The 110,943-nt window shown below is 64.8% G+C and carries 103 protein-coding genes, 1 tRNA gene and 1 pseudogene (2 of these 105 only partly in view); 62 read left to right on the top strand and 43 right to left on the bottom strand.

Annotated features, from left to right (window positions below):
* On the bottom strand, positions 1–1,738 hold the 5' portion of the coding sequence (locus tag ACSYS9_RS21755; RefSeq protein ID WP_071227866.1) for a primosomal protein N'. It extends 440 nt beyond the left edge of the window; the window shows 1,738 of its 2,178 coding nt (coding positions 1–1,738); its start codon is at positions 1,736–1,738; the stop codon falls past the left edge of the window.
* A 412-nt stretch (positions 1,739–2,150) separates the two neighbouring features.
* Here ACSYS9_RS21755 and ACSYS9_RS21750 point away from each other — a divergent pair, with 412 nt between their 5' ends.
* The 4 genes from ACSYS9_RS21750 (at position 2,151) to sppA (ending at position 7,369) form a co-directional block, all read left to right on the top strand.
* Positions 2,151–3,155: a hypothetical protein gene (locus ACSYS9_RS21750; protein WP_071227865.1), complete on the top strand. Its 1,005-nt coding sequence runs from the start codon at positions 2,151–2,153 to the stop codon at positions 3,153–3,155.
* The gene (locus ACSYS9_RS21745; protein WP_049423404.1) at positions 3,148–3,726 is read left to right on the top strand and encodes a DUF3106 domain-containing protein; all 579 of its coding nucleotides are present in this window, start codon (positions 3,148–3,150) and stop codon (positions 3,724–3,726) included. Before ACSYS9_RS21750 ends, ACSYS9_RS21745 begins: the two co-directional genes overlap by 8 nt.
* 239 nt (positions 3,727–3,965) lie before the next feature.
* Positions 3,966–5,330 carry an MATE family efflux transporter gene (locus ACSYS9_RS21740; protein WP_071227864.1) on the top strand — a complete coding sequence of 455 codons (1,365 nt, stop codon included), beginning with the start codon at positions 3,966–3,968 and terminating at the stop codon, positions 5,328–5,330.
* Positions 5,331–5,446: 116 nt separating this feature from the next.
* Positions 5,447–7,369, top strand: coding sequence for a signal peptide peptidase SppA (gene sppA, locus ACSYS9_RS21735; protein WP_071227863.1), 1,923 nt, complete (start codon positions 5,447–5,449; stop codon positions 7,367–7,369).
* A 73-nt stretch (positions 7,370–7,442) separates the two neighbouring features.
* Here sppA and ACSYS9_RS21730 read toward each other — a convergent pair whose 3' ends face one another.
* A complete protein-coding gene (locus ACSYS9_RS21730) occupies positions 7,443–7,655 on the bottom strand; it encodes a hypothetical protein (protein ID WP_049400999.1) in 213 nt (70 codons plus the stop codon).
* A 111-nt stretch (positions 7,656–7,766) separates the two neighbouring features.
* Between ACSYS9_RS21730 and ACSYS9_RS21725 the strand changes: the two genes are divergently transcribed.
* The gene (locus ACSYS9_RS21725) at positions 7,767–8,543 is read left to right on the top strand and encodes an SDR family oxidoreductase (RefSeq protein ID WP_010481164.1); all 777 of its coding nucleotides are present in this window, start codon (positions 7,767–7,769) and stop codon (positions 8,541–8,543) included.
* A 93-nt stretch (positions 8,544–8,636) separates the two neighbouring features.
* Here the strand turns inward: ACSYS9_RS21725 and ACSYS9_RS21720 are convergent, their stop codons facing one another.
* The 9 genes from ACSYS9_RS21720 to ACSYS9_RS21680 all read right to left on the bottom strand — a co-directional run bounded on the left by ACSYS9_RS21720 (position 8,637) and on the right by ACSYS9_RS21680 (position 18,228).
* Positions 8,637–9,383, bottom strand: coding sequence for a hypothetical protein (locus ACSYS9_RS21720; RefSeq protein WP_071227862.1), 747 nt, complete (start codon positions 9,381–9,383; stop codon positions 8,637–8,639).
* A gap of 35 nt (positions 9,384–9,418) precedes the next feature.
* The gene (locus ACSYS9_RS21715) at positions 9,419–10,096 is read right to left on the bottom strand and encodes a DUF4124 domain-containing protein (protein ID WP_071227861.1); all 678 of its coding nucleotides are present in this window, start codon (positions 10,094–10,096) and stop codon (positions 9,419–9,421) included.
* Between the two features lie 43 nt (positions 10,097–10,139).
* Positions 10,140–10,730 carry a Sua5/YciO/YrdC/YwlC family protein gene (locus tag ACSYS9_RS21710; RefSeq protein ID WP_019338925.1) on the bottom strand — a complete coding sequence of 197 codons (591 nt, stop codon included), beginning with the start codon at positions 10,728–10,730 and terminating at the stop codon, positions 10,140–10,142.
* Between the two features lie 129 nt (positions 10,731–10,859).
* Complete coding sequence (locus ACSYS9_RS21705; protein WP_032129673.1) at positions 10,860–13,346, bottom strand: DNA topoisomerase I; 2,487 nt, start codon at positions 13,344–13,346, stop codon at positions 10,860–10,862.
* A gap of 193 nt (positions 13,347–13,539) precedes the next feature.
* A complete protein-coding gene (locus ACSYS9_RS21700; protein ID WP_049461963.1) occupies positions 13,540–14,472 on the bottom strand; it encodes an RDD family protein in 933 nt (310 codons plus the stop codon).
* Positions 14,473–14,521: 49 nt separating this feature from the next.
* Positions 14,522–15,280, bottom strand: coding sequence for a pilin (locus ACSYS9_RS21695; protein ID WP_440568558.1), 759 nt, complete (start codon positions 15,278–15,280; stop codon positions 14,522–14,524).
* Between the two features lie 39 nt (positions 15,281–15,319).
* On the bottom strand, positions 15,320–15,793 hold the full coding sequence (locus ACSYS9_RS21690) for a DUF494 family protein (RefSeq protein WP_005411195.1): 474 nt from the start codon (positions 15,791–15,793) through the stop codon (positions 15,320–15,322).
* Positions 15,794–15,836: 43 nt separating this feature from the next.
* Positions 15,837–16,964: a DNA-processing protein DprA gene (dprA, locus tag ACSYS9_RS21685; protein WP_071227860.1), complete on the bottom strand. Its 1,128-nt coding sequence runs from the start codon at positions 16,962–16,964 to the stop codon at positions 15,837–15,839.
* Positions 16,965–17,094: 130 nt separating this feature from the next.
* The gene (locus ACSYS9_RS21680) at positions 17,095–18,228 is read right to left on the bottom strand and encodes a LysM peptidoglycan-binding domain-containing protein (protein WP_032128553.1); all 1,134 of its coding nucleotides are present in this window, start codon (positions 18,226–18,228) and stop codon (positions 17,095–17,097) included.
* 126 nt (positions 18,229–18,354) lie between these two features.
* On the opposite strand from ACSYS9_RS21680, the gene def reads away from it, so the two are divergent.
* From def to ACSYS9_RS21660, 4 genes are all read left to right on the top strand, one after another.
* Positions 18,355–18,867 (top strand): peptide deformylase, encoded by a 513-nt coding sequence (gene def, locus ACSYS9_RS21675; RefSeq protein ID WP_008267110.1) that lies wholly within the window; start codon positions 18,355–18,357, stop codon positions 18,865–18,867.
* A 120-nt stretch (positions 18,868–18,987) separates the two neighbouring features.
* The gene (gene fmt, locus ACSYS9_RS21670; RefSeq protein WP_071227859.1) at positions 18,988–19,911 is read left to right on the top strand and encodes a methionyl-tRNA formyltransferase; all 924 of its coding nucleotides are present in this window, start codon (positions 18,988–18,990) and stop codon (positions 19,909–19,911) included.
* 3 nt (positions 19,912–19,914) lie between these two features.
* On the top strand, positions 19,915–21,246 hold the full coding sequence (rsmB, locus tag ACSYS9_RS21665; protein WP_010481181.1) for a 16S rRNA (cytosine(967)-C(5))-methyltransferase RsmB: 1,332 nt from the start codon (positions 19,915–19,917) through the stop codon (positions 21,244–21,246).
* Positions 21,247–21,269: 23 nt separating this feature from the next.
* On the top strand, positions 21,270–22,991 hold the full coding sequence (locus tag ACSYS9_RS21660; protein ID WP_071227858.1) for an ArnT family glycosyltransferase: 1,722 nt from the start codon (positions 21,270–21,272) through the stop codon (positions 22,989–22,991).
* 18 nt (positions 22,992–23,009) lie between these two features.
* Here ACSYS9_RS21660 and ACSYS9_RS21655 read toward each other — a convergent pair whose 3' ends face one another.
* Positions 23,010–24,131, bottom strand: a complete 1,122-nt coding sequence (locus ACSYS9_RS21655) for a glycosyltransferase family 4 protein (protein WP_071227857.1) — start codon at positions 24,129–24,131, stop codon at positions 23,010–23,012.
* A gap of 43 nt (positions 24,132–24,174) precedes the next feature.
* On the bottom strand, positions 24,175–24,993 hold the full coding sequence (locus ACSYS9_RS21650) for a glycosyltransferase family 2 protein (RefSeq protein WP_049401006.1): 819 nt from the start codon (positions 24,991–24,993) through the stop codon (positions 24,175–24,177).
* Between ACSYS9_RS21650 and ACSYS9_RS21645 the strand changes: the two genes are divergently transcribed.
* A complete protein-coding gene (locus ACSYS9_RS21645) occupies positions 24,992–26,050 on the top strand; it encodes a CDP-glycerol glycerophosphotransferase family protein (RefSeq protein WP_071227856.1) in 1,059 nt (352 codons plus the stop codon). The genes ACSYS9_RS21650 and ACSYS9_RS21645 overlap by 2 nt on opposite strands.
* A gap of 97 nt (positions 26,051–26,147) precedes the next feature.
* On the opposite strand, the gene ACSYS9_RS21640 is transcribed toward ACSYS9_RS21645, so the two are convergent.
* The 4 genes from ACSYS9_RS21640 to ACSYS9_RS21625 form a co-directional block, all read right to left on the bottom strand.
* Positions 26,148–27,692 carry a PH domain-containing protein gene (locus ACSYS9_RS21640; protein WP_071227855.1) on the bottom strand — a complete coding sequence of 515 codons (1,545 nt, stop codon included), beginning with the start codon at positions 27,690–27,692 and terminating at the stop codon, positions 26,148–26,150.
* Positions 27,689–28,189 (bottom strand): PH domain-containing protein, encoded by a 501-nt coding sequence (locus ACSYS9_RS21635; RefSeq protein WP_049401009.1) that lies wholly within the window; start codon positions 28,187–28,189, stop codon positions 27,689–27,691. Before ACSYS9_RS21635 ends, ACSYS9_RS21640 begins: the two co-directional genes overlap by 4 nt.
* A gap of 75 nt (positions 28,190–28,264) precedes the next feature.
* The gene (gene ribA / locus ACSYS9_RS21630; protein ID WP_071227854.1) at positions 28,265–29,398 is read right to left on the bottom strand and encodes a GTP cyclohydrolase II RibA; all 1,134 of its coding nucleotides are present in this window, start codon (positions 29,396–29,398) and stop codon (positions 28,265–28,267) included.
* 87 nt (positions 29,399–29,485) lie between these two features.
* Complete coding sequence (locus ACSYS9_RS21625) at positions 29,486–30,406, bottom strand: lauroyl acyltransferase (protein WP_032128563.1); 921 nt, start codon at positions 30,404–30,406, stop codon at positions 29,486–29,488.
* A gap of 60 nt (positions 30,407–30,466) precedes the next feature.
* Between ACSYS9_RS21625 and dtd the strand changes: the two genes are divergently transcribed.
* The 15 genes from dtd to ACSYS9_RS21550 all read left to right on the top strand — a co-directional run bounded on the left by dtd (position 30,467) and on the right by ACSYS9_RS21550 (position 46,370).
* A complete protein-coding gene (gene dtd / locus ACSYS9_RS21620; RefSeq protein ID WP_049401012.1) occupies positions 30,467–30,907 on the top strand; it encodes a D-aminoacyl-tRNA deacylase in 441 nt (146 codons plus the stop codon).
* Positions 30,908–30,997: 90 nt separating this feature from the next.
* Positions 30,998–32,851: an RNA polymerase sigma factor RpoD gene (gene rpoD / locus ACSYS9_RS21615; RefSeq protein ID WP_014038623.1), complete on the top strand. Its 1,854-nt coding sequence runs from the start codon at positions 30,998–31,000 to the stop codon at positions 32,849–32,851.
* Between the two features lie 258 nt (positions 32,852–33,109).
* Positions 33,110–34,510: a type II toxin-antitoxin system HipA family toxin YjjJ gene (yjjJ, locus tag ACSYS9_RS21610; RefSeq protein WP_071227899.1), complete on the top strand. Its 1,401-nt coding sequence runs from the start codon at positions 33,110–33,112 to the stop codon at positions 34,508–34,510.
* Positions 34,511–34,634: 124 nt separating this feature from the next.
* Positions 34,635–34,710: transfer RNA gene (locus ACSYS9_RS21605), tRNA-Ile, on the top strand.
* A 176-nt stretch (positions 34,711–34,886) separates the two neighbouring features.
* A complete protein-coding gene (locus tag ACSYS9_RS21600) occupies positions 34,887–36,101 on the top strand; it encodes a tyrosine-type recombinase/integrase (protein WP_440568551.1) in 1,215 nt (404 codons plus the stop codon).
* A 318-nt stretch (positions 36,102–36,419) separates the two neighbouring features.
* Complete coding sequence (locus tag ACSYS9_RS21595; RefSeq protein WP_071227852.1) at positions 36,420–36,650, top strand: hypothetical protein; 231 nt, start codon at positions 36,420–36,422, stop codon at positions 36,648–36,650.
* Complete coding sequence (locus ACSYS9_RS21590; RefSeq protein ID WP_071227851.1) at positions 36,650–37,339, top strand: hypothetical protein; 690 nt, start codon at positions 36,650–36,652, stop codon at positions 37,337–37,339. Before ACSYS9_RS21595 ends, ACSYS9_RS21590 begins: the two co-directional genes overlap by 1 nt.
* A 567-nt stretch (positions 37,340–37,906) precedes the next feature.
* On the top strand, positions 37,907–38,818 hold the full coding sequence (locus ACSYS9_RS21585; protein ID WP_071227849.1) for a DUF6387 family protein: 912 nt from the start codon (positions 37,907–37,909) through the stop codon (positions 38,816–38,818).
* 159 nt (positions 38,819–38,977) lie between these two features.
* Positions 38,978–39,178: a helix-turn-helix transcriptional regulator gene (locus ACSYS9_RS21580; RefSeq protein WP_081352271.1), complete on the top strand. Its 201-nt coding sequence runs from the start codon at positions 38,978–38,980 to the stop codon at positions 39,176–39,178.
* 220 nt (positions 39,179–39,398) lie between these two features.
* A complete protein-coding gene (locus ACSYS9_RS21575) occupies positions 39,399–39,656 on the top strand; it encodes an AlpA family phage regulatory protein (protein WP_081352270.1) in 258 nt (85 codons plus the stop codon).
* On the top strand, positions 39,656–40,351 hold the full coding sequence (locus ACSYS9_RS21570; protein ID WP_071227847.1) for a phage antirepressor N-terminal domain-containing protein: 696 nt from the start codon (positions 39,656–39,658) through the stop codon (positions 40,349–40,351). Before ACSYS9_RS21575 ends, ACSYS9_RS21570 begins: the two co-directional genes overlap by 1 nt.
* Positions 40,293–40,874 (top strand): HNH endonuclease signature motif containing protein, encoded by a 582-nt coding sequence (locus tag ACSYS9_RS21565; RefSeq protein WP_081352269.1) that lies wholly within the window; start codon positions 40,293–40,295, stop codon positions 40,872–40,874. Before ACSYS9_RS21570 ends, ACSYS9_RS21565 begins: the two co-directional genes overlap by 59 nt.
* A 28-nt stretch (positions 40,875–40,902) precedes the next feature.
* Positions 40,903–41,379: a hypothetical protein gene (locus tag ACSYS9_RS21560; protein WP_081352268.1), complete on the top strand. Its 477-nt coding sequence runs from the start codon at positions 40,903–40,905 to the stop codon at positions 41,377–41,379.
* A 1,244-nt stretch (positions 41,380–42,623) separates the two neighbouring features.
* Complete coding sequence (locus ACSYS9_RS21555) at positions 42,624–44,048, top strand: hypothetical protein (RefSeq protein WP_071227845.1); 1,425 nt, start codon at positions 42,624–42,626, stop codon at positions 44,046–44,048.
* 3 nt (positions 44,049–44,051) lie between these two features.
* On the top strand, positions 44,052–46,370 hold the full coding sequence (locus ACSYS9_RS21550; RefSeq protein ID WP_440568546.1) for a hypothetical protein: 2,319 nt from the start codon (positions 44,052–44,054) through the stop codon (positions 46,368–46,370).
* On the opposite strand, the gene ACSYS9_RS21545 is transcribed toward ACSYS9_RS21550, so the two are convergent.
* Entirely contained in the window at positions 46,367–46,558 is a 192-nt protein-coding gene (locus tag ACSYS9_RS21545; RefSeq protein ID WP_071227842.1) for a hypothetical protein, read from the bottom strand. The two genes, ACSYS9_RS21550 and ACSYS9_RS21545, sit on opposite strands and share 4 nt — an antisense overlap.
* 81 nt (positions 46,559–46,639) lie before the next feature.
* On the opposite strand from ACSYS9_RS21545, the gene ACSYS9_RS21540 reads away from it, so the two are divergent.
* From ACSYS9_RS21540 to ACSYS9_RS21530, 3 genes are all read left to right on the top strand, one after another.
* Entirely contained in the window at positions 46,640–47,341 is a 702-nt protein-coding gene (locus ACSYS9_RS21540; RefSeq protein WP_071227841.1) for a hypothetical protein, read from the top strand.
* Positions 47,342–48,319: 978 nt separating this feature from the next.
* Positions 48,320–49,315 (top strand): hypothetical protein, encoded by a 996-nt coding sequence (locus ACSYS9_RS21535; protein WP_071227839.1) that lies wholly within the window; start codon positions 48,320–48,322, stop codon positions 49,313–49,315.
* Positions 49,315–49,836: a hypothetical protein gene (locus ACSYS9_RS21530; protein WP_071227838.1), complete on the top strand. Its 522-nt coding sequence runs from the start codon at positions 49,315–49,317 to the stop codon at positions 49,834–49,836. Before ACSYS9_RS21535 ends, ACSYS9_RS21530 begins: the two co-directional genes overlap by 1 nt.
* A 179-nt stretch (positions 49,837–50,015) precedes the next feature.
* On the opposite strand, the gene ACSYS9_RS21525 is transcribed toward ACSYS9_RS21530, so the two are convergent.
* Complete coding sequence (locus ACSYS9_RS21525; protein ID WP_343124111.1) at positions 50,016–50,288, bottom strand: hypothetical protein; 273 nt, start codon at positions 50,286–50,288, stop codon at positions 50,016–50,018.
* Between the two features lie 168 nt (positions 50,289–50,456).
* On the opposite strand from ACSYS9_RS21525, the gene ACSYS9_RS21520 reads away from it, so the two are divergent.
* The 4 genes from ACSYS9_RS21520 (at position 50,457) to ACSYS9_RS21505 (ending at position 54,879) form a co-directional block, all read left to right on the top strand.
* Entirely contained in the window at positions 50,457–52,652 is a 2,196-nt protein-coding gene (locus ACSYS9_RS21520) for a TonB-dependent siderophore receptor (protein WP_071227837.1), read from the top strand.
* 70 nt (positions 52,653–52,722) lie between these two features.
* Positions 52,723–53,004, top strand: a complete 282-nt coding sequence (locus ACSYS9_RS21515; RefSeq protein WP_440568543.1) for a hypothetical protein — start codon at positions 52,723–52,725, stop codon at positions 53,002–53,004.
* Complete coding sequence (locus ACSYS9_RS21510; RefSeq protein WP_071227836.1) at positions 52,991–53,290, top strand: hypothetical protein; 300 nt, start codon at positions 52,991–52,993, stop codon at positions 53,288–53,290. The genes ACSYS9_RS21515 and ACSYS9_RS21510 overlap by 14 nt, the downstream gene beginning before the upstream one ends.
* 11 nt (positions 53,291–53,301) lie before the next feature.
* Positions 53,302–54,879 (top strand): PepSY-associated TM helix domain-containing protein, encoded by a 1,578-nt coding sequence (locus tag ACSYS9_RS21505; protein WP_071227835.1) that lies wholly within the window; start codon positions 53,302–53,304, stop codon positions 54,877–54,879.
* Between the two features lie 438 nt (positions 54,880–55,317).
* On the opposite strand, the gene ACSYS9_RS21500 is transcribed toward ACSYS9_RS21505, so the two are convergent.
* Positions 55,318–55,569, bottom strand: coding sequence for a hypothetical protein (locus ACSYS9_RS21500; protein WP_081352266.1), 252 nt, complete (start codon positions 55,567–55,569; stop codon positions 55,318–55,320).
* Positions 55,570–56,081: 512 nt separating this feature from the next.
* Between ACSYS9_RS21500 and ACSYS9_RS21495 the strand changes: the two genes are divergently transcribed.
* Positions 56,082–56,513: a BLUF domain-containing protein gene (locus tag ACSYS9_RS21495; protein WP_071227833.1), complete on the top strand. Its 432-nt coding sequence runs from the start codon at positions 56,082–56,084 to the stop codon at positions 56,511–56,513.
* A 172-nt stretch (positions 56,514–56,685) separates the two neighbouring features.
* Here ACSYS9_RS21495 and ACSYS9_RS21490 read toward each other — a convergent pair whose 3' ends face one another.
* A complete protein-coding gene (locus tag ACSYS9_RS21490; RefSeq protein WP_256200900.1) occupies positions 56,686–58,173 on the bottom strand; it encodes an EAL domain-containing protein in 1,488 nt (495 codons plus the stop codon).
* A 490-nt stretch (positions 58,174–58,663) separates the two neighbouring features.
* Here ACSYS9_RS21490 and ACSYS9_RS21485 point away from each other — a divergent pair, with 490 nt between their 5' ends.
* Positions 58,664–59,440: a thioesterase family protein gene (locus tag ACSYS9_RS21485; protein ID WP_081352265.1), complete on the top strand. Its 777-nt coding sequence runs from the start codon at positions 58,664–58,666 to the stop codon at positions 59,438–59,440.
* A 114-nt stretch (positions 59,441–59,554) separates the two neighbouring features.
* Positions 59,555–60,169 carry a hypothetical protein gene (locus tag ACSYS9_RS21480; RefSeq protein WP_071227832.1) on the top strand — a complete coding sequence of 205 codons (615 nt, stop codon included), beginning with the start codon at positions 59,555–59,557 and terminating at the stop codon, positions 60,167–60,169.
* A 104-nt stretch (positions 60,170–60,273) separates the two neighbouring features.
* On the opposite strand, the gene ACSYS9_RS21475 is transcribed toward ACSYS9_RS21480, so the two are convergent.
* Entirely contained in the window at positions 60,274–60,759 is a 486-nt protein-coding gene (locus tag ACSYS9_RS21475; protein WP_239669953.1) for a hypothetical protein, read from the bottom strand.
* Between the two features lie 272 nt (positions 60,760–61,031).
* On the opposite strand from ACSYS9_RS21475, the gene ACSYS9_RS21470 reads away from it, so the two are divergent.
* From ACSYS9_RS21470 to ACSYS9_RS21460, 3 genes are all read left to right on the top strand, one after another.
* Positions 61,032–61,514 (top strand): hypothetical protein, encoded by a 483-nt coding sequence (locus tag ACSYS9_RS21470; protein ID WP_081352277.1) that lies wholly within the window; start codon positions 61,032–61,034, stop codon positions 61,512–61,514.
* Between the two features lie 157 nt (positions 61,515–61,671).
* Complete coding sequence (locus ACSYS9_RS21465) at positions 61,672–61,977, top strand: hypothetical protein (protein WP_143048174.1); 306 nt, start codon at positions 61,672–61,674, stop codon at positions 61,975–61,977.
* A 1,060-nt stretch (positions 61,978–63,037) separates the two neighbouring features.
* Entirely contained in the window at positions 63,038–63,463 is a 426-nt protein-coding gene (locus tag ACSYS9_RS21460; RefSeq protein ID WP_143048173.1) for a hypothetical protein, read from the top strand.
* 40 nt (positions 63,464–63,503) lie between these two features.
* Here the strand turns inward: ACSYS9_RS21460 and ACSYS9_RS21455 are convergent, their stop codons facing one another.
* The 4 genes and pseudogenes from ACSYS9_RS21455 to ACSYS9_RS21440 all read right to left on the bottom strand — a co-directional run bounded on the left by ACSYS9_RS21455 (position 63,504) and on the right by ACSYS9_RS21440 (position 65,479).
* The gene (locus ACSYS9_RS21455; RefSeq protein WP_071227829.1) at positions 63,504–64,433 is read right to left on the bottom strand and encodes a tyrosine-type recombinase/integrase; all 930 of its coding nucleotides are present in this window, start codon (positions 64,431–64,433) and stop codon (positions 63,504–63,506) included.
* 71 nt (positions 64,434–64,504) lie between these two features.
* Positions 64,505–64,603 (bottom strand): annotated as a pseudogene (locus ACSYS9_RS21450) (hypothetical protein); the annotation flags it as partial.
* 20 nt (positions 64,604–64,623) lie between these two features.
* The gene (locus tag ACSYS9_RS21445; protein WP_071227828.1) at positions 64,624–64,986 is read right to left on the bottom strand and encodes a hypothetical protein; all 363 of its coding nucleotides are present in this window, start codon (positions 64,984–64,986) and stop codon (positions 64,624–64,626) included.
* Positions 64,987–65,344: 358 nt separating this feature from the next.
* Positions 65,345–65,479 (bottom strand): hypothetical protein, encoded by a 135-nt coding sequence (locus ACSYS9_RS21440; RefSeq protein ID WP_256200899.1) that lies wholly within the window; start codon positions 65,477–65,479, stop codon positions 65,345–65,347.
* On the opposite strand from ACSYS9_RS21440, the gene ACSYS9_RS21435 reads away from it, so the two are divergent.
* The gene (locus tag ACSYS9_RS21435) at positions 65,460–65,693 is read left to right on the top strand and encodes an AlpA family phage regulatory protein (RefSeq protein ID WP_081352264.1); all 234 of its coding nucleotides are present in this window, start codon (positions 65,460–65,462) and stop codon (positions 65,691–65,693) included. The genes ACSYS9_RS21440 and ACSYS9_RS21435 overlap by 20 nt on opposite strands.
* 169 nt (positions 65,694–65,862) lie before the next feature.
* Positions 65,863–66,912 (top strand): YagK/YfjJ domain-containing protein, encoded by a 1,050-nt coding sequence (locus ACSYS9_RS21430; protein ID WP_071227827.1) that lies wholly within the window; start codon positions 65,863–65,865, stop codon positions 66,910–66,912.
* A gap of 123 nt (positions 66,913–67,035) precedes the next feature.
* Here the strand turns inward: ACSYS9_RS21430 and ACSYS9_RS21425 are convergent, their stop codons facing one another.
* On the bottom strand, positions 67,036–68,859 hold the full coding sequence (locus ACSYS9_RS21425; RefSeq protein ID WP_440568537.1) for an FG-GAP-like repeat-containing protein: 1,824 nt from the start codon (positions 68,857–68,859) through the stop codon (positions 67,036–67,038).
* Positions 68,860–69,311: 452 nt separating this feature from the next.
* Here ACSYS9_RS21425 and ACSYS9_RS21420 point away from each other — a divergent pair, with 452 nt between their 5' ends.
* Together ACSYS9_RS21420 and ACSYS9_RS21415 are read left to right on the top strand one after the other, a co-directional pair.
* On the top strand, positions 69,312–69,959 hold the full coding sequence (locus ACSYS9_RS21420) for a hypothetical protein (RefSeq protein WP_071227824.1): 648 nt from the start codon (positions 69,312–69,314) through the stop codon (positions 69,957–69,959).
* A 60-nt stretch (positions 69,960–70,019) separates the two neighbouring features.
* Positions 70,020–70,706, top strand: a complete 687-nt coding sequence (locus tag ACSYS9_RS21415; protein ID WP_071227823.1) for a hypothetical protein — start codon at positions 70,020–70,022, stop codon at positions 70,704–70,706.
* Positions 70,707–70,730: 24 nt separating this feature from the next.
* On the opposite strand, the gene ACSYS9_RS21410 is transcribed toward ACSYS9_RS21415, so the two are convergent.
* Positions 70,731–71,123 (bottom strand): DoxX family protein, encoded by a 393-nt coding sequence (locus ACSYS9_RS21410; protein ID WP_032128569.1) that lies wholly within the window; start codon positions 71,121–71,123, stop codon positions 70,731–70,733.
* Positions 71,124–71,241: 118 nt separating this feature from the next.
* Between ACSYS9_RS21410 and ACSYS9_RS21405 the strand changes: the two genes are divergently transcribed.
* Together ACSYS9_RS21405 and ACSYS9_RS21400 are read left to right on the top strand one after the other, a co-directional pair.
* Entirely contained in the window at positions 71,242–71,661 is a 420-nt protein-coding gene (locus tag ACSYS9_RS21405; protein ID WP_071227822.1) for an H-NS histone family protein, read from the top strand.
* Between the two features lie 49 nt (positions 71,662–71,710).
* Positions 71,711–72,118 carry a hypothetical protein gene (locus ACSYS9_RS21400; protein WP_071227821.1) on the top strand — a complete coding sequence of 136 codons (408 nt, stop codon included), beginning with the start codon at positions 71,711–71,713 and terminating at the stop codon, positions 72,116–72,118.
* A gap of 21 nt (positions 72,119–72,139) precedes the next feature.
* On the opposite strand, the gene ACSYS9_RS21395 is transcribed toward ACSYS9_RS21400, so the two are convergent.
* Positions 72,140–72,781 (bottom strand): glutathione S-transferase family protein, encoded by a 642-nt coding sequence (locus ACSYS9_RS21395; protein WP_071227820.1) that lies wholly within the window; start codon positions 72,779–72,781, stop codon positions 72,140–72,142.
* Between the two features lie 127 nt (positions 72,782–72,908).
* On the opposite strand from ACSYS9_RS21395, the gene ACSYS9_RS21390 reads away from it, so the two are divergent.
* Positions 72,909–73,325 carry a hypothetical protein gene (locus ACSYS9_RS21390; RefSeq protein WP_071227819.1) on the top strand — a complete coding sequence of 139 codons (417 nt, stop codon included), beginning with the start codon at positions 72,909–72,911 and terminating at the stop codon, positions 73,323–73,325.
* A 7-nt stretch (positions 73,326–73,332) separates the two neighbouring features.
* Here ACSYS9_RS21390 and ACSYS9_RS21385 read toward each other — a convergent pair whose 3' ends face one another.
* A complete protein-coding gene (locus ACSYS9_RS21385) occupies positions 73,333–74,136 on the bottom strand; it encodes an AraC family transcriptional regulator (RefSeq protein ID WP_071227895.1) in 804 nt (267 codons plus the stop codon).
* Positions 74,137–74,143: 7 nt separating this feature from the next.
* On the opposite strand from ACSYS9_RS21385, the gene ACSYS9_RS21380 reads away from it, so the two are divergent.
* Positions 74,144–75,094 carry a DMT family transporter gene (locus ACSYS9_RS21380; protein WP_177179492.1) on the top strand — a complete coding sequence of 317 codons (951 nt, stop codon included), beginning with the start codon at positions 74,144–74,146 and terminating at the stop codon, positions 75,092–75,094.
* Positions 75,095–75,102: 8 nt separating this feature from the next.
* On the opposite strand, the gene ACSYS9_RS21375 is transcribed toward ACSYS9_RS21380, so the two are convergent.
* Together ACSYS9_RS21375 and ACSYS9_RS21370 are read right to left on the bottom strand one after the other, a co-directional pair.
* Positions 75,103–76,131 carry a hypothetical protein gene (locus ACSYS9_RS21375; protein WP_049423782.1) on the bottom strand — a complete coding sequence of 343 codons (1,029 nt, stop codon included), beginning with the start codon at positions 76,129–76,131 and terminating at the stop codon, positions 75,103–75,105.
* Between the two features lie 258 nt (positions 76,132–76,389).
* The gene (locus ACSYS9_RS21370) at positions 76,390–79,224 is read right to left on the bottom strand and encodes a TonB-dependent receptor (RefSeq protein ID WP_071227817.1); all 2,835 of its coding nucleotides are present in this window, start codon (positions 79,222–79,224) and stop codon (positions 76,390–76,392) included.
* 554 nt (positions 79,225–79,778) lie between these two features.
* On the opposite strand from ACSYS9_RS21370, the gene ACSYS9_RS21365 reads away from it, so the two are divergent.
* The gene (locus ACSYS9_RS21365) at positions 79,779–80,231 is read left to right on the top strand and encodes a PA2169 family four-helix-bundle protein (protein ID WP_005419568.1); all 453 of its coding nucleotides are present in this window, start codon (positions 79,779–79,781) and stop codon (positions 80,229–80,231) included.
* An 84-nt stretch (positions 80,232–80,315) separates the two neighbouring features.
* On the opposite strand, the gene ACSYS9_RS21360 is transcribed toward ACSYS9_RS21365, so the two are convergent.
* Genes ACSYS9_RS21360 through ACSYS9_RS21350 form a run of 3 tightly spaced genes read right to left on the bottom strand, consistent with a single transcriptional unit; the run spans position 80,316 to position 83,931 of the window.
* Entirely contained in the window at positions 80,316–82,013 is a 1,698-nt protein-coding gene (locus ACSYS9_RS21360; RefSeq protein WP_256200898.1) for a peptidoglycan D,D-transpeptidase FtsI family protein, read from the bottom strand.
* 23 nt (positions 82,014–82,036) lie between these two features.
* Positions 82,037–82,465 (bottom strand): hypothetical protein, encoded by a 429-nt coding sequence (locus tag ACSYS9_RS21355; protein ID WP_032128576.1) that lies wholly within the window; start codon positions 82,463–82,465, stop codon positions 82,037–82,039.
* Positions 82,456–83,931, bottom strand: a complete 1,476-nt coding sequence (locus ACSYS9_RS21350) for an MFS transporter (RefSeq protein ID WP_256200897.1) — start codon at positions 83,929–83,931, stop codon at positions 82,456–82,458. Before ACSYS9_RS21350 ends, ACSYS9_RS21355 begins: the two co-directional genes overlap by 10 nt.
* A gap of 168 nt (positions 83,932–84,099) precedes the next feature.
* Between ACSYS9_RS21350 and ACSYS9_RS21345 the strand changes: the two genes are divergently transcribed.
* Entirely contained in the window at positions 84,100–85,005 is a 906-nt protein-coding gene (locus ACSYS9_RS21345) for a LysR family transcriptional regulator (RefSeq protein WP_440568530.1), read from the top strand.
* 198 nt (positions 85,006–85,203) lie between these two features.
* Entirely contained in the window at positions 85,204–86,391 is a 1,188-nt protein-coding gene (cml, locus tag ACSYS9_RS21340) for a CmlA/FloR family chloramphenicol efflux MFS transporter (RefSeq protein ID WP_049401065.1), read from the top strand.
* 66 nt (positions 86,392–86,457) lie between these two features.
* Here the strand turns inward: cml and ACSYS9_RS21335 are convergent, their stop codons facing one another.
* Positions 86,458–89,850 (bottom strand): autotransporter domain-containing protein, encoded by a 3,393-nt coding sequence (locus ACSYS9_RS21335; protein WP_071227814.1) that lies wholly within the window; start codon positions 89,848–89,850, stop codon positions 86,458–86,460.
* A 188-nt stretch (positions 89,851–90,038) separates the two neighbouring features.
* On the opposite strand from ACSYS9_RS21335, the gene ACSYS9_RS21330 reads away from it, so the two are divergent.
* Together ACSYS9_RS21330 and ACSYS9_RS21325 are read left to right on the top strand one after the other, a co-directional pair.
* Complete coding sequence (locus tag ACSYS9_RS21330; protein WP_080355439.1) at positions 90,039–90,239, top strand: hypothetical protein; 201 nt, start codon at positions 90,039–90,041, stop codon at positions 90,237–90,239.
* 124 nt (positions 90,240–90,363) lie between these two features.
* Positions 90,364–90,714 (top strand): VOC family protein, encoded by a 351-nt coding sequence (locus ACSYS9_RS21325; protein WP_049423747.1) that lies wholly within the window; start codon positions 90,364–90,366, stop codon positions 90,712–90,714.
* A gap of 15 nt (positions 90,715–90,729) precedes the next feature.
* Here ACSYS9_RS21325 and ACSYS9_RS21320 read toward each other — a convergent pair whose 3' ends face one another.
* Positions 90,730–91,350, bottom strand: coding sequence for a TetR/AcrR family transcriptional regulator (locus tag ACSYS9_RS21320; protein ID WP_071227813.1), 621 nt, complete (start codon positions 91,348–91,350; stop codon positions 90,730–90,732).
* Positions 91,351–91,476: 126 nt separating this feature from the next.
* On the opposite strand from ACSYS9_RS21320, the gene ACSYS9_RS21315 reads away from it, so the two are divergent.
* Entirely contained in the window at positions 91,477–92,949 is a 1,473-nt protein-coding gene (locus tag ACSYS9_RS21315; protein WP_071227812.1) for an MFS transporter, read from the top strand.
* A 10-nt stretch (positions 92,950–92,959) separates the two neighbouring features.
* On the opposite strand, the gene ACSYS9_RS21310 is transcribed toward ACSYS9_RS21315, so the two are convergent.
* The 3 genes from ACSYS9_RS21310 to ACSYS9_RS21300 form a co-directional block, all read right to left on the bottom strand.
* Positions 92,960–93,265 (bottom strand): KGG domain-containing protein, encoded by a 306-nt coding sequence (locus ACSYS9_RS21310; protein ID WP_032128582.1) that lies wholly within the window; start codon positions 93,263–93,265, stop codon positions 92,960–92,962.
* Between the two features lie 135 nt (positions 93,266–93,400).
* A complete protein-coding gene (locus tag ACSYS9_RS21305) occupies positions 93,401–94,075 on the bottom strand; it encodes a CerR family C-terminal domain-containing protein (RefSeq protein ID WP_071227811.1) in 675 nt (224 codons plus the stop codon).
* The gene (locus ACSYS9_RS21300; RefSeq protein WP_049423757.1) at positions 94,068–95,324 is read right to left on the bottom strand and encodes a M24 family metallopeptidase; all 1,257 of its coding nucleotides are present in this window, start codon (positions 95,322–95,324) and stop codon (positions 94,068–94,070) included. Before ACSYS9_RS21300 ends, ACSYS9_RS21305 begins: the two co-directional genes overlap by 8 nt.
* A 207-nt stretch (positions 95,325–95,531) precedes the next feature.
* Here ACSYS9_RS21300 and ACSYS9_RS21295 point away from each other — a divergent pair, with 207 nt between their 5' ends.
* Positions 95,532–97,016 (top strand): DUF4434 domain-containing protein, encoded by a 1,485-nt coding sequence (locus ACSYS9_RS21295; RefSeq protein WP_071227810.1) that lies wholly within the window; start codon positions 95,532–95,534, stop codon positions 97,014–97,016.
* Positions 97,017–97,021: 5 nt separating this feature from the next.
* Here the strand turns inward: ACSYS9_RS21295 and ACSYS9_RS21290 are convergent, their stop codons facing one another.
* A complete protein-coding gene (locus ACSYS9_RS21290) occupies positions 97,022–97,486 on the bottom strand; it encodes a MarR family winged helix-turn-helix transcriptional regulator (RefSeq protein ID WP_071227809.1) in 465 nt (154 codons plus the stop codon).
* Positions 97,487–97,536: 50 nt separating this feature from the next.
* Here ACSYS9_RS21290 and ACSYS9_RS21285 point away from each other — a divergent pair, with 50 nt between their 5' ends.
* The 3 genes from ACSYS9_RS21285 (at position 97,537) to ACSYS9_RS21275 (ending at position 102,182) form a co-directional block, all read left to right on the top strand.
* Positions 97,537–98,448: a S41 family peptidase gene (locus tag ACSYS9_RS21285; protein ID WP_071227808.1), complete on the top strand. Its 912-nt coding sequence runs from the start codon at positions 97,537–97,539 to the stop codon at positions 98,446–98,448.
* A gap of 98 nt (positions 98,449–98,546) precedes the next feature.
* On the top strand, positions 98,547–99,440 hold the full coding sequence (locus ACSYS9_RS21280; protein WP_049401072.1) for an NAD-dependent epimerase/dehydratase family protein: 894 nt from the start codon (positions 98,547–98,549) through the stop codon (positions 99,438–99,440).
* 210 nt (positions 99,441–99,650) lie between these two features.
* The gene (locus ACSYS9_RS21275; protein ID WP_032128587.1) at positions 99,651–102,182 is read left to right on the top strand and encodes a methyl-accepting chemotaxis protein; all 2,532 of its coding nucleotides are present in this window, start codon (positions 99,651–99,653) and stop codon (positions 102,180–102,182) included.
* A 95-nt stretch (positions 102,183–102,277) separates the two neighbouring features.
* On the opposite strand, the gene ACSYS9_RS21270 is transcribed toward ACSYS9_RS21275, so the two are convergent.
* Positions 102,278–102,664 (bottom strand): DUF2628 domain-containing protein, encoded by a 387-nt coding sequence (locus ACSYS9_RS21270; RefSeq protein ID WP_071227807.1) that lies wholly within the window; start codon positions 102,662–102,664, stop codon positions 102,278–102,280.
* Between the two features lie 217 nt (positions 102,665–102,881).
* Between ACSYS9_RS21270 and ACSYS9_RS21265 the strand changes: the two genes are divergently transcribed.
* Positions 102,882–103,052 (top strand): hypothetical protein, encoded by a 171-nt coding sequence (locus ACSYS9_RS21265; RefSeq protein ID WP_165929944.1) that lies wholly within the window; start codon positions 102,882–102,884, stop codon positions 103,050–103,052.
* A gap of 60 nt (positions 103,053–103,112) precedes the next feature.
* On the opposite strand, the gene ACSYS9_RS21260 is transcribed toward ACSYS9_RS21265, so the two are convergent.
* Positions 103,113–105,158, bottom strand: coding sequence for a TonB-dependent receptor domain-containing protein (locus ACSYS9_RS21260; RefSeq protein WP_071227806.1), 2,046 nt, complete (start codon positions 105,156–105,158; stop codon positions 103,113–103,115).
* A gap of 493 nt (positions 105,159–105,651) precedes the next feature.
* On the opposite strand from ACSYS9_RS21260, the gene mdoH reads away from it, so the two are divergent.
* The 5 genes from mdoH to hemC all read left to right on the top strand — a co-directional run.
* Complete coding sequence (mdoH, locus tag ACSYS9_RS21255) at positions 105,652–107,577, top strand: glucans biosynthesis glucosyltransferase MdoH (RefSeq protein ID WP_032128590.1); 1,926 nt, start codon at positions 105,652–105,654, stop codon at positions 107,575–107,577.
* A 50-nt stretch (positions 107,578–107,627) separates the two neighbouring features.
* Positions 107,628–108,287: an alpha/beta hydrolase gene (locus ACSYS9_RS21250; RefSeq protein WP_080291776.1), complete on the top strand. Its 660-nt coding sequence runs from the start codon at positions 107,628–107,630 to the stop codon at positions 108,285–108,287.
* Between the two features lie 3 nt (positions 108,288–108,290).
* Complete coding sequence (locus ACSYS9_RS21245; RefSeq protein WP_177179491.1) at positions 108,291–109,334, top strand: sensor histidine kinase; 1,044 nt, start codon at positions 108,291–108,293, stop codon at positions 109,332–109,334.
* Between the two features lie 10 nt (positions 109,335–109,344).
* The gene (locus tag ACSYS9_RS21240) at positions 109,345–110,076 is read left to right on the top strand and encodes a LytR/AlgR family response regulator transcription factor (protein WP_006395075.1); all 732 of its coding nucleotides are present in this window, start codon (positions 109,345–109,347) and stop codon (positions 110,074–110,076) included.
* A gap of 574 nt (positions 110,077–110,650) precedes the next feature.
* On the top strand, positions 110,651–110,943 hold the 5' end (the start) of the coding sequence (hemC, locus tag ACSYS9_RS21235; protein ID WP_049421426.1) for a hydroxymethylbilane synthase. Its footprint extends 619 nt past the window's final position; 293 of the gene's 912 nt are visible here — the first part of the coding sequence; its start codon is at positions 110,651–110,653; the stop codon falls past the right edge of the window.

Genomic DNA, 110,943 nt, shown 5'->3' with positions numbered 1-110,943 from the left:
GGCCAGCGACCTGGATCAGCTGCTGTGCCAGTTTTTCACTGGCACGGAAGTCGGCCGAGAACAGCCCTTCGTCGATGCCCACCACCACCACCAGTGTCAGCTTCGGCAGGTCGTGGCCCTTGGCCAGGATCTGCGTGCCGACCAGGATGCCGGGTTGGTCGCCCAGCCTCGCCAGCTGCTGTTCCAGTGCGTCGCGTCGTGAGGTGGTGCCGCGGTCGATGCGCACCACCGGAAAATCGGCAAAGGCGGCGGTGAGGTGCTCTTCCAGGCGTTCGGTACCGATGCCCTGTGGCTGCAGCGCCAGGCTGCCGCAGGCCGGGCATGCCAGCGGCGCCGGTTGCCGCGCACCGCAGTGGTGGCACTGCAGCCGGCGGCCGCCACCATGCACGGTCATCGGTGCGTCGCAGCGGTTGCACGGTGCGGTCCAGCCGCAGTCGTGGCACAGCAGCACCGGTGCGTAGCCACGGCGGTTCTTGAACACCAGCACCTGCTGGCCACGCTGCAGGTGCTCGCCGATGCCGGCCAGAACATCGGCCGAGAGGCCATCGTGCAATGGCCGTTTGCGCACATCAAGGATGCGCACGCGCGGTGGTCGTGCATCGCCGGCACGCTGCTTCAGGCGCAGGTGGGTGTAGCGCCCGGCATAGGCGTTGTGCAGTGTTTCCAGCGAGGGCGTGGCACTGCCGAGCAGCACGGGAATGCCGAGCGCCTTGGCGCGCACCAGGGCGAAATCGCGCGCGTGGTAGCGGATGCCGTCCTGCTGCTTGTAGCTGCCGTCATGTTCCTCGTCGATGATCAGCAGACCGGCCTGCGGCAGCGGCGTGAACACTGCCGAGCGGGTGCCGACAATGACCCGTGCTTCACCACGTGAGGCGGCTGCCCAGACGCGAGCGCGCTCGTTATCGTTCAAGCCCGAATGCAGCGCATGCACGGCGATGCCGAGGCGGCCGCGGAAGCGTGCCAGGGTCTGCGGAGTCAGGCCGATTTCCGGCACCAGCACCAGCGCCTGCCTGCCCTGTGCCAGGCAATGGATGATCGCCTGCAGGTAGACCTCGGTCTTGCCGCTGCCGGTCACGCCATCCAGCAGGAAAGGCTGGAAGCCGTCGGCGGCGTTGATCGCAGTCACGGCCTCGGCCTGGTCCGGGTTGAGCGTGGGCCCGGGCAGCGGCTGCGCATGCTGCGGTGCCACCGTCATCGCCACGCGCTCGGCCAGTGCACGCTTGGCCAGACTGCGTGCGGCGGTGCGCCAGTCCTCCATGCGTTCGCCCAGTACGTCTTCATCCACCACGGCCTCGGCCAGCAGTTCGGCCAACTGCCGCGGGCGGCTGCCGGCGCGCAGCTTCCCGCGCTGGGCATGGCCTTCGGGTGTCAGTTGCCAGCCCCAGTGATGGGTGTCGGGCAGGGCCTCGCCGTGGCGCAGCGGGCCGGGCAGGGCGGTGCTGAGTACTTCGCCCAACGGCGCGTGGGTGTAGCGCGCCAGCCACTGCAGGCTCTGCCACAGCTCACCCTGCAGCAGCGGCTGCGGGTCGCACCAGGTCAACGCCTGGCGGAGTCCCTGGCCGTCGTCGGTCTGGCCGTGTCCCACCACCACACCGACCAGCTCACGGTTGCCGAACGGCACCTTCAGGCGGCAGCCGACCGCAACCGTGGGGGCCACGCCCTCCGGCGACAGGTAGTCGAACAGGCGGGGCAGGGGGACGGGCAGGGCGACCTGCAGGGTCGGAATCGGTGAAAGCATCGGGCCAGTGTACCGGGCCATGCGCGCGCGAATGGCGGAGTGGGCGGCGGCGGGGCGGGGTCCGTTGAATCATAAATGTCACCTAAATATCGGTGTCCATTGGAGATTCAGTCTTATCCACATGTTCTGTGGATAACGCTGTGCGTTACCGGTCGGCGGGCGCGCAGGAGGCCGATGGCGACGGCCTCACGCTCGGGTTGGTCAAAAAATCGCCATACTTTAAAATACATCAAAATCAATGATTTAAGTGTGAAACAATGCTGAAACAGAGTGAATTCAGCTGGATGCCACAGTTTCCTGCGCAGGCAGCGTGGTGCTGTGCACAACCTGCAGCACGAAGTGCCTGTGGGCGCAAGTCCTACGGGCGCCGATGGCCTGCCGCTATCATGCAGGCAGACCTTTGGAGTGATCGATGACGGCTGTGCCCGCCCCTGTTTCCTCGACCGCGGCCGGTGCGCTGTCGGCGTTCCTGCGAGGTGTTGAACGCCGCGCCCTGGTGGTGGCTGAACTGCAGTGCGGCGATGCTGCCCGGGCCGAACAGACCCTGGTGGCGGTGATGCGCGCGTTTGCGGCGGTCGCCAGTGACCTGCCGATGGCGCAGTGGCCGACCCGCTTCTGGACCCTGCTGGGCCAGCGCCAGGCGCTGCGTGAGCCGGTGGGCGGCCAGTGGGAGCCGCCGCTTGCCGCCTTGGGCCAGATGGGACCGTTGCCGCGCCTGGCGCTGTTGCTACGGGTGGGCGGCAGCCTGGATGAAGGTATCGCCACGCGCGTGCTCGACCAGGACGAAGCCGGCTACCAGCAGCTGCTGGCCGATGCCTGCCCGCGTGACGCGCACGGCCAGCCCGACGCCTCGGCCTGGCGCCAGCTGGCCGAACAGGTGCAGCTGCGCATCCGCGATCTGCCCGTCAAACGCCTGCAGCAGCTGCAACAGCCGGCCGCACCGACGAGCAGCAGTGAAGCGCCGACCTCCAGCTGGCGCACCCCGCAGCGCGACGAGCGGGCTGCAGCCACTGGCAAGCGCCGCCGCGCCAATGCCAAGCCGCGCTGGCGCGGTCCGTTGATCCTGCTGGTGACCGTGGCGGTGCTGTTGGCCGCAGCGCTGGGGTGGCGCTACTGGCAGGGGCATTCCTTCGGCAGTGATGCACCGCTGCCGGAGGGTGTGGTCGGCGAAGCCGGTCCGGTGACGGTGGAAGCCCTGCCACCAAGCAAGGTCAACGCCACCCCGGATGCGACCACGGCCCAGGCCACGGACGACGCCACGATGCTGGCCGACCGCGACTATCCGCTGGTGGCCGATGCCGATCTGTATGCGTGGACCGCCGCGGGCGGCCCGCTGCCGGTGGACGAGTCGCAATCCAAGCCGAGCCGGCCGGAGCCGGCCAGCGCCACGCTGGAAACCGCTGCTGCCGATGAATAAGACCGTATTCGCCAGCCTGCTGCTGGCCCTGCCGTTGTCGCTGTCCGCCGCGCCGCAGACCTTGAACGTGCCGCTGCCGCCGCCAGTGCCGGGCAGTTCACCGGCGGCCCCGGCCACCACAGGTACGACGCCCGCTGCGTTCGCCCAGCTCGATGCCCAGCAGCAGCGCCAGCGCCGCGCCGACTACGCCGCATGGCGGGCATTGCCGGAGGGCGAGCGTGAGCGGATCCGTCAGGCCGCTGCGCGATTCAATGCGTTGCCGGCCGACCAGCAGCAGCGCCTGCGCCAGCAGTTCCAGGCGCAGGACCAGGCCTTCCGCGAAGGCTGGCGGCTGGGCCCGCAGCTGGGCCTGGAGTTCCCCAAGCTGCACGGCCTGTTCGGCTTCGTGCCGCCGGAACAGCGCGAGGCCGCGCTGGCCGTGCTGCGCCAGCTCAGCCCGGCGCAGCTGGCCCAACTGACCCTGGTGGCACAGCGCACGCCACCGCAGGAGCGCGACAAGGTCCGCGGCGCGTTCCTCGCGGTGCCGCCGGCCGAGCGCGATACCTGGCTCAAGCGCCAGGCTGGGCAGTAGAAAGAAAAGGGGACGGAGGGGATTAAGTCGTATTAGGCACAGTCGGGCTTGAAACGACTTAATCCCCTCCGTCCCCTTTTTCTGTTCGTAACGTGATCGCAACGCGTGATGCCGGGGCCTGCCGGAATCCAGCATTCACGCCATGTCATGGGAATGCGCGCGCTGCACGCGTAAGATGGCGGCCCGCAACCCGGTGCCTGTGCCCTTCGCGCGCAACCGTAGTTCGCGTCAAGCACCTTATGTCTACTGCAACCTCCACGCCGCGCTTCAGCAAGGAAGTCGGCGCTACCGGTCTGCTCGCCCTGCCGCTTGTGCTCGGGCATGTGTCCACCGGTCTGATCTCCTTCGTCGACAATGTCATTGCCGGCCACCACGCCACGGCGACCCTGGCCGCGGTGACCATCGGCACCGCCCTGCTGTGGCTGCCGATGCTGATCCCGATCGGCACCCTGATCTCACTCACCGCCTCGGTGTCGCAGCTGCATGGCGCTGGCCGCGAGCGCGAGATCGGCCCGCTGTTCCGCCAGGCACTGTGGCTGGCGCTGGGCCTGGGCCTGATCATGTTCACCTTCCTCACCGTGGTGCCGCCGCTGCTGCCTGCGTTCGGCATCGCACCGGACATCGTGCCGGGGGCCACCGCGTTCCTGCACGCGGTGCGCTGGGGCGGACCTGCGCTGACCCTGTACTTCTGCATGCGCTATCTCAGCGAGGGCATGCACTGGACGCTGCCGACCATGCTGCTCGGCTTCGGTGGCCTGCTGGTGCTGGCACCGATGGGCTACGTGCTGGCCAACGGCAAGCTCGGCTTCCCGGAAATGGGCGCCGAGGGCCTGGGCATCGCTTCGGCGGTGATGATGTGGCTGCAGGCGATCGCCTTCGCCACCTACCTGTGGTTCACCAAGCGCTTTGCCCACCTGCAGCTGTTCTCGCACTTCGAAGGACCGCGCTGGAAGGCGATCTGGGACCTGCTGCGCACCGGCCTGCCGATCGGCATCACCGTGCTGATGGAGGGCGGCCTGTTCATCGTCACCGCGCTGCTGATCGGCCGCCTTGGTGCCAATGAAGCGGCCGCGCACCAGATCGCGATCAACGTCGCCCAGCTGTGCTTCATGATCCCGATGGGCGTGGCCGAGGCCACCACCGTGCGCGTCGGCCATGCGGTCGGTCGTGGCGATGGCTTCGGCGTGCGGCGCGCGGCCTGGGCCGGCTACGCGATCATCATGGGTACGCAGACGTTGTCGGCAGCGGTGCTGCTGTTCGGCCATGACGCCATCGTCGGTGTCTACACCAACGACCTGGCAGTGGCCGGCCTGGCCTCCACCCTGCTGCTGTACGCGGCCACCTTCCAGTTCCCGGATGGCATCCAGGTGCTGTCGGCCGGCGCGCTGCGCGGGCTGAAGGACACCCGCGTGCCGATGTTCATCGCCATGTTCGCGTACTGGGGCCTGGGCATGCCGCTCGGCGCCGGGCTCGGCCTGGGCCTGGGCATGGGCCCGCAGGGCATGTGGATCGGCCTGATCGTCGGCCTCACCGCCGCCGCCATCCTGATGGGCTGGCGCCTGCGCCGCAGCAGCCTGCACATCGGCCAGTCCAGCCTGTCCTGATCCGTCCCGCCCGCCCTGCCGACCCATGGCGGGCGATCCCCTGACTTGTGTCCGATGCCGCATCACACGGCACCGGCTATGCTGGCACCACGGCAAGAAGCCATCCGGAGCGTTCCATGAATCAACCCGTGCCCCCGCTGCCCCCGGCGCGTCGCAACCCCGTCGCCAGTTTCTTCATCGGGCTGTGGGACGTCATGAACTTCACCCGCCGGTTGATCCTCAACCTGGTGTTCTTCGGCCTGCTGTTCCTGCTGCTGGTGATGTTCGTCATCGCCGCCGGCATGGGCGCCGGTGCCAGCAAATCGCTGCAGGACCGCACCACCCTGGTGATCGCGCCGGAAGGCCGCCTGGTCGAGCAGTTCAGCGCTGACCCGGTCAGCCGCGCGCTGGCCAAGGCGGTGGGCGACAACGGTGCCGAAGAGATCCAGCTGCGCGACCTGCTGCGGGTGATCGAGTCGGCCAAGGAAGACAAGAAGATCGAGCGCGTGGTGCTGGAGCTGGACAAGCTGCAGCCGTCGGGCTTCGCTTCGCTGCGTGAAGTGGCCGCGGCACTGCAGGACCTGCGTGCGTCCGGCAAGCAGCTGGTGGCCTACAGCGAGAGCATGGGCCAGTCGCAGTACCTGCTGGCCGCACAGGCCGACGAGGTCTACCTGGACCCGATGGGGTCGGTGGTGCTCGAGGGCCTGGGCCGCTACCGCCAGTACTTCCGCACCGGCCTGCAGGACAAGCTGGGCGTGGACGTGCACCTGTTCAAGGTGGGCGAGTACAAGTCCGCCGCCGAACCCTACGTGCTCGACGCCGCTTCGCCGGCCTCCAAGGAAGCCGACCTGTTCTGGATGAACGACGTGTGGCAGCGCTACCTGGGCGACATCGCCAAGGCCCGCCGCCTGGATCCGGCACAGCTGGCCGCCGGCATCGACACGCTGCCGGAAGGCATCGCCGCTGCCGGTGGTGACCTGGCCAAGTTCGCCCTGCAGCAGAAGCTGGTGACGTCGCTGAAGACCCGCGAGGAATTCGAGGATCTGATGATCGAGCGCGGCGTGGCCGACGAAGATGCCGACGGTGGTTTCCGCAACATCGACTTCGGCTCCTACCTGGGCCAGCTCGATGCGCGCCGCAACCCGGTCGACAGCCGTCCGCAGGTGGCGGTGGTGGTGGCCGCCGGCGAGATCAGCGGTGGCGACCTGCCGGCCGGCCGCATCGGTGGCGAATCGACCTCGGCGCTGCTGCGTGCCGCGCGTGACGACGAGAACGTGAAGGCCGTGGTGCTGCGCGTGGATTCGCCGGGTGGTGAAGTGTTCGCCTCCGAGCAGATCCGCCGCGAAGTGGTGGCCCTGCAGGCCGCCGGCAAGCCGGTGGTGGTGTCGATGGGCGACCTGGCCGCCTCCGGTGGCTACTGGATCAGCATGAATGCCGATCGCATCTATGCCGATCCGTCGACCATCACCGGTTCGATCGGCATCTTCGGCATGGTGCCGAACTTCAGCCGCGCGCTGGACAAGATCGGCGTGCACACCGACGGTGTCGGCACCACCCGTTTCGCCGGTGCGTTCGATGTCACCCGCCCGATGGATCCGGCCGTGGGCCAGGTCATCCAGTCGGTGATCAACAAGGGTTACGCCGACTTCACCGGCCGCGTCGCCGACGCCCGCAAGAAGCCGGTCGAGGCCGTCGACGAAGTGGCCCGTGGACGCGTGTGGAGCGGTGCGCAGGCCAAGGAACGTGGCCTGGTCGATGCCTTCGGTGGCCTGAAGGATGCGGTGGCCGATGCCGCCAGCCGCGCCAAGCTGGGCAAGGCTGACGCCTACCGCGTGCGTTACATCGAGAAGGCGGCAACGCCGTTTGCGCAGTTCGTCAGCGGTTTCGCCGGCAGCCGTGCAGGTGCCTGGATGCTGTCCGACTCGGGCATGGCGCGGATGGTGCTGGCGCGCACGATGCCCGAAGTGGATACGCAGCTGCGCTTTGTCGAGAACGCGGCCCGCGAGAAGGGCAACGGCACGCCGGTGAAGGCGCTGGCGTACTGCTTCTGCGGGTTCTGATCGGACGCCATCCACGCACGGCGTGGATCTACTGGAAGCGCCCGGCCTCGGCCGGGCGTTTTCGTCTGCGGGGTTACTGCGTCGCGTCGGCCTCGGCCTTGCGCTCACGCGCGGCGGCATCGTCCACGGTCTTCTGCACGCCCTTGGCGCGGTCCAGCGGTTCGTTGATTGCGCGCGACATCGCCCGGGGCACCGGTGGCTTTTCCGGGTTCGGCGCCGGTGGGCGCTGGCAGCCCGCCAGCAGCGCGGTGGCCAGCAGGGACGTGGACAGGATCAGGATGCGCATGGCGGCACTCCGTGATGGGCGTGCGGGCAGTGTCGCATCCTCGGCAGGGGGCGGTCGTGAGCGCGTATCCTTGCCGCATCGAAACACAGCGGGCGCGGCCCGGGAGAACACATGACCCAGCAACGGTGGCGCCTGGACGGCCAGACCGCCCTGATCACCGGCGCCAGCGCCGGCATCGGCCTGGCCATCGCGCATGAACTGGCTGGCTTCGGCGCCGATCTGATGATCGTCGGCCGTGATATCGACATGCTGGAGACCGCGCGCGACGAACTGCTGGACGTGTATCCGCAGATGCAGGTGCATGCGCTGGCCGCCGATGTCTCAGACGACGAGGACCGCCGCCAGATCCTGGACTGGGTGGAGGATCATAGTGATGGCCTGCACATCCTGGTCAACAACGCCGGCGGCAATGTCACCAAGGCGGCCACGGAGTATTCCGAGGACGAATGGCGGAAGATCTTCGAGACCAACCTGTTCTCGGCCTTCGAGCTGTCGCGCTATGCACATCCCTTGCTGGCACGCCACGCGTCGTCATCCATCGTCAACGTCGGCAGCGTGTCCGGCCTGACCCATGTGCGCAGCGGCGTGGTCTACGGCATGACCAAGGCGGCGATGCACCAGATGACCCGCAACCTGGCCGTCGAGTGGGCCGAGGATGGCATCCGGGTCAACGCGGTGGCGCCGTGGTACATCCGCACGCGGCGCACGTCCGGTCCGTTGGCGGACCCGGACTACTACGAGGAAGTGATCAACCGCACGCCGATGCGTCGTATCGGCGAGCCGGAGGAAGTGGCCGCAGCCGTGGGCTTCCTGTGCCTGCCTGCGGCCAGCTATGTGACCGGCGAGTGCATCGCGGTGGACGGCGGTTTCCTGCGCTACGGGTTCTGATCTTTCAGCAGGTAGTGCCGGCCGCTGGCCGGCAACTGCAATCATCTGCAGATCCTGTGGTTGCCGGCCAGCGGCCGGCACTACCGGTAGCTGTCACCCCGGTACCGGGCAGTTGCTGGCCTCCAGCACACCCTGCAGCCGCTCGCGTTCACCGCGTGCGGTATCGCGGTTCTCCGGCGCGGCGAAGCGCTCACGGCCGCGGGCATCGCGGAAGCGCTGCTGCCAACCACCGCAGCGCTGCGCTTCGGGAAGCGCTTCGCAGTGGTCGCGCACCACTTCACAGCTGGCGGCATTCACCGGCGTCACTCCGCCAAGGCCCTGTACCGTCATCAGCTCGCAGCGGCCCGGTGCGGCCTCGTACTCGTACAGGTAGCCGCCGCCCTGGCTGTCGGTGCACTGGAAGATCGGAGGAAGCGGCGGCTTCGGTGGACCGTCACCTGCGGCGGCGCGGGCCTCGGCATCGCGGCGCAGCGTCGCGCTGTCGAGGATCTGGTCGTCTCCTGCGTGTTCGACCATGCCTGCTTCCATGATCGTGCGTCCTTCGTCCGCGCGTCGTGATTCTGCTGGGGCCGCAGGGGCAACGCCCGGTCCGGCCGGCACCGGCGCGGGTGTTTCAACGGGCGCGGATGCAGGTTCGGCGGCTACAGGCGCAGCGGCGGCCGGCTGCGAGTTGGCCGGGTCGGGGATGCGCAGCACCTGCTGCTTGCTGCCGGTGGCGCACGGCGTGCGCTGCAGGGTAGGGACGTCACTGCTGCTGGAGGTACAGCGGTAGATCACGCCCTCTTCGGCCAACGCGCTTCCGGGCAGCAGCACCAGGAGCAGCCAGATCACTCGGTTCATGCGCACAGCGTACAGGCTGCGACGGCGTGCTGCGCTCAGCGTTCGCAATCGCGCGACAGGCGCGCATCGATACCGCGCTGTTCGTTGCTGATGGCGGTGCGTTCACTCTGCAGCGCGCTGTTGTAACGGCGATCCAGCTCCCAGCGGCGGTCACTCAGCCGTGCGCAGACTTCCTGTGGTGGCAACGCATGGCAGCTGTCGCGGACCAGCACGCTGCCGGCCGGCACCTGCACGTCCATGCCGATCGAGGGGCGGCGATAACCCGTGCCTTCGCCGATCGGCGTGCCGATGGCCGGGCGTGGTCCGGGATAGGCTGGACCACGATGGCCGTGCGGCAGCCAGACACTGGTCCACAGCGGCACCCAGCGCGGATTGCCTTCGTTGTTGTCGCTGGTATAGCGCCGTCCGTCCTCGCTCACGCACTCGTACATCGGCTGCGGCGGCTGGATGTAGACGTGGCGGACTTCGCGCTCGCGGATGACCGGGGTTTCGCTGGGCGGCGGAGGCGTGGCATCACTGCGCACCAGCCGTGGAGCGGGATCGCGCGGGCGCTGCAGGTCGCGCACCTGCTGGCGGCCGCTGTTGCACGGCCTGTCCTGCAGGGCGACGGCACCGTTGCTGGCAACGCAGCGGTAGACACGCACGTCCTCGGCCGCGGGTGCCGTCCACGGCAGCAGCAGACACAGGCTCAAGGTGGCGCGCAGCAGGGTCATGGCGGCAGGGTGCGTGATTGTCCGCAGCAGCGCAATCGCCGGCTCAGGAGCGCAGCACGTTGCCGCTGAGCGCGTCGCGGATCGGGGTGGGCTGGGCCAGGCCGCCGGTCTGCCCATCGAGGATGCCGTCGAGCAGGCGCAGCAGGCGCGGGTCCAGTTCTTCGCGGCTGCGTGCCGGTGGTTCGCCGGCCAGGTTGGCGCTGGTGGAGACCAGCGGGCCGCCCCAGGCGCGGCAGAGTTCGGCCACCAGCGGGTGCGCGCTGATGCGCACCGCGATACCGCTGTGTTCGCCGGTGACCCAGGGCTGCGCGCGCGGGCCGGCAGGCAGGATCCAGGTGTTGGCACCGGGCCAGCTGGCCAGCACCGCGCGCTGGCGGGCGTCGGGCAGCGCCTGCAGCCGCACCCAGCCTTCCAGCTGCGCCAGTTCGGCCGCGACCAGGATCATGCCTTTCTCGATCGGGCGCTGCTTCAGCCGCAGCACCATGTGCACCGCAGCTTCGTGCGAGGGATCACAGCCCAGGCCCCAGACCGCTTCGGTCGGGTAGGCGATCACGCCGCCCGCGCGGAGCGTGGCGACAGCAGAGTCCAGGGTGAGTTCTTTCATGGCGGCGACCGGCCCGGCGTGGGCCTTCATTATCCCCCTGCCGCGTGCAGAAGGGGTGGACCCTGGCACCCGGTAGTGCCGGCCGCTGGCCGGCATCTGATGCATCTGGGGTTGCCGGCCAGCGGCCGGCACTACCCCTCATCCACGCATGGCGTGGATCTACTTCTTTGCAGCGGCCTTCTTCGCCGGGGCTTTCTTCGCAGCAGCCTTCTTCACCGCTTTCTTTGCCGGGGCCTTCTTGGCAGGCGCTTTCTTCGCAGCGGCCTTCTTCGGCGCCGCTTCCTTCTTCACCGCCGCCTTCTTTGCCGGGGCCTTCTTCGCGGCAGCCTTCTTGGCGCCGAAGCCCTTGCGCACCGGCTTGCCGGTTTCTTCCATCAGCTGCTGCACTTCGGCCAGGGTCAGCGAGGCCGGTTCGCGATCCTTGGGGATCTTGCCGTTCATCTTGCCGTCGCTGATATACGGGCCGAAACGGCCGTTCAGCACCTGGATGTCGCTGCCCTCGAACTCCTTGATGATCCGGTTGCGCGCGATCTCTTCCTTCTCTTCGATCAGGAACACGGCGCGGGCCAGGTCGATGGTGTACGGGTCGTCTTCCTTCTTCAGCGAGGCATAGGTGCTGCCGCGCTTGGCGAACGGACCGAAGCGACCGATGCCGACGCTGACCGGTTCGCCCTTGTCCTCACCCAGCGCGCGCGGCATCAGGAACAGTTCCAGCGCGTCTTCCAGGGAGATGGTGTGCATCGACTGGCCGGGGCGCAGCGAGGCGAACTTCGGCTTCTCCTCGGCGTCCTCGGCGGTGCTGCCGATGGCAGCGTAAGGCCCGAAGCGGCCGAGGCGTACGCTGACCGGCTTGCCGGTCTTCGGGTCGGTGCCGAGCTCGCGCGCGCCACTGGCCTCGGCACGGTCGACCGATTCCTTCTTGTCTTCCACCAGCTCCTTGAACGGCTCCCAGAAGCGGGCCATCAGCGGGATCCACTCTTCTTCGCCACGCGAGACGGCGTCGAGCTCGTCTTCCAGCTTGGCGGTGAAGTCGTAGTCCACGTACCGGGTGAAATGGCTGGACAGGAACTTGGACACCGCGCGGCCCACATCGGATGGGCGGAAGCTGCGGCCTTCCATTTCCACGTACTTGCGGAACAGCAGGGTCTGGATGATCGAGGCGTAGGTCGAGGGACGGCCGATGCCGTACTCTTCCAGCGCCTTCACCAGCGCCGCTTCGGTGTAGCGCGGCGGCGGCTGCGTGAAATGCTGTTCGGCCTGGATGCGTTCCAGCGGCACGCGGTCGCCGGGCTTCATCGCCGGCAGCTTGCGGCCTTCGTCCTCGTCCTCGGCGCTCTTGTTGTCCTTGCCTTCTTCGTACACGGCCAGGAAGCCGGGCACCACCACGGTGGTGCCGCTGGCGCGGAACACGTGTTCGCTGCCGGCGGACAGATCGACGCTGACGGTGTTGAGGGTGGCCGGAATCATCTGGCAGGCCACCGCACGCTTCCAGATCAGCTCGTACAGCTTGCGCTCGTCATCGGTCAGGTAGCGCGCCACCTGCGCAGGCGTGCGCAGCGCCGAGGTCGGGCGCACCGCTTCGTGCGCTTCCTGGGCGTTCTTCGACTTGGTCTGGTAGGTGTTCGGCTGGTCCGGCAGCGAGGCGATGCCGTAGTCGCGGGCGATCACGTCGCGGATCTCGGCCAGCGCGTCCTGCGACAGGTTCACCGAGTCGGTACGCATGTACGAGATCAGGCCGACGGTGCCTTCGTCACCGATCGCCACGCCTTCATACAGCTTCTGCGCGACCTGCATGGTCTTGCGGGTGGTGAAGCCGAGCTTGCGCGAGGCTTCCTGCTGCAGGGTGGAGGTGGTGAACGGCGGCGCCGGGCGGCGCTTGCGCTCCTTGCTGGCCACATCGGTGACATGCAGCGAGCCCTGCGCGGCCTGCTGGATGCGCAGGCGCGCGGCCTCGGCGGTGTCGCCGTCGGTGATGGTGAACTGTTCGAACTTCTGCCCGTCCAGCTTGATCAGCTTGGCGTTGAAGTGCTGCGACGGGTGCGCGCACTCGGCGGCGATCGACCAGTATTCGCGGGCGATGAAGGCTTCGATCTCTTCCTCGCGCTCGACGATCATGCGCAGCGCCGGGCTCTGCACGCGGCCGGCGGACAGGCCGCGCTGGACCTTGCGCCACAGCACCGGCGACAGGTTGAAACCGACCAGGTAATCCAGCGCGCGGCGCGCTTGCTGGGCGTCGACCAGGTCGCTGGCGATCGCGCGCGGCTGGCTGATCGCTTCCTTGATGGCGCGCGGGGTGATCTCGGTGAACACCACGCGCTGCATCGGCTTGTCCTTGACCAGCCCGCGTTCCTTCAGGATCTCGGCGATGTGCCAGCTGATCGCTTCACCCTCGCGATCCGGGTCGGTCGCCAGCAGGATGTCGTCGGCGCCCTTGGCGGCCTTGGCGATCGCATCGACATGCTTTTCGTTCTTGTCGATCACGTCGTAGTGCATGGCGAACCCGTTGTCCGGGTCGACTGCGCCTTCCTTCGGGATCAGGTCGCGCACATGCCCATACGAGGCCAGGACCGTGTAGTCCTTGCCGAGGTATTTGTTGATCGTCTTGGCCTTGGCCGGCGATTCGACGATGAGCAGGTGCTTGGGCATGTCAGGAAAGGTCTGTGGGCGGACCGGGGGAGAGGGGCCGCTAGGGTGGAGCAAACGGCCGCATTAGTGAAGCGGCCACGGGCAAATCCATAAACTGAACGCCCGGTAATGTGCCGGGCGTTCAGGTTTCACCTTATTAGAGGAATCACGCCCGGCCAGCCCATGTCAAGCAGCCAAGCGTGAGGATGGCCGTTCATGAGGCCATCTTGGCGATGAAGCCAACCGCGAACACCATGAGCGCAAGGCCCACCAGCGACAGCAGGCCGGTCAGTACGAGCACCAGCACGGTCACCGTGCCCAGCTCCCGGCGCTGCAGCTGCGGCTGGTCGGTGTAGGCCCAGCGGTCGACCACCAGGGTGTCGCAGATCATGTCGTGCAGGCCCTGCTTGCGCTCGGTGAAGGCGGCCATCAGGAAACCGATGCCGAGGGTGAAGGTGCTGAGCACCGCGGCCCAGTAGCGACCAAATGCGCGGGCCTTGGTCAGGCGCTCGCCATTGCTGCGCACGACCTTGATGCCGACCGCCATCTTGCCCAGCGTGGCACCGCCCTGCGAGGCATGGAACCAGGTGTAGTACGCCATGCCGATGGCCAGGTTGATCAGGGCACTGGCCAGCTGGGCCACGATTTCGATGGCCGATTCGCCGCTGCCCACCGCACCCATGCTGGCACCAAGCGCCACACCGAGGATGGCGCCGATGATGCCGCCGGGGATGGCCAGCACGAAGTAGTCGATCATGTAGGCCGCCACGCGCTTCCAGAAGCCCGCGTAGACCACTTCGCCGCCCATCACCGGCTGGGCATGGCCGCCGCCGCCGAGCGCCGCAGGGGCGCTGTAGGGCGAACTGCTGAGGGCGCCGGTGCCAGGCAGTGGCGCCGTACCGTTGTCGATCGCGGCATAGTCGCCACGCAGGTCGAAGCCGCCACTGCCGGTGGCCGTGCTGGCGTCGGCCAGTGTCTGCAGTCCCAGTTCGTCGACCACCTGGCGCAGTGCAGCCCACTGCGCCATGCCTTCGCGCCAGACCAGGGTGTCCAGGTTCAGCTGGCCGCGCTGGAAGCGCTGGCGGATCTCCTGGACCGGCAGCGGGCCCTGGCGTTGCTGTCCTTCGGCGTAGTACCACTCAGTCATTGCATGTTCCCTGTTGAATCATCCTTGGAGGTGCTGGCGTGCGCGTGGCTCAGCCGCGGCACGTCGGCGGCAGGTACTTGTCGTTGCTTTCGCCACTGCATTCCCAGCGGCCGCTGTCGCGATCGTATTCCAGCCACAGCAGGTCGCCATCAAGGCTCTTGCCGGGCAACGCCAGGGTGGCTTCGATGCCGCAGTGGCCATTGTTGAAGCGACCGATGTTCACCGCCGACAGCCCTGCATGGGCGAAGTCACCCGGGGCCGGGAAGCCGGCGTCGTTGGCACCGGGGCAACGGCCTTCGTCATCGGCGAAATGCTGCACCTGGTCCTTCAACGGCTGCAGCGCGGTCACTGCGCCGGCGACCTTGGCGCGCACGGTGTAGTCGTTGTAGGCGGGCAGCGCGATGGCAGCCAGGATGGCCACGATCGGGACCAGCACCAGCAGCAGGCCGCCGCCGATGATGGCGGTCAGGGCGTAGCCGGACAGCTTTTTCTTCGGCGCCGGCAGGGCGGTGGCCGATGCACTGGTGGTGTAGGGCGTGGACGGCGGCAGTACCGGCGGCTGCGGCGGAGGCGGTGCCACCGGTTCCGGATCGGGCTCGGGTTCCACCGGCGGTGCGGCAGCGTCCAGCGCCGGCACGATCAGGCCGAGTTCGTCGACCACGGTGCGCAACGGCTGCCATTGCGGCAGGCCGTCGCGCCAGACCAGGGTGTCCAGGGAGATCTGGTTGTTGCGGAACAACTCGACCAACTGTTCCGCCGGCAGCGGACCCTGCTGCCGGTTGCCTTCTGCATGGAACCACTCGCTCACGGGGACGCTCCTGAATGCGCTATGCCCCCAAGTGTACGGTCAGTGCAGGGGTTCTGGCTCGTCCATGAACATCTGCGTCTCCATCCAGGCGTACGCCGCCTCGGAGCCGGGCTGGTTGAACAGCACCATCAGCACGACCCACTTCAGGTCGTCCAGGTCCAGTTCGTCCTGGTCCAGGGCCATGGCCCGGTCCAGCACCAGCTCGCGCTGGTCGGCGTCGAGGATGCCGTGCTGTTCCAGGTACAGCAGGAAACCACGGCATTCCACGTCCAGCTTGTCCAGCTCGGGGCCGTGGTAGACGCGCACGGGGCCATCGACCCGCGCCTGGGCCACGCTCGGCCGCTGCGCGGCCAGGGCATCGAGCCAGTCGAATGCCTTGTTGATCTCGGTTGGGCTGAAACCGGCCTGGATCAGGCCGTTCTGGAGCGAATCGCGGTCACGGATCAGGTCCGCATCTTCGCTGAAATAGTGTTCAAACAGGTACAGCAGTACGTCCAGGATGCTCTCTTTCATTGCCCCTCGGCCTGCGTCGCGCGACGCTGTGGAGGTGAAGAAACTAGGGAGTTCGACAGTAGCGGCCGTGTACGCACACCACGATTCCCGCCAGTTCCATGGCCAGCAGCATGGAGGACACCTGGGGCGCCGTCAATCCACAGCGCGTGATCAGTGAATCCATACCGCTTGGGTTGTGGTCCAGGGCCCGCCACAAGCACTGGTAGTCAGGGTCGTCGGCCCAGCGCGCCGGCAGGAGTACCGGCGGTGCCTGTTCAGTGGGGGTGGCGAGCCGTGATTGCAAGCCCGGCAGCTGCTGGCGAAGGGCGGGCGCCAGCATTTCAAGGACCTCCTCCGGGCGCTCGACCAGTGCGGCACCCTCGCGGATCAACCGGTGGCAGCCCGCGGCGCGTGGGTTGAGTACCGAACCGGGCAGGGCACAGACCTCGCGGCCGGCCTCGGCGGCCAGGCGTGCGGTGATCAGGGCACCCGAGCGCTGGGCGGCCTCGACCACCACCGTCGCCAGTGCCAGCCCGGCCACCAGGCGGTTGCGGGCTGGAAAGTGACCGGGGCGTGCCGGCGTTCCCGGGAGGTATTCGCTGAGCACTGCGCCTTCGGTGGCGATCCGGGCCTGCAGCCTGGCGTGGCTGTCCGGGTAAGCCCGGTCCGGGCCGGTGCCGATCACCGCCACGGTGCAGCCCCCGGCGTCCAGCGTGGCCTGGTGGGCGGCCGCGTCGATGCCTGCCGCCAGGCCGCTGGTCACCGCCAGCCCGGCTTCGACGAAGCAGCCGGCAAACCGGGCGGCCAGGGCGCGTCCGCCCGGCGTCGGCGAGCGGCTGCCGACCAGCGCCACCGACGGGCGCCAGGCCAGGCTGGGGTCGCCGGCGATGAACAGCGCCAGGGGTGGGTTGGGGACATCCAGCAGGGGCGGGGGGAATGCCGGATCGGTGAAGGCCAGCAGGTGCTGGTTGTCGTCTTCCAGCCAGCGCCGTGCCACGGCCCAGGCCCGGGTGTCCGGGCATTCCAGCGCGGCGCACTGCTCGGGCGTGCAGCCGTGCGCGCGCCAGTTCGCGGCGCCCTGCGCGATCGCAATCTCCGCGCTGCCTGCGGCCTGCAGCAGGGCCCGCCGTGGCGCCAGCGCGCCGCCTGCCATCAACAGGCGCAGCAGCGCCTCGTCAGCTTGGTTGGTCATCCCCCCACTATCGAGCGCATACAACAAAGGCGCCCTAGGGCGCCTTCGCATGTGGCTGTCAGGTTTTGCCGGAGGTGCCTGCCGGCCAGCGGCCGGCACTACCTGCAGTGGCCGGGCAACCCGGGACTGGTTACTTCGCGTCCGGGTGCAGTGCGTTGAACCCCACGCGTACCGGCTTCACGCCCTGCATCACCAGCGCGTAGCTGACGTTGTCGAAGGTACGGAACACCATGGCGTGCGCGGCGTATTCGTCCGGCAGCGAAACCCGGCCGGCGCCGGTGCTGAGCGAATCGTCCATGCGCGACGAGGTGGGGTACTTCATGCGGTGCGCCACGTGGCGGCCCGGGCGCCACAGCGAGAACACGGTGCCGTTGTCCACGCCCTGGGCGCGACCTGCGGAAATCGCGATCACATCGCGCGGGCCAGCGGCGGTGAACATGTCGGTGACGGCCAGCACGCGCACATCGACGCCTTCGACACCGGCGGCCGGGACATGGGGGACGAACTGCAGGTCGTACGGCTTGGCCTCGACCGGGACCAGGCGGTCGCCGGCACGCACCTCGCGGCCGCCTTCGTTCTTGTCCAGCACCAGGGTGGACGCCTCGACCTTGCCGCCGGCGACATGGGTGATGGTGCCGGTGGCGACCTGGGCCAGCTCATAGCCGAGTATGCCGCGGCGGTGGTTGGGGGCGTTGTAGGCCCGCCACAGGTTGCCGCTGCCGGGGGTGACGTCGCCGTTGGCGGTCAGGTCCTCGGTCGGCTTGGGCTGGGCGTAGCGTACGGTCGGGCGGACCACGGCCCAGCGCTGGCCCAGCTGGGCGTCGGCCAGGCGAACGTAGACCGCACTGCCGCTGGTGACGCGCAGGCGTTCTTCTTCCAGGCCGGCCACGTAGGGTAGCTGCTCGATGCTGTCGACCACGCTCAGCTGCTTCAGGAACGGCTCGACCTGGGCCAGCGGAATGGCATCGATCGGGGCTTCCTGGCGCGGGCCGGGCTTGGCAGCGACGGTCACCCGGTCCAGATAGGCCAGGCTGAGCACGTCACCGGGATAGATCAGGTGCGGATTGGCGATCTGCGGATTGGCCTGCCAGATCTCCGGCCACAGCCACGGCTTCTGCAGGAAACGTGCGGCGATATCCCACAACGTATCTCCTTTTCGGACCACATAGGTGTCCGGGTGCCCGCCATTCACTTCCACGGCGGTAGCATAGGCAGCCACGGTCAGCATCGCCGCGGCGACGACCGTACGAAAACGAAGCAACATAGGTGTGAAGCCCTGATTCCCCAACAGGTCCGCGCACTATAGTCCAGAAACCGGGGCGCAAGGCAAGCGTTGGAGCTAGAATCTGCGACGTATGCCGGCGTGCCGGCCCCCTATCCGGAAACAGCCATGGCCCTTCTCCCCATTCTCGAGTTCCCCGATCCGCGCCTGCGTACCAAGGCTGCGTTGATCGAAGCCGCCGAAGTCACCACGCCGGCCTTCCAGGAACTGATCGACAACATGTTCCTGACCATGTACGACGCCCCGGGCATCGGCCTGGCCGCCACCCAGGTGGACGTGCACAAGCGCTTCATGGTCATCGACGTCAGCGAAGAAAAGAATGAACCGCATGTGTTCATCAACCCGGAAATCGTCGCCAAGGACGGAGGCCGGGTGTACCAGGAGGGCTGCCTGTCGGTTCCGGGCATCTTCGCCGACGTGACCCGCGCCGATACCATCACCGTGAAGTACCTGGACCGCAACGGCCAGGAACAGCAGCTGGAAGCCGGCGAAGTGCTGGCCACCTGCATCCAGCACGAGATGGATCACCTGGACGGCAAGCTGTTCATCGACTATCTGTCGCCGCTCAAGCGCGAGATGGTGCGCAAGAAGCTGGCCAAGCAGCGCAAGCACGTGGCGTGATCGCCAATCCGGGCCGCCCATCGGGTGGCCCGTGCCTGCGCGACGCGCGCGGGCTGTACGGCGCCGGCCGACGGCGCCGTTTTCTTTCCTGCACGAATCCATCCTGCAAGTGGGGTAGCCATGAGGATTGTCTTTGCCGGTACGCCGGAATTCGCGGTGTCGTCGCTGCGCGCGGCTGCGCGCCACCATGAGGTCGTGGCCGTCTACACCCAGCCTGATCGTCCGGCCGGCCGTGGCCGTGGCCTGGCGCCGTCGCCGGTCAAGCTTGAAGCCGTGGCCCGTGGCATTCCGGTCTACCAGCCCGAATCGCTGAAGGATGAAGCCGCCCAGCAGCAGCTGCGCGACCTGCAGCCGGACCTGATGGTGGTGGTGGCCTATGGCCTTATCCTGCCCAAGGCGGTGCTGGCCATTCCGACCCACGGCTGCTGGAACGTGCATGCCTCGCTGCTGCCGCGCTGGCGCGGTGCCGCGCCGATCCAGCGCGCGATCCAGGCCGGCGATGCAAAGACCGGCGTCTGCCTGATGCAGATGGAGGCCGGCCTGGATACCGGCCCGGTGCTGCTGCACCAGGAGCTGCCGATTGCCGGCACCGATACCGGTGGCCAGCTGCATGACAAGCTGGCGGAACTGGGCGCGCAGGTGCTGTCCGACGGCCTGGGCCTGCTGCGGGCCGGCATCAAGCCGATCGCGCGGCCGCAGCCGGAGCAGGGCGTGACCTATGCGCACAAGCTGGACAAGGCCGAGGCCCGTCTGGACTGGGCGCTGGATGCAGGGGCGCTGGCACGCACCGTGCGCGCCTTCAATCCGTGGCCGATCGCCGAAGCGACGCTGGCTGGCGAGCGGGTGCGCATCCATGGCGCGGTGGCGCTGGATGAGGCCCACGGCCAGGCGCCGGGCACGGTGCTGGCGGCCAGCCGCGATGGCATCGACATCGCCTGTGGTCAGGGCGCACTGCGCCTGCGTGTGCTGCAGCGGGAAGGTGGCAAGGCGATTACTGCGGCCGACTACCTCAACGCCCGCCGCGATCTGCGCGTGGGAGCATAAGCGGTGTCGAAGCAGAACGATTTCTCCGTCGCCAAGGCGGCGCCGGGCGCGGCCACGCGCATGCTGGCCGCACGTGTGCTGGCACAGGTGTTCACCCGTGGCCGTTCGCTGAAGGCCGAACTGGCCTGGGCGCTGCCGAAGCTGGCCGACAGCCGCGACCGCGCGCTGCTGGAAGCCCTGTGTTTCGCCGTCCTGCGCCGCCGCAGCACCTACGACGCGGCGCTGCAGTCGTGGATGCAGAAGCCGCTGTCGGCGCGTGATGCCGATCTGCGCACGCTGCTGATGGTCGGGTTCGCCCAGCTGGACGTGCTGGAGCTGCCGGCGCACGCGGCGCTGTCGGCCACCGTCGATGCCGCGCGTGCACTGGGCCGTGAGCGCCAGGCGGGCCTGGTCAATGCGATCCTGCGCCGCGCGCAGCGCGAAGGTTTCCCGGAGCAGCCAGCGCGCGATGCCTTCCCGGAATGGCTGGCCGATGCGGTGGAACGCGATTGGCCGGCACAGGCCGACGCGATCTTCAGCGCCAGCCTGCAACCGGCGCCACTGTGGCTGCGCGCCAACCGCCAGCAGGGCGGTCGTGACAAGGCACTGGCCGCGCTGGCCGAAGCCGGCATTGCCGCAGAAGCCAGTCCGCTCAGTGCCGACGCGTTGCGCCTGGCCTCTCCGGTTGCCGTGAATCAGCTGCCCGGCTTCGCCGAGGGCGCGATCTCGGTGCAGGACCTGTCGGCGCAGTGTGCCGCCGATGCGCTGGCCCCGGTGGCCGGTGCCCGCGTGCTGGACGCTTGTGCGGCCCCCGGCGGCAAGTCGGCGCACCTGCTCGAGCGCGACCCCAGCCTGCGCCTGCTGGCGCTGGATATCGACGCGCGCCGCCTGGCCCGTGCACGCGATACCTACACCCGTACCGGCGTGGGCGAGCATGCGCAGACCCTGGCGGCAGATGCCAGTGATCCGGGCGCCTGGTGGGATGGCGTGCCGTTCGACGCGATCCTGCTTGATGCGCCGTGCTCGGCGACCGGCGTGATCCGCCGCCAGCCGGATGTGATGTTCCACCGTCGCGCCGAAGACATCGATGCACTGGTCGGCGTGCAGGCGCGCCTGCTGGAAGCCTGCTGGTCGATGCTGCGCCCGGGCGGCGTTCTGTTGTATGCCACCTGTTCGATCCTGCGCGCCGAGAACATCGATCAGGTGCGCGCGTTCCTGAAGTGGCATCCGGATGCCGTGGCGCAGCCGCTGGGCGATGCATTCGGCGTGGATTGCGAAGGGGTGGCGCGCCAGCGGCTGCCGGGTGAAAACGATGCTGACGGTTTCTTCTACGCGCGTCTGTTAAAAGCAGCCTGACCCCCGCTGCCGTTTCGAGTCCCATGCTGAAAGCCCACGCGTCGCGCCAGACGTGGTTGTTGGTGGTGATGGCCCTGCTGGTGCTGGGGGCCGGCCTGGGCCTCCGTGATCCGTGGCCCTCGGATGAGCCACGTTTCGCGCTGGTGGCCAAGCAGATGGTCGACAGTGGCTACTGGTTGTTCCCGCATCGCGGCCCCGAGCTCTATTCGGACAAGCCGCCGATGCTGATGTGGTTGCAGGCGGCGATGTACAGCCTGGTCGGCCACTGGCGGGTGGCGTTCCTGCTGCCCTCGCTGCTGGCCGCGCTGGGCACGCTGTGGTGCGTGGTCGATCTCGGCCGCCGCCTGTGGACGCGGCAGGTGGGGCTGTACGCGGGCTGGGCACTGCTGTTCGCGCTGCACTTCACCTTCCAGGCGAAGAAGGCGCAGATCGATCCGCTGGTGGTGCTGTTCATCACCCTGGCCAACTACGGCCTGCTGCGCCATCTGCTGCTGGGTCCGGCCTGGCGCTGGTGGTGGCTGGGCTGGTTCTTTGCCGGCATCGGTGTGATCACCAAGGGCGTAGGCGTGCTGGCGCTGATGATGATCGCGCCGGCGGCAGTCGCATCCGTGCTGCACTGGCCGCGGGTACGCCTGCACGTGCGCGACCTGCGTTTCTGGCTGGCACCGTTGGCCTTCCTGCTGGCGGTGTCGTTGTGGCTGGCGCCGATGCTGCTGGCAGGCTTCGCCACCGGTTCGGAACCGTACCGCGCCTACATGGACGACATCCTGTTCCGGCAGACCGCGCGGCGCTATACGCAGTCCTGGGACCATCACCAGCCGTGGTGGTACTTCCTGGCGATCATGCCGTCGATGTGGGTTCCCGCGTTCCTGCTCCTGCCCTGGGCGCTTCCGGCCTGGTTCCGGCGGCTGCGCCGGCGCGATGCGCGCTACCTGCTGCCGTTGGCCTGGTGGCTGCTGGTCGTGCTGTTCTTCTCCCTTCCGCACGGCAAGCGCGACGTCTACATCCTGCCGGCATTGCCGATGTTCTGCCTGGCGCTGGCGCCGTTGCTGCCCGGGTTGCTGAGGCGGCGCGATGTGCAGCGCGTGCTGGGCGCATTCACCGCGTTGCTGGCACTGGCGCTGGGGCTGGTCGGTGCGCTGGCGCTGCTGGGTGATCCGGATTTCGAAGTGCGCCTTACCCATGGCCGCGGGTTGCTTCCCGGTGCCACCGATGCGCTGGCCTGGGCGGCGCTGGCGATGGCGGTCTGGTCGGCCTTGAGCCTGTGGGTGTGCGGGCGCCAGCGTCGGCACGTTGCCCTAGTCTCTACCCTGGCAGGAGTCTGGGTGCTGTACAGCCTGGTCGGTTATCCGGTGTTGAACGACTCCAGCTCGGCCCGTGGCCTGATGCGCGAAGTGAGTGCACGCATCGGCCCGCAGGCCGAGCTGGGACTGGTGGCATGGAAAGAGCAGAACCTGCTGATGGCCGATCGCCCGGCGGCCACCTTTGGATTCGAAGCACGTTGGCATCAACAGCTGCAGGCGGCCGTGCGCTGGCAGCGGCTGGTTCCGCAGCGACGCTGGCTGCTGGTGAACGAGGATGCGATGCAGGCCTGCATCGATCGTGCGCGGGCCGAGATGGCGGGCATTTCCAATCGTCGCCGCTGGTGGCTGGTGCCTGCCGATGCGGTCGCCGGCGACTGCCGGCCGTCAGTGGCGGAACTCGAGCACGAGCGCCGCCTGCAGGGGCCCGGCATCACCGATTGAGCGTTCGGGGAGCGTGGCTCAGGTGTTGGCCAGGGCGGCGTGGTAGCTGGCCAGCGTGGCGTCGGCGAATGTCTGCAGGCCGAACTCCCGCTGTGCATGGCGGCGTGCTGCGCGGCCCTGTTCCGGCAGCGCATCGCGCTGTGCGTACAGCGCCTGTACCTGGGCGGCGATGGCGTCGATGTCGCGTGTGGCAACCACCCAGCCATCGACGCCTTGTTCGATGTTCTCCGGCAGGCCCGCGTAGTCGCTGACCAGCATCGGCTTGGCGCTGGCCATCATCTCGCGGCAGGCGAAGGAGATCGTCTCGACGTCATGGGACAGTACGAAACCAGCATCGCCGGCCGCGATCAGGACGCGGGTATCGGCCAGCAGGCCGGTGAAGTGCACCTGCGCGGCCACCTCGCCCAGCGCCTGCACCTGTTCGCGCTGCTGCGCGCTGGGCAGGTGGCCGGCCACGGCCATGTGCACATGCGGACGCACCGCATCGGGCAGCCGTGCGATGGCCCGGGCCAGGTCGATCCAGCCCTTGTAATCGTCGGTGCCGGCATTGCTGACCAGCACCAGCGCCTGTGGATCCTGCGTCCACTGCTGGCGCAGCGCGCTGCCGGTGCCGGCCGGCTGCGGTGAGTAGCGCTCCAGGTCAACGCCATTGCGGACCACGTCGATCGGGCAGCAACGGTACGGGCCCTGTTCCAGCAGGCGCTTGGTGTCGGCCGAGACCGCGATCAGCCGATCGGTGGCCCAGCGTGCGCGCAGCGCATTGCCAAAGGTATTGGTGGGTTTGCTGTTGTGCTTGGTCAGCACGATCGGCGGGCGGCGCATGCCCAGCAGCCCCTGCATCACGAAGCGGTGGTCGCGTGCACCGTTGACATGGATCAGGTCGATGCCTTCATCGTGGACCAGCCTGCGCAGCGCGCGCTGTTCGGCCAGCTGCCGGGGCAGCGTTGGCAGGCCGCTGCCGAACGCAATCGGCAGTGTGCGGGCAATGCCTTCAGCGGCCATGGTCCGCAGCAGGCGGCTGTCGGCCGGCGCGGCGACGTGGAGCGTGTGCTGGCCGTGCAGCGCACGCGCCAGCGAGACGATGTACGTGGTGTGGCCGCCACCGTCGCCGTAGTGGAAGTTGGTGTACAGGATTTTCATGGGGGGTCTTCAGGCAACGCCCGCGCAGTGTGACACAGCGTGGTCAAGGCCGGTCCGCGGAAGGCGCCGGGTCGGCCACCGCCTGTCCATTGCCCAGCATCCACAGCATGATGGTCTTCTGCCGCACGTAGTTGGCGCGGACGTAGGCGTAGACCAGGCCGTGCCAGCCGTCGCGGAAGCCGCCACGGAACAGGAAGCCGCGCCAGAACCGCCAGGCCGGCGCCAGCACCAGCTTGCCCAGCGTGGCCCGCTTGCCGCGTGCGAACTCGTGCTCGGCCATCATCCGCGCGTACTTCTCGGTCTTGGCCAGCTGCTGCTGCAATGACCGGTACGGATAGTGGATCAGGTCGCCGCGCAGGGTGCCCACACTGCCGTCGACACTGGCCGCCTCGTGGATCTCGCGCTTGCCGCGCCAGCCGCCGCGGCGGCGGTCGAACAGGCGCATCACCCGGTCCGGGTAGGCATTGCCATGGCGCAGGAACTTCCCGAAGTACTCCGAGAGGCGGGCGAAGCGGTAGCCGGCCTGGCCGCCGAAGCCACCGTCGCGGGCCTGCTCGATGGCCGTGCGCAGCTCGGGGCTGATGCGCTCGTCGGCGTCCAGGCACAGCACCCAGTCGTGGCTGGCCTGCTCGACGCAGAACGCCTTCTGGCTGCGGAAGCCCTCGAACCGGCGCTGCAGCACGCGGGCACCGGCGGACTCGGCGATGGCTACGGTGGCATCGGTGGACTGCGAGTCCACCACCACGATCTCATCGCAGAAGGCCAGCGAGGCCAGGCAGTCGCCGATGCGCCCGGCCTCGTTGAACGCGATAATGCACGCCGAGATGCGAGGCCGTTCGATGGGAGCGGTCGTGGAGGACATGATGGCCGGGTACCTGTTGTTTGCGACGGAGCGCTATGCGCTGCCTATTCTCGCCCCGTTGGCGCAGGCCTTGCACGCGTCAGGGCAGGAGGTGGCGGCCTGGTTCGAGGACGGCGCGGCCGGCAGCAGCCTGCCGGGGGTGCCCAACGTGGGCCTGAAGCAGGCCCTGGCAATGCGTCCGCGGGCGGTGTTCAGCGCGGCCAACTGGGTGCCGACCTTCCTTTCGGGGGCCAAGGTGCAGCTGTTCCATGGCTTCAACGTGGAGAAGCGGGACAGTGCGCGCGGCCACTTCCGGGTGCGCGGCATGTTCGACCTGTACTGCACGCAGGGGCCGGCCACGACCGCACCGTTCCGCGAGATCGCCAGCCTGCAGGGCCACTTCGCCGTGGCCGAGACTGGCTGGCCGAAGCTGGACCCGCTGTTCCGCGATGACGGAGGCGAGAGTTCCGCGCTGCGCGCACCGGCCGGTGACCGCCCGGTGATCCTGTTCGGTTCCACCTTCACCGAGCGGCTCAGCGCGGCCCCGCGCCTGCATGCGCAGATCGCCGCTGATATCGCCGCCGGTGACCACTACTGGCTGCTGACCCTGCACCCGAAGTGCCCACCGGAACTGTTCGAACGCTACCGCGCGCTGGCCGGTGCCAATGCCCGCTTCATCGAGCCGGAGCAGGTGATGGCCGCGCAGCGTGCCGCCGATGTGCTGGTGTCGGACACCTCATCGATCGTTTCGGAGTTCATCGTGCAGCACAAGCCGGTGGTGACCTTCCGCAACCGCGTGCCCAAGCCGCACATGATCGACTTCGATGATCCTGCGCAGCTGCAGGCGATGCTGCAGCGCGCGCTGCACCCGGACGCCGCGCTGCAGGCGGAAATCGTGCGCTACGCCGATGCCATCCACCCTTACCGCGATGGCCGCTCCAGTGAACGGGTGATCGCGGCCACCGAGGATTTCCTGTCCGGTGAAATGAGTGCGTTGCGGCGCAAGCCATTCGGCAGCTGGGTGCGCGATCTGCAGATCCGCAAGGACCTGGGGTATTGGGGCCCGTCGCAGCGCTGATGCCTCGCTGACCTCGCTCGCGGTAGTGCCGGCCGCTGGCCGGCAACCTTGGGAATGGCGGCAGTTGCCGGCCGGCGATCGGCACGACCTGTAGTGCTTACCAGCGCAGCTTGCGCCGCGCCAGCGCCGCGGCCAGTTGATCCATCACCTGTTGGGCCTGTGCCTGCGGCAGATGATGCAGCGTCAGCGCCACATCACCATGCGCGCCGGCGGTATCCAGCTGCAGGCTGCTGGTGCCCAGCAGTTTGTCCAGCGGCGAGCGTTGCAGGCGCAGGCCCTGCACCTTGTCCAGCTCGGCCCAGCGCCACCAGCGCTTCCACCAGCCGCCGCGCACCGCCACATAGTGTTCGTCCAGGTACCAGCCCATGCGTGCCATCTGCCGGTGCGCGACCAGCAGCGCCACCGGTAGCCACGCCAGCACCAGCAGGCCCCATGGGCCCCAGCGCCAGTACGCGGCCGCAGCCAGCAGCGGCACCAGCACCAGTGCGCCCAGGCACAGCCGCCACCAGCCGCGCTGCGGAATGGACTGCCATTGCAGCGGAGGCCACTGCAGCTGCGGCAGCAGGTGCTGCACCAGCTGCTCACAACGTGTACTGGACGCCAGCGGCGCGAGTTCGCGCAGGGCGCGGTCCTCATCGCGCGCGGGGCCACCGGCGGCACTGTCGATGCGCAGCTGACGCAGCCCGAACCAGCGCTGCAAAGTACCTTCGCGCAGCGTCCAGGCCTGGATGCGCCGGCGCGCCACGCTGCTGCGGGTGCGGCTGAGCAGACCGGCCGATACGGTCAGGCGTCGGTCCTGCTCGCTGAGGGTGAAGCCGTGGTAGCGCAGCAGCGTCAGCACCACCGACAGCACGCGCAGCGCAAGCCAGCCCAGCAGCAGCGCGGCAGCCAGCAGCAGAAACGCACCGGTCACGCCGGGGTGCAGATGGCTGGCGTAGCCAAAGGCTTCGCGTCCACCGCGCTGGAGGGCATCGTCCATCACCGGCCGTGGCACGGTCTGGAACAGCACGCCGAACGCGGCGATCGCCAGCGCCCAGCCGCGGTTGGAGAGCAGGCCCATGCGTACCACGCCCCAGCTCGACAGGCGCAGCAGTACCTGCTCGTTCTCAGTCGCGGTGCTGGCAACCGGGTCGGGCTCAGTGATGCCGGCGGCCTGCGGCGCCTGCCCGCGCTGGCGGACCAGCAGTTCCAGCGCCAGCGCCTGGTCCAGCTTCAGCACCCGCATCTCCGCTTCCGGGCGCACGCCACCGGCCGATTCCAGGCGCAGCTCGGCCACACCAAACAGGCGGTGCAGCGGGTTCTGCCGCACCTCCACGTTGTGGATGCGCGCGAACGGAATCTCGCGCCGGTTGCGCGCGAGCAGGCCGCTGCGCACGGTGATCGCATCACTGCCGATACGGTAGCGGTAGCTGAGGTACTGCAGCACCGACACCAGTACCAGTGCGGCAATTGCCGTCAGCGGAATCAGCTGCGCCCACATCGGGTCGCGGTCGCCGCGCTGGCCGAACACCAGCAGTGCGACCAGCGGCAGGAAGTAATGGCGCAACTGCATCAACAGTACGAACAACCACGACCACGGATGCAGGCGGTGGTCCTCGCCACCGGCGGGCAGTGCTGCAGGCAGAGGCGGTGGCAGGCTCACAGGGCGTCGGCGTCCTGGTCGAGCTGGTGGGACAGGGTATCGCGCAGGCGCTCGGCATCCGCCTCGTCCAGGCCGCTGACGGTCACTGCGCTCATGCGGGTGCCGGCGGTGTGCACGATCAGCGTGGCCAGGCCAGCACGGCGTTCCAGTGGTCCACGGCGCAGGTCCAGGTGCTGCACGCGCGAAATGGGGATGCGCGTTTCCAGCTGCCACATCAGGTCGCGGCGCAGGCCCAGCCCTTGGGCATCCAGCCGCCAGCGGGTGCGGACCAGGCGCCGGCGGCCGAGCCAGGCGCCGAAGACGATGCCGATCAGCAGCCCAAGGGCGGCCGTCCACAGGCCGCCGGGCAGGTCGAAGAACCACGCGGCTGCGGCCAGCGGCAGGCCCGGCACAAACAGGCCGCCGAAGGCACCTTCCAGTGCGGCCAGCCGCGCGGCGCGGCGCGGCAGCGACTGCCAGGCATCGGTGGTCGGAGCAGTAAGGGGAACGTCGGTCACGCGGGCTCCGTCAGGTGGCAGGGCGGGCGGTGGCGGCCGTGGCCGCACCGCGCAGACGGTAGCAGGTCGGCTGCGTTACTGGGCAGCCTGGATCAGCGCGTCCACATCCAGCATGTGGCCGGCACGATCGGCCTTGGTGCGCAGGTAGTGCTCGTTCTCGGCGGTGATCTCGCCGGTGACCGGAATGCAGTCCAGCACCTCGATGCCAGCGTTGCGCAGGCGCTGCGCCTTGGTCGGGTTGTTGCTGAGCAGGGCCACGCGCGAAATGCCCAGGCCGCGCAGCATCGCCACCGCGCTGCCGTAGCGCCGTTCGTCGGCGCCGAAGCCGAGCTGTGCATCGGCATCGATGGTGTCCAGGCCGTCATGCTGGTAGCCGTAGGCACGCATCTTGGCCGCGATGCCGGTACCGCGGCCTTCCTGGTCCAGGTACAGCAGCACGCCGCCGCCCAGTTCCTTCAGCTTGCGCAGGCCGCGCCGCAGCTGGTCGCCGCAGTCGCACTTGAGCGAACCGAACAGGTCGCCGGTCAGGCACGAGGAGTGCACGCGTACCGGTACCACCGCCGACAGATCCGGTTCGCCGACGATGATCGCGACCTGGTCACGCTGGGCGACGCCACCACGGAACACCGCGAACGAGGTCATGCCGACATCGCGCAGCGGTACCGGCGAACGCGCCACCAGTTCGTAGTCATGCGCGGCATGTGCTGCGCCCTCGGCCAGGTCGCACAGCGCAACCTCGGCCGCGCCATCGAAGGTGCGGTCTTCGGCGTCCAGGCGCACCGCCACCATCGCCGGCAGCAACAGGCCGAGGCGGGCCAGTTCCACCGCGCCTGCATCGAAGGCGTCACCGGCGCTCCAGCCGTCCGGCATCGGGCCCGGTTCACGCAGGTAGCCCAGCGAGGGCAGGGCATCGAAGGCAACACCGGCCAGCGGCAGGCGCGCACCCTGCGTGGCCTCCACGCCAAGCACGCGGGCGCGGGTGGCGGTCAGGAACAGGTAGTGCCGCTCGCGGGCGGCATTGGCGAAGGCAGCGAAGCTGCTGGCCGTGGCGCTGTCCAGCGCGATCACCGCCAGGCGCTGGCCCTGGCCATCGTGGAGCAGCACCGGGCGACCGGCACGCAGTTCGGCCACCGCGCGCTCGCAGCGGATCGCGGCCGGATCGCCGAACAGGGAAGAAGCAGACATGGCAGGACCGGGGGAGTCGGACATCGCAGTCTCTATGGGGGCGCCGGCGTCGTATTCAACGTGGTGCGGCCGCCGGTCGCAGGGGCCGGATGGGCCTGAGTGCGGCGGCCGTCAGTGCGGATGCTCTTCGGTCGCGTACGGGTCTTCCTCGCCGCTGCCCGGTGGCCGCAGCGTATAGCGCTTGTAGGTCCACTGGTACTGCGCCGGATCGCGGCGGGCAATGCGCTCGATGCCGGCATTGAGCGCGGTGGCGGCCACCTGCGGGTCCGGGTCGGCCACGGCGGGGTCGGTCGGTTCGATGTGCAGGGCGAATTCCATGTCCGGGCCGATGCGCTCGCACCAGCCATACAGCACGGTGGCGCCGGTGCGCTCGGCCAGCCGGTTGACCAGGGTCATGGTCAGCGCCTGCACGCCGAAGAACGGCACGAACACGCCATCGCCGGCCTTGGGCTGCTGGTCGGGCAGGATGCCGGTGGCACCGCCGTCCTTGAGCACCTTGAACAGCTGGCGCACGGCCGGGCCTTCGGCGCGCACCTGCTGTACGTTCTGGCCGCCCCGCACCAGTTGCAGGAAGGCATCGCTGGCTTCGTCCTCCGGTGGCTTGTAGACGATGGCGATCTGCCCGCGCGAGGCCAGCCACTGGTTCAGCAGCTCCCAGTTGCCGAAGTGCGGTGCGGCCACGATCACGCCCTTGCCGCTGGCCAGGGCCGCGTCGTACAGGGCCTCGCCGTGGCGCTGCTTCAGATGCAGGCGCAGGTTGTCGGCCGGCGCCTGGCTCCACAGGCGCAGGGTCTCGATGGCCTGCAGGGCGGTGGAGCGCAGCAGCTCCCGGTGCAGGCGGTCGCGCGTGGCGCGGTCCAGGTCCGGGTAGGCCAGCTCCAGGTTGCGTCGGGTGACGCGGCTCTCACGGGCGTTGAGACTGATCCAGGTCCAGGACAGGGCACGGGCGATTCCCCGCAGCAGCGGCCAGGGCAGGCGGGCGAACAGGGTGGTGGCGCGGTAGACCAGCCGGGCTTTGCGTTGCGGATTCATCGGCGCCAGTTTAGCCAAGGGCGCTGCTATCGTGGCCGGCCCCGTTCATTGGAGCCCACGATGCTCGTCCTTATCCAGCGTGTCAGCCAGGCTGCCGTCCACGTCGATGACGAAGCGGTCGGCCAGATTGGTCCGGGCCTGCTGGCGCTGGTGGGCATGGAACCGGGCGATACCGAGGCCCAGCTGCGGCGCATGGCCGAGCGCCTGCTGGGCTACCGGGTGTTCGCCGACGAGGCCGGGAAGATGAACCGCTCGCTGCGCGACACCGGCGGCGGTCTGCTGCTGGTCAGCCAGTTCACCCTGGCGGCCGATACCCGTTCGGGCATGCGGCCCAGCTTCACCAGCGCCGCACCGCCGGACGAGGCTGAACGCGGGTTCAATCGATTTGTCGAGATCTGTCGTGAAAATCACGCACCAGGGGTGGAAACGGGCCGATTTGGTGCCCATATGGTCGTCAGCCTGGTCAATGACGGTCCCGTGACCTTCCTTCTCAGGCCCTGAGCCTGCGGGACCACCGCCCGGCAGGCGGGGCCCCGGGCTGGTATAATGCTACGTTCCCTATTTCTCCCTAGCCGGTGGCGCGAGCACTACATGGCCAACGAACGTCCTGCCCAATCCGAAATCAAGCAACTGATCAGCAAGGGCCTGGAACAGGGCTACCTGACCTACGCCGAAGTCAATGACCATCTGCCGGACGACATGGTCGACCCGGAACAGATCGAAGACATCATCGGCATGATCAACGGCATGGGCATCGATGTCCATGAAGTTGCGCCGGATGTGGAAACCCTGCTTCTCAACGATGGCAACACCGGTAACCGCGAAGTCGATGACACCGCGGCCGAAGAAGCTGCCGCCGCGCTGAGCGCTCTCGACACCGAAGGTGGCCGTACCACCGACCCGGTGCGCATGTACATGCGCGAAATGGGCACCGTCGAGCTGCTGACCCGCGAAGGCGAAATCGCCATCGCCAAGCGCATCGAGGAAGGCCTTTCGCAGGTCCAGGCCGCCCTGGGCCAGTTCCCGGTCTCGGTCGAGTCGCTGCTGACCGACTACGAAGCCCACAAGGAAGGCAAGAAGCGCCTGGCCGAAGTGATCGTTGGCTTCAACGACCTGGCCGACGAAGAGCCGGCGCCGCCGGCGGCTGCTGCCGATGACAGCAGCGATGCCGACGCCGAAGGCGACGAGGACGAGGACGATGATGTCGAGGGTGGCGAGGAAGAAGCCGCACCGACCGGTCCGGACCCGGAGGAAGTCGCTGCGCGCATGCAGGCGCTGAGCGATGCCTTCAACGCCTTCAAGAAGGCGGCGACCAAGGGCGACAAGAAGAACCTGCCGCGCCTGCGCGAAGAGATGTCGGCGGTGTTCGTCACCCTGAAGCTGCCGCTGCCGCTGACCGACGTGCTGACCAAGCAGCTGCGCGACACCATGGCGTCGATCAAGGCCCACGAGCGCCGCGTGCTGAACCTGGCCACCGTCACCGCCCGCATGCCGCGCAAGGACTTCATCCGTTCCTGGGAAGGCAACCAGACCAACCTGGAGTGGGTGGAAGACGCACTGAAGCGCAAGCAGAAGTGGTCGTCGGCCCTGCGCGAAGTGAAGGACCAGATCATCGCCGAACAGCAGGCGACGATCGACATCGAGAAGCTGACCCAGCTGGACCTGGAAGAGCTGAAGGAAATCAGCCGTGCCATGGCCTACGGTGAAGCCAAGGCGCGCAAGGCCAAGAAGGAAATGGTCGAGGCCAACCTGCGCCTGGTGATCTCGATCGCCAAGAAGTACACCAATCGCGGCCTGCAGTTCCTCGACCTGATCCAGGAAGGCAACATCGGCCTGATGAAGGCCGTGGACAAGTTCGAGTACCGCCGCGGTTACAAGTTCTCGACCTACGCCACCTGGTGGATCCGCCAGGCGATCACCCGCTCGATCGCCGACCAGGCGCGCACCATCCGTATTCCGGTGCACATGATCGAGACGATCAACAAGTTGAACCGCATTTCCCGCCAGATGCTCCAGCAGTACGGCCGCGAGGCTACGCCGGAGGAGCTGGCCAAGGAAATGGACATGCCGGAAGACAAGATCCGCAAGGTGATGAAGATCGCCAAGGAGCCGATCTCGATGGAAACCCCGATCGGCGACGACGAGGATTCCCATCTGGGCGACTTCATCGAGGACACCAACGTGGAGTCCCCGATCGAGAACACCACCAACATCAACCTGTCTGAAACCGTGCGCGACGTGCTGGCCGGCCTCACCCCGAGGGAAGCCAAGGTGCTGCGCATGCGCTTCGGCATCGACATGAACACCGACCACACCCTCGAGGAAGTCGGCAAGCAGTTCGACGTGACCCGCGAGCGCATCCGCCAGATCGAAGCGAAGGCCCTGCGCAAGCTGCGTCACCCGAGCCGCTCGGAGCAGCTGCGCAGCTTCCTGGATATCGATTGATTTCCAGCGGCTGTTGAAGCGTTGAGAGAAACCCCGCTTCGGCGGGGTTTTTCTTTGCCCACCATATCCCTGTAAAGCCGAGCCTATGCTTGGCTGAGGCTTATGATTACGTAACAAGTAATGTAACGGAAGGCTCGCGTCGAAGCTGGCTCTTCGTGAATATGTCCATTATTTTCAAACTCATAGGTGCACGGCCGCGCTTGCAGCCCCGCTTTTTTGATGCTAATTACGTAACAAATTTCGTATTACGTAATGCACATGCCACGCGCTCAACGCCCACAGGTACTGGATCTGATCGCTCAGCTGGCCCCCGGCCAGCCGCTACCTGCCGCGGCGCTGGCCGAGCGTCTGGGGGTGGGCCGGATGGCGCTCAGCCGGCTGGTGGCCGCCAGTGGCCCGCAGGTGGTGCGCATGGGCAGCACCCGGGCAACCGCCTATGCGCTGCGGCGGCCCACCCGGGCCGGCAGCGAATGGCCGCTGTACCGGCTGCGCGAAGATGCGACGCTGGAGGAGCTGGGGCGGGTAATTGCGCTGGTAGGAGGCGGCTTCCACGTCGATGCCGGGCCTGACTGTCCGAACCTGCGACGCGCGCCCGAAGGTGACGTTGCCGCCTTCTTTCCTGTCTTGCCGTGGTACCTGGATGACCTGCGACCGCAGGGATTTCTTGGTCGCAGCTTCGCCCATGGCCGTGCGCAGGCGCTCGGCCTGCCGAAGGACCTCAAGAGCTGGCAACCGGACGATGTGTTGATGGCCCTGGTAACCGCTGGCGGGACTGAAGCGGGCGACCTGCTGCTCGGTACCGCCGCCGTGGAGGCGGCGATGGAGACGTTGCAGGTGCCGATTGATCGGGTTGCGGCCGACGATCGTCTTGCACAGTATCGCGAGCGTGCGCGTGCTGCGCTGGACGGAGAGGACGTGGGCTCCTCGCCGGGTGGCGAGCAACCCAAGTTCACCGCCACCGTAGAGGCCTACGGCAGGCGCCGCTCGGTCCTGGTCAAGTTCGCGCAGCCTGATGAAGGCGCCGCCGCCCAGCGCTGGAGCGATCTGCTGGTCTGCGAACATCTGGCGCTTGAGGCCCTGCGCGAGTCCGGACAAGCCGCGGCGTCCAGCGAACTGCTGCAGTCGCCCACGCACACCTTCCTGGAAATCGAGCGCTTCGACCGCACGCCCGATCTGCTGGGGCGGCGAGGCCTGGTCTCGCTGCTGTCGCTATCGTCTGCGTTCACCGGCGAGGTCACCCCAGCGTGGCCGGTTGCAGGCGCCGAACTGCGTGATCAAGGCTGGCTGACGGCCGACACCGTGCAGGCGATGGGCCGACGCCATGCGTTCGGGCGGCTGATCGGCAACAGCGACATGCACCACGGCAACATCGCCTTCCACTTCATTGATCGCGGCCCGCTGCCGCTGGCGCCGGTCTACGACATGCTGCCGATGTCGCTGGCGCCGTCAAAGCTGGGCGTGTTGCGCGCGGACGAGCCGCTGTCGCCGGTCGCGCCGCTGGGCAGTGGTGATCTGCAGCATCTGCGCTGGGCGGCACCGGTGGCTGAAGCATTCTGGCAGTGCGTGGCTGTTGACGGGCGGATCCAGTCGCCGGCAATGCGGTCGTTGGCGGGGGCGAACGCCGAGCGGGTGCGGGAGATGGGCGCGCGGTTTGGGTGAGCCAGCTGTTGCGCAAGCCTGGGCGCGTGGCGTTGCGCAGCGATGGCTGAGGGTTTTTCAGTGTGTCTTGGCGTCGGCGGGTAGCCGGTTGAGCGCAGGCTCCACTACACTGTGACGCTGCGCAGGGCCTATAGCTCAACGGTTAGAGCAGGGGACTCATAATCCCTTGGTTCCAGGTTCGAATCCTGGTGGGCCCACCACATTGACGTCCAGCGAAGTCCGGAGACGTCCGAGAACTCCTTGATCTACTTGATTTCAGCGCTGCGACGCATCCATAGCCGTCCAGCGGCATCCACTTGCATCCACAAAAAAAGTGAGTCAGGCTGTGTGTCAGCGGGCTAGACGCCCCTAGACGACTCACAGGCGCTTGACTCACATGCTGACCGACACCAAGTTGCGTTCGCTCAAGCCGAAGGCCAGCCCCTTCCGTGTGGCTGATGCCAACGGCTTGTGCATTGAAGTGCGCCCTTCGGGAGCCAAGGTGTGGCGCTACCGCTACCGCTATCTGGGAAAGGCCAGCATCGTCACGCTCGATGAGTACCCGTCGATGTCGCTGCAGGCTGCCCGCGTCGAACGCGACCGTCTGCGCTCGCTCCTGCGTGGCGGGGCTAATCCCGCTCAAGTGGCCAGAGTCGAAAAGGCAGTCCAAGGAGAACGGGCCGCGAACACCTTCGGAGCCATCGGCTTGGAATTGCTCGCCAAGCGAACGAAGGAGGGCCTTTCCCCTGGATCGGTCGTGCGCGAGCGTCGGCTGATCGAGAAGGATCTGGCGGGGCTGGCTGATCTGCCTATTGGGGACATCACCGCCCCCGTGCTGCTGGCGGCGCTGCGGAAGCTGGAACATCGCGGTGTCGTGGAAACCGCACATCGTGCCCGGGCGCATGCTGGGCGAGTATTTCGCTACGCCATCGCTACGGGTCGCGCAGACCGCAATCCCGCTCAGGACCTCACAGGAGCGCTTGAACAGCCTCAGACCAAGCACTTTGCCAGCGTGACTGATCCTGCCGTGATAGGAGGCCTCCTGCGCGCGCTGTGGGGCTACCAGGGGGCACTGGTCACGCAAGCCGCTCTAAAGCTGGCCCCAATGGTGTTTGTTCGCCCTGGGGAGCTTAGGCAGGCGAAGTGGGCTGACATCGACCTCGATGCTGCAGAGTGGCGCTACGTCACCAGCAAAACCAAAACGCCGCACATCGTCCCTCTGTCAGATCAGGCCGTTGAGGTTCTCCGGGAGCTGTACCCGTATACGAAGCGGAGCGAATTTGTCTTCCCTGGTGTTCGCAGTGCCCTAAAGCCGATGAGTGAGAACACACTGAACGCGGCGCTGCGGAACCTTGGATTCGACTCGGACACGATGGTGGGCCATGGCTTCCGAGCGATGGCAAGAACCGTGCTGGACGAAGTGCTTGGCTATCGCCCGGACTATATCGAGCATCAGTTGGCGCATGCGGTAAAGGATCCGCTTGGACGGGCCTACAACCGAGCGACCCACCTGCCGGAACGCAGGAAGATGATGCAGGCCTGGTCCGACTATCTCGACCAACTGCGGATTGCAGAACCGAACGTGCTGGCCTTCAAGGCCAAGCGCGCCTAAACCTTACAGAGGCCTTAAGGAGGGCCATCAAGGCAGTAGAGCCGCATAAACAAAGCGGCCGAGAAAGGGGCTGGAACCCCTAGCTCGGCCTACCACAACCGACTATTGGAGAGTCGATCATGGATTGCAGCATTGTACTTGTTGCGCCTGAACGGGCGCGCTCGGCCGAAAACCGGCCCACATCTCAGGCCGTACTGGCCATCAGGATAGTCCGCGCTTGCCACAGCTGGTTCAGCGCCAACGACGACCTCAATACCTACCGAGTCTGCCTCGCACTTTTCACCGCGGCACTGGCCCTCGAATTCTGGGGGCGCGCCAATGGCTAAGCGCAATCAAGGCGAGTCGGCGGCCCTGAGCAGGGAAGATGCCCTTTTCCAGGCGCTAAACTCAGCAAGCCTTGCCATGGGTGACATTGAGGGGATCTGCCAACTGCTCTTCAACGAGCAATCGATGTTCGAGGCAGATTTCCCGGCTCCGATAGCTGCTGCCATCAGCATGATCCGCGAGCGGGCTTCTGCTGCAGGAAATGCGATGCAGGAGGTGCTGTGATGCTCAGCTCGACTGTAGCGAGGGCTACGCAGGAAAAGGATGTACTCGAAGTCCGTATTGAGGCGCTGCTTGAAGCTGGCGTACCGATCCGAGCTTTGATCGGACATCAGCTCTGCAGCATAGACTGGCTTGCTGCTCGAATCGACCACAAGTTCCGGCTTTGCTATCCCGGCGAGCGCGGTGAAGTGATTGTTGAGTCCGTTTCTGCAGCCAGGCTCCTCACTCGTGGCAGGGAGCTAGGTTGGCATCCGCTGGATGAAGAACCGTTTGAGCTCGGATGGCCAGACCTCTTCAAGGAACCGCTTTATCACTACCGACAAGGCGTGCATTGGTACGCGACCGCTATCTCGGATACGGACCGGATGCTCCCACTCGGGTTTCCTAAGTCTGTCCTGGAGAGAGACAGACTAGCCACGGAAGCAGCGGCTAAGAGGGCTGAAAGTCGATTGCGTCGCCAGCAGAAGGCGAGGGACAGAGCCTTGGCTGCCAAAGACCGCCAAGCTGATCTGGACAACTTGACGCGTATCTCAGAGCGGATGCTGCAGGAGGCTGCACAGGCCGGACGCCCTATTTCAGTTTCGACCGCTCGGCGAACGGCAAAGGCATGGATGCACCAATGGGAGAAGGATGTTGCCACAGTCATGAAGCGGTTCACGGATGGCCAGAGGGGTGGTGACGATGGCCGGTAACAGCAGCAGGTTCCGGAGGCCGATCCGGTTTAATCGGACCCGCGCGAACCCAATTCAGCGGTTGCCCTTCTACCGCCAGAGCCATGCCAAGGTCGGGGACTACTGGCGAATGCCCGAAGCCCATGGGCATCTGATGGGCCGAGAGGTGGGGAGGGTCTGCTGCATCGCCTTCCTCCAAGCTCTCAGGGCGGCTGCAGCGGACCCGCGCACTAGCGGGAGTGCCCATCTGGCCGATATTGTCTGCTCCGTGGCTGAGGTTCACGGCGGTAGCGTTGGGGAAGTACAGAGGGGAATCTTGGATGGTTTTTTTGGGTGCGGATCGCCGCTGGTGGAGGCCTTGCTTCGCGGTATCTGCGCTGAGAAGGGCGTCGAAGAGGTTTACACAATGGACCAACTGGAGGCAGCGCTCACCGACCTGTCTTCTGCCAGCGTTGAGGAGTACGCAGGGCGGCGCAACGTTCCGGTCCAGTCGCTAATCCCTGATAGGTCCGACCATCCTGCTTTCGAATTGTCATCCCAGGACGCAAAGCCTCAGTAGGAGGCAGCTTGAAATTGAGGAAGAACTACATGGCTCGTCCCAAACCCGCCAGCCGAATTCCCGACTGGTTCAATCTGGATGCATACAGCCACTTATCCGAGTTGGATGCCAACGGTTGGTTGAGGGTAGTAAGCGGCCTTCGCATGCTGCTCGACGAAATACCCGATCTCTATCGGACTGGAGATGATGATTCTGACCTGGACCTGGAAGAGCTTGAAGAGGTCTTTGTAGGCTTCCAGGAGGATGAAGGCAGAGGATGGGCCGACTGGAAGAAGCAAGAATATGTTGTGGATGAGGCTGTCTTTGACTTCGGCAGTGTCCAGTCACTGAGCAACTGGACCGTCGCGCATATGGGCGCAACACTTGATCACATCGAGAACGGTCCTGAGTTGTTGGTCGGCATGAGAACGGCGGTTGAACTTGAAACCAAGAAGGAGTTCAAAGCAGCTAGGAAGGCATTCCAGTCCATTGACTATCTTGAGGAGTTTTCCAGCACGCCATTCTTTGTTTCACTGAGAGACTCTAGGCAGAATTCAGGCTCTGGGGTTGGGCTTCCTAGGCGGAGAGCGCTCTCGGTCAACATGCGAGCTCCTGACGAGATACTCCGTAAGGACTTCGACCGGTGGCTTCGGGCGATGCGCGCTCTTCAGGGGCATCAAGCTGCGAAGAAGTCATTTACGGACACTGATTTCAAAAGGTGGGTGCGCAACGCGTACGTCCCGCTGCTTGTGCTGACTAAGTGGAAGGAACTCACCGGTGCGAGGATCACCTACGGTGACCTCTGTGAGGCGGCGTTCCCACCAATGAGAAGAGTGGAAGTAGATGACGTTCGTAAGACTTTCCTGCCAAACGCTAAGGCCTGGGCATCGCTTGAGACCATTGATGCTCTTGCCGCGCAGGCAGCTAGGGAGGACGAAAAGTCGGAAAATTCTGGCGGCTAGATATTTCCGGAAGTAAAAGGATTTGAAGCTGCCCCGGTTGAAAATGAGGGCCTCATTTGGCCCTTCAAGTAGCACGTCTATGTGCATAGTTTTACATCCGCCCGGACACAGCCGGGCGGGTGCGGACGCCGGTTCGTACCCAGCTAACAGGTACGAACAATGGTCAACTCAACGAACGCTCTCGATCCACTGCTGCATCGCATTCCCGATGCGTGTCGCCGGCTCAGCGTCAGCCGGACGACCCTCTACGAACTGATCAAGGCGGGCGAGATTCGCTCGGTCAAAATTGGAGCTCGATCCCTGATCCCTGAGGTCGATCTCCAGCGTGTGCTGTCCTCCAGACTGGGGGCCGTGCGATGAGCGGATTCGACTTCTCCGATCTGAGCGCAGATCAGCGACGTCTGCTGGATCTCGGTGGCTGGACCGCAGATCACCCCCATAGCGAGACCAAGCCGGGCCGTAAGGACGCCTGGGGCCTCATCGAGCGTGGGCTCCTTCTCGCTGTCAGTGTTCGGAGGCGTGACAGCTACGGCTCTTACTCCCTCACCGAGTACCGGGTGCCGGACACGGCCCGCAGGGCATGGGCTCAGCACAAGGAGACCTCGGTATGACTTCCGATGCTATCCGGCTGGGGCGCGTGGCCGCACAGGGCCGAATCCTAATGCGCCTGCCCGAGGTGATCGCAGCTTGCGGCATGTCCCGCTCTCTCATCTACAAGATGGCGAAGGAAGGCCGGTTCCCTCGACCTATCCGAGTAGCTGCGCGCTTGTCTGCCTGGGACTCGGAGGCGGTGCGATGCTGGATCGACTCTCGTTGTGAAGAGGGGAGGGCCGCCTAATGGCTACTGGAATCATCCACGTCGACTTCCACGGTGCCGAACTCATCGGCCGTCTCCACCAAGGATGCCCCTTTGTGGCCATGCGGCCCATCGTGGAAGGCATGGGTCTGGATTGGTCCAAGCAGCTTGAGAAGCTGAAATCTCACCCCGTCCTGGCCCGCCAACTGTCTACCTTAAGGGGGATGGTTGCTGGCGATGGCAAAGGTCGCCAAATGCAGGCCCTGCCCTTGTCTAGGCTCCCGTTCTGGCTGGCCACAGTGAATCCTAACAAGGTGAGGGCTGCCATTCGGGAGCGCGTGGTTCTGTTCCAAGAGCAGGCGGCTGACGTTCTCGCAGCGGCATTCCTCTCGAATGGGACGCGGCAGGATGTGGCAATGGCAAAGCGAGTCGCAGGCACCGTGATGTGCCGCATCCTGCACGACACGCTGGTTGGGCTGGGCCGGGACCCCAAGGGTTACGACTACGCCACTGAGCATCGACTCGTGAATCACTGCATCACTGGGGTCTTTGGCGGTGTCTGTGAGGACTCGCTTTCCACAGACCAGCTCAAGCTGCAGCAAGAGCTCAGGATACAGAACGCGGTGTGGATCGGGCAGGGCAGGCCATATCGTGATCGCAAGCCTCTCCTTGAGCAGCATGCAGCCACTTGGTGCAGCTCTCAGCGGATCGGTTGGGAGGCCCCCAATGCTTCCTAGCGCGACTGACAGGATATTGCATTGCGCCAGCGGTCTCCTCGTCTCGCCGAGTACTGGGGAGCTATGGAGCGCCTGCGGGCGGACAGTAGGCCGGAGATACCGTGACGGGTACATCAGGGTCATTCACCGCCGGGCAGGTGGTTCCTGCACAACCTGGTATGCCCACAGGCTCGTGTGGGAGGCCGTCCACGGTCCTGTACCCAAGAGGATGGAGGTGGATCACCTCGATGGTGATTCGTCGAACAACAGGTTGGACAACCTGCAATTGGTGACTGGTTCGGAGAATCGCCGACTTCAACGCGCACGGAACATAGCCAAATTCGGCAGCCCCTCCTCCCAGTGCAAGCTCAGCGTTGCAGAGGTGGAAGCGGTCCTGCGCACGGTGGGAATCGTTCCAACCAAGGTTTGGGCGCGCCGCTACGGCGTGAATAGTTCAACTATCAGGTGCATCCGCAAGAAGAAGACTTGGCGTCACGTGGATGCAGGGACGACCTGTAGAGCCAAACGTCCTAAGCGCGGCTGAGGCCGTGTTCCTTGCCCTTGGGGGGCACATGCACAGTACAAGCCAAGACCGCGCCCAGCGGTCTCCAGAGGGCGGCGCAAGCTATGGCCAGGCGCAACCCAAGAAGAACACTGACAGGCGGCGCCAGAAGCTCGTAGGGCGGTCGAAGGGCGCGCCGTTCCTGATGCTTGAGCACAGGATTTCCGACTCGCCGGAGTTCGGCCAGCTATCTGGTAACGCCGTAAAGCTGCTGCTGGAACTGGCCCGGCAATACAGGCCTGGCAAAAACGGCGATTTGAGCATCCCCTGGTCGATGCTCTCGACCCGTGGTTGGAGGAGCAAGGCGACCGTGCACGGCGCCAAGCTTGAGCTCCTCTCCGCAGGCTGGATCATCGAGACGCGCAAAGGTGGCAAGAACATGTGCAGCCTGTACGCGCTGACCTATTACGCCGTCGATGAGTCCGAAAAGCACCTTGAGCCACCGACCGTAACTCCACTGAACCTGTGGAGGAATCGCAATGGGTAGTCGCTATGTAGGCCAACTAGGTCGCTATGCAGGCCAATCCCGCTATGAGTTGGCCCGCATAGAGACCTACGAGGTCGCAATGCAGGCCAGTCAGGCGGTTATCCACACCCCTTCGAGGTCGCTATGTGTACACCCTTCTAGATATATACCAAGCGGAGCCCGCTCTTCTTGCTTCAAGGCATTGGCTTTAGGGCTTCAAGCCACGGCGGTCGCTTCTGGACGTATCCAAGGAGAAGCGCGAACCGGTTCGCCAGGCGGAGTAGTCCGTCTGCCGGACGGGTCGCACTGGGAGGCCGCCCATGGCATCTCGAGACCATGAGCGGTACTTGGAGATGGTGCTGCTGGAGAACGAGGCAGTCGATTTGGTTGTGAGGAGCATCGCTGGCGCGTTTGGCTTCGGGGCACCAACACGGCCCACAATCCGGCATGCGACGAGGCGGAGCTCCAGCGAGGAGTGCTGCCCGGATGACGGTGCGTACCTGCCAATCCATCGCGTGCACTCGATTGAGCAGGCCGCATCCAAGTACCTACCAACGCAGGTGGCGGCTCGTAAGCAAGCGCTGGATAGGTTCAGCCCGAAGGATCGCCAAGCAGTGCTGGATTTTGACCAGATGGCGGTGATGCGCGCGCCGGCCGCGGCTGATCGTACTCGCCAGCTACGGAGCTGGAAGACACAGGGATCGCTTACGGCCGCGCCTGTCAGGGGGCCGGGCAGGCTGGTGCTGCACGCTCTGGCGGACGCGCACCTGGACGGTCCACTTGCTGCCTGGCTAATGCTGTACGCCATCGGTGACGAGAGAGGCTGGCCGTTGGTCTGTCGGTACATGACCGCATGCGGCCATCCGGAGTGGGCTGCGTTGGAGGCGGCGCGCAGATTGCTGGTTCGTCGACCTCAGCGGTCCTATCGGGAGTCGGCGAAGTACCAAGCCCGCCAAGAGGCGCGGTTTCGTCGCGAGGTGCAGTCGGCCGAGAGGCGCCTGCTCGAATGGCTGGCTCGCGCCAGCCGGAGAGTTGCCGTCGCAATGGGATCTGCCTGCGAGTAGTAGACCTACATGGACGGCAGTGGACGCGGGAGTCAGAAACACCCAAATCCCGACCTATCTAGTAGGGCCCCATGTCCCCCAAGGGCGGGTCCAGGCGGCAGCCCCCCGAGAGCTGCCGCCTTCTTTTTTTGCCGATGAAGGCGCGCCAGGCGCTCCTTCCCACTCGCAGCCAGGCGACTACAGACGGAGTACCCGAATCCAATGGCCACCTTCTATGATTCTTTCGCTCAAGGCATGCAGAACGGTCTTGAGCGCCAAAAGGCAGTCACGCAGCGCAACATGCTGGCAGAGTTGCAGCAGCTGGCACCCAAGGTCATCGCAGGAGATTTGCCCGCGACCGATCGGGCGTTTGCCCTTGATCCTAAGACCGCGCAGTCCTATCAGGCCGAAGGAAATCGACAGCAAGACAAGCTCGTTGGTTTGGCGAAGTCGCTCACCAAGTTCGCTGGCAATCCGCAGATGCAAGCTGGTATCTACCGCAGCGCCGTTCCGTACTTGAAACGCAATTTTGGCGCTGAGATCCCTGACGACTTCGACGCGGCCACGGTCATGCCGATTGTCGATCAGGTACTAGCTGTCGCTGCTGGTCAACCAACAGCCCAGGGCGAGCAGTTCACCCTTTCGCCGGGCTCCAAGCGCTTCGATGCAACGGGTAAGGTGTTGGCTGAAGTGCCGTTTGCGCCGGCCAACGCCAACATGGTCGATATGCCCGATGGAATGGGCGGCAGCATGAAGATGATCTGGGACCCTCGCGAGCGAAAGCTGAGCGATCTCCCTGGCTCGGGGCAGCAGCCTGTTATGCCGCCCACTGGAGTAGGCCCGGCAGGCAATCGCTACAGTCTCGGGTCGGATTTGAATCCGGACGAGCTCGCCGCTGCACAGGCCGATATTGCCGCTGGCGGAACGTTGGACAATGTCATTTTGCCTGACAGGCAAGTGACCGCCGCCGGGAGGATGGGGTACACCCCTCCCAGGCAGCGTGAGGCGCCACAAGGGTACGTCTATCAGGGAGATGCGTTAGTACCCATCCCCGGAGGTCCGGCCGACAACTCATCCCCGCAGGCCATCGCTGCGGGAGAGCAGAGTCTCCGGAAAGAGGTGACCCAGAACCTCAAGGAGGATCAGGGCGTCCTGTCCATGTATCGAAACGTCCAGGCGGCGGCCGGCAAGCCGAGTGCAGCCGGCGACCTGAGCCTGATCTTCGCGTTCATGAAGATGCTGGACCCGGGCTCAGTAGTACGCGAGCAGGAATTTGCCAATGCGCAGAACGCTGCGGGTGTTCCGGATCAGGTGCGTAATGCCTACAACAAGGCCATCAGTGGCCAGCGGCTGAATCCCACACAGCGCCAGGACTTCCTCAACCAAGCCGCTCAGCTCGCGACCAACGCAGAAGGGCGGATCACCGGGACAGCCCGGAAGTACCAAGACATCGCACGCCAATATGGATACGACCCGGTGCGTGGCACAGGCATGGCCGACTTTTCTGGGGTCACAAGCAGCGTCAGTGGTGGCCCCGAGTCATCCGCTGGCCCTGCTCGTCCTCAGACGGATGCTGACTTCAAGGCTCTTCCCAGCGGCTCTCTCTACATCGACCCGGACGATGGTCGAACCTACCGAAAGAGGTAAGCAATGGCCCGTTTCGATGGAATCCCGGTAGATTCGCCGGTTAAGAGCAAGCCACGATTTTCTGGGGAGCTGGTGGAACCTGCGGACTCCCCTGCAGCTGCGACGTCTACCGGTAAGCGAAGCCAAGTTGCACCGGATGGATGGCGGTACGGCCCTAGTCGCGACCTTGCCTATGGCGCCAGGTCGGCGCTGCAGGGCGCTGGTGGCTTGCTTGGCGCAGTGGGTGGCGATGCGTTCAACAACTACATCGTCAATCCTGTGGCCCGGGCCGCGGGCATGCAGGAGGCTCGCCCTTACCGCGAGGAAGCCTCGGCTCTGGCTGACCGGCTGGGCCTGCCGAAGGCTCAGACTGCTGGCGACCGCGTGCTGGGCGACGTGGGCGAGGCGCTGACTGGAACCGGATTGACCCTTGGTATCGGCGGCGGAATTAACGCGCTGGCAAACCTCGGCCGTAGCACAGCGGCCCCGGTCACGAACCAGCTTGCCAGCTTCCTATCTGCTCAGCCAGCCCTGCAGGCCGTGTCTGCTGCTACTGGCTCAGGAGCCTCTTCTGTTGCGCGAGAGGCGGGAGCTTCTCAAGGCAATCAGCTGTTGGCCGGTCTGGCAGGCGGTTTGGCGCCGGGGGCAGGAAGTGGGCTTGCCAGTCTTGCGACTGCAGGCCGAGTACGCGCCGTAGGCACAGTACCCACGGTTGCAGCTGGCCTCACGCGCCGGGCGGCGAGGGGGAATGACGTCTCCGGTGTGCAGAGCATGATTGACGACTTCGCTGCTTCTGGCACCTCGCCGAGTGTCGGGCAAGCCACTGGCAATCGTAGTGCTAGTGCCCTTGAAACCTACCTCGGCAATACCCCAGGTGGCTCGGGCCAGATTGCCCAGCGCGCGGCCGATCAGGCGGCTGCGGCGCGTAACGCCACCGATGACCTGTCCAACAGGATCGCGGCCGGCGGAGCGGACCTGACCCCGACTCAGGTCGGTACGAACGTCCAACAGGGCATCTATGGACCTGGTGGCTTTGTGGATCGAACCGGGTCGGTTTCGGATCGACTGTATAGCGAGTTGGATCGTCATCTTCCGGCAGGTGAAATGGTGCCCGTCTCTAATGCCCGGGGCGCGCTTCAGGAAATCAACGCTGCGATCAACGGGGCGCCGGAACTCTCCCACTTGTTCGACCAAGCGGCACTTAAGCAGATTGAGCGCGCGCTGGTCAGCGACACCACCGGGGGAGCATCAGTTCTCAGCCGGCCAGGGATGCGTGAGAACGCGGCTGCCTACAGGCAGTACTTGGAGCAGCAAGCCCAGGAAGCGGCAGAGAGAAATGCGCGCAGGCAGTCGCTGGGAATGACTGTGATGGAACCGGTGCCGAGCCGGGCTGACATCGAGCAGAATCTGAGCAGCACTCTGGGGAACATGGCGGACGGGACGCTGCCGTATCAGGCGCTGAAGGAGCTGCGTTCGAAGGTCGGCAAGCAAGTCGGCGCGACGTTCCTGACACGTGACGCCGCCCACGCTGAGTGGAAGAAGCTGTACGCAGCGCTTTCCCGAGACATGGAGGCTGCCGCCACAACGCCGGAGGCCAAGAAGGCGTTCGCCAGGGCCAATAACTACTACCGTCTCAGGGAGCAGCGTTTGGACGCTATCGGCAAGATCGTCCAGAAGGAAGGGGGCCCGGAGGCCGCCTACCAAGCCATGTTCACTGGCGCGCGGAATGGCGCCACTCCCCTGAAGCGTGTGATGGACTCGCTCCCTGCTCAGGTACGCGCTGACGTCAGTGCATCCTTCTTGCAACGGATGGGGCGCGCAAGCAAAGCCAACCAGAACGCTGCCGGCGATGCCTTCTCGATGGAGACGTTCTTGAGCAACTGGGCAGACATCAGCCCCGAAGCAAAGAAGCAACTTTTTAGCAATGCGCGCTTCGGGACGGACTACGTCCAGAACGTAAACAAGCTGGTGAGGATGGCCGATTCCATTCGCAGCGGCAGCAAGGTGTTCGCTAACCCCCCGGGCACAGCCAAACAGACTGCTCTGGGCGTGACACTTGGCGGCACAGGACTTATCGCTGGGCAGAACGCATTGCAGGGAAACCTGGGCCAGGCGGCAATCACCGTCGCGTCAACTCTAGCGCTGGCCGGTGCCAACAACCTCCTCGCCAGAATGATGACCAACCCCAAGACGGTCCGCTGGCTCGCGCGAAACACCGAGCGGGATAGCGGCGACATTGCTGGTCAGATCAACACTCTGCTGCAGATTGGCAGGGAAGAGGACGACGACGAGGTGGTTGAGCTGGCTCAGCGTCTGAAGGCTGAGACAGCCGGCGGCCGTTAGCCTCCGAAGAAGGTCAGAACCGAGTACACCAGCCCAGCGACTGCAGCGAGGCCCAAGGGGACGGCGATGATGGCTAAGGCGATGGATTTACCGCCAGCCTTCCCCTCAGGATAGCGCTGGTTGAAGGCCTCGCTCTTCATTGCCTCCCAGCTCTTCTGGGGAGCGTAGTTGTTGGTCTTCCAGTCCATGGCACTGCCTTATTCGATATCGGCGGGCTGAATCGTAGCACCCGCTGAGGGTGGGGGCCCCTGTAGAGGAATTGATGCCCAATGAGGAGAGAGAACCAACCCTCCGGCGGCGCCAACCAGCGTGCGGCGCAGCTCGATGTGCTTCTGGAGAGCGGCCAGACCCTAGAGGAGAAGTCGGCTAGGCTGATTGCTGAGGGCATTGCCAGCAATGCCTTCGTCAGCCTGCTGTTTGCACAGCATTCTGGGGTAGCCGGCGGGACCGAGCTAAACGAGCTCGTAAAGTCGACCCGGGCGGCAGTAGGACGGGCCGCCAAGGGCGAGACCGACCAGGCCGATGGGCTGCTGACCAGCCAAGCCATTGCCCTGAATGCGGTCTTCTTGGAGATGAGCCGCCGAGCGGCACTAAACATGGGGCAGCACATGGGCGCCATGGAGACCTACATGCGGCTGGCCCTGAAGGCACAGTCCCAGTGCCGGACGACTCTGGAGACCTTGGCCGAGATCAAGAACCCCAGAGCCGTGGCGTTCGTGAAGCAGGCCAACATTGCCGGTGGCCACCAGCAGGTGAACAACCTTGCCCCGGAAAGTCCCGGGCCGGTCCCGGAAGAGGCCGGGCGCGCGGGAACAAAAAGGCGGCCGAACGAACTATTGGAGGAGATCACAGATGCGCAATGGCTGGACCCCAGAGCGGCGCCGGCGACAGGCGCAGGCAATCCAGAACTGGCGACCATGGGAGCAGGCGACCGGCCCGCGCAGCGTCGAAGGAAAGGCCAAGGCGGCTAGGAACGCTTGGAAGGGCGGGGAGCGGACGGCGCTCCGTCAGCTGGCCGCTGTCCTACGGGAAGTCAGGTGCTAACGCAGGAGTCCTCACACGGCACAATTTTGTGTAGTGCTTGTAAATCAATGAGTTATTGGGCTCGGATCGTTCCATCGGCGAGGGCGCTGGAATTAATGGACGCCTCTACACGTGCGAGCCAGCCCCCTGCCACCCCGGGACTTTTGCGACCAGTACGCGCTCGCGCGCAAGCCCGGCTCGTACTCGGAATTTAGTGACGCCTTTACGCGGGCGAGCGCTGAGAGCGGCACGTCCGAGTTGGGCCTTAGCCCCAGTATCTGGAGTCCCCAAAAAGGAGCGGTTGTATGCTGCTTTGTGATGTTCGCCAAGTCCCTCCGGCAGAGGGAGAGCTGGACTATGTGGACCTGATTACGCGCGCTGGGCTGGCCAAGGACCTCATCCGTAGGATTGATCGGCACTACCTCCTCCATGAGGATGGGTGTCCCGGGGAGGTCGGCGAGGCGTGTTCCTGCGGCCTGGTAGTCGCCTTTGTAGGCCCCACGGCAGTGGTCATGGTGGACAGTCACTATGCCTACCGAACTGACCCCATCAACTGAGTTTTGTCAGGCCCTAAAGGGTGCTCGCCGTTGAGAATGGCTCGAATGATGTGGTGACGGCTCCTGCGCGGCGGCTTTGCACATGGTCTGGCCCGGGCAGGGCTGGATGAATTGGTGCAGTTGATCTCCTCATCTACTAGGCGATAGCACCCGCCCGAATCGGGCCAGGGTCTCCATAAATCAAGGACTTAAGGTGCGAGGGCGTTTGGCAGGTCGCTGTATTTAGCTGACCTTAGGCCAACATTTGGCACTGTTAGCACAGCTCAGAAGTGTGCACGGCGCAAAGGCTAGCCGGAGGGAAAAGCGCAGAAATGTGAATTCAGGGGCAAATTCCGGCATGATCCGCCCATTCGAAAGCTAGGAAGCACGATGGCAGAGGCCAGGTCACGGACCCTTCATTACAAGCGAGCGATCCTCAAGAACGGAGACGCCGCCGACCTTCAGCAGTTACTGACAGCGGCGATTGCGGCTCGCAAAGACGTTGAAACGCGTGAGCAGTCCCTCGGTGAGGGCGCTGGCACTCGGGTCGTATCCGGAACCCGCGTTTCTCACGGCATGCTCACTGGACGCCTCATGCAGTACACCGCTGGTCAGAAGCAAAAGTTCTTCGAGAAGGACGCTGAGGCCGGTGATTACAAGCTTGATACGACCGCGCTTCCGACAGCTGACGCGAATCAAAGGCGAGAGTTCGTTGAGTCGTTGACCCTTTTCGCCGTGTCTAACTCTCATGTGATGTTTGTTGCGACGCTGCATCTTGGTTCCAAAGCCATGGAAGACCACTTCACGTGGCTGTTGCGGGAAACCGGGGTTTTCACTAATGAGGACTACGTTTTGCTAGCGGATCAGCAGTCGCAACATGCTGAACAGCAGTTGGCAGGCTCTGGCGTTGATGGTGTGACTATCGGTGCGGATCTGGAGTTTGAAGTAGTCGAGTCTGTACCTACTGTTCGTAAGACCAAGAATCGTGAGACGGTGCCCGGCCATAAGCTCCTTCGTCCTATCGGCCCGCTGGCGGAAGCGTTGAAAGAGCTGCTCGGTGATGCTTTTGGTGATGCTCCGTTGAAGAGCGCATTGGGGCGCCAGGATAGGATCGCTGTCACCCTTGACCTTAAGTACTCGAATAGGAACAAGACCGAGGAAGGCTTCAAGTTGATGCAGAAGCTGGCAGTTGCCGGCAGGCATTTCGACGAGGGAGAGACTACAGTTCACTTGGTAAAGGGCGGCACTTTGAAGGGATCGGATCTGAAGGTCAGGACCTCTTTGCCGGTGAGAATTCAAGACTCGGGGCTCATTGACGAGATTGATCTATGGGTACGAATTCACGGATGGTTGCAGCAGGCGGTAGCGACGGGAATCGTCCACTGATGAAACTTGGTGTCGCCAGGAACCTATGGGCCTTTGTGGCGATCGGCGGAGCTAGCGCTGCTGTCGCTTGGGCTGCGTATAGGTTTGCTGACGCGACGAAATTGATTGCAGTTTTGAAGGACATGTGGGTTCTGCAGGGCGTTTTGGTGACGGCCGTCGTTTCCCTTATATATCGCCTTCAAAGTGACGTTGCGTCGCTGGCTGGGCTAGGCGCAGCACAGCGATCTGAGCTGGACGCGATGGTCAGAACAAAGTCTCGTCGACTGTGGGCGCTGTTCTTGCTTATTGCCTTGTCGGCGCTGCTGCCTCGCGTAACAGATGGCTTCCCGAATTGGACCCGTCAGATCGCCGCGCTCTCGCTTGCGCTGTGTTTTTTCACAGCCGCATATGCTGCTTACTTGCCCTCCATGTGGAACGAACTGAGGTCTTTTGTCACTGCGCTCGTTGCCGAACGAGAGAGACAAGATCGTCGAAAGGCAGAGTTGGAGCGGCTAAGAAAGGCTGCTGACAAGCAGACTTGACCGCGAATGAACTTGAATGCCTAGGCGCGTAGTGCCCCAGTCTTCCCACGGCGATGTCGTCCCAAACAGGGGGCAAGCAGGCATAGCGGATCGGGCAGATGGCGCAACGCCCACTTGGCAATAGTGGTTGAGGGGAACCTCTCGCCACTTCCCCGACTTCCTGCGGGCCCATGGGGCCGTCAGAAGTCATCAGGATCGTAAGGTTCGAGATGTGGCGTTGCTCCGGCTAGGCCGAGCGCTTCATTGAGCGCGGCCATAGTCGTCCAGATCCCGCCGCTTCCGTCGTACAGGAAGCGAATGCCGCATCCGTGGGCCCATCGGATCACAGTGGCAAGCCTAGGCCTCTTGCCTGGCTGGCAGAGTTCCTGCAGGTCGTGGAACTGAAGAATTTCTCGAATCAACTTGTCTCCCTGTGACTGTGCCTTTGCATCCAGTGCTCCAGCGGGCTTCATTGGACCATTTCTACCCGACTTGATCTTGGTCAGGGTTGTTGCTAGTGCGAACGATTCGCATCTGGTAGTATTTAACGCGAAATTAACGCCGCCGCAGCTGCCGCCTAGGGCGCACTTCCTACCGTAGGCCCTCCAATGTCCAAAATGATCCTTGCTTCCCGCGCTCCCATGCGCACCCTGTTGTCCACGTCCGTTGCGCTGATGCTGGCCTTGCCACTGGTGGGGCATGCCGAGGAGGCTTCGGCAGAATCGCCCGATGGCAGCGCCACCACCCTGGATGCGGTGCGGGTCAACGCCTATCGCACCACCACCCACACCTCCGGCGCGACCAAGACCGACACGCCGGTTGCAGAGATGGCCAAGTCGGTCTCGGTCATTGCCCGCGAGGAGCTCGATGCCCGCGGTGTGCAGAACCTCAACGAGGCGATGCGCTACGTGGCGGGCGTCGTCCTGGAGAGCGGCGGCATCGACAACCGCGTCGACGACTTCCGCATCCGTGGCTTCGATGCCGGCAGCTGGAGCAACAACGTCACCATCGACGGCATGCGGGCGCCGCAGGGTGGCCAGTGGAACCGGACCATGGTGGACAGCTGGAACCTGGACCGTGTCGAGGTGCTGAAGGGACCGTCGGCCGTCATGTATGGCCAGGTGGCTCCGGGTGGCATGGTCAACCAGGTCAGCAAGACCCCGACGCCTGACCAGCAGCAGGTGCTGCAGGTTGGCCTGGATGGCAACGGCCAGTACAGCGGCGCATTCGACCTGGGCGCGGCATCGGTCGACAAGCGCCATCTGGGCCGCCTGGTGGGCCTGTATCGCGACGGTGACACGCAGATCAAGCACACCCAGCAGGAGCACTGGTTCCTGGCGCCCAGCTATACCTTCCAGATGGCCGAGCGCACGCGACTGACGGTGCTGGGCCTTTACCAGCGCGACGACGGTGGCTCGACCTACCAGTTCCTGCCGATGGACGGCACGCTCAAGGCCACCCCCTATGGGCGCATGAAGAACACGACCTTCATTGGCGAACCGAACTGGAACACCTACGACCGCACGATCTGGACGGCCGGCTGGCTGTTCGAGCATGCCTTCAACGAGAACTGGACCCTGAGCCAGGGGGCTCGCCGCACCAACGTGGAATCGACCTTCCGCACCGTGGTGACCAATGGTGGCCTGAACCCGGATGGCCGCACGCAGAAGCGACGTGCCACCTGGGGCGAGGGGGACTCCCAGGGCGACACCATCGACACCCGTGTGACCGGCAAGTTCCAGACCGGCTCGGCTGAACACACGCTGCTGGTGGGCGTGGACTGGCAGAAGGCCGATTGGGACGCGGCACGCGGTGCGATGCGTGATCCGGCGCCGATCGACATCTTCAATCCGGTCTACACCGGCTATGTTCCGGTCACCAACAGCATCAGCTACTCGGGAGGCGTCAACCGCCAGACGGGTGCCTACCTGCAGGATCAGATCGCGCTCGACAAGTGGCGCTTCACCGTGGGTGGCCGTTACGACTGGACCAAGGACGACACCTGGACGCAGTCGTACACCGTGGCTACGAATCGCTACGGCGCACGCGCGCCGAGCCGCATCAAGAACGAAGCCTTCAGCGGCAACGCTGGCATCCTGTTCGTGGCTGACAACGGCCTGACCCCGTATCTGAGCTATGCGGAGTCCTTCCAGCCGGCAGGCAGCACGGCGACCCAGTCTTTCGACCGGACGCCGTTCGACCCGATCACCGGCAAGCAGTGGGAAGTGGGCGTGAAGTATCAGCCGTCTGGATTCGATGGCCTGATCACGCTTTCGGCCTACGATCTGCGCCAGCAGAACATCCTCACCAACGACCCTGACCCCAGCCACAATACCTGCGGCACGACTGGGTCCAGCCAGTGCCAGGTCCAGGATGGCGAAGGCCGCGTACGTGGCGTAGAGCTGGAAGGCCGCGTCACCCCGCTCGACGGCTTCAGCGTGATCGGTGCCGCATCGTGGATGGACTCGGAAGTCACCAAGAGCAACAACGGATATCAGGGCAAGCAGTTGGCGATGGTTCCGGACTGGACCGCTGCACTGTGGGGTGACTACACCTTCCAGGGCGGGGCACTCGCGGGCCTGAGCCTTGCGGCAGGCGTCCGCTACAACGGCGAAAGCTACGGTGACAGCGCCAACGTCTACCTGATTCCGTCCTACACGATGTGGGATGCGGCGATCCGCTACGACGTGGGCGCGATCGGGCGTGTGGGCACGCAGTTCGCGCTCAACGTCAGCAACCTGACGGACAAGCGTTTCGTGACCACGTGCAGCGGCGTCTCCTCCTGCTTCTTCGGCACAGGACGCACGGTCACGGCCACCGCCCGGTTCACCTGGTAACCCTTTTGCCCCGTGACCGGCCAGCCAGGTCACGGGGCTTTCGTATGAGACTTCCAGAATGTCAGTTGTGATGGCGTTGCTGGCCTCAGCCACGGGTGTGGTAGGGGCATGGCTGTTCTACCTGGCGTCACCGAAACAGCAGTGGCGGCGCGCCGGACCTTGGCCTGTCCGTGGGAAATGGATTCCCGGCAGCACCTTGTCGCTGGTCTCGCTTGCCTTGTTCCTGTCTTTGATGGGAAGTGGTGCGGCCTTCTTCACCTGGTTGACGATTCTGATGCTGGTCTGGTCAGTGGCGCCGTTCCTGGGCGTCTGGCGTGGCCGTCGAGGCGGAGGCCCGCATGGCCAAGCCTGACAAGCTGCAGAGCCGCCACTGGTTCGGAAAGATGTGCGCAGGCGTACTCCTGGGCTTCGGGCTCTCCCTGGCCTTGTCCGGCCTGTTCGCGTGGTTCGGCCCCGGCGGCATCGATGGTGGGGGCGGCAAGGCCCAGTTCAACATGTGGCTGGTCGCGCTGCTGTGGGCGCCCCTCCTGTCATTCGTCTTCCTTTTCCGTAGCAGCGCAAGCGCCTGGCTGTGGCTGGGTGCTGCCAACCTGGTCGCCTTTGGCGCACTCTGGCTGGCGCGAAGCCAGCTGGGCTGATTGGACCCCGCATGAAGATCCGCAACGACATCATCAAGGTCTACAAGGACGTGCACATCTGGGTCGGGATCTTTGCCGGCCTGATGCTGTTCATTGCCTTCTATGCCGGCTCGATCACCATGTTCGAGAAGCCGCTGGAACGATGGGCAACGCCGCCGTCTGCGCTGTCTGCGCCGGTCCCGATGGAACGTGCACCTGACCTGCTGGCGGCGGTGCTCAAGAAGCATCCGGAAGCCGCGAAGAACTACAGCGTGATGGTGCAGACATCACCTGAAGCACCTGCCCGCGTGATCTGGCGGGTACGTGGCGACAAGCCACGGCAGTTCACTGAGTTTGGCGCAAGCTTTGACGAGAAGGGCCACCTCCAGGTGGAGCAGCTGCGCAAGGCACCAGTGGCGCAGCTTGTCGACACCTTGCATCAGTTCGTCGGCCTGCCGTTCCCGGATGCGGTTTCGCGCCCCGTCATGGGCATCATTGCGCTGATGTATGCCGTGGCACTGATCTCCGGCGTCATCGTGCTGCTACCGACGCTGGTGAAAGACTTCTTCGCCGTGAGGGTAGGCAGGAACATCAAGCGCATGTGGCTGGATGTGCACAACGCGCTGGGCATTGTCAGCCTGCCGTTCCACCTGATCATGGCCGTGACCTGCGTGGTATTCGCGTTCCACGATCAGATCTACGACATCCAGGACAAGGTGGTCTATCCCAACGGCATCCAATGGGGCGAAGAGCACGATGCCAGGCCCGCTCCGGGCGCCCAGCCTCTGCCTGCTCCTGCACTGCTGGAAAAGGTAAAGGCACAGCTGCCGGGCTTTGAGGTCTACAGCCTGGGCTTCCAGCAGAAGGACAGTGTGGTCGAGGGGCGTGTCACCGGCCTGGATATCCGCTACGGGACCCGTGCCCGCACCTACATGAGTACCCATCTCGATCCGTACACTGGCGTGGTGGACACACATGACCTGCCAGGACACATGGGCGGCTGGGATACGGCGGTCAATGCCTTCTTCATGCTGCACTTCGGCAGCTTTGGCGGGAACCCCGTGCGCTGGATGTACCTGCTCCTGGGGCTTGGTGGTGCGATCGTGTTCTACACCGGCAACCTGCTGTGGATCGAGTCACGACGCAAGAAGCAGCGCGATGCCAACCTTCCCGAGCAGAAGCGATCCACCCGTGTGCTGGGATCGCTGACCATCGGTGTGTCCCTGGGCTGTGTCATCGGCATATCGGCAACACTGGCAGCTACCAAGTGGCTGCCTGGGCTGGTTGCCAATGTCCCGGCATGGCACGAAGGCATCTACTATGCGGCCTTCCTGCTGGCAGTGGCCTGGGCATTCCTGCGTGGGGCCGCGCGCTCCGCTTATGAGCTGCTGTACGTTGGCGCAGTAGTGACGGCACTGATCCCGGTCGGCAGCCTTGCGGCGTTGGCTGGCGTCCCCGGCACCTGGAACCATTCAAGTGCCGGGGTGGCCGTGGACGCGACCGCAATTGTCGCTGCTGCCATTTTCTGGCAACTGGCGAGGCGATCCAGGAAGCGCGCAAAGATGGGCCACAAGGACAGCGTTTGGGCCATCGAAGGGAATTCTCCCTAGGGCAGGGCGCGATCAAGAAGCCGACGATTAGATCGGCCTTCGGAACTACCTCCGAGGAGGGCAGGGCCGTTCTGCGGCCGCTTCTATCTGCTCAGTGACGAACTTGAGGCCTTGGCGAAGACCATCGAGGTAGTCATTGGCCGCTTCTCCACGCTCGTCGGCATGGGTCTCCACGACCATCGGAATCAATTGCGCCCATGCAGCGCGCAAGGCCGAGGGATTGGAAGCACTGGCGACAACCGCCCGCATGGCGCATTCAATGCCCTGGTTCGGCCATCGGACTTTGCAATACGGCGCTCGCACTCCCTCACGCGCATCTCCAGCACCAGGAACGCGTCTTCCCCTCGTTTGAACATGGCTCCACTCCCCGTGGCGGGGCCGACAAGCCCCTATCGCGATTGTCGCGCTAGGCGATGGAAAATGTGAACCGCATCTCGTTCAGTTTCGGGGATGACGGATATCAGATGGACAGCCAATCAGGCGGGCGTTGCTAATTGCTTGGCGCTTACCGCAGGCGCGGCAGGACAGCACGGTTCCTCCTCTGACATGCTCCATCTCTTGCTCGTTCCACACGCCGGCGGACCCGCAGGCGGTGCAGGTGGCTTCAATCTGCAGGGCACGGGCCAAGCCGCCCTCTGCGCCAAGCCTATAGGTGAGATCAGTGATCTTGAATATGCCGGTGTGACTCATCGGGGCATCGAAGTAGGTCTATTGCGGAAAGATACGGATAAGGAGATATCGGGAAGGTGGGCGTGATGTTGAGGCGCGGTAGCGCCGCCGCCTACTCGCTGCCCTGTGAGCTGAATTCCTCAAGCCTGGCGCGACTGACCGACTGGTGGTTCCCGCAGCCAGGGCAGTCGAGAGCTGCAGCACCATTGAGGTCAACCAGTCCATGCCCGGGGGTCGCTCTGAACTGCCGTGAGCATTTCAAGCAGGAGCAATCAATGCGGGTTACCTGAAGCAAGGTGCCATCTGCACGGGTCACTCCTTCGACGCTTGTTACATAGAACTGTCCGATGTCGCGCATGAAGATGAACGAAGTCCTGAACGTGGGCGCCCATAATGCGGCTTGCTCGGACGCTAGGTTCGTTGATGGGAGCAGCAGATTCTGAAGAGTTAAGAATACGCATCCCGGCCCCTACTTGTGCCGAGTGGTAGAGTGTGAATAGGTGCCGATGTGGCCCTCTTTCAAGGCAAAGACCATGCCCATTCGGGCTGTTGTATACGCAAGCGAAGCAGTTGAAGGTCTTTCGATTGAACAGCTGGAAGCGCTCGTAGCCGATGCTGCCAGGTTCAACAAAGTTGCAGGCGTCACGGGAGTTCTGCTGTACGACGGAGCTAGATTCGTGCAGTACTTTGAAGGTCCGGAAGATGGTGTCGCCAGCGTCTATGAGCGCGTGCTGCAATCGACGAGCCACACGGGCGTCGTAGAACTGGCGAGAGGCCGCGTATCTACGAGGCAGTTCCCCTATTGGTCAATGCATCGACTTCCGGCCGATCAGCTGCTCGTGGGCAAACTCGCAAGGGCCGATTGGTCTCGCTTCAAGAAGAGTGAGCCTGAGGAAATTGCTGGATCGGTATGGGGAATTGATGTGCTGGCCGAAGCTGTAGCCCCCTACGTGCAAGCTGCATAGCTTCGACTCAGATCCGATCACGACGATGCCCTTTCGGGGCGTCAGCAGCGATGGGTGTGAACACCATCAACCGTTCGGTTGCACTGAGTGGGGAAGGCTCGTGCGTGTAACAGTCGTCTTTGGTATTGCTGCGCCATTCCTCGGCGCGGGTACATAGTGGAATAGGTGCCATTCACGGATCAGTGAATGGCTCGTCGCCATTGTGTGATTTGGCCAGGACAGCGGCGGCATCAGCTTGCAGAGGAGTGCCGTAGAGCCATCCTTGGCCTACAGCAGAAGGCGCGATCTTCTGCAGCAATGCGTCTTGCTGAGGGGTCTCCACTCCTTCCACGATCACCTCCAGGCCGAGCTGGCGGGCGATCTGGTACATGCCCGGCAACACCGGGCGCAAGGGTGATTCCTCGGTGATGGCCGATACGAACATGCGGTCAATCTTGATGCCGATGAAGGGAGACTGGGCAAAGTGTGAGAAGTTGGAGCTGCCGGTTCCGAAGTCATCAATTAGGAATCGGAATCCCAGCGCTGCCAACTCTGCCATGTGCGCGGTTACGCCAGGGCAGACCAGTTCCTCACGTTCGGTGATCTCGATCCTGACCTGATCCGGTAGAACACCGGCCTGTTGCGTGACGCTTACGACGAAACGAACAGTTTCCTCCGAAGCCATGTCAACGGGCTCAGCGTTTATGCTCAGGTATGGCGCATTCTCGCCTGCGAGGGCCGGTGCCATCTCTCTCAGCGCCTTCGACAGTACGTACCGGAAAAGATCTGAACTCAGGCCAAGTTGGCGGGCCATTGGTACGAAGATGCCAGGAGATATTTCGCCTTCGCCAACTGGGCTCCAGCGGCTTAGCACTTCGAACCCGACAAGGCGCCTATCCACAACGGTGTATAGAGGCTGATACACCAACTCGATCTCGTTTCGGCGCATGGCAAGGCTGAAGCGCTGCTGGAGCGTCTGCCTTGCGGTCCTGTTTCGGCGAATTAGGAGGTACGAGAAGGTAATGCCAAGCGCGGCACCTATGCCGATGATGGTGTAGAGCAGAGAGGGGGCAAGGTCCCATATGCCCCGCCGGGGCCGTGATACGAATGCACAGACGTTTGCCTTGTTGCTGCATCGGCTCAGCCGTATGCGGGATGATGCGGCTTCACTGGCGTCCGTTGCAGGTTCCACACTCCGGAACACATAGGAGCGATCACGCGTTTCGACAGTGAATGTGCTGGTTCTCGCGGGGTCCAAGCCATCGAAGGACGAGGGCGATGACACCGTGAATGCCCGGCCCTGGGCGATCAGGTTGGTGCCTCCGTAAGGCGAGCCAACGAGATCGGACGTATTCCATAGCTTGGTCTCGCCCGATGAATAGTGCGGCGCAGGAAGCTTGAACGGAACGATCTTTCCCCAGAGCGCGCTGCACAGCAGGTGGCCCTCCTGGATGCGTCCCACGTCGCTCATATAACTCGAGTTGAACGCGATTTCCTTGAGTGCTCGAACGTCTTCGTCGGAGCACGCAATGACAGCAGACTTCAGCGCTGCATCTGAAGCGACTCGTCGGGCTCGAGAGACAGTCTCTGCTCGAGCTACCACCGCTTCAGCGATGGTCTCTGTGGACTCACTATCCTCAACATACAAGACGGCTTGAGCAACTATCAGCATCGCCAACATGGACAGCGCTGCAGAACCCAGAATCGTCAACAGAAATCGCGCGCGGTTGCCAGAGACGGTCAATCAGTTCCCCCTGAAACGGATTTGTACCTAACTCAGAGTCAGAGTCGCATTGCTTGTCCCGTTTTTATCGGCATTTGGTCACACAACTGGAGTGATCGACTCCGCTTGCTGGATGGTTCAATATGAACGGCTTATCTGCGCGGTAGTCGTCTGGACTGGCGGCAGTCCACCCTTCGATCAGGCCGTCCTGCAGCCACACCGACATGCGGTCGTGGATGTCGGCAGAAACGCCGCTGCTGCCCCCTTCATCCGGAGAAGTGACCCTATGGGCCGCTCGTTTCGACTGGAGTAATCTACTTCATCGCCGGACAGTCAGGCGTCGGGACAGGTCGGAAGACTAGCCTCGCTTGAGACGTATGCACCAACTATCGATCAATACCTCAAAACTTAGGATCATGCGTGACATATGGAAGGGTCACTATTCCCCATGAACTCTCTTGCCCTGACTCTCGATACCATTTCTAGTGGTACTTCATGTTCCATTCCCAAGAGTTGGCTGCAGGGGCGTACGGCCTATGGGGGCCTTTCCGCAGCGATGGCATTGCAGCTCGCGATGAAAGAGCACTCGACGGACTTGCCTCCGCTACGAACAGCTCAGATATCGTTCATAGGCCCGGTCACGGATTCAGTCTGTTTTCGGACGGAGGTGCTGCGCCGAGGAAAGTCGGTAACTCAAATCGGTGTTGATGGGCATGTGGCGGATGCATTAGCCGTGAGGGCGTCGTTCTGCTTTGCTGCGGAACGTCAAAGTACCATCCATCACATGCGCGCTCAGCGCCCACACGTAGGCCCGCCTTCGGACTACGACGAATCTATCGCTTGGGCGAACCCGCCTGGTTTCTTTCAGAACTTCGATGTTCGATTCGTTGGCGAATCGCTACCCGATTCATCGTCCACCGTCCCGGAGCTTCTGGCCTGGGTGCGGCTTCGTGATGCCGATGACATAAGACCGGAAGTCGCCCTCATGGCGACGGGAGATTCTTTGCCACCGGCGGCGATGGCTATGTTTGCCGGCCCGACCCCAATAAGTTCGATGAACTGGACAATCGACTTGGTTGGCCCTGCAGGAACGCCCGGATGGCTCTTGCTTCGATCACGCAGTCTAGCTGCTTCAAATGGATATTCATTTCAACTAATGGAGATCTGGGACGTTCACGGTAATTTGGTCATGCTGAGCACGCAGACCGTTGCAATCTTTGGCTAAACCCTTTGCCGACGCTGCTTAAGCCGCGCCGCTTGAGGCGCGGCTTCGACGCAAGTGCAGTGGACAGAGGGTAGGGCTCCGGCCATAGTCAAGGCTGGCCATTGGACTTGCCCCATGAGCATCCTCAACGTACTGATCAGCCGTGACCAGCTTGTCGTTGCAGTGGATACGCTTGCGGAGGATGCGCTGACAGGCGCTTACTCTGCTGGCGCGAAGATGCTTCTGATACCGCAGCACAACGTGCTGCTGGCTACGAGGGGCGGGGCCCAGTTCTTCCTGAAGATCTACGAGCTGGCTCTGCAGGCGAGCTTCCGGGCCGACTTCTCCATCGAGCAGCTTTCGGCCGAGATGGGGCCTGTAATGGACCAACTGTGGTTGAACTATGAGAAGGCGGCTGCAGAGGCTGACCTGCCTATAGAACAGCTGGGGACCGAGATTGTCCTGGGCGGCTGGTCGCCCAGAAGCGGCAGGATGATGGCCACGGCCTACGCCAAGAACGACAGCCGGCAGGCCACTTCAGTGCAGCCGATCGGCGGCCAGTTCGCGTCACCAGGTGATCCACTCAAAGGCGTGGCGCCGAGCATGCTGCAGGTCGACCTGATGGCTGCCGGGCGGCTCCAAGCGAGCTACCTCAACGAGCAGATGGGCCGGCAAGTCGCTGGAGGGCGTCTGCTGATCGGATTCCTTCAAAGGGGACAGGCCGTCGTGAAGGACCTTGGGGCGATATGAAGTAGTGTCCCCGCTCGCGCGGGGACGATCCTGCTCGTAGTAGTCAGATGGGGGTCAATAGCTCTCAAGGCACGTCGCCTGAGAGCTTGATGTTTGGATGCCGACTACTGGCAAACGTACTCGGTAGAGCTTTCGAAGAACCTGTCGTAGTAGTCGTTGGGATTATCGCCAGAGCCGAAGTACACAAGCTCTGCACGGTAGTAGTTGGTGACCCCGTAAAGTCCCGGTGTACTACAGGTCGCCGGTATCGGACCCTGGTACTTCTGACCTGCGAAAACGTGGTGATACTCCTGGCAGGAATAGCCGCCTCCAACGCCCTGAGGATCTGGCCTACAGGTGCCGCCACCGTACTTCATGTTGTCAAAACCGGTGTATGCGTCTGTCGGGCACGAGCCAAGCCCTTCCGAACCCCAGTCGCCGTACAAATAAACTCCGCTCGGCCCGTCCACGCCGCCCTGGCAAAAGTTGGTATACGCCACTGGATAAGGCTGGATAGTTTCCGAATCCACCCATAGCAGGCGGCCCGTTGGCACCCACTGACCAGCGAACGCGCTTTGGGCGAAGCCTACTGACAGCAAGGCAAGTGACATGCCCAACATCAGGCGGCGCGGGGTCGAGCGGCCAGTCCTGCAATCATTTTGCACTGAGTTCACTTCCATCTCTCCATGAGTAGGGTAGTGCTGCACTGCTCGCGCAAGGTCGCAACAGTAAGACGGGCATGCAATCGGAAAACCGCCAACACGGCTGTAGGTGAAGCCCTACGCCGAAGTGCAAGAGGCACCCGGTAGGGGAGTCTGAGCGGTTAAGAATGGCAATTGGTTGAATCGCAGTGGTTGAGACGGCCGGTCGTATCCTCTCGGCCATGATCTCCTCCACCTACCAAGGCTTCCGCACCGCGCCGATCCCGTCTGGCTGGGTCCAGACAGGGGAGCGGTGGGATCTATGGTGGAACGGGCGCTCAGTCGCCAATATCACTCCGACGCCCGGCCGTGGTGTCCGGCTTCACTTGGATGCGCGAAGGATCTTCGAGACCAAGAAGGTTTTTGCCGCCAGCGTGTCTCAGGGCAAGCGCTGCGCCGAGCGCTGGTGCGCCGCCAGGCTGTATCCCAATCTACCTCTGCGCAAGGCTGTTGCCCGGCTGACGGACAGCACCCCGATCCCGCCGCCGCCGCCACTGCCCGGCCTGCCGCCAACCCGCGAGCAGCAGCAACAGGCCCGGCGCCTGGCCGAGGCAACGGCCGCCGCTACGGCGAGGGTCAGGGACGCGTTGGGGCCGCGTAACCTTTCAGCCAAGACCAAGCCAGGAGCGCTCCGAATCGGACGAGGATCCGGCTACGAAATGTAGGTGTGCTGCGCCAGCCTGATGAGGGTCATGGCAGGAAACGGCTTCCGGTTCCATGAGGGAGGGCGAGTGAGGTTCAATGGCACATCCTTGGAAGAGCCGTCTAAACTCACTTCTAGAGCGTAGTTTGGGGGAGGGAAAGGTGCTGAAGCGTTGGATCATGTGGCCGTTGATCGGACTAGCAATCCAGTGCGCCACTATCGCTTTGGTCATCGGGTTGACCCTGATCTTTGGTGACAAGTGTTGGGCGCCCCGAGTCGGCGGATTGTTTGTTGGATTTGCTGTTTTCGCCCAAGGGTATGTTTTCGCAAATCAGGACCGCTTTCAGAGACGTCTTCGTTCTGGGATAACCGTTGAGCAACGTGTTATGCACGTGGTCTATGTCGCAAGTGTTCTCGGCACTTTTCTCTGGGCACTTGGGGATCTCGTGCCGGTGATGTGGGGTGTCGAGGTCTGCAAACCATGATCAGAACCTTCTAGAACTCAATTGGCATGGAGCCAGATGAAGGAGTAGCATCCCGCCGGAACAGCCCCAATGGGGTTGCAGGATGTCCATTACGGACGACGCTTGGGGAGTGAGCGCGATGAAAGGATTTCTGATGCTCTGTCTGGGGCTGGCATTGGTGTGGGCAAGCCACGCTGACGCGCGGGGCGTGCGGGTCAGCGGTTACGTCAGGAAAGACGGGACCTATGTAGCCCCGCACTATAGAAGCGCTCCCAACCGGTCTACGTTGGACAACTACTCAACCCGGGGGAACTACAACCCCTATACGGGCCAGGCTGGCAAGAAGGATCCATACGCTCTACCTCCACCGAGTGGAGGATACGGCTCCGGATACGTGCCCAGTCTCCCGGCTTCGACCTATACCCAACCTGTCTATCGTAGCCCTTCGGTTCCGACAGAGCCAACTGCATATCGCTTGGCTGGCTCCAGCGGCAGCTGGCCTAGGTTCAACGCGCCGGCCACGGCGAGCCCCCAGGATGTGAACAATGTGGAACGCTACGGTAGTGCCCGCGCCAACTACCTGGCGTCGGCGGCCGGAAGTCTCTGCAACGAGTTCTTGCTAGCCGCTGATGAGATGGCGAGATCGGCGGAGACACTGGCGAAGTGCGCATCGCGGATGGATCCAAGGCAGACTTGCGCAGTCGAGGCCGACGACGCCATGCAGTCATCAATTCGATACCAAGTCAGTGCCAGCAAGGCACAAAGCTACTGCCGCAGGCCGTAGTAAGACGAGATTGGAGGTCACCATGTCCGATGATGGTAGCGGCATCCCTTGGGAGCTACGTGCAATTGGAGTCGCTGACGTTGGAATTCTCTTGGGACTGTCCCCGCGTACTGTTCTTGAAACAGTGGCCTGTCGCCCAGACTTCCCGGTCCGCCTGACCATGCGCCCAGCGACATGGGTGGCCGGGGAGGTGTTGAAGTGGCGGGATGAGAATAGATTTGGACAGCGAAGACGAGCTCGCAGCCGGATTCAACCATCTGGCTAACTCCACTCTATGGCTTTAGGAGCTGTCGCCAGATGAGGCCGATCTTTCTACTTCCCATCTTATCCGTAGCTGGATTTCTGCTTACGGCATGCACAGGTGAACCCCAGGAGCACGCGAGTCTGTCTAGGAACTCAACTGCGGAGCAATACGAGGATCGCGAAGTCGTGGATGACGTAACTGTAGCCGAGAGCGTAGAGCCATCCGAAGCTCTTTCTGAGCATCCTCCTGTCGATGCAGAGGACTGGGATGCCATAGGCAAGCCGTGCACTGAGGACTGCGCTGGACATGACGCTGGCTACCAGTGGGCAGAGGATAAGGGGATTGCTCACCCTGATGACTGCGGCGGTAATTCACAGTCGTTCATTGAGGGCTGCGAAGCATACGCCGAGGGCGTGCAGCGAGAGAGCATTTCGGGCGCCGAGTGCGAGGATCTGGACGGCGACGGATTGTGCGACTGATCGCGCAATACGTCCGTTGTTGCGCCCGTATTGCTGTGAACTACTGGATCTTGCAGATTGCATCCGTCAGGTGCTCCGGCGACAGGTGAGCATAGCGCCGGGTCATGGACAGGTTGCTATGCCCTAGCACCTCCGCGACTACATTCAATGGAACTCCCGCTTGGACCAGCCACGAAGCACACGTGTGCCTCAGATCGTGCCAGCGTACATGTTCCAGGCCACATGCAGCCCGGGCCGCTGCCCAAGAATCCCTCACCTGACTGTCAGTGGCCCCCAGCGGAAGACGCTCCGCAATCCGGATGACCTTCGGGTGCAGCGGCACCAGCTGCAGCGTCCGCGTCTTGCTGGTTCGGTCCAGATGGATGAACCCATCTTTGACGTTGTGCTTGGTCAGTCGCAGCAGATGCCCTCGCCGGATGCCCGTGTACGCTGCCAGCCGCACGTAGTCGCCAACGGCAGGATTCGGGCAAGCCCTCGCTAGCGCCTCGACCTGATCGAGCGTCAGGAACGTCTCGCGGGGCTTCTCCGGCAGTAGCCCGATAGCAGCTGGCCGCTCCAGCCAGCCCCACTCACGCCACGCCATCCGGCTGATCTGCCGCAGGATGCGCCCCTTGTGGTTGACCGTGGCCGGGGCTTTTCCGATCTCTGCGGCTTTCACCTCCGCCCATACCTGGGCAATCTCCCCCAGCTTCCGACCTGCGATATATGGAAGCAGCGCCCGAACGTGGGCCTTCGTCTTGGTGGCTGAGCGCAGACGCGGGACATGGTCTGTAAGCCAGCGCTCGACCGCATCGGCGATCACTCGTTCCGGCTCTCTACCGGCCGCAATGTCCTTGAGCGCGGAGATGTACCTGCGCTCGTACTCTTTCGCGTCTTTGAACGACCAGTGTCGAGAAGTCTTGCGATGCGTACTTCCGCCGTATCCGACGGTAACTTGATAGTGGCCATTGGCGCGCTTTGTGATGGGCATAGCGTTTTGGCCCTGCACTTATCCAGCCATGCGGCTAGGTCTATGGGGTGGATGCGGTCTGACTTCGGGCCTTGCCCCAACCGGCATGCGGCCAGCTCGCCTATGTCTATGGCGCGGCGAAGGGTTCGGGGATGGCAGGCGCAATGTTCAGCGGCTTGAGCCAGCGTCATTAGCTTGCCATCCGGATCCATCAACGCTTCCCTTTACGCTGGTCAAAGCGCCGTAGCCGGGCAAGAGCTTCCTTCATCTCAGGGGAGGTTGCAGCTAGGGTTGGTGCGGAAGTTACCGATGGACGCGACCAAGCCTTCGCGCCGTAGATCGCCTGGTAGAGAGCCGCCTTCGCATAGAGCTTCTTCCCCATGAACTCGCGCGGATCAAGATCGTATTCGTGGGCGCGGGCATTGAACTGGCTAACTGACACGCCGCAGTAGTGGGCGGCCTCGTCTGCGGTTAGCCAGTCCTTGCCTGACAGATCGACGCATAGCACCGCTATTTGCTGTCGAAGTGCCTTGATCTCGTCTTGCAGGGAGACGTCGGATTCGGAGGTGTCCATGGGATCTGATCCTGCGTGCCTACCCGCACCCTGCCACATTGAAGGCCAGGCCGGAACCCCGGAGATCACTCAACCGGATTTCAAACCTATAACACGATAGAGAGAGGCCACAGCCTCTCATTTTTATGCCGGCGCAATGCCGGTTCCCTACTGACTAGGAGCCTGTCGTGTTCATCGAACGATCCAATTCCCCTCTTGAGTACTTGGCTGCATTCACTGTGGTCTTCCTTGCCGGTGTGTTGGTCCGAACCAGGGCCTAACCCTGGGATCAGGAGGAGGGCCTGAAGAAATGGGCCCTCCTTCAACTGGATAGATAGTTCCCCCTCACTTGGCAAGATGGTTCCGGGGAGGCGGAAAGTCATTCCATTTCAGCCACTTGCAAGGCAGGGCGCGCATCGGCCTGACGCCCGAGTGGCAGGAGGGCAATACCGCCGATAGGCTGGCCCCACTGCTTTTGTAGTGAAGGCAATGCAATGAACGAACCAAAATCCATTCCCTTGCGGCTGCTTCGTAGAGCCGAGGTCCAAACGCGCCTAGGTATTGCTCGATCTACTCTGTACGCATACCTCAACAAAAGGTCGCCCAGCTATCTCCCAAACTTCCCACAGCCCATTCGGTTCGGCTCCACCGTTGGCTTCCTGGAACATGAAGTCGATCAATTCGTTATGCAACTCATGGCGAAAAGGGAGGATGAGTTTCGACGCTAACTTTCCTCGCGTGTGAGTAGGAATTACAGCCAGGAATACTCAAGCTTGTTGGACTTTTTGAGGGGTGTGAGTGCTCTAGGTCGTAGGATTAAATATCTTTAATGATTCTAATGATCCGAGCGCTGAGGTCGATAGACTGCGTAGATCGATATATGTATCGAGGGTGCATATGAGTAAGGAGTTGATTCACGAGCGTGCTTACATATGGGGCGAGGATGGGACGATGTACCTCACTCACCAGTACGACACGACGTTCGATGTGAAGAGGATCGTCGTAATGATGGGTAGGCTGATGCGGAGCAAGGGAGACCTGTTCTCTGTCAGCAGAACACATGGTTGGGATACGGTGCAAAGTACGGATCTTGGTGAGGATCTTTTGCTTTGCATTCGATCCAATTTTCAGGCCATTGACGAGCAGTTCCCCCAGCACAGGCAGAGCCCGCTTTTCACGCTGTTCAAGCGCTTCTTCAGGCCGTTCTCATTTACCAGTGGTCGTCTCTGGCCTGAGATCATTCCCTACATCAATGAAGCGGTGGACAAGGTCAGGGCGTTTGCCAAAGGTAGTGCGATTGGTGGCCGCATCAAGTTGCTCGCAAGGTGTGAGCGATCGAATGCCGCGACAAGCAAAAAGCTCTTGACCGCGCTTCGGAAGACGTACTCGAAGTTGCTGACGATCCGGCTGGATTTGGGGTACTACTCCAACTACTGCCCGGGCGTCGGCTATCGAGGTCAAGTGATGACCCTCGAAGAGGCACAGGAGCACCGCGATAAGCTGCTCGCACGAATTCGTAAAGGACCGGGGTCCAGTCATCTGGCTGGCTATATGTGGAAGTTGGAGTATGGCTTGGAGAAGGGATACCACTTCCATCTGGCAATCTTCTACGACGGCCAGAAGGCCTCGCACGATATCGTCCGTGGCGACGAACTCGGGAGGTATTGGAAGGAGGACATCACGGGCGGGAAAGGGATGTTCTACAACTGCAACAGGAACAAGGCTGACTATGTGCGGTGTGGGATCGGCACCATTGCGCGATCTGACGACCAGAAGTGGTCGGCCCTGCAGGACGCACTGCGCTATCTGACCAAAGTGGACCTCTATCTCCGATTCCGTGTAGACGGGCGTAGCAGAACCTTCGGAACAGGAGGTCCCTATAAGCGTGTGCGCGGAGCTAAGACGTTCCAGGCAGGTCTCGGCCGCCCACTGGCGCCCACTCTCTAGAAGGGTCGGAGGAAGGACTCAGGCAGCAGTGGCCTGTTCTAGGTAGGTCACAGAGTTACGGAAAGTGAGGCATTTGGTTGAACAAGGCCCCGATCGCGATTTCTCGCAACCGGGGCGCTTGATTCAGCGTATCCCGGTGTGCAAGCGCCAGCCAGGGTTGTAGCGGGTTGTGGAAGCCGGTGAGAACAGCAAGCCATCGGCTGCCTGCCCGTATCGGATTTCCACATCATCATTCGCCGACTGGATGAGTACGTCGGTCCGACCGTCGCCATCGAAGTCGTTGGTCAGCAAGTGATGCCCGGGGCTCCAGTTGGAGACGCTCTGCGCGGAGAACCGAAGACCATCACTGGCTTGGCCGTAGCGGATCTCCGAGTGTCCGTTCGTCGCGTAGATCAGGGCATCGTCTATGCCGTCACCATTGAAATCACCCGTCAACAGCGTGTGCCCGGTGGACCATAGATCGGCCGTGCTCGGTGCAAAGCGCAAACCGCCGTTCATCTGTCCATAGCGGATCTCAGTGGCTCCGTCGGCTGCATAGATCAGTACATCGCTGTATCCATCGCCGTTGAAGTCAGCGATCTTCAACGTATGGCCCGCTCGCCATTGATCATGCTGGCCGGGCTCCGCGCGAAGTCCGTCGGTGGCCTGTCCGTAGAAGAGGTCGACCTCACCGTTGGGTCCATACAGCAACAGGTCATCAAGGCCGTCGCCATTGAAGTCGCCAACATGCGAGCGGCTGCCCGAGGCGACCTGCCGTTGAGATTGTGGGGCGAAGCGCAATCCGCGATCACTGCCTCCGTAGCGGATCTCGAGAGCGCCGCTCTCTTGCAAGATGAGTACGTCAGTCCGTCCATCACCGTTGAAATCTCCGGCCATCAATTGACTGCCCACATTCCAGGCAGTGCGTGATGGAAGATGCTCGGTGAGTCGGGCGTCAGGACGTCCATAGTGGAGCCGTACGCTACCGTCGCCGCCGTGCACCAGTAGATCGGAGAACCCATCGGCGTCAAAGTCGCCACTGACCAGTTTGGCCGAAGTTGCCCATGACGCCATGGGGGCATCCGTCAGCGAATGGGTCACCAGACCTGCATGGGGGGCCAACTGTCCGGTCGCCACCGAAGCGCTGCCAGAAGAGGGGTCGTACAGGATGACGTCACCGCCACCATCGCCGTTGTAGTCCACCGAGCGCACCGCAGCGCAGCTGCCATTGGCGCGGCGGAGACTTCCTGCATGATCGCCTCGCGCATGACATGTTCGTGGAGCCAACTGTTCCACCTTGACCCAATCGACATGAAAATCTGCAGGCAGAACGGTGTTGGATGTCATCCGATTGTTGATGCCTCCAGGTGTTGTAGTCGGAGGAGCAAGATTAGTATTCAGATTCACGAGCATTGGGACGCTCGGAATATTCAGCGTTGTTCGATAGAACTCTACTCCATCCACAAAGTATGCGATGTGGCTGGGGCTCCACTCTGCGGAGAACACATGATAGTTGCTGGAATAGTCGACGGATCCCAGCTTGGTATAGGCTGAACGCGTGGCATCTGCCACTGCGGTTGAGCAATCGGTAGGGTTCGTAAACCAGTAATGTTGCACATTGATCGTGCGGGGGTCGGACTTTTGCAGCCCGGTCGCCTCAAAGATATCGATCTCACCGCATGCAGGTCCGTATGACACCAGCCAGAATGCGGGAATGACGCCTGGCGTGTTAGTCATTTTCACACGGGCAGAGTAGCGGCCATAGGTGAAGTACCTAGGGTAGTAGATGCCACCTGTCTGATAGAACGGGAAGGTGTCTTGGACGTCACCGCGGAAGACAGCATCTCCCTGGGCCACAAACGCATTTCCGGACTTGTAGGTGTACGAAACTTTCCCAGACTTGTCGGTCACATCCCCTGCCCACGGGACCCAGTAGCTGAGACTAGGGTCATCGAAATGCTCTTCCATGACGGTGATCCACTCATTCTCGGCATTCTGCGCTTGTGCAGCTGATACGACCGAAGTCGCAACCGATGCTGCGAGTACAAGCTTCCTTAACATTGCCAATTCCCTAGTGTAGGGTCGCGAGATGCGACCGCCTTTGAGTTTGACAGTTTGGCGGTGACTTCTCAGTGGCCAGGGCTCGGGGAGCTGTGTCCGCGGACTGATTGGAGGCGAAGTGTTTGGGGAGCGGATTACGATAGTGGAACCGACTAAGCGCCAGTACTGGGTCTCACGGCCTAGATGCTCGGGAAGTGAGTCGATTAGTGAGTCTAAAGTGGATTGAAGTAGATTAAATATCAATCAAATCAACAGGTTGCTTTGTTGTTGCGGTTGCTGGTGGGCCACCAACCCAGCGTGCATGAACCGCTGCTGGTCTGCCTTCAAGGCAACATCTGATCCACACGCAAGGATCGAACATGCCAGACACCCGCGCCCCGGTGGAAGACTTCACCACTGAAATCGAAGACAGCCGGCATCTGTTCGCCTGGTGCCTGGTGCGCTACGGCCAGATTCCCGAAGCGCTGGCAATCGAACAGGCACGCGAACGCTATCCGGACCAGACCGCCGGCCACGAATACGAGCACGAACTGCTCTTCCACGACGAGCCCTGGCATTGGGCGATGCTGCATGTGCTGGGCGAAGGGTACTGGCACCAGAACCCGGAACTGTTGCAGCCGTCGCTGGAGTACGACACCGAATCGGACGCGCTGTGCCTGGCGCGCGGCGAGCCGATTCCCTTGCTGGATGAGGATGAGTATCTCGGTGCGCTTGCGCACGCGCGCCATATGCATGCGTGGACGTTGATCCATCAGGCAGGGATTGACGAAGAGCAGGCACAGCGGCAGGCGCTTGAGTACTACGCGTACTTTCCGCCGCATCATCGCTGGCGCATGTGCGTCCACGATGCGCGCGCTGCATGGGTCGACGTGATGAGCGTACTGCACATCAATGACTACTGGAGCCGGCCCGAACTGCAGAGGCCGCCTGAGGCGTACTGGCGCGCGTCACGCGCATTCGCCCTGGCACAGGGGCTCCAGCTGCCGGAAATTCCGCCTCCCTCATGAGAGGGCGCTGCAAGGGTGGCATGATGCGGCTTCCGCCGATCCGTACGACAAGGAGCCCGCATGAAGCGCAGTGCCCGTGTGTTCGTCGCCCTGACTGCCCTTGCGGCACTGCCTGCCGCTGCCGAGCCGTCCGACTCACCCAAGCGCCCGTCGGTTGACACCCTGCAACGCCTGATCGTCGACAAGGCACCGCAGACGCGCGTAGCAACACCGGACCACGAGCGCATCACCGCACGGCGCATCGATATCGTCGATGACACGGGGATGATCCGCATGACGCTGTCCGGCAAGACACCGGCACCGATCATCGATGGCCTGCAGTACAAGCGCGCCTTCAACGTGGCCGGCATGGTGCTGTACGACGACCAGGGCAGCGAGCGCGGTGGATTCGGCACCGCCGATGTCGACGGCGGCATGGCGGTGCTTGCGCTGGACCATCCGGCGATGGATGCGATCGGCTGGCGGGTATCACCCGATGGTGCGGTGAGTTTTTCGATCAACCAGGCGCCGAAACTGATCCGTGAGCCTGCATTGGGCAACAAGCTAATTCCTGGGGTGCAAGCACCGACCCGCATCGGTCTGGTGGTCGGGCCTGACGGCACGCCGGCCATCGCCTTGAACGACAAGGCAGACCGCACGCGACTGCGCCTGACCGTCACGGCCGAGGGCTACGGCGCGATCGAGTTCCTCGATGCGCAGGGCAAGGTGATCCACACATTGGCGCCGGAGGCTGAACTTCGGCGCTAGCGCGTGCGGGTCGCCGATCGGCGCTTACCCGCGCCGCCCCCTGCCATCAATGCTGTACCGCCCGGCCCCGGTGCAGGCCAGCAGCAGGAAGCCACCGGCCAGCCCCAGGTTCTTCAGGAACATGATCTGTTGGGTCTGGTCGGCGAAGTTGTGATGGAAGATGAAAGCGGTGACCAGGCTGAAACCCACCAGCACGATCGATACCAGCCGGGTCTGGAAGCCGAACAGGATGCACAGTCCGCTGCCGATCTCGAAGGCGATGGTGGGCCAGAGCAGGATGCCGGGCACGCCCATCGCTTCCATGTAGCCCTGGGTGCCGCTGAGATCACCGAGCTTGCCCAGGCCGGAGATGAGGAACAGCGCCATCAGCAGGATGCGTGCAAGCAGGTAAGCGAGCGAATGGGATGAGTGGCTCACGTCGGTGTCCTCGGAGATGTCCGGCGAAGGCGATCGGAGCCCACCGGCAGTGAAGCCCGTGTCTACGCCAAGGGCAAGGCGCCTTGACAGCTGGCCGTCCGCAGGAGACCTTTCTCCCATGACGATTGATATTGAATCGCTCAGCCTTCGGGAGCTGAGCGCCTTGGTGGTTGCCGCTGAACAGCGGAAACAGCTGATTTCCAGCCGCCGTCCGGCCAGTGCGGTACGGCGGATGTTGAAGGCCGCAGCAGCAGAAGCGGGGTATACCCTCGAAGAGCTGTTCGGCGGAGAGGCGAACGAAGAGGCCGCACCGCGCCGGAAACCGGCACGGCGCAGAACCGGGAAAGTGGCTGCCAAGTACCGTGACCCGGAGTACAAGCGCCTGACCTGGTCCGGCCGCGGGCGCATGCCGCGCTGGCTGGCGTCCAAGGTGCAGAAGGGCCACAAGGTGACCGACTTCCTGATTCCCGGCCTGGCCCGGCCGACGGCGCGCAAGAGCAGCCCGATCGGCAAGCGCACGGTCTTCAAGAAGGATTGAACCTGCCGCGCTGCTACCCTGCCAGGGTCTTTGAACGAAGGAGCGCGCGATGGCACACGATGGCAGCCTGACGATCTCACCCAGAGTCCTCTACATCGCCGCAGGCGCGGCGGTGCTGGTCAGCCTGCTGGCCTGGGCGGTGGAATGGAGCGGGATGGCCTATGTCTGCCCGTACTGCCGCGTGCAGCGCACGGTCATCGGCGTGCTGGGTGTGCTGACGCTGTTTGCGCGGCCGGGCGGCCTCATCGTGCCGTGGTTGTCGTATACCGCGGGCGGCTTCGCATTCGTGGTCGCGGCGATGCAGCACTTCAACGGCTGGAAGCGTATTTCCGCCGGAGATTTCAGCTTCAACGCGCAGTGGTATGTCGACCCGTGGCTGCTGTCAGGTTGCGCGATGCTGATCCTGGTGGCGCAGCTGATGCTGGTGCAGGCCGCATGTCGGCGCAGTCTGCACTGAAGCCTGCCCACGGGCGTAGCGTCAGGCGTTCTGGAACACCGCCAGCTGCGCAGCAAACGCACGCTGGTAGGCGGGGCGCTGCGTTGCACGGCCCACATAGGCCACCACCTGCGGGTACTCATCGAGGAGGCCGCTGCTCTTCAGGCGCAGCAGCACCGAAACCATCATCAGGTCGCCGGCGCTGAACTCGCCCTCCAGCCACAACGCCGATCCCAACCAGGCGGACAGCTGTGACAGCCGCATACGCACGCGCTCATCGAGCATCGGCAGACGCTGCGCATACCAGGGCTGCTCGCGCTCCAGCACCCAGGCCATCGAGCGCTCGACGATGGGCGGCTCCACCGTATTCAATGCAGCGAACACCCACATGATCGCGCGCATGCGTGCATCTGGATCAGCAGGAAGCAGGCCGGCATGCTGCTCGGCCAGGTGCAGGACGATCGCGCCGGATTCGAACAGGATCTGGCCGCCGTCCTGCCAGGTGGGGATCTGCCCGAAGGGGTTGCGGGCCAGGTGCGCGGGCTGCTTCAGCTCGGCAAAGCCGAGCAGCTGCACGTTGTAGGGCACGCCCAGCTCCTCCAGCGCCCAGCGCACGCGCATGTCACGGGCCAGGCCCTGGCCGCGGTCCGGGGAAGTGGCGAAGGCGGTGAGGATCGGGCACATCGTGGCACTCCTGCAGGTCGAAGGGCCTGCCTTTCCTGTTCCGACGAACGACGGGGCGGGAAATCGACACCCTTCCCGGGACGTCGGGCGATACACTGCCCGCCACCCACCACACCTGTGCCTCCTCATGTGGCAGCGCCGCACTTCCCTGGCCGAACTGCAGCAGCAACGCGATGTGCTGCAGGCTGAGATGGATGCGGACGCCCAGCGATGGGTCTCACAGCTTCCGCCGGATGATCTCGTGGCAGCGCTGATGCCGCAGGCGCGCCGGCTTCAGGAGCTCAATCAGCTGATCCTGCGGGCTACACCGCCGCGTGAGCTGATGAAGCGCCTGAAGGCGCTTGAGCGACAGCTGCTCGAACCCGGTACACAGAACGCAGGCGTGCGGAGGGGACTGGAAGATGAACTGCGCGATCTGCACCTCTATTTCAGCAATCCCCGCCGTCGCCCATTGACGGCAAAGGTCATTCTCATCCTGCTCGCCTGCGTTCTGGCCGCCTTGTTCCTGCCAAGGCTGCTTGCGGACCTGCTGATCGCTCTCTAGGCCGGCCTCACCCCGCCCGATGCAGCTTCCGGTACTGATCCGGCGTGCACTGCGCGTGCCGCTTGAACATCTCGGCGAAGGCGCTGACGCCGGAATAGCCCAGCTCCTCGGCGATCCGGCTGATCGGCCGGCGCGTGCACAGCGCCTCGGTGGCGCGCACGAACTTCATCCGTCCACGCCAGTCACCGAGCGACATGCCCAGCTCGCTGCGTGCCAGGCGTTCGAGCTTGCGCACGCTCATGTGGTGGCGCTGCGCGATTTCGGCAACCGATTCGGCCATCGACAGGTGTTTCTCCATGTACGCCATCACCTGCTTCAGCGCATCGCTGCTGGCGATCGGCAGGAAGCTGGGCAGTACGGCCGCATTGACGATCTGGTCGATCACCACGGCGGCCATGCGCCGCTGGGCCGGGGTCTGCGGATCGGTCACGCCCTGCCGTGCCAGTTCGTGCAGCAGCTCGCGCAGCAGCGGGCTGACTTCCAGTGCACGGCAGCGATCAGGCAAGCGGCGTGACAAGGCCGGCGACAGATAGGCCGAGCGGTAGGCCAGCTGCGAGCGGTTGCGCGAGTAGTGGGCCATTCCCGGTGGAATCCAGATCGCGTAGTGCGGCGGGGACACCATCCATTCGCCGTCGATCTTCATCTCCATCACACCCTGCGCGACGAAGTTGAACTGGCCCCACGGATGGCTGTGCGTGCCCCAGTCCGTGGGCTCCATCGCACCCTGCCGGAAGTAGATCGGACCGGGCAGCTGGCGGAAGGTGGGGATCGGCTCCATCGGTTGCCGCAAGCCGGGGGTGGAGTGGCGCATTTTCAGGATGTCCTCGATATGCGCCAAGCGTACGCTGGCCACTCCCCTACGTACACCTATACGCGTGAACTATCTCTTCCCGATCCTCGCCTGCCTGCTGTGGGGCGCGAACACCATCGTCACCAAGCTTGCTTCGGGCTCGGTCGGCCCCATCGACATCGGCTTCTTCCGCTGGCTGGTCGCGGCGGTGGTCCTGCTGCCGTTGGCGCTGCCACGTCTGCGCGAAAACCTGCCGACCGTGCGCGCCAATCTCGGGCGCTTCCTGTTGCTGGGCTGCCTGGGTGGGGTGATGTACCAGTGCCTGGCCTACTATGCGGCGCACTTCACCTCGGCCACCAACATGGGGGTGATCCAGGCGCTGATTCCGTTGATCGCGCTGGCGCTGTCGCGCGTGTTCATGGGCCATCCGGTGCGAGGCACTTCCATTCTTGGCGCGGTGATCTCCACTGCCGGTGTGGTGGCGGTGGTCTCGCAGGGCGACCTGGCGCGGTTGGCAGCGCAGGGCCTGAACCGCGGCGACGCGATCATGCTGATCGGCGCATTGGCCTTCGCCGCCTACAACGTGCTGATGCAGCGCTGGAAGATTCCGCTGTCGGTGCTGGAGTCGCTGTTCCTGCAGGCCACCGCTGCATCGCTGATCCTGTTGCCGGTACAGCTGCTGGTCGGCACCGGGGTGAACAACCTCACGGCGGTCGGCTGCATCGGCTTCGCCGCCGTGTGCGCTTCGATCCTGGCGCCGCTGACCTGGATGACCGGACTGTCACGCCTGGGCGCTGCGCGCGTCTCTGGCTTCTTCAACCTGGTGCCGATCGTGACCGCCGCGCTGGCTGTACTGCTGCTGGGAGAATCGCTCAGTGGCTGGGTACTGGGCGGTGGCCTGCTGGCGGTGTCCGGCGTGGTGTTCGCTGAGTACAGCGCCAGGCGCGCCGCCGCAGTGCCGAGCGAGCAGCCCGCATAGGGCTTCGGTCATGCGGGATACGTGTCTCCGCTCAGCGCCTGTTCCACCCGCTGTTGCAGCGCGTCTGCATCATGGCCGCGTTTGCCCTGCAGGCTGAGATACAGCGAAAGCGGGTCCACCACATCGCCAATACTGGTGAATGCCGGCGGATAGGCCCAGATCTGCAGCCGTGCGCTCTGGAGGCAGTCCGGGCCGGGCATGGGAAGTGCGCCCAGCAACCGCCACGCATCGATGTGCAGTGCGCGGGTGCCACCGATCGGGGGCGGTGACGTTTCAGCAAGCGCATCGAGGCCTGCCATCGGCGCCGGATGCCCCGCATCGCGGAGTGCCTCGGCGGTCGGGCCCCAGCAGACATCCACTTCCTTCAGGATGGGGGAACGCAGGAACGGCTGTGCCCTGGCCCAGACCTCGTCGCGGTTGCCGGCCAGCTTCAGGAAGCGCTCGCGGCCCCCGGTGGAGCGTTCAACCAGGCCGCGACCGACCAGTTCGGCAGACAGGCGCGACGCCGTCATCGAGGTGTAGCCGGCGACGGCACTGATCTCGCGCGGCGACCACCAGCGCGACTGGCCGCTCAGCAGCACATGGATCAGCACGGCCTGCGCCGAAGGCAGCAGCGAGATGGCTTTCTTCTCATGATCGGGGTCGTCGCGGAACTCAATGGCCAGGCTGGGCGCGAACAACTGGGTGTGCGGGACCACGAAGTCGATGTGGTTCTCGACCAGGAAGCGGCGCTGGGTCGGCGTGAGATAGGGCGAGACGTACAGCACCAGTGCATTCGCTGCAGAGCGCAGGCAGCGCACATCCTGGATCACGCGGGTGCTGGACTCGCCCGGCTCGCGGGCCACGGCGAGCATGGCGGGGGTTTCCCCGTACAGCATCAGCCCTGCGAGGTGGTAGCGCGATGCCATCGCGTGGGGAATGGCATGCAATGAAGCAAGTGGATGCACTGCCGAGGCGAGCCCGGGGAGAATCCTGCGCAGGTACCGCTGCGCGTCAGCGACCAGGTCGGTCAGGCCGGTGCGAACTGCCGTCGTCATCTCGTACTTCCCTTGCGGCGGCATGTCCGGAAGATCGGAACCCGGCCACACCGTCACATTCAGTGGTGAACCTGGAGACGGGTGTGCAGTGTCGGGGCGCGTGGCGATCCATGCGGTCCTGCTCCTTAGCCGTCATGACATCAAGTGTTGCCGGGAACCTTGGAGATTCCGTCGAAAAACGATGGAGATTGGGTGGAGGCGGTGTGCATCGTGGCCGGCGGACTCCCCTTCCGCCGGCCACGAGCACGGACCTGCCCGTCAGAAGCGCTGCGAGTACTTCACGTACACGGTGCGGCCGATATCGAAGCCGCCGTAATAGGGGAAGGAGCTGGACGGCTTGGAGAACATGATCGGGCCTTGGTGGTTGAACACGTTGTTCGAACCCAGCGCCACGGTGCCGTCCCACGGCAGCTTGTAGCTGACCTGGATATCGTGGAAGGCATTGGAACCGACCTTGCGCAGGGCATCCGGCTCACCGTAGGCGTAGCGGTCGGGCAGGGTGCACGGACGGTTCGGTACGCAGTTTTCAACCATGCCGGAGTAGTAGCGCACGGTGTACTGCGTGCTGAAGTTGCCGAGCTGCCAGTTCACACCCAGGTTCGAGCGCAGGCGGGAAATACCCGGCTGGCCGATGCGGCCCATCATGATCGTATCGCCGGCCGAGTTCTGGTTCTCCTCGTCGTACTTGGAGACATAGCTGTTCTGCAGGTCGATGGTGAAGCGGCCGAACGAGAACTCGGGCAGGCGGTAGCGGATACCCAGGTCCCAGCCTTCGGTTTCCATCGAGCCCAGATTGGCCAGACCGTAGAACATGCTGGTGATGTGGCCATCGCCAGCGCGCTTGACGCTGCCACAACGCGAAGCGTTGCCGAGCACGTAGCAGTCACGCAGGATGCGGTCGACGCTGTCCTGGATGATCATGTTGGTGATCTTGTAGCTGTACCAGTCGAGGTTGATGTCCAGCCCGTCCACCCAGCGTGGGCTCCAGACCACGCCCACGGTCTTGCTCTTGGACTCTTCCGGGCGCAGCTTCGGATCGGAGCCGGTGGTGAACTCGTCAGGCGTGGCGCACGGATAGCTGGCGCAGGGCTTCAGGCTCTGGTTCAGCTGCTGGTAGCCCAGCGGGACGCCGGCGGCGTTGCAGGCGGCATTGCCGTTGACGCTGTTGGTGGCGCCGATGCCGCACGGGTCGACATAGGTTTCGAAGCTGGTGCCCAGGCCGCCATACAGATCGGAGATGCTCGGTGCGCGGAAGCCTTCGGCGAAGGTGCCACGGATCATGAGCTCTTCGATCGGACGCCAGGCGAAGCTCGCCTTGGAGTTGGTGGTGCTGCCGAAGTTGCTGTAGTCGGAGTAGCGCGTAGCCAGGTTCACGGTCAGTTCCTTGGCGAACGGCAGGTCGCGCAGGATCGGCACGTTCACTTCGGCGAAGAACTCGTTGAGGCTGTAGTCACCGGCGGTGGTGGATGCGCCCAGTGCAGTGCTCTGGCGCGACTGGGCGAAGGCATCGGGCACGAAGCGGCCTTCTTCCTTGCGGTACTGATACCCCAGGGCGACGGACAGGTCACCGGCAGGCAGTTCGATCACCGGGCCGGAGATGTTGGCGAAGTAACTGCGGGTCTTGGTGATGCCGGTATCGTTGAACGTCGGGAACAAGAAGCGCTGCAGTTCGGGATCGGAGAGAGAGCCAGCCCCCGCGACCCCGAACGGCAGCAAAGGATTCCAGGCCAGGCAACCCGAGACCGGCGATGCCGCCGTGCCACACCGGGCCACACCGTTGGCATCGAGGTAGGAGGGCCCCAACGCCTGCCGGGAAGCGATCAGGCTCATGTCGCCACGGCCTGTTTTTGTAACTTCATTGCGGTTGAACAACGCGCCGACTTCCCAGTCGTACGTCTTGGTCCCCAGCTCGAAGTAGCCGGACAGACTGGGTGCAACCCGCAGCGACTTCAGCTTGCTTTCGGTCGTGCGCGGCACTTCCCACAGGCGTCGATTGAACGCGATTCCGTGGTCGAGCGGGTTGAATACGCTGGCCGCGTCCAGGGGCGTGCCGAACTTGGTCGACTGGTACGGGTAGCCCGCGATCTGCTGGTCGGTGGTGCGCTCGTTGTAGCCGATGTCGGCAGTGAACTTGATCTGGTCGGTCAGCGCATAGTCCGTGCTCAGGAACAGCGAGCGGCGCTCGATGCCGGTCTGCAGGTGCATCTGGTCGTTGCCGTTGGCGAACTCGGCCGGCGTGATCGGGTGGTAGTCGTTCGGGTTCTTCGGATCGCCGCCACGATTGAGGGTCTTGAATACGGCATCACCGGTATTGCACTTGTAGAGCGCCGGGTCGCACCAGGAACCGTTCTGGCTGATGTTGCTCCAGTCCGCGCCCGGGTAGTTGGGGCCGGCGCCGCCGTACCGGGAGAACTCCCGGTCGCGGGCAAACACCGGGTCTGACTTCTGGTATTCCAGTGCGAGCGTGTACCCGCCACGCTCCCCACGGGCGCCGGTGACCAGCGAGAACGTGCTGTCCTTGCCATCGCCCTGGCTGAACTGCCCGTGCTGCATGGACACTTCCAGGCCTTCGTAGTTCTTGCGGGTGATGATGTTGACCACGCCAGCGATTGCATCCGAGCCGTACAGCGAGGAGGCGCCGTCCTTCAGCACGTCGATGCGTTCCACCGCGCTCATCGGAATCTGGCTGAGATCCTGCAGGCCGCTGGTGGTCGCGCCGAGCCGCTTGCCGTTGACCAGAACCAGGGTGCGCGTGGCACCCAGATTGCGGATGTTGACGTAGTAGCCGCCAACGTTCTCGCCGGACGCCAACGCGCGCGCACGCGAGATGGTCGGCGCGCCGGTGGAGGTCAGGTTCTGCAGCAGGTCGGCGATGGTGGTGAAGCCCTGCTGCTCGATCATCGCGCGGGTGATGGCGATGATCGGCTGCTGCGTTTCGATATCCACGCTGCGGATGGCCGAACCGGTAACCTGGATGCGATCGAGGTTCTTCGGAGTTTTATCGCTGCCATCCTGCGCATGCGCGGCCGGTGACCAGGCAGCGGCCAAGGCCGTGCCCACTGCCAGGGAAAGCAGGGTGTACTTGTAGTGCATTTGGCTCTCTCCAAATCCAGTTGAATGGGTTTCCGCATCGCTGCGTGGAAACCGATCTGAAATCCCGCTGTGCGGAATCGGAAGGAACCTAACACTCCGTTTACAACTCGATTACGTTATGGACGCGTTATCGTCGCGCGCCGGATACAGCGTTCATGCACAGGCCATGCACGAAACCGCGACGCGCACCAAGGGTGCTCTGCTTCAGTCTGGCTGCGGGCTGATGACAGACTCCAGGAGACATCCGATGAATACCCCCGGCAAACCAAGACCCACGTGGAAGCAGTGGCATGTGCTGTTGCTGGTGCTTGCCATCGCACTGTTGGTGACGCTGATCATCGTCATCGCGCCATGGTGAATCGTCGGCGTTCTGCTCAGGTACCGTGAACGCGGAAATGCGACGGGATGAAGGAGTCAGGGCGCGTTGAGGGTGGTGATGCATGCATCAATTCGTACTCACCCAATCGGCACATTCAAACCTCCACAGTGGTCCCGAAGGCAACGCACTCGCGCTGTCATTCTCCATAGACCATCGAGCACACAGGAGCGATTCCATGAGCACCCAGTCCACCATCGAACACCGCCTCAACGATCTGATCGAGATCGCCCGCGACGGAAAGTCGTTCTACGAGGAAGCTGCGACCAAGGTGAAGGATGCCGAACTGTCGGCCCTGTTCACTCGTATTGCCGGCGTCAAGGGCCGCATCGTCGCCGCACTGAGTGGCTCCGTTGCTGCCAGCGGTGGCAAGCCGGCCGAGCACGGCACCGTGGTCGGTTCGATGCAGCAGTTCTATGGCAAGGTCCGCGCTGCATTCGGCGACACCAACTATGGTTACGTGGCCGAGCTGGAAGAGTCCGAAGACCGGCTGCTTGGCGCGTTCAAGGACGTGCTGAAGGACAACGAACTGCCGCCGGCCGTGCGCCAGGAAGTCACCCAGCTTCTGCCTGAAGTGCAGGAGTGCCATAACGTGATGCGTGCGCGCAAGCACGCCATGAAGGCGGCCTGACGATCATCGGCGGCCTTCTCCCCGGGGCCGCCACGGTCGGGGCAGCGTGGCTGCCCCGGCCAACCTGGAGGCGGCGTGCAGGACTCAGCGTGGCGCATCGGGCGCGATGTCCTGCAGGTGCAGAACGCGCCCCATCAGCTCGCTGAAGATGGGAGCTGCGACTGCTCCACCACCGTAGCCTCCGCGGCGTGCATCGGGATCGTCCACTACCACGGCGACCGCATAGCGTGGATGTCGCGCTGGTATGACCCCCGCAAACAGGGACATGTAGTGGCGCGCGTATCCACCGGCAGCTGCCTTGCGCGCGGTTCCGGTCTTTCCGGCGATGGCATAGCCGCTGATGCGGGCCCGCGTCGCGGTGCCGCCGGGCTCGGTGGTGGTGGCAATCATGTCCATCACCTGGTCGGCCACGTTTGCAGGCATGGCACGGCTCACCGCTGTTGCGCGACCATGCTCGAAGGTCGGTTGCACGCGCAGGCCATGGTTGGCCAGCGTTGCGTAGGCATTGGCCAGCTGCAGCGTGGTCATCGACAGCCCGTACCCATAAGCCAGGGTCTGCTTGCTGGTGCCGCTCCATGCAGCAGGAGCGGCCAGTACACCGTTGCGCTCGCCGGGGAATCCGCTGCCCGAGACATGCCCTGCGCCCAGTGCGGCAAACATCGCGTGCAGCTGCTCGCGGCTCAGGCGATGCGAAATCAGCGATATGCCCACGTTTGAGCTTTTCTTCAGGACGTCGCTGGTATCCAGTACGCCCAGATCCCGATAGTCACGGGTGGTGAAGCGCCCATTGCGGATCCAGCCTGGGTGGGTGTCGAACGTGCTGGCAGACGTGATCACGCCGGCCTCGAGCGCTGCAGCCACGGTGAAGGGTTTCACCGTGCTGCCGGGCTCGAACACATCGGTCACCGCACGGTTGCGGCGTGCATCGGCGGCGCCGGTACCGGGCGCATTGCTGTTGTAGGTGGGCCAGTTGGCCATCGCCAGGATCTGGCCGGTACCGACTTCCAGCACCACGATGCTGGCGGCAGCCGCGCCGTAGCGCTGTACTGCCGGTCCGAGTCCTGCCTGCAGGATGTGCTGCATACGGCTGTCCAGCGACAGCACGATGTCCTCGCCGGGACGCGCCGGACAGCCACGGTCGCGCAGTTCGACCGGGCGGCCCTTGCGATCGATGATGACGTCACGGTAGCCGGCCTGTCCGCTCAGGCGCGCGTCGAACAGGCGCTCAAGGCCTTCAAGCCCACGGCCTTCGATATCGGTGACGCCGACGGTCTGCGCGAACAACTCCGACTGTGGATAGAAGCGTTTGAACTCCTGCTGCAGGTGGACGCCTATGGGGGCCCTGGCCTGCAGTGCTTCAAGGCGGGCTGGATCGCCGCGACGAAAGCCAGGCAGATAAACGAAGCGTCGTTGCCGGTTGCGCGCCAGCAGACTGGTCAGCACCGTCGCATCGGCCTCCAGTACCGAGGCCAGCTGCTCGACTGAACCTGATGCGTCGAAGAAGGCGCGCGGATCGATCCACAGGGATGCCACAGGAGCCGATCCGGCAATGACGATGCCGTGGCGGTCGTACAGCGTTCCGCGATGCGCGCGCAGCGGATGGTGGCGGAGCATCCGTGCTTCGGCCTGGTGCCGGTAGAAGTGGTGATGGATGATCTGGACGTCAGCGGCCCGCGCCAGCAGCAGGCCCGCCAGCACGGCCAGTGCGGCGCAGGTCAGGCGGTAGCGGCGTCGGAAGTCATGGGCACGCGCGCGGCGTGGCGCCATGGTGGGGGTGCGCATGCGATGGGGCATCGAGACAATGGTTACAGCGGTTGCCCGGCGATGTAGGCCAGCAGTGCGGAAGCACGGTCGATGACATTGGCGTGGCTGCGGCCATCGGCAACAGCCATGCAGGCGATCTCCGCATCGCGCAGCGTGGCCAGCCGGTCCTGCAGGACCGGATAGGGTTCGGCCGTGCGATAGGTTGCGGTGTAGCCGGCATCCAGCAGCGGCTGGACCTGCACGGGATGGCTGTCGTGCTGGTTGCGCAGGGTGTGGTCGATCCGTGCGACATCACAGGAGGCGATGGCGTTGAACGCGTACTCCCATGCCACGGCGTTCGCCATGCCCTGGTCGATCTGGCTGAGCAGCGCTGCACGAGGTGGTTCGATGGGAGAACTGGACGATGCCGCCCCTGTGGTGGCTACCGGCATGGCGAACAGAAACAGGATCAGCGGGAGGTTCAGTCGCATGCGCGCGGCTCCGGGCGTTGCAGGAGGGAAGGTGCTTCTGCCGCAGACCGGCTACGGCCCAGCAGCAACACCGCAAGGCTGGCCAGCAGCGCGGCGATGGCCGACGTCCACAGTGCACTGGCAAATCCATGGCTGTAGATCGCCTGTGCGAAGGCGGCGGTGCGCGTATCGGCGAAGGTGCCGGTAGCGATTGCATCGGCCATGGGCAGTACGTTGCGCGCGGGAACCGCCGCGGACAGTGCGCTGCGGATGCCCAGGCTCAGGGCACTGGACAGTACGGTGAATCCGAGCAGGATGCCGACAAAGCGCGTGGTCGCGCTGATGCCGGAGGCCATGCCGGCGCGCTCGCGCGGTGCCGCGCCGATGATGGCTTTGGATGTCTCGCCATTGAGGATGCCGCCGCCGGCACCGATCACCACCATTGCGACGAGTGCCAGCCACGGCAGGTGCTGCCACGCGGCCAGTCCGGCCACGGCATTGCCCGCGGCGGTGACCGACAGCCCGATCGCCAGCACCGCCGGACTGGTCAGATGGCGACCGAGCCGCCGGCCCACGCTGGGAAACAGCAGCATCGCCGCAGCGAACGGAAGCATGCCAGCACCGGCAGCCAGTACGCTCAGGCCGATGCCGTTCTGCAGGTACTGCGGCAGCATCGATGCCATCACCTGTGCGCTGACCGAATAGCCGACCATGGCAATGAGTGCGCCGACGAAACGCGGACTGGCCAGCAGCCCGAGATCGACCATGGGATGTGACCGTGCCCGTTCAACGATGACGAAGGCAACAGCCATGATGATGGCCAGGCCCAGCCCAATCAGCGCCGGCGCCGATGTCCATCCTTCTGCCAGTCCTTCCACCAGGAAGAACACGATGCCGAAGATGGCAGCGCTGAACGTGATGATGCCGGGCGGATCGAGCGGGCGGACCACGCTGTCTGACGACTCGGGTATCCAGCGCAGCGTGCCGTAGCCGAGCAGGCCCAGGAACGGCAGGATCGCGACGAACACCGCGCGCCAGCCCCAGAGTGCGGACAGCACGCCGCCGATCAGCGGTGAGAGCACCATCATCACGCCCATGGCTGTGCCCCAGAACGCCCATGCAGTGTCCTTGGCGGCCCCCTCGTGGTACGTGTGGCCGATGATCGACAGCGAGGGTGCCAGCAGAAAGGCTGCACCAATGCCCTGCAGTGCCCGCGCCAGGTAGAGCAGGGCAGCACCTGGCGCCAGTGCGCAGAGCAGAGAGGTGAGGCCGAACAGGCTGATGCCGATCAGCAGCACCCGGCGACGGCCGTAGCGGTCGGCGACAGCACCGGCGGGCAGCAGCAATGAGGTAAAGGACAGGATGTAGGCACTGATCACCCACTCGATATCCGCGAATCCGGCGTGCAGATCACGCGCGATGCTGGGCAATGCGACCGCGACGGCATTGGTCTCCAGCACGGTCATCGTGCAGCCCAGCGAGGCCACCAGCAGGACCGCGTCAGGCAGCGTGTGCCGTGCAGGCGAAGGGGGGAGGAGAGGGCGGCACCGGTCACTCGCAGGAAGGGGAGGACGGCCATTCCATCAATGATCGGTGTTTGTTTCATTCTCGGTGTTTTCTGGTTACGTTAGCTTGAACCTAACGAAATGCCGCCCATGGAACGCCGTCACCTGGAGTACTTCGTCACCCTGGCCGAGGAGCTGCACTTCGGTCGTGCGGCCCTGCGCCTGGGAATTGCCACTCCCACGCTGAGCGTGCAGATCCAGGACATCGAGCGTCGGCTCGGCACGCGCCTGTTCGACCGCGGCCGGCGCGAGGTGCTGCTGACCTCGGCAGGCGAGGTGTTCCTGGCGGAAGCCCGTGATGTGCTGCGCCGGTTCGAACAGGCCGAAACCCTGGGCCGGCGCGCGGGGCGGGGTGAGATCGGCAAGATCGAGATCGGCTACGTCGGCTCGGCGCTGTATGCCGGAGCATTGCAGGATCAGCTCAGCCGGTTCCGCAGCCGCTACCCGGGCGTGGAACTGCAGGTGAGCGAATGGCCGATGGGCGAGCTCCCGCAGCTGCTGCAGGAAGGACGGGTGGATGTGGTGTTCTGCCGGCCTCCGATGGATGTGCCCGACAGTTTCGGCGAACACACCCTGGTCGAAGACCAGTTCTGCGTGGCGCTGCCGGAAACCCATCCGCTGGCGCGGGCCAGGGCGCCGGTACAGCCGGCATCTTTGGCCCGGGAGGGCTTCGTCATGCCGGAGCAGCCGGTGGGCGCAATGGAAGTCGGGCGCCGCGGCGGGTTCATTCCACGTATCCGTTCCCAGCCCGGGCATCTGGCGGCGGTGTTGGCCGAGGTGTCGGTCGGCGTTGGTTCGGTGGCGATCGTGCCATCGGTACTGCAACGCACGCTGGTGCTGCCCGGAATGATCTATCTGCCACTGGCGGGCCCCACCATCGTCTCGACCATCGCTGTGCAGTACCGGCGGGCAGAGACTTCGCCCGTGGTGCGACGGCTGATCGAGCAGGTGAAGGAGACACCGTGCAGGCGCATCGACATGTTGCCCCTGGCCTGAGCGCCGCGCGGCAGGTGGACGATTGCTACACTGGTGCCACCTGCATTCGCATTCGATGGACACCATGAACAACGGGAACGGTCCGCAGACAGTTCGCTGAGCCGCAACAACGATGCAGACGTTGTTGCGGTGATCATCCCTGCGATGCACGCGAATTGGATGGATCACCGCCGGATTCACTCTGGGCGGAGACTCCCCATGTTCAATCGACAGGCCCCGCGTTGGGCCCACCCGCTGCCATCGGCCATTGTGCTGATGGCGCCGTTCGACCTCCTGGCCTCGCTGGCCATGGACATCTATCTTCCTGTGGTGCCGGTGATGCCGCAGGCATTGCAGACATCACCGACGCTGGTGCAGCTCACATTGAGCATCTACCTGCTGGTACTTGGCCTCGGCCAGTTGCTGTTCGGCCCGTTGTCCGACCGCATCGGGCGGCGGCCGGTCCTGTTGCTGGGGGCGTTGCTGTTCGCGCTTTCGTCGTTCGCGCTGGCCATGTCCAGCAGTGGCGCGGCATTCCTGGCCTGGCGAACCGTACAGGCGGTGGGGGCGTCGGCGGCACTGGTGGCGACCTTTGCCACGGTGCGTGATGTGTATGCTGATACAGCCGAAGGCGCGTCGCTGTACGGGCTGTTTGCCTCGATGCTGGCCTTCGTGCCGGCGCTGGGACCGATCCTCGGCGCGCTGCTGGCAGGCGCCTTCGGCTGGCGCGCGATCTTCGTTCTGCTCGGGGTACTGGGCATGATCGCCGGCATGCGCGCGGTACGGCATTGGCAGGAAACCCGCCCGCAGTGCCGGGACGCGTCGCGACCCGCGCTACGACGCATCCTCGGCAGCGGCGCGTTCTGGGTCTATACGCTGGGCTTCAGTGCGGGCATGGGCACGTTCTTCGTGTTCTTCTCGGTCGCGCCCCGGCTGCTGGTCGGGCGCATGCAGTACTCGCCGCTGTCGTTCAGCCTGGCCTTCGCCACGGTGGCGCTGGTGATGATCGTCACGGCGCGGATGGCGAACGTGTGCATTGCCCGCTGGAACGTGCGCGGTACCTTCCTGCGTGGCCTGTGGGTGATGGTGGCCGGCGTACTGCTGATGGCGTTGGCCGCAGCGTGGCCTCCCTCGTTCGTCGGAGTGGTGCTGCCCATGTGGGGCATCGCGGTGGGGCTGGTGATGGTGGTTTCGGTGGCTGCAAGCGGCGCGCTGCGTGATTTCGCCGATGCGTCAGGTACGGCGGTGGCCCTGTACTACGCCGTGCAGAGCCTGATCGTGGCAGGCATCGGCACGCTGGTTACCCTCGTGCTGCCCGGCGATACCGTGTGGCCGCTGGTGGCCTATGGGTTGCTGTTGCCACTTGCCAGCCTGGCAGGTGCCGCCGCGCTGCGGCATCGCGCATAACGCTGGGTGGCGGGCAAAAAAGGGGGCGGCCGCAAGGCCGCCCCAACCCGTCAAGAGAGCACGTGTTTAGAAGCGCACAGACCAGCGTGCGGTGGCGCCATGGTCGCGGCTTTCACTGCCGAACTGGCCGCTGTAGCCCAGCTCCAGCTGCTGCCGCGGGGTCAGCCACGCTGCCAGGCCCAGCTCGGCCACGACGGCGTTGTCGGCAATCGGTGCGCCCTCGACTGCAAAGGTGGTGCTGCTGTTGGCGAAGGCCAGGTTGGCCACCTGGCTGCGGTCACCGAAGGCGCGGCGATAGCCCACGCCACCGCGCAGGTGCAGCCAGCTGTCCTGCTGGAACGATGCCTTCAGGCCCTTGTCGAAGCGCAGGCCAGCGGTGGCGATGGTGGTGCCGGTGTCGTCCACCTTGCCGTGCAGTGCGGCCGCGCCGCCACGCTCGTTGATCTGCTTCAGGTCCACTTCCACGCGGGCGACCTGCAGGTATGGCTCCAGCCCGCCTTCCGCATTGCCGAAGCGGTAGCCCGCTTCGATGAAGGCCTGGCGCGTACGTGCGTTGTAGCGCGCGCTGAGGCTGTCGCTGAAGCCGGCGAAGGCAACATCACGCGTGCTCTTCACTTCGTTGCGGCTCCATGCCACGCCACCACGCAGGCCGAAGCCGCCCCAGGTGTGGCTGGCATAGGCGCCGAAGTGCGTGTTGTCGATCTTCGACTTGGCACGACGCTCCTGCTGCTTCACGTCGGTGCGGCCTGTACCGGCCAGCACGCCGATCTGCCAGCCACCGAACTCGCGGTCGATGCCGACCAGCAGGCCGTTGCTGTTGGCGTCGGTGCGCGCGGTGTTGCTGTTGCCATCCAGCTTGCTGTTGCCGCCCAGTGCCTGCACCCAGGCGCCGGTGGCATCACCCGCATCGGCACCGGGTGCGGTGGCACCGGCACGACGTGACAGTGCGGCATCGCGCACATAGCGGCTGCCCTCGACCAGGGCCAGCGCCGTGGCCGGATGCAGCTCGCCGCTGAGGCCATCGAGCACGCCACCCACCTGTTGCGGGAACAGTTGCGTCAGCGGCTTGGGCAGGCCCTGGTTGATCGCCAGTCCATCGGCCACGGCCGCGGCCGCACGCTGGTTCGGCGTGGTGGCGGCGCTGGCGAGCGAGGCACCCCGGGTCACGTCGATGCGGGTGCCATTGGCGCCGTAGGCCAGGCTGAACTGCAGGAACGGCGAGAACGCGCTGAAGTCGGTTTTCGCGAACTGGCCGCTGACACCGCCGTCGGCGCGGATGAAATTGAACTGCTCGCCGAGGTAGTAGGTACCCGGCTCCGGCAGTGCGACCAAGGTGCCGCCGAGAGTGGCGGTGCCGGTTACGTGCAACTGGTCACTGCGGCCGCCCGGAGCAAGTTCGGCGGCATAGACGCCGGTTGCGCCCTGCACGTAGTCGCCGTTGATGGTCAGCGTGCCGATCGAATTGCCGGGCGCGATGATGCCGTCCACACGGGTGTTGCCCAGCGTGCCGATGCCCTTCAGCAGGCCGTTGGCACCGACCGTGGTGGTGCCGCCGGTCTGCGTGCCGTTGAAGGACACCACGCCACCGTTGACCGTCAGGTTGCTGTCCTTCAGCAGGCCGCTGCTGCTGACCGTGCTCACGCCTCCGGTGGTGTTCAGGGCGGTGGAGACCAGCGAGCCGTTGAGCAGGAACTGGCCACCCTGGACTTCGACCGCTGACGTGAGTGTGTTGGTGCCGTTCAATTCCAGCGTGCCGTCCTGCAGCACTGCGCCGTTGAAGGTGTTGCCACCACTCAGGCGCAGCCAGCCGATGCCGGACTTGGTCAGCTTGCCGGGGCCGCCGATGTCGTTGGTCCAGTCATCCCAGGCATCGCCTTCCCACACCTTCAGGCCACCGGCCTTCTGGTTCATCACCACGTTGGTGTCCACGCGCAGCGAGCCGTAGCCTTCGATGGCCTTGCGCAGGTCCATCAGGCCCCAGCCATAGATCTCATCGATGCCTGGTGCGCCGATATCACGCGCGGTGGTCAGCAGGACGTCACGGACGTGCGCGCTGTCCAGGTAGGGGAAGCGCTCGAACAGAAGACCGAGCGCGCCGGTGACATGCGGGGCGGCCATCGAGGTGCCGCTGAGCAATCCATAGTTGTAGGTCGGCACACGCTGGGTGACATCGAGGGAGAGGTTGCCGTTGGCATCCACACCCAGCGACGCGGCCAGGGTGGAATCATCGCCGTAGACCGTGGAGTTGATGTTCGAACCGGGGGCCGCCAGACACCAGTTGGCGCTGAGGGCGCACTTGTTGGAGGTTCGGCTGAGCGTGAAGTCCTGACCAACATTGACCACGCTGAGCCAGTACTTTTCGATATCGGCAAAGGCGCGCGGCAGGGTGGCGTACATGCCTGCGATCGGGCTGGCCGACACGGGCGCAGTGACTGCTCGGGCAGGCGAGTTTCCTGCGGCCCAGACTTGGATCATGCCATTGGCGCGCGAACCGTCGGCATAGGTGGCGAGATAGGCGCGATCATCCGGATCGTTGTAGATCTGGTCCATCAGTACCGCATTGGGCTCTTTGCTCAGGCCCCAGCTGTGGTTGATCGCGCGCACACCTTGGGCATTCATCTGCGCGTACATGTCGACCACGGCGGACGGATCGGGACCGACGCTGCCCAGCGAAACTACGGAATAGCTGGTCCCCACGGGCTGCCACTCTCTGGCGCTGTTGAAGAACAGGCGAGCGACGCTGAGATCGGCACCGAACGCCACGCCGTGCATGCCATTGCCATCGCGGTTGGCGGCGATGGTGCCGGCCACGTGGGTGCCATGCACCTCGAACTCGAGGCCGGGCTGCACGTAGTTGCCGGCCCGGATCAGGTCGCGGATGTTCTGCGGGACGTTGGCGTTGAAACCGACGTAGCTCACCTGCACGTCGTCACCATCGGAGGAGAAGCAGGCGCCGGATCCGGTGAGCTGGCTGGTGTTGGTGCAGCGGGTGCCATCGGCAAGCAAATCAGCGATATGGATGCTGCGGTGGTTCTTGCCGGCGAACTCCGGATGGTCCAGGCCAGTGCCGCTGTCGAACACACCGAGGCGGATTCCGGTGCCGGTCAGGCCGCGCGCGTAGGCGTGGTCCGCGTTGGTTGCCGCCAGGCCCCAGTCGGCGTTGAATTCATCGCTGCGCCAGCTGGCCGCATCGCCGGGGTTGCCGAGGATCGAGGTGCTGCTGGTTGCGGCGGACGACATCGGCGCCGACAGGTTCGCGGTGCTGGCCGTGCTGGCCAGGCTGGGGGGGTGCGCCCAGGCGGCCTGCAACTGGCGCTGTTGCTGCCAGGTGTCGAGTGATTCGTTGGCCATGGCGGGCAGCGCACTTGCCAGCAGCAGCGAACTGGCGACTGCCAGCGCCAGGCGGCTGTGCAGCGGGGAACGGGAGTGGGACGAACGGCCATACAGCGGGTGATTCATCGGACAACTTCCTTGGATGACGGACTACAAAGCCGTTAACGCCAAGGCACGGCGATACCCCCCAGCTATGTGGCAGGAGTTTTATGAACACGTTAATTGGGCGTGACGCTGGCGTTCACTCCATCTCCCGGAGGCCTCGCTACCGTGGCCCGGCCTGGGCTCACCAGGCTTATCAAGGAGTGATGTCGATGCGTACTTTCAGGAAAATGATCGCGGGTGCGGTGTTCGCCTTGGCCTGCAGCGGTTCGGTTGCTGTGGCTGGGCCGATTCCGCCATGCGATCTTCCCTGTTGGAAGGCTTACCAGGCGTGTCTGTCCGGTGGCGGTGATGCGATGGAATGCCAGTACGAATACGATCGTTGCGTCATGGATCGCTGCGGCGCTGTGTAAGCAGTGGCAATGCAGGACTGATGACGAGCCCCGTCCCTGACGGGGCTCTTCTGTTTCAGCGCCGCCCGCTTGCAGGCCATGCACGCAGCGGCGAGGATGGGGAATCGCATCGGAGCCGCCGCACATGGCCGTCAAACGTGTCGTCGCCAACATCGCCACGCCTGACCCTGCGCGTGCTGCAGCGTTTTATGGCGAGCTGCTGGGCATGCCGGTGGTGATGGACCACGGCTGGATCGTCACCCATGGCGGCGAGGGCAGCGCGCTGGCGCAGGTCAGCTTTGCCACTGAAGGGGGATCCGGCACGGCGGTGCCGGATCTGTCGATAGAAGTCGACAATCTGCAACAGGTACTGGAGCGCATGCGCGCGGCCGGCATCCCGCTGGAATATGGCCCCGCCGATGAGCCCTGGGGTGTGCGCCGCTTCTTCGTCCGTGACCCGTTCGGGCGGCTGTTGAACATCCTCGCCCACATCTGAGCAGCAGAAAGCCCGTCAGCGACGTTTGGCACCGGTTGGTGGCACGCCGACCATGCGCAGGCAATCATCCACCACGGCGGCGATGAAGGCATCGGCATCCTGTGCGGGTATGGCGATCAGGTCGTCGGTGGCGCCGTGCACGCCGGCATAGATCAACGAGGCGGTGACTTTGGGCGCTGGAAGCTGCCACAGAGCTGCGGCATTGCCTGCTTCGAGGATGCCCAGCAGTTGCTGCTGGATCGCATTGCGTTCGGCGTTGCCACGCTGGTGGTGATGATGGTTGGCGTACACCACGTCGTGCAGTGCATGGGTGCGCACATAAAGTTCGATGTTGGCGCGGATCCAGGCGCGCAGGCGTGCTACGCCATCGCTGGCCGGGTAGCGCTGCACGGCGCGGTCGACGTCTTCCATGAAACGCCGGGTATAGCGCTGCGCCAGCGCCTGCAGAATCTCGGTGCGCGAGGCGAAATAGGTATAGAAGGTGCCCTTGGCAACGTCGGCTGCGGCGACGATGTCGCTGATGGTGGTGGCATCCACTCCCTTTGACAGGAACAGCGCCTGCGCGGCGTCCATCAGTTCTTCCTGGCGGGTTTCCGCAGGTTTGGTGCGTGGCCTGGCGACAGCTGGGGTCTGCATGTGGGAGGGATCCGGGTGCGACGGGAGCCATTCTAGCTTGCCTGTGGCATCGACTGACCGTCAGTCATTGACCGACGGTCAGTCAGTGGCTACGATGCGCACACATCCTTCCCCCGGGAACCGTACATGCGACGTTTCCAGCGGCCGGCCCTGTTGCTGGCGGCCTACCTCGGCACATTCCTCGCCTCGCTGGACATCAGCATCGTCAACGTCGCCCTGCCGACCCTGCAGCAGGCGTTGAATACCAACATGGCCGGCCTGCAGTGGGTGATCAATGCGTATGCAATCGCGCTTTCGGCGTTGATGCTGTCGGCGGGGCCGCTTGGGGACCGTTACGGTCATCGGCGGATGTGGCTGCTCAGCGTCGCCACCTTCACGCTGGGGTCGCTGCTGTGCGCCTGTGCCGGCAATCTTGCGACCCTGGTAGCCGGGCGTGCAGTGCAGGGCATCGCTGGCGCGTTGCTGATTCCCAGCGCGATGCCGATTCTCAGCCATGCATTCCCGGATCCGCGCCAGCGCGCGCGGGCGATCGGTGGCTGGTCGGCGTTCAGTGCGTTGGCCCTGGTGCTTGGGCCGTTGCTGGGTGGGGTGCTGGTACAGCGCGTCGGATGGCCCAGCATCTTCCTGATCAACCTGCCGTTGGGCCTGCTCGCGCTGGCGCTGGGCGCCTGGGGAATTCCGGAGCGGCGGCATCCGCAGCACGCTGCGCTGGACCCTGCCGGGCAGCTGCTCAGCGTCGTCGCGCTGGGTACGCTGAGCTATGGCCTGATCGCGATCGGCGCGCATGGCCTGCTGGCCCCGGTGACGCTGCTGGCGCTGGGCGTGGCAGCTGCCGGGTTGATCCTGTTCGGCATCGTCGAACGCCGGGTGGCACGCCCATTGCTGCCGCTGGACCTGTTTGCCGACCGCCGCTTCGGCATGTTCAACCTGGCCTCGTTCGTGCTGGGCTTCACTGCCTATGCCAGCCTGTTCTTCCTGTCGCTGTTCTTCCAGCAGGCACAGGGGCACAACGCTGCGCTGGCAGGCTCCCAGTTGGCCCCGCAGTTCCTGTTGATGGGTGCCGTGTCGCTGTTGTTCGGTCGTCTGGTCGCCCACCTCGGGCTGCACGCCGCGCTGGTGCTGGGCTATGCCCTGGCCGGGGCGGCGCTGTGCGCGATGGCCACGTTCGAACCGGCTACTTCGCACGCCTATTCCAGTGCTGTGCTGGTGCTGCTTGGCATTGGAATGGGGCTGGCAGTGCCGGCGACCGGCATGGCGGTCATGGCCAGCGCGCCGGTCGAGCGCGCGGGTATTGCCTCAGCCACGATGAACGCGTTACGTCAGGCAGGCATGAGCCTGGGCATCGCGCTGCTGGGCAGTCTGATGGGCCAGCGCGCCGTGCAGCAGTTCGCCGCGTCCGCGCAGGCGGCCGGGCAGCGGGAGCTGGCGGCACAGGCGCGCGAACTGATCCTGCAACCGGGCTCGATGCACGCCACGCCGCAGATGCTGACGTGGTATCGCAGTGCGATGGCCAGTGGTTTCGGATGGGCGATGGCTGTGGCCGGTGCGCTGGCCCTGCTTGCGGCGCTCGGGCTGTATCGGCAGCGCGCACCGGCCTGACGCGCTGCATTCAGCCCTGCTGGCGTTGCGGACCCGCTGCCGTGCGTTCGATCTCCTGAGGCTGTTGTTGCTGCTGGCGCGCATTGGCGTGGCGAGCGTGTCCACCTTCACGACCGATCTCGGCCATGTGCTGGCGGTTGCGGCTGATCGCCTCGCCGCCTTTGCGGCCTGCGACACGTGCCTCGGCCGGACTGAATTCATGCGCGTTGCCGGAGGCATGTGCGGCGCGCCCGCCCTTGGCAGCGATCGCGCGCTGCTTTTCCTGGTCCATTGATGCGAAACCCCGGTTGGAGCTGCGCGGGTTCTGCTCAGTCATGTGAAATCTCCTGCGGTGTGGGCGTCGCCTTCGCAGACGACGGCATCCATGCTTGGCCATCGCACGCTAAGTCCAGGTCGCCATCTTCGCCCCGGTTTTCACGCGCCCTGCGCACGGGGCTGACCAGGCAGCCATTCAGGCGGGCGCTGCCTTCGCTGCCGCCAGTGCCATGCCACTGACCACCGACCCGATCGTCTCTACGTCTGCCAAGGGAGCTCCCTGGTTCAGTCGCGCCTGCAGAGCTCCGTGGGAGACGGCGAAGACGATCGCTTGGCCGAGCAGGGCGTGGGTACGCAGCACCGTCTCGGCGCTGGATGGTTCGCTGCCGCGCAGGCACGCTACGCACGCGGCCAACGTGGAGTGCAGGGGTTCGAACAGCGTACGGTGGGCACTGGCGAACGCCGCCGTCGGTTGGATCTGTTCGCGCGCCAACAGCAGCGTGCGTGGACCTGCATCCGGCGCCGAAAGCAAGGCATGGACGAATGCCCGCATCAACTGCTGCAGCTGCTGCGCGGCCTGCCGCGCGCCGTTGGGTGGCGTTGCCGGCAGCGGCAATCGCTCGGCAATGGCTTGAGCGCAGCGCTGCAGTACGGCGGCATACAGTTCCTGCTTGCCACCGAAGTGATAGGGAATGGCTGACTGGCTGCAGCCGGCCATGTCCACCAGCTGGCGGGTACGCACACCCTCCACGCCGAACGCGCTGAACAGCTGCAGCCCCGCGTGCAGCAGTCGGGCTCGGGTCTGCCCGCTGCGCGTCTCGGCCGCGCGCCGCCGTGCCGGTGTCTGCAGATGGACGATGAACTCAGGCATCGGCCTGCATCAGCCGTGTCGAGTTTTCATTGAGCGCGGTACCCGCGTCCGCGCCGACGATGACCGTACCGCCGATGTTGGCCATGTGCCGGCCGAATGCACAGTTCGGTTCGAAGGCGAAGCACATGCCGGCCTGGAGGGGCAGTTCGCGCCCGACAGTCGGCAGCGGCGCGATGTGCGCATAGCGCGCGGCCTCCGGCAGCGCTTCGATGCCCGGTGCACGGCCGAAGCCAATCGGTCCATAGGGGTTGAGGCTGTGGACCAACGGATGCACGTGCCAGCCGCCCGCCTCCAGCAGGGGCGCTTCCATCGCGTCGACGACATCGCCGAAGGTATTGCCCACGCGCAGTGCGGACAGGCCTGCTTCGTAGCTGCTGCGGGCGACGGCAGCGGCGCGATGGATGTCGTCGTGCACCTCGCCAATGGCAACCGCGGCCTGATGCTGGGTTTCCATCAGCCCGTACAGTGCGAAGATCTCCGACAGCACCAGGTCACCATCGCGCAGAATGCGCGGCGGCTGCGCACGATACTGCCAGGCGGGTGGTCCCCAGCCCACATACTCGGGACCCGAGCCGAGCAACACCTCGGCGGTATAGCCCCCCAGCGAGAAACAGGCGGCGGTCACTGCGGCAACCAGTTCGGCTTCCGAAACACCGGGGCGAGCAGTGGCACGCAGCGCCTCGCTCATGGATTCACCGATCCAGGCGGCATGCGCAATCAGCGCCAGTTCCTCCTGGCTCTTTACCGAGGCGCGCTGGAAGAACGCACGATATACCGGTACGAATTCCGCGTTCGGCACCGCCGCCTGCATGCCCTGCAGGGTGCGCGCGGGCATCGCGCCGTCGAAGTAGAACGGTGGATAGGGCTCCAGCCCCAGCACGCCGATACGTGCCGTGTGCAGGCCACATTGCTGCAGCCAGCGGCCAACCTCCAGACCGGATTTTCCAACCCACAGCTGTTCGGGTGCGATCCACTGCAGGTCGCCGCGCAGGCAGGCCTGCAGGTGGTCGGCAATCATCAGCGAGGCAAAGGTGAACACCCGTGGCGGCTGGTCGCCGACGAACACCACGATCGAGCCGGGCCGGTCATTGGTGAAGTAGCAGTCCGGCGAGAACCCGGCCGGTGCGGCGGCTTCCCGGTCGCCATGCACAACCAGGGCATCGAGGCGTTCACTGGCCATGAGGTCGCGGGCCAGGGCCCAGCGGCGGTCGCGTTCCATCAGGCTGAGCGGTGCGGGCGGCGTGCGCATGAGGAGTATTCCAGGGGAAGGAGCGCGCAGGCTCGATCACCCAGTTGAATGAATCAACCGCTTGAATCGGCATTGCACGTGCGCTGCTGCGGGGGCAGCTGAAGTCGGCGATTGCGCAGTGTTGTCGATGATCGTGATGGGGCCACCGTCGCTGTTGATAGGATGCGCAACAACGCCACTCGCCTGGCCACGACAGGGACGTAGAACATGAACAGGATTGGATTGATCGCAGTGCTGGCCTGTACCGCTCCCGTCCACGCAGCCAGCCCTCTGTTGTCCGGCAGCTTCGTCCACGTTGGCTACTCGGGCAGCGACGAACAACTGCCGGCCGCGCAGTTGCCGCTGTTCCTGGATGAACTGCAGGACCTGGGCAACGACACGATCATCCTCGGTCAGGTGCGTGCCACCCGTGCCGGCGTCGGCTGCGCCAGCGGCGTGCAGGATTTCGAATGGATTGCTGGCTTTCCCGGCAAGCTCGGCACCGTGCTCGATGCGGCGGCCGCGCGCGGCATGAAGGTCGTGGTCGGCACCACCTACAGCTCGGGGCAGTGCGCCACCTTCTGGCAGGGGCAGAACGCAACGGCCGTGGCACAGGATGCGGCGCAGTCGCTGGCCCAGCTGGGCCAACAGTACGGATCGCATCCGGCGTTCGCTGGCTGGTACATCACCGACGAGCCAGCACAGGTGCCGGCTGATCGCGCGCCGTTCTACCGTGCGATCGTGACGGCGCTCAAAGGCAGTACACCCTCGCGGCCGGTGATGGTGGCCCCCTACCTGGTGTCATCCAGCGTGGATCCGGCCAGCGTGGGCCGGGCTGCTGCACAGTTCCGTACGGCCACCGGCGTGGATGTGCAGATCTGGCAGGACGGCATCGGCGCCGCCTCGCATGCACGCCTGTTCCAGTGGGATCGCCCAGGTCATTCCACCGAGGCGTATTACGAGGCGCTGTCGGCGGCGCTGGGGGCCAGCGGCCTGTGGGCCGACATCGAACTGTTCAACCATGGCAGTCCCTTGTTCCTGGAAACCGGCAACGGATTGTCCGGTGCCTATCGCTCCGCGTCGGTGCAGCGCATCAACCAGCAGTTGTGGAGCGCGCGTTCGGCCGGCAAGCGCGTTGCCTGGCTCAACCAGTACCACATGTCCGAGGTGGTCGGCCCCGGCCAGGGCTATGCCGAATCTCCGCGGTTGATGAACACCTATCGCGGGCTGTATGGGCTCGGTGCGTCCTACAGTGTCGATCCGGTGCAGACCACCTACAGCTACAGCGTGGCGCCGGATGCAAACTATCCCGACAGCACCGGGCATGAACTGTTCGATCGCCGGGTGGGGGATCCGCGCAACCCGATGGATGCCGGCTGGGTAGGCGTGCATGGCAACGCCAGCATCACCATCGACCTGGGCCAGCGCCGGCGGGTGGACTGGATCGGCCTGCATACGATGACCCGCCCGGCGTGGGGCATCGTCACGCCGACAGCTGTGGAGGTGATGTGTGCCGAGCCGGGCGCCGCTGCGGTGAAGATCGGTGTGCTGTCGGCGCCATTCCCCCAGGCCGGACTGAGCGGTTCGACCGAAGAGGAATACGTGCTGGGCAACGCCGCGCCGCTGGCCGCGCAGTGCCGCACGCTGGAGCTGCGGTTGGCCAATGGCAGCTGGACGTTCCTCAGTGAAATCGAGATGGCGGCCGAGCAGTAAGCGCCTCAGCGTTGGGGCGTGCCACGCAGTCGCTGCGCGAACGGCCGCTGTTCAAGCGCCTGCAGTGCCTCGCGCAGCACCTGCTCCAATGACTGTCCAAGATCGGCATCGAGGCTGCGCGCCGCGCGTGCCGTGGCCCGCCACTGCGCCTGCAGCGCCGGCAATGCCTGCAACGCGCGCGGGCTCATCTGCAGGATGCGCTCGCGGCTGTCTTCACCGACCGCAGCGTGCAGCCAGCCGTCGCGCACCATTGCTGAAACCGTCTGGCTGAGCGCCGAATGGCTGAGCCCGCAGGCCAGTGCGAGATCCTTGATGCGGCAGGGTCCCTGCGCCATCAGCGTGCGCAGCACCGGGGTGTAGCGCGGCCGGTAGTCCAGCTTCAGGTCGCGGTAGGCCTGCTCGACCGCCGGGTCCAGCTGGTCGAGCAGGGCCCGCAGCAGTGTTCCCAGGGTGGCATGTTGGAGATCCATGGTGGCGATGATATATAAGCACTTACATATCATCAACATGGGGTGCGGTCATGGCGGTTTCGTGGATGCTGGGCGCGCTGCTGGCGGCGTCCTGCCCGGCCCAGGACGCGGTGCTGCAGGCGGCGGCCACGGCGATACAGGCGCAGTACCTGGACGTGGCCGAAGGCGCGCGCATTGCCGAGGCCGTGCGCGGCTGGTCCACCCAACAGCGCTATGTGGACAGCTGCGCGGACCCCAAGGCGTTCAGCGCACGCTTGAACCAGGATCTGGACGTGTTCGATGGCCACTTCCATGTCGAGCGGGTGGATGCCCGCGCCGGCCAGGACGACTGGCTGATGGCCTGGCGCGCGGATGCGCGCAGCAATGGTGCGGGCGTGCGCGAGGTGCGGGTGCTGGAAGGCAACATCGGTTACCTGCGCCTGAGCACCTTCTATCCGCTCGATCTGGCCCGGCCGAAGCTGGCTGCTGCCTTCACCCTGCTGGCCGACACCGACGGCCTGGTGCTGGACCTGCGCCAGAACGGTGGTGGCGATGACGGCAGTGCGGACCTGCTGGTGCGGACCCTGCTGGCGGCGGAGATCACCCAGGTGCAGTCACTGCAACGCCGTGGCCAGCGCAGTCCGGTACCGTTGCCACCGGCGAGCCTGGGGCTGTACCTGAAGCCGCTGGTGGTGCTGATCGACCGCCGCACCGGGTCGGCCGCCGAATTCGTCGCGTACTCGCTGCAGGCGCAGGGGCGGGCACGTGTCGTTGGTAGTCGAAGTGGCGGCGCGGCACATATGTTCGATGATCCTGTGCTGCTGCCGGATGGCTATCAGATCAGCATTCCCGACCGGCAGCCGATCAACCTCCGTACCGGAACCAACTGGGAACGCACCGGCGTCACGCCTGATGCAGCAGGCGGTGACGATCCGCTGTTCGTCGCCCGGCAGCTGCTGGCCCGATCGGCATCGCCAGAATGAACGCACAATTGCAACCGCGCCCTATCGCAGACGACATGCAGCGTGCCTAGAATCGATGCATCCCGGTAGTTCCCGGGCGCTTCGAGTGAATGGACTCAATGAAGATTCTGTTGACCGGCAGTTCCGGGCGGATCGGGCGTGCGATCTTCGGCGCGCTGGCGGCGGCCCACGAAGTGGTGGGGCTGGATCGCAGCCCATTCGCCACCACCCGCATCATTGCCGATGTCACCGATCGTCAGGCCGTGAAGCGGGCAGTGCAGGGCGTCGACGCGGTGATCCATACCGCCGCCCTGCACGCACCCCATGTCGGCCTGGTGCCGGATGCGGTATTCCAGCAGATCAATGTGGAGGCGACTGCACACCTGTTGCAGGCTGCCCGCGAGGCCGGTGCACGCCGCTTCGTGCTGACCAGCACCACGGCGCTGTATGGCCATGCGGTGGTGGCGGGCGGTTGCCGCTGGATCGATGAAGATACCGAGCCGCTGCCACGCACCATCTACCATCGCAGCAAGCTGCAGGCCGAGGCATTGGCTGAAGCCGCTGCGGCGCCGGGCTTCAGCGTGCGCGTGCTGCGCATGGCCCGCTGTTTCCCCGAGCCACCGGAGCGGATGGCGATGTTCCGCCTGCACCGCGGCATCGACGCGCGCGACGTGGCCAGCGCACATGCCGCGCTGCTGCACGATGAGGGCGCTGCCTTCGCACGCTACATTGCCTGCGCACCGACGCCGTTCCTGCGCGAGGATTGCCTGGAACTGGCGACCCAGCCTCGCAGGGTACTGGCCCGCCGCGCCCCGCAGTTGCTGGCCGAGTTCGAGCGCCGTGGCTGGCCGCTACCGCTGAGCATTGACCGCGTCTACGACAGTGCACTGATGCGCAGCACACTGGGCTGGCAGCCGCGCTTCGGCCCGGACGACGTGCTGCAGCAGTACGCGGTTGGCAGCATCGAGGTGCTGCCGCGGGCGGAATGGATCAAGGACCGCGTGGCCGAATAGGGCGGCAGCCGGGCGGGTTCCTGACCCGACCCTGAGCAGGTTCAGGAATGTGCAGATGGACCGCCTCAACCTCGTTCGCAGGCGGCCGCTAACCCGGTGCGCTTCCAGCGCCGGGCGTGTCCCGGCGGCCGGTGGCCTGCGCGACGGATCGCGCACCTGCGCGGTGCCCTCGCGGTGCCGGTCGTCCTGAACTGCCTTGCGGACCCTTCCATGCCTTCTCCCCGTTCCGCCGCTGCCCGCCGCCCGGGCAGCATCGCCCACAAGCTGATGCTGGGCACCGCTGCGATCGCGCTGCTGTGCTTCGGCCTGACTGCGTTCCTGATCTACCGCCAGGCCAGCGCCAGCCTGATCGACGCCTCGCGCCAGACCATGGCCAGCGAAGCCACCGCCGAAGCCCGCCAGGTCGCGGCCGATCTGGGCACCGCCTTTGCCAGCAACGACGCCATGGTCGAGGCCGTGCTCGCCCAGCGCGCGCGCGGCGATGTTCCGGACCGTGCCAGCCTGGCTGCCGTGCTGGGCGAGCAGCTGCGCACCCACCCCGAGTGGCTGGGCAAGAGCACCATGTGGGAGGCCGACGCCTTCGATGGCAAGGATGCCGAGTTCGTCAACACCGAAGCGCACGATGCCACCGGTCGTTACATGAGCTACTGGGCCTGGCACGACGGCAAGCCGCAGCAGTCGACGATGACCGACTACACCGAGACGGCCAGTGGCTCCGGTGACTGGTACATGGTGCCCAGCCGCGACAAGCTGGCGAAGGTAAGCGAGCCCTACGCCTACGACATCGGTGGCCAGCAGGTGCTGATGAGCACGCTGAGCACGCCGATCATCGAAAACGGCCGGTTCCTCGGTGTATTCACTGTGGACTTCTCGCTGGCGGCGCTGCAGAAGCACCTGGCCACGCTGAAGCCGATGGGCGCCGGGCGCGTCGAACTGCTCTCGCCGAATGGCGTGGTGCTGGCCTCGGCCAATGCCGCCGAAATCGGCAAGCCGCGTGGCGACGCATTGACCCGCAGCATGCTGGCAGACATCGCCGCCGACCGCCGGTTCGAAGCCTTCACTCCGGATGCCGCCGGCAACGTGCGCGTATACGTGCCGCTGCGTGTGGGCGATGCGCCGCAGCGCTTTGCACTGGGTGTGGTGATGCCGCACGCGGTGATCGTGGCCGAGGCGCGCCAGCTGCTGTGGCTGACCCTGCTGGTTGGTGTGGTGGCCGCGCTGACGCTGAGTGCAGGTGTCTATGTGCTGCTGCGCCGGTTGGCGATCCGCCCACTGGCCGAAGCCGTGCGCGTGGCCGGCGACGTCGCCGCGGGCAAGCTGGACAGCACCCTGCCGGCACGCAGCAACGACGAAGTGGGCCGCCTGCTGGACGCGATGCAGGGCATGCGGGGGCAGCTGCAGTCGGTGATGGCGGCGCAGGCGGAAATGGCGCGTCGCCATGACGCCGGTGAAATCAGCTACCGCATGGACGCCTCGGCGTTCCCGGGTGAGTACGGCCGGATGGTGGCTGACAGCAACCAGCTGGTGGCCTCCAGCAACGCCGTCACCCAGCGCCTGGTCGACGTGATGCAGCGCTATGCGGTGGGTGACCTGAGCGTGGACATGGAAGCGCTGCCGGGCGAGAAGGCGGTGTTCACCGCCGCAATGGCCACCACCAAGAGCAACCTGGCGGCGATCAACGATCAGATCCAGCAGCTGGCCGCCGCCGCAGCGGCCGGCGATTTCGCGGTGCGCGGCGACACGCTGCGCTTCGACCACGACTTCCGCCGCATGGTGGAAACCCTCAACACCATGATGCAGGTCAGCGACCACAACCTGGCCGAGCTGTCGACGCTGCTGCGCGCGATTGCCGCAGGCGACCTCAGTGCGCGCATGCAGGGCGACTTCCACGGCGTGTTCGCGGTGATGCGCGACGATGCCAACAGCACCGTGCAGCAGCTGACCCAGATCGTTGGCCAGATCCAGCAGTCGGCGGCCAGCATCCGCCTGGCGGCGGGTGAGATCGCCGCAGGCAACAGTGACCTGTCGCGCCGCACCGAGCAGCAGGCGGCGAACCTGGAAGAGACCGCGGCCTCGATGGAAGAGCTGACCTCCACGGTGCGCCAGAATGCCGACCACGCGCTGCAGGCCAACACCCTGGCCGGCTCCGCAGCGGGCGTGGCCAGCGAAGGCGGGCAGGTGGTCAGCCAGGTGGTGCAGACCATGGAACAGATCGAGGCCTCCTCGCAGCGCATTGCCGAGATCATTTCGGTAATCGATGGCATCGCGTTCCAGACCAACATCCTGGCGCTGAACGCGGCGGTGGAAGCGGCGCGTGCCGGCGAACAGGGCCGCGGATTCGCCGTGGTCGCCAGCGAAGTGCGCGCGCTGGCCCAGCGCTCGGCAGGCGCGGCCAAGGAGATCAAGGAGCTGATCGACGCCTCGGTGGCGCAGGTCGGTGCCGGTGCGCAGCTGGTGCACGGCGCGGGCCGCACCATGCAGGAAATCGTCGGCCAGGTCGGCCGAGTGAACGAGATCATGGCCGAGATCTCGGCAGCCTCGCGCGAGCAGTCGGCGGGCATCGAGCAGGTCAACCAGACCGTGGTGCAGATGGACGAGACCACCCAGCAGAACGCCGCACTGGTGGAAGAGGCCAGTGCCGCCGCGCGTGCGATGGAAGAACAGGCCGAGCAGCTGGCGGTGGCGGTCTCGCGCTTCCGCCTGCAGGCCGAGCCGGTGGCTACGGTCCGCCGCGCGGCCTGATCCTGTTGCGCGCACATGAAGACGCCCGGCCAAGGCCGGGCGTCTTCATGTCTGCTTGATGCTATGCCAGGCCGGAGTGCGGCGGCAGCATCGCGTCAGAACATGCCTTCGAAGGGATTCCAGCTGGCTTTGCCCTTCACCTGCTCCAGGTAGTAGCTGTAGTTGGTGCTGGCGGCAACCAGGAAGTTCATGGCGATGAACAGCGGGCGCGCGATGATGTCCGGCAGGAACAGGGACACGATGCCCAGCACGAGGCCGATGCCGATCACCACCAGCGCCTTGCGCCACATGCCCAGAATGAACAGGTAGATGAAGCCGAAGAAGAAGGCGAAGAAGTTGATGTTGATCTTGAGGCGGTCGCCGAAGGACAGCGCCTTCCAGGCTTCCTTGAAGCGCGGCTCCTTCGGAGCGCCGTGCTGCTGGAAGAAATTGAAGCGGAACTGCCACTTCGGGCTGAAGCGGGAGAGGTCGACGGCGTTCATTGACGATTACGTCCTTGTAGGAAAACGGTTACATGATACGAGGCCGACGGTTCAGGAAACTACCCTCAACCGTCAAAAATGTGACGCGCCCGGCATGTGCAGGCCTGCGGCGGGGCGCCGCACCGTCACCCATCCGCCTTGTTTTTAGGATAGGGTGCGCAGTTCCGCTGCCGCCCCAGCTGAACCCGGGCGGCGGCGGGATGTCCATGGAGGTTGCATGACCACACCTGCTATACCGGAAAACGCACCGGGACCGGTGCTCCTGCCGACACCTGAAGTGGTGCAGGCACAACAACTGCTCGCACGCCAGCAACTGGCGGTAGCGATGGACCGTGCACGCACGGCCGCTACGCAGAACGCGGCCGCGGCCGCGCTGGAAAGCGAGTAATCCGCAACACCGCCGATCGCGCTGGCGTGCTGCCAGCGCGATCGCGGCGCGCGCCGCCGGTCAGAACCGCGCGGTCATGCTCATGAAGTAGCTGCGCCCGGCCACGAAGTAGTCGGTGGAGCCTTCCGCATACAGCTTCTTGTCGGCCAGGTTGCTGATGCCGCCGCGCAGGGTCAGTACCTCGTTGACGTTCCAGGCTGCGGTCAGGTCATACAGGGTGTAGGCCTTGAGGAAGGTCGTGGCGGTACCGGTCTGCTTGCCGGTGTACTGCGCCGACAGGCTGCTGGAAAACACCGTATTGGGCGTCCAGTCCAGCGACGAATAGCCGGAAAACTCCGGCGTATCGATCAGGTTCCTGCCGGTGGTCAGGTTCTTGGCTTCCTTCATCCAGGTGGCCGAGGTGCGCCAGCGCCACTGCTCGCCGAAGCGGACATTGAAGTTGCCTTCCATGCCACTGGTGCGCGCGCGCTGCACGTTGCTCATGCGCGTCCACCAGATGCCGTTGAACTTGCCCAGGGGCGCGTACTCGATCTTGTTCTTGAAGTCGGTATGGAAGTAGGTCAGGCCGGCATCGAACAGGTCATTGTCGAAGCTGATGCCGATCTCCCGATTGGTGCTGGTTTCCGGGTCCAGGTCCGGGTTGCCGGCCATGTAGCAGCCACCGCGGGTATAGCCCAGCGGGATCAGCGAGGTGCAGCCGCGGCCGCCGGACTGGGTGGCCGCGCTGGGCGAGTTCTCGGTCAGGCTGGGCGCGCGGAAGCCCTTGGAGACGCCACCGCGGATCGTCCACTGTTCGGCCGGGTGCCAGACCAGGTACGCACGCGGGCTGACGTGGCTGCCGAACTTCTCATGGTGGTCCAGGCGTGCGCCCAGGGTCAGCGCCAACGTGCGGTGCAGCTTCAGTTCGTCCTCAACGAACAGTGCCCAGGTATCCACTTCCAGGTTGGAGCCGCTGACGGCATTGCCGGCATAGTCGATCGGCGCGCGGCCGATGGTATCGGTATTGGTCAGTTCCTGGCGCTTCCACTGGCCACCGACGGCGAACTGGTGTTCAACGCCCAGGGTGAACGGCGTGGTCAGGCTGCCTTCGATGATGGTATCGGTGGCCTCGGAGCGGCCGGTGGCACCGATGTCGTTCTTGTACTCGGTCCAGTACGCGCTGAGCTTCGAGTTGCCGAAGCTCCACTTGCCATCGTGGTTGAGTGCCAGCGAGCTGCGCTTGAGTTCGCTGGCACCCCAGGCGCCTTCGTCCTGCTTTTCCAGCGATGCGTCGATGAAGGCCTGCTGCACGCCGTGGCCGGCTTCCAGCGACAGTTCCTGCGCATCGCTGAGCTTCCACTGCAGCAGCGCGTCGACATTGCGGTCCTTCTCGCCGGCGTAGGCATTGCCATAGACACCACCGTTGGAGCGGTCCGAGTCGCGGCGCATGCTGTTGGCACCGATGCGCAGGCCGAAGCGCTCGCCGAGCGGGCCGGAGAACGTCGCACCGATCTGCTGGGTATCACCGCGCTTGCCATCACCCGGGCGGGTATAGCTGTGGGTGGCGCTGCCGTTCCAGTCATCACCGATGCGCTTGGTGATGATGTTGATCACGCCGCCCATGGCGTCGGAGCCGTACAGCGACGACATTGGTCCGCGCACCACCTCGATGCGTTCGATCTGGTCGGGCGAGATCCAGTTCAGATCCTGGCGGCCGAGGTCGGGCCGGTAGTTGGTCGAGGCCGAGCTGCCCATGCGCTTGCCGTCCACCAGCACCAGCGTGTAATTGGACGGCATGCCACGCAGCTTGATCTTGGACTGCTCGCCGACCGCGCTGAGGCCACCGGTCACGCCCGGCACGCGGCTGAGCAGGGTGGCCAGGTCGTGCACCGGCTGGCGCTCGATGTCCTCACGGCTGATCACGCTGATGCTGGCCGGTGCATCCTTGATCCACTGCTGGTTGCCCGAGGCGGTGACCACCACGGTATCCAGATCCTTGGTGGAGGCATCGGCGCTGGCCTCTGCGGCGGCCAGGCCGGGCAGGGCCAGCAGGCAGGCGGTGGCCAGAGCGCAGGCCAAGCGGGTGCGCGGCAGGCGCGCGGAAGGGGTACGGAACGACAGGGACATGACGGCTTCCATCGGAGGAGGGGGACCCGGTGGAAGCAGCAGGCGCACGCAGACAGCAGGCAGCCCCCTTCCATGGGTCGTTGGGCGCTGGGTGGGAACCGGCGCAGCTGGGTGGGTCTCGGCCGTGCGGAAGACGGTGACCTGCCTGGTTAATAAAATGATAACCGTTCGCGTTTGTTACGATCCAGTACCTGGGGCGACCAAGTGACATCCGTTCCCCTGCCCCGGCACTCGCCTGCTGTTTGCTGAATGGGGATAAATCCCGGCGTAGACCTTCGCACTCGGCTTACATCCGGCGCCCTAGACTGAGCCGCATTTTCGATTCCGCCCCGTTGGAGATCGTGTGGGTTCCGGTAGTGACAGACAGCGACTGCGTGGCGTGACGCCGACGCAGCCAGGACAAGTGCGGGCGCCGGGAAAGCGCGCCGGGAACCTTGGTGCATGCAGCCCGGCCGGGATGGCCGGCCGTGCCGACTGCGCGGAGTAGGCGGCAATGGAGGTGCAGACCATCCATGCGGAAGCAGATACGTCCCGGCTTGATGCCGGCTGGACGCTGCTGCCGGCCGAATCGCCGTTGCAGATGCCTGAGCAGACCCTGCGCGAAGGCCAGCTGAAGGTTCGCCGCCACCGCACCTCGCCGCGGCTGATCGGCCTGCGCCGGTTCTATATCTTCGGCGGCACGCTGGCGATGACCGCCATCGCTACCCGGATGATGTGGCGGGTGCTGTCGGCCAATGGCATCAGCGTGCTCGAAGCCTGCCTGCTGGTGCTGTTTGTCGGCCTGTTCGCCTGGATCGCGCTGTCTTTCGCCAGCGCCGTGGCCGGCTTCCTGACTGCCGTGTTCGACCGGGGGTATCGCCTCGGCATCGACCCGGACAAGCCACTGCCGACGGTGCACAGCCGCACCGCGCTGCTGATGCCGACCTACAACGAAGATCCGCGCCGGCTGCTGGCCGGCCTGCAGGCGATCTACGAGTCGGTGGCCGCCACCGGCCAGCTCGACCGGTTCGACTTCTTCGTGCTCAGTGATACCCGGCGCGAAGACATCGCGCGGGCCGAGGAGCAGGTGTTCGCCGAACTGCGCGAGCGCGTGCCCGATGGCCAGGCGCGGCTGTTCTACCGCCGCCGTGGCGACAACAGCGGGCGCAAGGCCGGCAACATCGCCGACTGGGTCCGCCGCTTCGGCGGTGCCTACCCGCAGATGCTGATCCTCGACGCCGACAGCCTGATGACCGGCGACAGCATCGTGCGCCTGGTCGCGGGCATGGAGCACAACGCCGACGTCGGCCTGATCCAGACCCTGCCGTCGGTGATCGGCGGGCGCACCCTGTTCGCGCGCATGCAGCAGTTCGGCGGCCGTGTGTACGGTCCGGTGATCGCCCGTGGCGTGGCCTGGTGGCACGGTGCCGAGAGCAATTACTGGGGCCACAATGCCATCATCCGCACCCGCGCCTTTGCCGATCAGGCCGGGCTGCCGGCGCTGCCGGGGCGCAAGCCGTTCGGTGGCCACGTGCTCAGCCATGACTTCGTCGAAGCGGCGCTGATGCGTCGTGGCGGCTGGGCCGCGCACATGGTGCCGTACCTGGGCGGCAGCTATGAAGAAGGTCCGCCGACCCTGACCGACCTGCTGGTGCGCGACCGCCGCTGGTGCCAGGGCAACCTGCAGCACGGCAAGGTGGTCGGCAGCCGTGGCCTGCACTGGATCAGCCGCATGCACATGCTGATCGGCATCGGTCATTACTTCACCGCGCCGATGTGGGCGATGCTGATGCTGATCGGCATCGCCATCCCGCTGTTCCAGGAAGGCATCGATTTCAACGCCCTGCTGCACCTGTCGCCCAGCGTGTACTGGCGGGCCCAGGATGAGGAACAGGTGGTGCGCCTGTTCGCGGCGACCATGGCGGTGCTGCTGCTGCCCAAGGTGCTGGGTTACCTGGCGATGCTGCTGGACCCGGTCGACCGCCGCGGGTGTGGCGGTGCCCTGCGCGCGTTCGTCTCGATGCTGGTGGAAACCGTATTGGCCGCGCTGATGGCGCCGGTGGTGATGTACGTGCAGTCGCGCGGCGTGGCCGAAGTGCTGTCCGGCCGCGATTCGGGCTGGGACGCGCAGCAGCGTGACGATGGTGGCATTTCGTGGCTGGCGCTGATCCGTGGTTACGGTGGGCTGGGGGTGTTCGGCGCCTTCATGGGCATGCTGGCCTGGGCGGTGTCGCCATCGCTGGCCGCGTGGATGGCGCCGGTGGTGATCGGCATGGTGCTGGCGGTACCGGTGGTGGCACTGACGTCTTCGCGTGGCCCCGGCGCCTTCCTGCACCGTCTTGGCCTGCTTGATATCCCCGAGGAGAACATCCCGCCGCCGGTGCTGGTACGCGCCGCGCAGCTGCGCCGGGAAGCGGCCGAACAACCGCCGCTGTACTGATCGTCCCGCGGCAGCGGCATAATGCGGCTCGAACTTGAAGGAGCCGCATCATGCTGCAAACGGTGGAACAGGAGACCGGCGCCTCGCCGCAGTGGTCGGTGATCTGGCTGCACGGCCTCGGCGCCGATGGCCACGACTTCGCGCCGATCGTGCCGGAGCTGGTGCGTCCGCATTGGCCGGCGCTGCGCTTCGTGTTCCCGCATGCACCGGTGCGGCCGATCACGATCAACAACGGCGTGCCGATGCGCGGCTGGTACGACATCGTCGGCATGGATTTCCGATCGCGCGCCGACATGGTGGGCGTGCAGGAATCGGTGGTGCAGCTGGATGCGCTGATCGCGCGCGAGATCGAGCGTGGCATCGCGCCGGAGAAGATCTTCCTGGCCGGTTTCTCGCAGGGGGGCGCGATCATCCTGACCGCCGCGCTGTCACGCACTGCGCCGCTGGCCGGCCTGATCGCGCTGTCCACCTACCTGCCCGAAGCCGACGGCGCAAAGCGCGCTGAAGGCGCCGTGCAGGTGCCGGTGTTCATGGCCCATGGCAGCAGCGATCCGGTGATTCCGCAGGCGGTGGCCGCACACAGTGCGCAGGCACTGCAGGCGCTGGGCCTGGAGGTGGAATGGCACAGTTACCCGATGGCCCACCAGGTCTGCGCCGAAGAGATCCAGGCGCTGGGTGACTGGTTGCAGGAACGCCTGGGCGCTGCCTGACCCATGCCGCCGGCCAGCGCCCCGCCCTGGATGCCGGAACTGTGCCGCCTGCCGCGGCTGGCGGCGATGCTCGGCCTGGCCGAACTGGTGGTGGTGGTGCTGGCCCTGGCCCCGGATGGCAGCCGCCACTGGACTGTGGGCGAACTGCTGTCGGCCAGTGGTTTCGCGTTGTGGCTGGCGCTGGCCGTAACGGCCAGCCTGTGCCTGCTGCGGAACGCGTTGTCGAGGCTGCCACAGGTTCTGGGGGCGGTCTCGGCCATCGCACTGGCGACGCTGATCGCGGTGGTCTGCGCGGGCATCGTGCATGCCCTGTACGCGGTGCTTGGCGACAGCTTCGCCCGCGGCATCAGCTTCTGGCGCTTCACGCTGGGCAGCGCGGCGACGACGGCGCTGATCACTGCCTTGGCCCTGCGCTACTTCTATGTGAGTGATCGCTGGGCCGCGCAGGTACAGGCCAACGCACGCGCACAGGCCGATGCCCTGCAGGCGCGGATCCGCCCGCATTTCCTGTTCAACAGCATGAACCTGATCGCCAGCCTGCTGCATCGCGACCCGGTCGTGGCCGAGCGTGCGGTACTGGACCTGTCCGATCTGTTCCGTGCCGCGCTGGGGGCAGGCGAGGGTGATTCCACCCTGCGTGACGAATGCGAGCTGGCCGAGCGCTACCTGTCGATCGAATCACTGCGCCTGGGCGAGCGCCTGCAGGTGCGCTGGCAGCGCGACGAACCGCTGCCCTGGGATCTTCCCCTGCCTCGCCTGGTACTGCAGCCGCTGGTGGAGAACGCCGTGCTGCATGGCATCTCGCGGCTGCCCGAGGGCGGCACCATCGAGTTGCAGCTGATGCGCGAGGGTAATGAACTGCAGATCTGCGTGCGCAATCCGGCGCCCGACCCGCAGGCCCCCGGGCTGGCCCTGGCGCGCGGTGCCGGCCATGCCCAGCACAGCATCGGCCATCGGCTGGCCTGGCGCTTCGGCAGCGCCGCGCGGATGACGGCTGGCTGGAGCGAGGGCTACTATGCCTGCCAGGTGACAGTGCCGATCCAGTGAGGGAGCGATCGTGAGGGTAGTCATCGCCGATGACGAACCGCTGGCGCGGGAACGCCTGCGCAGCCTGCTGGCGGCGCAGGACGGGGTGGACGTGGTGGCCGAGGCCGGCAACGGCGAGCAGGCCCTGCATGCGTGCGCGGAGCTGCAGCCGGACCTGGTCCTGCTGGATATCGCCATGCCCGGGCTGGATGGCCTGGAAGCCGCCCGCCACCTGGCCAGCTTCGAGCCGCGGCCGGCGGTGGTGTTCTGCACCGCTTACGATGCGCATGCGCTGTCGGCGTTCGAGGCGGCCGCGATTGATTACCTGATGAAGCCGGTACGTGCCGAGCGTCTGGCCGCGGCCATCGCGCGCGCGCGCACGTTCCTGGCCGGCCGCGATGGTCAGCCACAGGACCACCGCGGGCAACAGGCGCGCAGCATGCTGTGCGCGCGCCTGCGCGGCAGCCTGCGCTTGATTCCGCTGGACGACATCCATTACCTGCAGGCCGAAGAGAAGTACGTGGTGGTGCACCACGCGCGCGGAGAAGACCTGATCGAAGAGTCGCTGAAGTCGCTGGAAGAAGAGTTCGCCAGCCGCTTCATCCGCATCCATCGCAACTGCCTGGTGGCGCGCCACGAACTGGTCGAGCTGCGTCGTGGCACGGGTGGGCAGGTGCAGGCAGTGCTGCGGCATGGCAAGCAACCGCTGGAAGTCAGCCGCCGCTGCGTGGCGACGCTGAAGCAGGAACTGCGGCATCTGTGAGTGGTCCGCGCGGCCTGCGGCCGCGACTGCTTACGAGCAACGTCTGAAGCAACAGCAACAGCAACAGCAGATTGTCGGCTCTGTGTTGTTGCGTGTTGGGTGAGGCGGGAAGGGCGGGCGGGACACGCCGTAAACCCATCCCTGGGGGCTCGATGGCGCCATCCATGGCGCCAACGGTCCCGCCCGCCCATCCCGCCTCACCCTCGCGAATTTCCCGGTGACGGACGGCAAGGGCATTGTTGTTATCGAGTGGGGAAGAGGGGTCAGATCCCTTTTCCTGCGGAAAAGGGATCTGACTCCGGAAGCCGTCGGCTGTTGCTTTTGCTTCTGCTTTTTTCTTTTGATCTTCCGTGGCTGACGCACACGGAAACTGTCAGAGGCCGGGCGGGGTGGGCTGCGCAGGGGCGTGAGCCGCATGGATGCGGCGACCGAGCTTACATGGACGTACTTGCAGCGTCCCCTGCGTGGCCCACCCCGCCCGGCCACGCGCGGCTGTTGCTTTCATGACCCCTCCACCAGCCACGAGGGGCTCCGCCGTTGGCCGTATCCACGCCGAAGGCGCGATAATGACCGGATGGAAACCGTCCGCATCGCCACCCGCAAGAGCCCGCTCGCCCTCTGGCAGAGCGAACACGTCGCCGATCGCCTGCGCCAGGCCCACCCCGGCCTGCATGTGGAACTGGTGCCGATGAGCACCCGCGGTGACGAGGTGCTGGACCGCTCGCTGGCCGCCATCGGTGGCAAGGGCCTGTTCCTGAAGGAACTGGAGCTGGCCATGCTGCGTGGCGAGGCCGACTGCGCCGTGCATTCGCTGAAGGATGTGCCGATGGAACTGGATGAACCCTTCGCGCTGCCGGCGATGCTGAC

This window comes from Stenotrophomonas sp. STK17_22 (assembly GCF_051983905.1).
Classification (GTDB): domain Bacteria; phylum Pseudomonadota; class Gammaproteobacteria; order Xanthomonadales; family Xanthomonadaceae; genus Stenotrophomonas; species Stenotrophomonas maltophilia_A.
Note: the sequence above shows the minus strand (reverse complement) of the source record. Positions and strands in the feature narration are given on the sequence as shown.

Coding starts and splice junctions, on each gene's coding strand:
- ACSYS9_RS21490 (WP_256200900.1), bottom strand. CDS start 58,173: ATGTTGGCGATGCTGATAGTTGCTCAAGCCGTCTTGTATGTTGAGGAT.
- ACSYS9_RS21625 (WP_032128563.1), bottom strand. CDS start 30,406: ATGAATCCGCAACGCAAAGCCCGGCTGGTCTACCGCGCCACCACCCTG.
- ACSYS9_RS21415 (WP_071227823.1), top strand. CDS start 70,020: ATGAAGCGCAGTGCCCGTGTGTTCGTCGCCCTGACTGCCCTTGCGGCA.
- ACSYS9_RS21425 (WP_440568537.1), bottom strand. CDS start 68,859: ATGGAAGAGCATTTCGATGACCCTAGTCTCAGCTACTGGGTCCCGTGG.
- ACSYS9_RS21455 (WP_071227829.1), bottom strand. CDS start 64,433: ATGCCCATCACAAAGCGCGCCAATGGCCACTATCAAGTTACCGTCGGA.
- ACSYS9_RS21585 (WP_071227849.1), top strand. CDS start 37,907: ATGGCTCGTCCCAAACCCGCCAGCCGAATTCCCGACTGGTTCAATCTG.
- ACSYS9_RS21475 (WP_239669953.1), bottom strand. CDS start 60,759: ATGTCACTTGCCTTGCTGTCAGTAGGCTTCGCCCAAAGCGCGTTCGCT.
- dtd (WP_049401012.1), top strand. CDS start 30,467: ATGCTCGTCCTTATCCAGCGTGTCAGCCAGGCTGCCGTCCACGTCGAT.
- dprA (WP_071227860.1), bottom strand. CDS start 16,964: ATGACCAACCAAGCTGACGAGGCGCTGCTGCGCCTGTTGATGGCAGGC.
- ACSYS9_RS21680 (WP_032128553.1), bottom strand. CDS start 18,228: ATGTTGCTTCGTTTTCGTACGGTCGTCGCCGCGGCGATGCTGACCGTG.
- ACSYS9_RS21645 (WP_071227856.1), top strand. CDS start 24,992: ATGATGGCCGGGTACCTGTTGTTTGCGACGGAGCGCTATGCGCTGCCT.
- ACSYS9_RS21485 (WP_081352265.1), top strand. CDS start 58,664: ATGAACTCTCTTGCCCTGACTCTCGATACCATTTCTAGTGGTACTTCA.
- yjjJ (WP_071227899.1), top strand. CDS start 33,110: ATGCCACGCGCTCAACGCCCACAGGTACTGGATCTGATCGCTCAGCTG.
- ACSYS9_RS21380 (WP_177179492.1), top strand. CDS start 74,144: ATGTCCTCGATATGCGCCAAGCGTACGCTGGCCACTCCCCTACGTACA.
- ACSYS9_RS21270 (WP_071227807.1), bottom strand. CDS start 102,664: ATGAACGCCGTCGACCTCTCCCGCTTCAGCCCGAAGTGGCAGTTCCGC.
- ACSYS9_RS21710 (WP_019338925.1), bottom strand. CDS start 10,730: ATGAAGGCCCACGCCGGGCCGGTCGCCGCCATGAAAGAACTCACCCTG.
- ACSYS9_RS21740 (WP_071227864.1), top strand. CDS start 3,966: ATGTCTACTGCAACCTCCACGCCGCGCTTCAGCAAGGAAGTCGGCGCT.
- ACSYS9_RS21750 (WP_071227865.1), top strand. CDS start 2,151: ATGACGGCTGTGCCCGCCCCTGTTTCCTCGACCGCGGCCGGTGCGCTG.
- ACSYS9_RS21465 (WP_143048174.1), top strand. CDS start 61,672: ATGTGGCCGTTGATCGGACTAGCAATCCAGTGCGCCACTATCGCTTTG.
- ribA (WP_071227854.1), bottom strand. CDS start 29,398: ATGTCCGACTCCCCCGGTCCTGCCATGTCTGCTTCTTCCCTGTTCGGC.
- ACSYS9_RS21500 (WP_081352266.1), bottom strand. CDS start 55,569: ATGAGTCACACCGGCATATTCAAGATCACTGATCTCACCTATAGGCTT.
- ACSYS9_RS21420 (WP_071227824.1), top strand. CDS start 69,312: ATGCCAGACACCCGCGCCCCGGTGGAAGACTTCACCACTGAAATCGAA.
- ACSYS9_RS21375 (WP_049423782.1), bottom strand. CDS start 76,131: ATGACGACGGCAGTTCGCACCGGCCTGACCGACCTGGTCGCTGACGCG.
- ACSYS9_RS21335 (WP_071227814.1), bottom strand. CDS start 89,850: ATGAATCACCCGCTGTATGGCCGTTCGTCCCACTCCCGTTCCCCGCTG.
- ACSYS9_RS21570 (WP_071227847.1), top strand. CDS start 39,656: ATGGCTACTGGAATCATCCACGTCGACTTCCACGGTGCCGAACTCATC.
- ACSYS9_RS21650 (WP_049401006.1), bottom strand. CDS start 24,993: ATGTCCTCCACGACCGCTCCCATCGAACGGCCTCGCATCTCGGCGTGC.
- ACSYS9_RS21510 (WP_071227836.1), top strand. CDS start 52,991: ATGGCCAAGCCTGACAAGCTGCAGAGCCGCCACTGGTTCGGAAAGATG.
- ACSYS9_RS21265 (WP_165929944.1), top strand. CDS start 102,882: ATGACCACACCTGCTATACCGGAAAACGCACCGGGACCGGTGCTCCTG.
- ACSYS9_RS21700 (WP_049461963.1), bottom strand. CDS start 14,472: ATGACTGAGTGGTACTACGCCGAAGGACAGCAACGCCAGGGCCCGCTG.
- ACSYS9_RS21395 (WP_071227820.1), bottom strand. CDS start 72,781: ATGTGCCCGATCCTCACCGCCTTCGCCACTTCCCCGGACCGCGGCCAG.
- ACSYS9_RS21435 (WP_081352264.1), top strand. CDS start 65,460: ATGAACGAACCAAAATCCATTCCCTTGCGGCTGCTTCGTAGAGCCGAG.
- ACSYS9_RS21445 (WP_071227828.1), bottom strand. CDS start 64,986: ATGGACACCTCCGAATCCGACGTCTCCCTGCAAGACGAGATCAAGGCA.
- ACSYS9_RS21660 (WP_071227858.1), top strand. CDS start 21,270: ATGCTGAAAGCCCACGCGTCGCGCCAGACGTGGTTGTTGGTGGTGATG.
- ACSYS9_RS21290 (WP_071227809.1), bottom strand. CDS start 97,486: ATGGATCTCCAACATGCCACCCTGGGAACACTGCTGCGGGCCCTGCTC.
- ACSYS9_RS21600 (WP_440568551.1), top strand. CDS start 34,887: ATGCTGACCGACACCAAGTTGCGTTCGCTCAAGCCGAAGGCCAGCCCC.
- ACSYS9_RS21505 (WP_071227835.1), top strand. CDS start 53,302: ATGAAGATCCGCAACGACATCATCAAGGTCTACAAGGACGTGCACATC.
- ACSYS9_RS21280 (WP_049401072.1), top strand. CDS start 98,547: ATGAAGATTCTGTTGACCGGCAGTTCCGGGCGGATCGGGCGTGCGATC.
- ACSYS9_RS21725 (WP_010481164.1), top strand. CDS start 7,767: ATGACCCAGCAACGGTGGCGCCTGGACGGCCAGACCGCCCTGATCACC.
- ACSYS9_RS21575 (WP_081352270.1), top strand. CDS start 39,399: ATGGGCTCAGCACAAGGAGACCTCGGTATGACTTCCGATGCTATCCGG.
- ACSYS9_RS21720 (WP_071227862.1), bottom strand. CDS start 9,383: ATGAACCGAGTGATCTGGCTGCTCCTGGTGCTGCTGCCCGGAAGCGCG.
- ACSYS9_RS21515 (WP_440568543.1), top strand. CDS start 52,723: ATGGCGTTGCTGGCCTCAGCCACGGGTGTGGTAGGGGCATGGCTGTTC.
- fmt (WP_071227859.1), top strand. CDS start 18,988: ATGAGGATTGTCTTTGCCGGTACGCCGGAATTCGCGGTGTCGTCGCTG.
- ACSYS9_RS21250 (WP_080291776.1), top strand. CDS start 107,628: ATGCTGCAAACGGTGGAACAGGAGACCGGCGCCTCGCCGCAGTGGTCG.
- ACSYS9_RS21325 (WP_049423747.1), top strand. CDS start 90,364: ATGGCCGTCAAACGTGTCGTCGCCAACATCGCCACGCCTGACCCTGCG.
- ACSYS9_RS21550 (WP_440568546.1), top strand. CDS start 44,052: ATGGCCCGTTTCGATGGAATCCCGGTAGATTCGCCGGTTAAGAGCAAG.
- ACSYS9_RS21715 (WP_071227861.1), bottom strand. CDS start 10,096: ATGACCCTGCTGCGCGCCACCTTGAGCCTGTGTCTGCTGCTGCCGTGG.
- ACSYS9_RS21260 (WP_071227806.1), bottom strand. CDS start 105,158: ATGTCCCTGTCGTTCCGTACCCCTTCCGCGCGCCTGCCGCGCACCCGC.
- ACSYS9_RS21690 (WP_005411195.1), bottom strand. CDS start 15,793: ATGAAAGAGAGCATCCTGGACGTACTGCTGTACCTGTTTGAACACTAT.
- ACSYS9_RS21580 (WP_081352271.1), top strand. CDS start 38,978: ATGGTCAACTCAACGAACGCTCTCGATCCACTGCTGCATCGCATTCCC.
- ACSYS9_RS21440 (WP_256200899.1), bottom strand. CDS start 65,479: ATGGATTTTGGTTCGTTCATTGCATTGCCTTCACTACAAAAGCAGTGG.
- ACSYS9_RS21285 (WP_071227808.1), top strand. CDS start 97,537: ATGGCGGTTTCGTGGATGCTGGGCGCGCTGCTGGCGGCGTCCTGCCCG.
- ACSYS9_RS21275 (WP_032128587.1), top strand. CDS start 99,651: ATGCCTTCTCCCCGTTCCGCCGCTGCCCGCCGCCCGGGCAGCATCGCC.
- ACSYS9_RS21560 (WP_081352268.1), top strand. CDS start 40,903: ATGCACAGTACAAGCCAAGACCGCGCCCAGCGGTCTCCAGAGGGCGGC.
- ACSYS9_RS21365 (WP_005419568.1), top strand. CDS start 79,779: ATGAGCACCCAGTCCACCATCGAACACCGCCTCAACGATCTGATCGAG.
- ACSYS9_RS21305 (WP_071227811.1), bottom strand. CDS start 94,075: ATGCCTGAGTTCATCGTCCATCTGCAGACACCGGCACGGCGGCGCGCG.
- ACSYS9_RS21345 (WP_440568530.1), top strand. CDS start 84,100: ATGGAACGCCGTCACCTGGAGTACTTCGTCACCCTGGCCGAGGAGCTG.
- cml (WP_049401065.1), top strand. CDS start 85,204: ATGTTCAATCGACAGGCCCCGCGTTGGGCCCACCCGCTGCCATCGGCC.
- ACSYS9_RS21525 (WP_343124111.1), bottom strand. CDS start 50,288: ATGAAGCCCGCTGGAGCACTGGATGCAAAGGCACAGTCACAGGGAGAC.
- ACSYS9_RS21555 (WP_071227845.1), top strand. CDS start 42,624: ATGGCCACCTTCTATGATTCTTTCGCTCAAGGCATGCAGAACGGTCTT.
- ACSYS9_RS21370 (WP_071227817.1), bottom strand. CDS start 79,224: ATGCACTACAAGTACACCCTGCTTTCCCTGGCAGTGGGCACGGCCTTG.
- ACSYS9_RS21480 (WP_071227832.1), top strand. CDS start 59,555: ATGAGCATCCTCAACGTACTGATCAGCCGTGACCAGCTTGTCGTTGCA.
- ACSYS9_RS21460 (WP_143048173.1), top strand. CDS start 63,038: ATGAGGCCGATCTTTCTACTTCCCATCTTATCCGTAGCTGGATTTCTG.
- ACSYS9_RS21295 (WP_071227810.1), top strand. CDS start 95,532: ATGAACAGGATTGGATTGATCGCAGTGCTGGCCTGTACCGCTCCCGTC.
- ACSYS9_RS21540 (WP_071227841.1), top strand. CDS start 46,640: ATGAGGAGAGAGAACCAACCCTCCGGCGGCGCCAACCAGCGTGCGGCG.
- ACSYS9_RS21565 (WP_081352269.1), top strand. CDS start 40,293: ATGCAGCCACTTGGTGCAGCTCTCAGCGGATCGGTTGGGAGGCCCCCA.
- ACSYS9_RS21545 (WP_071227842.1), bottom strand. CDS start 46,558: ATGGACTGGAAGACCAACAACTACGCTCCCCAGAAGAGCTGGGAGGCA.
- ACSYS9_RS21355 (WP_032128576.1), bottom strand. CDS start 82,465: ATGCGACTGAACCTCCCGCTGATCCTGTTTCTGTTCGCCATGCCGGTA.
- ACSYS9_RS21385 (WP_071227895.1), bottom strand. CDS start 74,136: ATGCGCCACTCCACCCCCGGCTTGCGGCAACCGATGGAGCCGATCCCC.
- ACSYS9_RS21745 (WP_049423404.1), top strand. CDS start 3,148: ATGAATAAGACCGTATTCGCCAGCCTGCTGCTGGCCCTGCCGTTGTCG.
- ACSYS9_RS21730 (WP_049400999.1), bottom strand. CDS start 7,655: ATGCGCATCCTGATCCTGTCCACGTCCCTGCTGGCCACCGCGCTGCTG.
- ACSYS9_RS21705 (WP_032129673.1), bottom strand. CDS start 13,346: ATGCCCAAGCACCTGCTCATCGTCGAATCGCCGGCCAAGGCCAAGACG.
- ACSYS9_RS21520 (WP_071227837.1), top strand. CDS start 50,457: ATGCGCACCCTGTTGTCCACGTCCGTTGCGCTGATGCTGGCCTTGCCA.
- ACSYS9_RS21595 (WP_071227852.1), top strand. CDS start 36,420: ATGGCTAAGCGCAATCAAGGCGAGTCGGCGGCCCTGAGCAGGGAAGAT.
- ACSYS9_RS21320 (WP_071227813.1), bottom strand. CDS start 91,350: ATGCAGACCCCAGCTGTCGCCAGGCCACGCACCAAACCTGCGGAAACC.
- ACSYS9_RS21535 (WP_071227839.1), top strand. CDS start 48,320: ATGGCAGAGGCCAGGTCACGGACCCTTCATTACAAGCGAGCGATCCTC.
- ACSYS9_RS21470 (WP_081352277.1), top strand. CDS start 61,032: ATGATCTCCTCCACCTACCAAGGCTTCCGCACCGCGCCGATCCCGTCT.
- ACSYS9_RS21390 (WP_071227819.1), top strand. CDS start 72,909: ATGTGGCAGCGCCGCACTTCCCTGGCCGAACTGCAGCAGCAACGCGAT.
- ACSYS9_RS21360 (WP_256200898.1), bottom strand. CDS start 82,013: ATGCGCACCCCCACCATGGCGCCACGCCGCGCGCGTGCCCATGACTTC.
- ACSYS9_RS21495 (WP_071227833.1), top strand. CDS start 56,082: ATGCCCATTCGGGCTGTTGTATACGCAAGCGAAGCAGTTGAAGGTCTT.
- ACSYS9_RS21315 (WP_071227812.1), top strand. CDS start 91,477: ATGCGACGTTTCCAGCGGCCGGCCCTGTTGCTGGCGGCCTACCTCGGC.
- sppA (WP_071227863.1), top strand. CDS start 5,447: ATGAATCAACCCGTGCCCCCGCTGCCCCCGGCGCGTCGCAACCCCGTC.
- ACSYS9_RS21400 (WP_071227821.1), top strand. CDS start 71,711: ATGGCACACGATGGCAGCCTGACGATCTCACCCAGAGTCCTCTACATC.
- ACSYS9_RS21330 (WP_080355439.1), top strand. CDS start 90,039: ATGCGTACTTTCAGGAAAATGATCGCGGGTGCGGTGTTCGCCTTGGCC.
- mdoH (WP_032128590.1), top strand. CDS start 105,652: ATGGAGGTGCAGACCATCCATGCGGAAGCAGATACGTCCCGGCTTGAT.
- ACSYS9_RS21590 (WP_071227851.1), top strand. CDS start 36,650: ATGCTCAGCTCGACTGTAGCGAGGGCTACGCAGGAAAAGGATGTACTC.
- def (WP_008267110.1), top strand. CDS start 18,355: ATGGCCCTTCTCCCCATTCTCGAGTTCCCCGATCCGCGCCTGCGTACC.
- ACSYS9_RS21245 (WP_177179491.1), top strand. CDS start 108,291: ATGCCGCCGGCCAGCGCCCCGCCCTGGATGCCGGAACTGTGCCGCCTG.
- ACSYS9_RS21405 (WP_071227822.1), top strand. CDS start 71,242: ATGACGATTGATATTGAATCGCTCAGCCTTCGGGAGCTGAGCGCCTTG.
- ACSYS9_RS21310 (WP_032128582.1), bottom strand. CDS start 93,265: ATGACTGAGCAGAACCCGCGCAGCTCCAACCGGGGTTTCGCATCAATG.
- ACSYS9_RS21430 (WP_071227827.1), top strand. CDS start 65,863: ATGAGTAAGGAGTTGATTCACGAGCGTGCTTACATATGGGGCGAGGAT.
- rpoD (WP_014038623.1), top strand. CDS start 30,998: ATGGCCAACGAACGTCCTGCCCAATCCGAAATCAAGCAACTGATCAGC.
- ACSYS9_RS21300 (WP_049423757.1), bottom strand. CDS start 95,324: ATGCGCACGCCGCCCGCACCGCTCAGCCTGATGGAACGCGACCGCCGC.
- ACSYS9_RS21655 (WP_071227857.1), bottom strand. CDS start 24,131: ATGAAAATCCTGTACACCAACTTCCACTACGGCGACGGTGGCGGCCAC.
- ACSYS9_RS21530 (WP_071227838.1), top strand. CDS start 49,315: ATGAAACTTGGTGTCGCCAGGAACCTATGGGCCTTTGTGGCGATCGGC.